This window comes from Ruegeria sp. CI8 (genome assembly GCF_056536865.1).
In genome coordinates, this window is sequence record NZ_JBQFQL010000001.1 from 447,196 (window position 1) to 559,148 (window position 111,953).

Sequence of the window (111,953 nt, forward strand, 5' to 3'; positions counted from 1 at the left end):
GCAGGCTTGTGTCTTTTTTGTTCAGTCCCAGCATGGGTTATTCCTCCATCACGCCTTTGCGGCCCATCAGACCCCGCGGACGGGTCAGAAGAACGATGATGGCGACAAGGTAGATGATGATCTGGTTGATGCCCGGGATCGTGGTGGTCGCCCAGGTGGTCGAGGCAAAGCTTTCAAGGATGCCCAGAAGGAACCCGGCCAGAACCGCGCCGGGCAGCGAGCCCATGCCGCCGACCACGACGACCACGAAGCTGAGCACAAGGAAATCCATTCCCATGTGATAGTTGGGCGGGTTCAGCGGCCCGTACATCACGCCAGCGAGGCCAGCCACGGCGGCTGCGATGCCGAACATGATGGTGAACCGTCGGTCGATGTTGATGCCCAGAAGGCCCACGGTTTCCCGGTCGGCCATTCCGGCGCGCACGACCATGCCGAAGGTGGTGAACTGCAGGAACGAGAACACGCCCCCGATGATCACGACCGCGAACAGGAAATAGACCAGACGCCAGATCGGATAGATGATCGCGTTGGGATCGAACCCCAGCGCAACGCCAAGATCGACGGACCCGCTCAGTGCCGCAGGCGGCGGGGTCTGGATCGGGTTGGCGCCGAAGAAATACTTGATGATCTCTTGCAGAACGATGGCCAGGCCGAAGGTCACAAGGATCTGATCTGCATGGGGACGCTTGTAGAAATGCTTGATCAGGCCGCGTTCCATAACGTAGCCGACCATCAGCATGATCGGGATGGCGAACAGGATGGCCAGCGGCACGGACCAGTCGATGATGGTCGCGCCCAGCTCGGGGCCGAACCAGCTTTCGACATAGGGGGTCTTCACCTTCAGCGGGTTGCCCAGAAAGTCGGTCTGGGTCTCGTCGACCACCTCGTAGCTGAGGTTGAAGATCTTCTGAAGCGTGACGGCACAGAAGGCGCCGATCATGAACAGGGCCCCGTGGGCGAAGTTCACCACGCCGAGCGTGCCGAAGATCAGCGTCAGCCCCAGCGCAATCAGCGCATAGGCCGAGCCCTTGTCCAGCCCGTTCAGAATTTGCAGTAGGATTGCGTCCATTGTCCTTACCTTTGACTGGTCCCGGCAGCTCTCCCCGGTCGTCTGACCGGAGAGAGCCGTTTTGAGGACTCAGGGGTTTTCTTGCGAAAAACCGAGTGTCGGGGTTACGCGCCCGGGTTGCACTTGCCCAGTTCGCCGCCGGCGAACATCGGGTGATCCGGATCGTACTCGACCTGCGCCCGCGGAGTGATCTCGACGATCTCCAGCGTGTCATAGGCGTTGGTCGGGTTTTCGTTGCCGCGCACGACCAGCACATCCTTGAAGCACTGGTGGTCGGCACCGCGATACCAGGTCGGGCCGTTGCCCAGACCGTCGAACTCGAAGTCCTCGAGAGCTTCGACCACGCCGCACGGGTTGAAGGTGCCTGCGCGCTCGCAGGCATCCGCGTACAGCAGTACCTGGGCATAGCAAGTCTGAGCCGAGTTCGACGGCGGCTTGCCGTACTTCTCGCCGAAGGACTTCACGAAGGCCTTGGTGCCCTCATCCTGCAGCTGCCAGTTCCAGTTCATCGAACCCAGAACGCCCTTGATGTTCTCGCCAGCGCCGGCGGCCATCAGTTCCGAGTACAGCGGAACGACGATCTTGAAGTCCTTGCCGTTTACGACCTTGTCCAGCAGGCCGAACTGGATCGCGTTTGTCAGCGAGTTGACCATGTTGCCGCCGTAGTGGTTCAGAACCAGCACGTCCGCGCCCGAGTTCAGAACCGGCGCGATGTAGGACGAGAAGTCGGTCGAGGCCAGCGGGGTCTTGACAGTGTTGACCGTCTCCCAGCCCATCGCTTCGGTCGAAGCCACGATCGACTCTTCCTGGGTCCAACCCCAGTTGTAGTCGGCGGTCAGGTGATAGGCGCGGCGTTCGGTGCCCATTTCCTTGGCCAGCACCGGCGCCAGAGCGGCACCCGACATGTAGGCGTTGAAGAAGTGACGGAAGCCGTTCGCCTTCTTGTCCTTGCCGGTGGTGTCGTTGGCGTGGGTCAGGCCGGCCATGAAGATCACGCCCGCCTCCTGGCAGAGGCCCTGAACCGCAACGGCCACGCCCGAGGACGAGCCGCCGTTGATCATGATCGCGCCGTCTTTTTCGATCATCGACTTGGCCGATGCACGGGCAGCGTCGGACTTGGTCTGCGTGTCGCCGGTGACGAACTCGACCTTCTTGCCAAGGATGCCGTTCCCTTTCAGCGCCTTCGACGTGAAGGTGTTCAGGCAGCCGCCGTCGCCTTCACCATTCAGATGCTCGACCGCCAGCTGCTGCGCCAGCAGTTCGTCATTGCCTTCTTCGGCATAGGGGCCGGTCTGCGGCACGTTGAAGCCCAGCGTGACTGATCCGCCAGTGGGTTCGTTGGTATAAGCCGCGGCCGACGAGGCCGTGAAGATCGTCGGCAATGCCAGACCGGCGCTTGTGACGGCACCAGACTTCAGCACGCCGCGACGCGTGACAGATTTGTTTGACATGAATTCCTCCCAATTAGCAGGCTACGCCCTCGGGCTCCTCTTCCGTCGGGTAAAACGCAACCTGCGCAGGGCAAGTATGAGGGGCAGAATGAAAATTCCCCAACAAGTCCCTAGAAATGAAATATTATTTTGTAAATTCTTGAACTCTTTGATTTATGAATTTGTAAATTTTTGGAATTGGAAGATGCTAAGCTGCTCATTGGAAAGGATGAGTCAGAAAATCCCGTTTCGATACAAGCATCGGGTGTCAGGACGCAACCGCCAGTCCCACGCCGTCCGATGTCCGGCCGTTGATGCTCGGGGCATCGCATGATCACCGGGCACTCAACCTTTGCCTGAATTTCCTCGCAGAATCGAGGGCAAACGCAAGGGACCACCTGGACAAATCCGGTGTGCAATATCCATCTGTGTTCTGATTTGCGGAAGAAAATGGTGGGCGACCCTGGAATCGAACCAGGCGTGCGTCTCCGCGAGGGAGTTACAGTCCCCTGCCACACCTTGCGGCCTGTCGCCCACTGTCAGGCGTTGCACCTGACGTGGAGGCGTGATTACTAGCGCTCAAAAGGAGCGTCAACAGGAAATTTCCGCTTTGGCGCAGGAAACATTGTTCCCGGCCCGGAGGCCAGTAAAATGAAGAAACCGAAGTGGGTGATCGAGAAAGAGCAGGCGCGCAATGCGGCGGCTTCCGAAACCGTTTGGTTGTTCGGATTGCACGCCGTGCGTGATGCGTTGATGAACCCCAAACGGCAGAAACTGCGCCTGATCGTGACCCGCAACGCGCAGGACAAGCTGGCGGATGCGATCGCGGAATCGGGCATGCAGGCTGAGCTCGTCGATCCGCGAAAATTCAACGCGCCAATCGACTCGGGCTCGGTGCACCAAGGCGCGGCGCTTGAAGTCAAGCCGCTGGAATGGGGCTGTCTGGCCGAGAATTGCATCGGGCGCGAAAACCCTCGGGTGCTGCTGTTGGACCGCGTGACCGATCCGCACAATGTGGGCGCGATTCTGCGCTCGGCCGAGGTTCTTGGCGCCAGCGCGGTCATCGGCACGCGCCACCACTCGGCGCCGGAAACCGGTGCGCTGGCCAAGACCGCCAGCGGTGCGTTGGAACGCCAGCCCTATCTGCGGGTGCGTAACCTGGCTGATGCGATCGTCGAGTTGCAGAATATGGGGTTCCTGGTTCTGGGCTTGGATGGTGAGGCCGAACAGACCATCGAGGCCGCTTTGGAGGGCAAGCGCGATCGGCCGGTTGCGCTGGTTCTGGGCGCCGAGGGGCCGGGGTTGCGGCAAAAGACCAAGGAAACGGTGGATATGCTTGTCAAAATTGACGCAGCGGGCGGTTTCGGATCGCTGAACGTCTCAAATGCCGGGGCGATTGCCCTATATGCTTCTCAGCCGCATTGAGAGGAGAGACCCATTCCCGCCCCATCCAAGATTGCTACGTGCTGCTACTGCGGAACCCGCGCGGCGCTGGTCCTCAAGGGGCGCCAGCGGCACGAACTCAGCTGTTCCAGTTGCGGTGCCCCACTGCATAACCTGAAGATGATCCCTGTAAAAAAGGCTTCGGATCCACAGCCGCGACACAGCATTCCAATGCAAAAGCCCAAAAAGAAGAGCTACAAGAAAAGGAAAAAAGGCCTTTTCTCGCGCGTTCTGGACGAAGCTTGGGATGTGATCGAGGACGTGTTCGACTGAGCCCTTTCCGACACGACCCTTCACAACTGCGTCAAATGGGTTTCGCGGCGCGTCAAAAGTTGCATCTTATAGCGTCTGTAAAACACAACCCGTGAAATCTGATGCTATCCCGACGATCCGTACTTGCCGGTCTTACCTTTTCAATCGCTTGTCCGCTGACATTGCGGGCGCAGACCGCCCCGGTATTCTATTCCGCAAAAGGTGCGGCCATTACCGGTTATGACGCGGTCAGCTATTTTCGAGATGGCGGCCCGGTTCAAGGGCGACCCGACATTGCGGTGATGTGGAAGGGCGCTACCTGGCGGTTTGCCTCGCAGGAGAACCGAGAGGCGTTCGAACTTAATCCGCGTGCCTACGCGCCGAGGTTCGGCGGATATTGCGCCTATGCCATGGCCTATGGCGAGCTGACCAGCACGGACCCGATGGCGTGGAAGATCGTAGGCGGCAGGCTGTATCTGACGCATTCCCTCGAGATCGAAAAGATGTGGCTGACGGACACGACCGGCTTCATCCAGAAGGCCGAGAAAAACTGGCCGGCGATCCTGTACGGTTGACAGGCAGATTCCCGCTTATCCACTCGTGTCATCACAAAAATGCGCGCGACCTCTTTTTTTTCCGAAACTCATGCCTAAATGTCACAGTGACCGCGGAACGGAACTGCCGCGGGTCATTTCACTGTCCCTCGTTCCAACAACTGGCGCCCAAGGTATCCTTGGGCGCTTTTTTCCTTTCAAAGTCACGGCTAGGCTGCAGCCATGACTGAGTATTCCGATGACTTCCTCAGATCCGTCCTGAAACGCACCAAGGTGGTTGCGGTCGTTGGCGTGTCGATGAACCCGGTGCGGCCCAGCTATTACGTTGCGCGCTACTTGTCGCTCAAGGGGTACAGGGTGATTCCGGTCAATCCTGGCCATGCCGGAGCCGATCTTTTTGGTGAAACTGTTCGGGCCTCGTTGTCCGAAATCAGTGAACCCGTTGACATGGTAGATATTTTTCGCAGGTCCGAAGCCGTTCCTCCGATCGTGGATGAAGCGCTGGCTGCATTTCCCGACCTGCGCACGATCTGGATGCAGATCGGTGTTGAAAACGCCGAGGCCGCCGCGGTGGCGCAGGCGCGCGGTGTCGATGTCGTCATGAATCGCTGCCCCAAGATCGAATATCAGCGCCTGTTCGGCGAGCTGCGCATGGGCGGGTTCGCCACCGGCATCATCTCATCAAAACTCTGACTGCTCAGTTCACCGCAACGGCGTTGATTTCCGCAAGCTGCTCTTGCCGCCGTTTCTCCAGCACGATGTCGCGCGGGACCCATTCATAGCGCGTGTCCTCGCGCAATGGACTCCAAAACAGGACCCCTCCATAGCGCCATGGGTCCAGAACGACACCGTCGTACATCGAATCACCGCGTCGGCTGATTATTGCCGTGCTGTGATCGATTCGGAACGGGTTGTCGGCGTTGGCGATCGCGCGGTGCAGGGTCAGCGTGCGAAAGTTCTCCTGCTTCAAGCGCCGTTCGATGTCTTCGGCCCAGTGCCAGCACAGCCCGCGCGGGCGCAGCCCTTTGTTGACCTTGGCGTTATGGATCAGAGGGGGGTCTGTGATCTGGTATTCCTGCGCCAGCTGCGCGGTATAGGCATAGGTGACGCGGGCCGCGCGCTGGGCCTCTTCCGGGTCGACCTCGGGCCCCAGCGCCTGGATCTGGGCTGCAAGCCGCGCGACGTCGTCGCTGCGAGCGGGCGGCGCGGATGAGCATGCGCCAAGCCCCAGAATGGCCAGCGTCGTCAGTGCCCAGATCATGGGTTTGAACATGCCTGTGTCCCTCGTCGCCCCTGCGCCCGGCAGGCGCTTCGATCAATCAGTATAGGGCGCGGACGCTATTGGTGAAAGCCGGGTCTCAGCCCCGGTCGCGTGCGGCCTTTTCGGCGATGCCGCTGGTGCCCTGCCGCCTGGCAAGCTCGGCCAGAACGTCTTCCAGCGCCACGTCGCGCGCGGCCAGCATGACCAGCAGGTGATACAGCACATCGGCGGCCTCGGATGTCAGCCGGTCGCGGTCACCCTTGACGGCTTCGATGATCGCCTCCACGGCCTCTTCGCCGAACTTCTCGGCGCATTTCTCGGGGCCTTTGGACAGCAGCTTGGCGGTCCAGCTTGATTCGGGGTCCGCGCCCTTGCGGGATGCGATCGTGGCGGCCAGCTCGTTCAGTATGCTCATGTCAGCCTCATGGGGATACCCGCGGATGCCATGTGCTCTTTGGCCTCGCGGATCGTGTATTCGCCGAAGTGAAAGATCGAGGCCGCAAGCACCGCGCTGGCTCCGCCTTCGGTCACGCCTTCGACCAAATGATCCAGATTGCCCACGCCGCCCGAGGCGATCACCGGCACGTCGACCGCATCCGAGATGGCGCGCGTCAGCGGAATGTTGAACCCCGCCTTGGTGCCGTCGCGGTCCATCGAAGTCAGCAGAATCTCACCCGCCCCCTTGGCGACGACGGTCTTGGCGAACTCTACCGCGTCGATGCCGGTGGGTTTGCGTCCGCCGTGGGTGAAGATCTCCCATTTGCCGGGGCTGACGGTTTTGGCGTCGATGGCGCAGACGATGCACTGGCTGCCGAACTGGTCGGCAGCCTCGGCGATCACGTCGGGGTCGGCCACGGCGGCCGAGTTGAAGCTGACCTTGTCGGCCCCCGCCAGCAACAGCGCGCGCACGTCTTCCTTGGTGCGCACGCCGCCACCCACCGTCAGCGGTACGAAGCACTGCTCGGCCGTGCGCTGAACCACGTCGAACATGGTGCCGCGGTTTTCGTGGGTGGCGTGGATGTCGAGAAAGCAGATCTCGTCAGCGCCGGCGGCGTCATAGGCCTTGGCCGATTCCACCGGATCGCCCGCGTCGCGCAGGCCCACGAAATTCACGCCCTTGACCACGCGGCCATCGGCGACATCCAGACAGGGAATGATGCGGGTTTTCAGCATGGTTTGTCCTTTGTTGCCGCACCTCTACCGGCAAAGCCCCGCCGATGCCAGAGTTGTGATTGTCCTGCGCCCGGAACCTCGTGAAACTGAAGCGGATTTCAGCAGGAGGTGAAAACCATGCGCAACTTGTTTCTTACAACCGCTTTCATTCTGTCCGGTGCGACGTGGGCGATGGCCGACGACATCATCAAGGTTCCCACCGACAAATCCGTGACCGAGGCCATCGACGCGCTGCAGGCCGCCGTCGAAAATGCAGGCGCGACCGTATTTGCCCGCGTTGACCACGCGGCCGGTGCGCACAAGGTCGACATGACGATACCGCCCAATCAGGTTTTGATCTTCGGAAACCCGGCTCTGGGAACGCCCGCCATGCAGATCGACCCGCGTGCGGGATTGTTCCTTCCGCTCAAGGTGCAAGCCTATGAGGATGCCGACGGCCAGGTCTGGTTGGCCTACGAGGATCCCAAGGAAACCATGGACGAGCTTGATGCGGTGGAAAATTCCCCGGTGATCGACAAGATGCGCGGTGCGTTGAGCAAGCTGACGAGTGCCGCAGCCAACTGATCGGCGTCATACCTGAGAGGCGCGCGCGATCCGTTTCATGCAATTGCGTACGATCAGAATGTGAAAGGGCATGATCACCGTCAGATAGATCCGTCCCAAACGATTGTGAGTCCGCACCCAGGTTGCCATGACTATGCGGTCTTTGTCGCGATGCACGGCGATGCGGAAATCCAGATGGCGGTCATCGATTCCCACGATGACCTCTGTCTTATCCCTGTAGGTCAACGGAAAAATCGCGCCGGTGCCTGCGTCGGGCGAGCCATTGTCGTTGTTCAAGTGCTTGCCGCCTTTCAAACCGAATGGGGCAACGATTGCGTTCCGGATCCCCATCAGGATCTTCACCCACCCCGGCATGGTCAGACCGATTTTCATTGCGTCAAACGGTGCAAGGTCGCTTTGGACCGAGTACCCATCAACGAAATCACCCGGAGTGTACAACGACCACAATTCAGACTGCTCGGGCAGAACCTGTTTGCGGACCCCTTGCAATAGACTAACACTTCAACGCCGCGAGGGCGTCGCGCAGATCCAGCGCGCCGTCGTAGAGTGCGCGGCCTGAAATCGCGCCGTTCAGGTTTGCGCCGCAGTCGCGCAGGGCTATCAGGTCGTCCAGCGAGCTGACCCCGCCGCTGGCGATCACCGGGATCGAGACTGCCCGGGCCAAATCGGCCGTAGCCTCAACATTGGGGCCTTGCATCGCGCCGTCGCGGTTGATGTCGGTGTAGATGATCGCCGCCACGCCCGCGTCTTCGAAGCTGCGCGCCAGGTCGGTCACCATCACGTCGGTTTCCTCGGCCCAGCCCTTGGTGGCGACGCGCCCATTGCGCGCGTCGATCCCGACGGCGACCTGGCCGGGAAAGGCCTTGGCCGCCTGACGGACCAGATCGGGGTTTTCCACCGCAACCGTACCCAGAATCACTCGGGCCAGCCCTTTGTCCAGCCAGGTCTCGATGGTGGCCATGTCGCGGATGCCGCCGCCCAGCTGGGCCGGCACGTTGCAGGATTTCAGGATCGCCTCGACCGGGGCGGCGTTCACGGGTTCCCCGGCGAAAGCGCCGTTCAGGTCCACCAGATGCAGCCATTCGCAGCCGGCCTCGACAAAGGCGCGGGCCTGGGCCGCGGGGTCTTCGTTGAAGACCGTGGCCTTGTCCATCTCGCCGCGCAGAAGGCGTACGGCCTGGCCGTCTTTCAGGTCGATTGCGGGATAGAGGATCATGTCGGGCGGCCTTTTCGTGACTGGTACTGGCGCGGGATATGGCACAGGCGGGGCAGGGGATGCAACGCGACGCAAAGTCAATCTTGCCCGAACGGGTGCCGGCGGTCAGACTGCCTGCAAAACAGGGAGGATACCATGAACAAACTTGCTCTGGCCGCTGCGGCTGCACTTGTCACCTTGGCCACCGGCGCGCGCGCGGATGACCCGGTCAACGGGCTTTGGAAAACCCAGCCGGGGGATACCGGCGGATATCTGCACGTCTCGATCGGGCCCTGCGGTAGCGCCGTTTGCGGCACCATCGACAGCGCCTTCGACAAGGACGGAAACCAGCAGCTGAACTACGAGAACCTGGGCAAGAACATCATCTGGGACATGGTATCGGATGGCGGCGGCAGCTATAGCGGCGGCAAGATCTGGGCGCCGGACCGGGACAAAACCTACAATTCCAAGATGTCGCTGGACGGTCAGAACAAGCTGACGGTCAAGGGTTGCGTCGCGGGCGGCCTGATCTGTCGCGGTCAGACCTGGACCCGCGTGCAGTAACCGGTCAGGGGGCCCAGGTCAGGAAGTTCCCGATCATCCGCAGGCCCACATCCTGGCTTTTTTCAGGGTGAAACTGCATCCCGATCATCGTGTCGCGGCCGATCACGGCCGTGACCGGCCCTCCATAGTCCACATGGGCCAGGCGTTGCGCCGGATTGGCGACGCGAAAATGGTAGGAGTGGACGAAATAGACGTGATCGCCTGAGGCGACGCCGTTGAACACCGGGTGCTCGCTCTCGATCACCAGATCGTTCCACCCCATATGCGGAACCTTCAGCGCCCGGTCTTCGGGCTCGATCCGCACCACGTCCCCGGTCACCCAATTCAGGCCCGGCGTGTCGGTATATTCGCGGCCCGTGGTCGCCATCAGCTGCATGCCGACGCAGATGCCCAGAAACGGACGGCCCTTCTGCTCGACCGCTTCGACCATCGCATCGTGGATGCCCCTGTGCCCGCGCAGCTCGGCCGCGCAGGCGGGAAAGGCGCCGTCGCCGGGCAGCACCAGCCGGTCGGCGCGCGCGACGACATCGGCATCCGAGGTCACGACGACCTCACCCGCGTCCAGCTCGCGCGCCATGCGTTGAAACGCCTTTTCCGCCGAGTGCAGGTTGCCGCTTTCGTAGTCGATGATCGCGGTCAGCATCTATAGCGCGCCCTTGGTGGACGGAATCGCATCCCCCTTGCGCGGGTCGGTCTCGACCGCATGACGCAGGGCGCGGGCGACGGCCTTGAACGCCGCTTCGGCGATGTGGTGGCTGTTGAAGCCGTGCAACTGGTCGATATGAAGGGTGATGCCGCCATGGGTGGCCAGCGCCTGAAAGAACTCGCGCACCAACTCGGTGTCGAAACTGCCGATCTTGGGCGTCGGCAGGTCCACGTTCCACACCAGAAACGGTCGGCCCGACAGGTCCAGCGCGCAGCGCACCTGCGCATCGTCCATCGGCAGATGGCACTCGCCATACCGCCGGATGCCTTTCTTGTCCCCCAGCGCCTGCGTCAGCGCCTGACCCAACGCGATGCCGGTGTCCTCGACCGTGTGGTGGTCGTCGATGTGATAATCGCCTTTGGCCCGGATCGTCATGTCGATCAGCGAATGCCGCGCCAGCTGGTCCAGCATGTGATCGAAGAACCCCACACCGGTCTGGTTGTCATAGGTGCCGGTGCCGTCGAGGTTGACCTCGACCGTAATCGCGGTCTCGGCGGTCTTGCGGCTGATCGAAGCTGTGCGCATTGGCGAAATCCTCTTGCTACAGGGGCGCTTATAGACGGGGACGGGCGGCCTTATCCAGCCCGATCATTGCAATCGCAGCAAACTGTTGCAGGGGATTGCGCCCGGGCGCGGGGCGTGCCAGCCTGCGCCAAACGGAAGCAACAAGGCCACGAAATGTCCACCTGCGTTTTCATCCAGATCCGCTGCAAGCCCGGCACCACCTACAAGGTGGCCGAAGAGATCGCTCTGCGCGAAATCCACTCGGAACTCTACTCCACCAGTGGTGAATATGACCTGCTGCTCAAGCTTTACATCCCCGAAACCGAGGATGTTGGCCATTTCATAAATGAACACCTTCTGGTCATTCCGAACATCGAACGGTCGTTGACAACAATGACCTTCAGGGCGTTCTAAGGCTCAGCCAAGTTCGAACGTCGTCACGCCGAACACGCGGTTCAGGTCGATATCCGGCTCGTGGTCGGAATACATGCGAGCGGTTTCAAAGACTTTTTCCAGGCCCAAAGCGTCAGCCAGTGCAAAGGCCGCCGCGTTGGGCTGTGGCATGTCGACATAGACCTCAGAACTGTGGTGATCAGCGGGAACTTCGGCCAGGACCGCAGCCAGAAGCGCCTGCGCGATGTCCGGATCGTCGGCGAACAGCGGCCCTACCTTGTAGCCATTCAGGCAGGAGCGCAGAGTTGCATACCCGGCGATGCGACCTTTCTGGATACAAACACGCGAGATGTGGCCCGGTGCGCTCAGCCACTCCGTCAGAAAGGCATCCCGATGCGCGGGGAACAGGGCACGGTCATAGATGCGAAGGTCTTCGGACAGGCCACCGAGGGGCGCAACCTCGATACTGGTCTTGGGTAGGCTGGAGAGGATGCCTGACACTGTGCCGGAGAACCGATAATTGTTGTAGGCGAAGACAAAGCCCGACTTGCGGTAGTTGTCCTGTTGTTCGACCACCCCGTCCAAACCCATGTTTCGCCCCGTACAATGCGCCAGGGCGTGCTGGGCGATTTCCAGACCATGACCGGATCCGCGAAACTCGGGCCGCACGATATAGAAACCCAGAAACGAAAACGCGTCGTCGTAGTTCACGGCTGAAACCGAGGCGATCATCTCGCCATCCAGAAACCCGCCCAGAAATCCGTTGGGGTCGGTCGAGCGGAAACAGATTGCGTCCTCATGACCCGGGTTCCAGCCCTCGCGCCCGGCCCAATCCACTGCGTGGCGCAGTTCTTCGGCGGTCAGCGTGCGAATTTGGTAGTCTGACATCGGGGCATCCATCTGACTGCTGCATGTCAGAACAGAATGGCGCAGGACCGACCGATCCGCCAGTGCTTGTTGTGGGAAGGTGGATATCTGGAGCGGGCGATGAGATTCGAACTCACGACCCTAACCTTGGCAAGGTTATGCTCTACCCCTGAGCTACGCCCGCAATCAGATATCTTGTGCGACCTTTCGGTCCTCGTTGGAGCGGGCGATGAGATTCGAACTCACGACCCTAACCTTGGCAAGGTTATGCTCTACCCCTGAGCTACGCCCGCGCCGTCGAGTGAGGCGTGAACTATAAATTCTGGCGGAAAGCTGCAAGAGGAAAAACGCACTTGGCCGGAAAAAAAATTGCGACGGAACAGGTGTGCTGAGCCGTTGAAACCTACAGCCACGGATATTGACAACGGTGGAGACGGAGGGATGAACAAGGTTGAGAACATAAAACTGACTGCGTTGGTCGGAGCCATGCTTCTGAGCCTCTTTGCAGGTCAGTTGAGAAACGAGCAAGCCTATGAAGTTAATGACATTTTCAAACTGCCGCCCGAGGTCAATTCTCTCGAACTGAGTGGATAACAGCGGTTTCGTTCGAAGGCCAAATTTTGCCGTATTCGATAACTAGTATATGCATAATGCGAAATTTCTGCTCAAACTTGTGCCGGTTGGCGCAAGTATTTGGATACCTAAGAGGGGATTGGCATGCACTGGTTTATTTCTATGTCACGGGTTGTGGCGACATCTTTGTTGCTGACCGGGGCAGTTAGCTTCGTTGCGGTGTTGGCTACGCCAGATATCGCCATAGCCAAGAACGGGAATGGCAATGGAGGCGGAAATGGTAACGGTGGTGGAAACGGAAATAGTAACGGTGGCGGCAACGGAAATGGCAAAAGCGCCGAAAAATCCAGTGCCAGCCTCGGAGGATCTGCGCGCAGCACGAAGGGTGGGTCCGGCCAGGGCAAGGGTTTTCTCGCCGGTCTCGGTCTCGCTAAACCAAAGGCACAACGAAAGAACACCAAAACTACATCACGGACCAAAGGGCAGAACGGTTTTGCAGCCAAACTCGACGAATTCTTCACTGGAAAAAAGAAAGTCGAGAAGCCGATCCGTAAAGCGCGGGTAGCGGCGGCAGTTGTCGAGGAGCCGTATGTCAAACCAATCAAGCACGGCAAAATCGCGTCCGAGCTCAAGGGCTTGAATGCCGCGCACGCCAGCCAGACTGCCCTGATGAATGCGGCCCCGAACAGCATGCCGGGCAAGCTCTACAGCTATCAGCAGAGTATACTTGGTTTCTCTGGCGCGACAGAGGAGCTTGAAATGCGCGAAAAGGAATTGTCCGAACTGGAAGGTCTGACCGAAGCGGAGATCGAGGACCAATTTGCGCCAACTGAAGAAGAAGCAGCCGAGGGCATCACCGCACAGGACAAATACGAGGATGCCGTGGCCGAAGCGGAGCAGGCTGTGACCGAAGCCGAAGAAGCCTTGGCAGGGGCGGATGATCCGCAGGAAGCACTTGATACCTTGACCGGTGGCCGTGACTTGTCCGATCCGGCTCTTCATGAACTGCACGATTTGTTGGGCTTGCCAGCGCCAATCGAGGAAGAGGTTTCGATTGACAGCACGCCGGAACAGTTGCCGCAACAGCCTGTCGCGGAGTCCAGCGACGGTTGAACTAGCCCGCTCGGATGAAAAAAGGCGCGCCTGATGGCGCGCCTTTCTGTGTTTTAACGGTTTTATTCCAACTCGACCAAAAGATCCTTGGCGTCGATCTGGCCGCCGGGCTGGACATGCACCGCCTTCACGGTTGCGTCGCGTTCGGCATGGATGCCGGTTTCCATTTTCATGGCTTCGATCGTCAGCAGAAGGTCGCCTTCTTTGACCTCCTGCCCGGCGGTGACGGCGACAGTCGAAACCACGCCCGGCATTGGCGCGCCGACATGGTTGGCGTTTCCGACCTCGGCCTTAGGGCGCTGGGCGGTCGAAGCTTGCACAAGGCGGTTGGGAACGCGGATGACGCGCGGTTGGCCATTGAGTTCAAAGAACACTTTGACCTCGCCATTCTCGTCCGTCTCCCCAATGGCCTGGCAGCGGATTTCCAGCGTTTTGCCCGGGTCGATCTCGGCCGAGATCTCCTCTCCCGGCTCCATTCCGTAAAAGAAGGTGCGGGTGGGCAGGGTGCGTACCGGGCCATAGATCCGGTGACGGCCCATGTAGTCCAGGAACACCTTTGGATACATCAGGTATCCGTTCAGGTCCTCGTCATCGACCTCCATGCCTTCCAGCTGTTTCGAGAGCTCCGCGCGGGTGGCCTCCAAATCAACCGGAGGCACGTCTTTGCCCGGCCGTTCGGTGTTCGGCTTTTCGCCTTTCAGCACCTTGGTCACGATCGTCTCGGGAAAACCGCCCGGAGGCTGGCCCAGATTGCCGCGCATCATGTCGATGACTGAATCGGGGAAGGCCACGTCGGTCGAGGGATCCTCGACCTGCTGGCGGGTCAGGCCCTGGCTGACCATCATCAGCGCCATATCGCCCACCACTTTCGAGGACGGCGTCACCTTGACGATGTCACCGAACATCTGGTTCACGTCCGCATACATCTGCGCCACCTCGTGCCAGCGTTCCTCCAACCCCATCGAGCGCGCCTGCGCCTTGAGGTTGGTGAACTGGCCGCCCGGCATCTCGTGCAGATAGACCTCGGAGGCGGGGGCCTGCAGACCGGATTCGAAGGCCGCGTACTGGCCGCGCACCGCCTCGAAATAGTCGCTGATTTCGCGGATCGCCTTCACGTCCAACCCGGTGTCCCGATCGGTGTGGCGCAGGGCCTCGACCACGGTGCCCAGCGTCGCCTGGCTGGTGTTGCCCGAGAAGCTGTCCATCGCGCAATCCACCACGTCCACGCCCGCCTCGCTGGCGGCCAGGATGGTGGCGCTGGCGATACCGGCGGTGTCGTGGGTGTGGAAATGGATCGGCAGGCCGACCTCCTCCTTCAATGCGCGGATCAGCACCCGCGCGGCGGCGGGTTTCAGCAGGCCGGCCATGTCCTTGAGGCCCAGAACATGGGCGCCGGCGTCGCGCAGTTTCTTGGCCATGCCGACATAGTATTTCAGGTCATACTTGGCCCGGTCCGGGTCCATGATGTCGCCGGTGTAGCAGACGGTGCCTTCGCAGATCTTGCCGTTCTCGATCACCGCATCCATCGCCACGCGCATGTTCTCGACCCAGTTGAGCGAGTCGAAGACGCGGAACACGTCGATGTTCTGCGCGGCCTGGCGCACGAATTCCTGCACCACGTTGTCGGGATAGTTGGTATAGCCTACCCCGTTGGCGCCGCGCAGCAGCATCTGGGTCATCAGGTTGGGCATGGCCTCGCGCAGGTCGCGCAGGCGCTGCCAGGGGCATTCCTGCAGGAAACGATAGGCCACGTCGAAGGTCGCCCCGCCCCAGCATTCAACGCTGAACAGCTGCGGCAGGTTCGCGGCATAGCTGGGTGCGACGCGGATCATGTCGATCGAGCGCATCCGGGTCGCCAGCAGCGACTGGTGCCCGTCGCGCATGGTGGTGTCAGTGATCAGCAACTGGCGCTGGGCCTTCATCCAATCGGCCACAGCCTGCGGGCCCTTCTGCTCCAGCAGGTTGCGCGTGCCCATCAGCGGTTCGGCCTTGGGCGCGGGGGGCTTGGGTTCTTTCAGATCGGCACGCGGGCGCGGGCGATCCTTGGTCTCGGGGTGCCCGTTGACCGTGATGTCGGCGATATAGGTCAGAACCTTGGTGCCCCGGTCGCGGCGCTTCTTGAACTGGAACAGCTCGGGCGTCTCGTCGATGAACTTGGTGGTGTATTCGTTCGACAGAAAGGTCGGATGCTTCAGCAGGTTCTCGACGAAGGCGATGTTGGTGGAAACACCGCGCACGCGGAACTCGCGCAGGGCGCGGTCCATCCGGGCAATCGCCTTTTCCGGCGTCGGCGCCCAGGCGGTGACCTTGGTCAGCAGCGAGTCGTAATACCGCGTGATCACCCCGCCGGCATAGGCCGTGCCGCCATCCAGCCGGATGCCCATGCCCGTGGCCGAGCGATAGGCCGTGATGCGCCCATAGTCGGGGATGAAGTTGTTGAGCGGGTCTTCGGTGGTGACGCGGGTCTGCAGCGCGTGGCCGTTCAGGCGGATTTCGTCCTGGCTGGCCTTGCCGGTGGCCTCGGCCAGGGTCTTACCCTCGGCGATCAGGATCTGCGCCTGCACGATGTCGATGCCGGTGACTTCTTCGGTCACGGTGTGTTCGACCTGGACGCGCGGATTCACCTCGATGAAATAGAACTTGCCGGTCTCCATATCCATCAGGAATTCGACCGTGCCGGCGCATTCATAGTTCACATGCGCACAGATGCGGCGGCCCAGATCGCAGATCTCGGCGCGTTGTTCTTCGGTCAGATAGGGGGCAGGGGCGCGTTCCACGACTTTCTGATTGCGGCGCTGAACCGAGCAGTCGCGTTCATACAGGTGATAGATCTGCCCATGCTTGTCGCCCAGGATCTGCACCTCGACATGGCGGGCGCGGGTGATCATCTTTTCCAGATAGCCCTCACCATTGCCGAATGCGGCCTCGGCCTCGCGGCGGCCTTCCAGAACCTTTTCTTCCAACTCGTCTTCGGAATAGATCGGGCGCATCCCCCGGCCGCCGCCGCCCCAGGACGCTTTGAGCATCAGCGGATAGCCGATCTCGGCCGCTTCCTTGCGGATCGCGTCCATGTCATCGCCCAGCACTTCGGTCGCCGGGATCACCGGCACACCGGCGGCAATCGCCACCTTGCGTGCGCTGGCCTTGTCGCCCAGGGCGCGCATGGTTTCGGCCTTGGGGCCGATGAAGGTGATACCGTTCTGCACGCAGGCATCCACGAAATCGGGGTTTTCCGACAGCAGGCCATAGCCCGGGTGGATGGCGTCAGCGCCGCTTTCCTTGGCGACGCGGATGATCTCGTCGATCGACAGATAGGCCGCGACCGGGCCCAGACCCTCGCCGATGCGATACGCCTCGTCCGCCTTGAACCGGTGCAGGCCCAGCTTGTCCTCCTCGGCATAGACGGCAACGGTGCGTTTGCCCATCTCGTTCGCGGCGCGCATCACGCGAATGGCAATCTCACCCCTGTTGGCGATCAGGATTTTCTTGAAGTCAGTCATGGCAAGTCCCGGTCTTTTGCATTTGGCCGTGTTAATAGACCGAGATTACGCGCAGATATATCTGTAGTTCTGGGTAGAACCGGCATGTTATCGCTCGCAAACGCCGCCTATTGCGGCGTTTTATGGCACATGCTGCATCGCGGCATCAATGTTTGCGTTAACATCCGGCAGATCTTTTAGCGTTGCGGCACCCAATTGTCCCATATTTGCAAGCATGTCCTGTCGCAGAATATCAATGACATGGGTCGGTCCGCGCGCGCCCAATGCTGCAACGCCATAGAGGAACGCCCGCCCCAGCATGACCAGATCGGCGCCCAAGGCGCGCGCCCGCAGAATGTCCAGCCCGCCCGAAACACCGCTGTCGAAGATCAGCGGCAGGTCGGTCGCGGCGCGGATGGCGGGCAGCATGTCGATGCTGGCCGGCGCGCCATCGAACTGGCGGCCGCCGTGATTCGAGACCCAAAGCGCGTCGATCCCAGCCTGTTTCAGCCGCTCGGCATCCTCGGGGCGCAGCACGCCCTTTATGATGAACGGCCCCTGCCAGTGGTCGCGCAGCCACTTGACGTAATCCATGCCCGGAGAGGTCCTGAGCAGGTACCCGATATGCGCCGTGGGCGGCAGATTGGCGGTGCCGTCGATATATTTGTCCAGCGTGCGCATCCGGGGCTTGCCGTGACGCGCCATGCCCCAGGCCCAGGCCGGACGGGCGGCGATCTGCGCCAGCAGGCGCGGCGTCAGGCGCGGCGGATGGGTCAGGCCCGAGCGGGTTTGCCGTTCCCGGCGCGAGGCCACGGGCACATCGACGGTCAGCACCAGCGTGCCGAACCCGGCGGACCGGGCGCGGGACAGCAGGTCGGCGCGAATCTCCGGGTCCTTGGGCGGGTACAGCTGGAACCAGGCGTCGGGTCCGATATGCGGGGCCATGTCCTCGGGGCTTTGGCTGGCGACGGTGGACAGAACATACGGAATGCCCGCCTGCGCGGCGGCGCGCGCCATCAGCACCTCGGCCCCAGGCCAGACTAGCCCGCACATCCCGATCGGAGCCATGCCGAAGGGCAGCGGATGGTCGCGCCCCAGAAAGCGGGTGCTGGTGTCGAATTCCAGCGGGCCTTTCAGGATGGCGGGCAGAAACCCGATGCGGTCCAGCGCCGCCCGGTTGCGTTTCAGCGCGGTCTCGGCCCCGGTGCCGCTGTCGACATAATCCCAGACAAAGCGCGGCAACCGACGGCGTGCGCGGCGCTTCAGATCCTCGATGCCCGGATAGGTGCTGTGCAGGTCCATGCAGATTGATCCGACCTGCCGCGCGATTCGGCAAGGGTTTCAGTCGGATGCAGCCCGCACCTGACGGCTCAACCATCGCTACGAAAGAAATTCGCAAAACCGTGCGAACAAGCCGTGAACAAACCCTTTCCCTTGGCGCGCTTCCGGCTTAGTTTGGGCGCATGAGCAGTTTCGATGAAAATGACGCCTTCGAAGGCGCCTCGCTGTCGGCCCGCGCCATGGCCGCGCGCCCGATGCCCTATCTGGATGACCTGAACCCGGCGCAGCGCGAGGCGGTCGAGCTGTTGGATGGCCCGATCCTGATGCTGGCCGGGGCGGGCACCGGCAAGACCAAGGCCCTGACCACCCGCATTGCGCATCTGCTGAACACCGGGCGGGCCCGCCCGAACGAGATCCTCGCCGTGACCTTCACCAACAAGGCCGCGCGCGAGATGAAGGAACGGGTCGGCCGCCTGCTGGGCCAGCCCGCCGAGGGGATGCCGTGGCTGGGCACCTTCCACTCGATCTGCGTCAAGCTGCTGCGCCGCCATGCCGAACTGGCGGGGCTGAAGTCGAACTTCACCATTCTGGATACCGACGACCAGCTGCGATTGCTCAAGCAGTTGGTGCAGGCCGCCAATATCGACGACAAGCGCTGGCCTGCGCGGATGCTGGCCGGCATCATCGACGACTGGAAGAACCGCGCCCTGACGCCCGACAAGGTGCCCGCCGCCGATGCCGGGGCCTACAACAACAAGGGCGTCGAGCTTTACGCTCAATACCAGACCCGCCTGCGCGAGTTGAACGCGGTGGATTTCGGCGACCTGCTGTTGCACATGGTCACCATCTTCCAGACCCACTCGGACGTGCTGGAGCAATACCAGCGCTGGTTCCGCTACATCTTGGTGGACGAATACCAGGACACCAACATCGCCCAATACCTGTGGCTGCGGCTGTTGGCGGGCGGGCACAAGAACATCTGCTGCGTGGGCGACGACGACCAGTCGATCTATGGCTGGCGCGGGGCCGAGGTAGGCAACATCCTGCGTTTTGAGAAAGACTTTCCCGGCGCCCATGTGGTGCGGCTGGAGCAGAACTATCGCTCGACCCCGCATATCCTGGCCGCCGCCTCGAACGTGATCCGCGGCAATGAAAGCCGTCTGGGAAAGGAGTTGTGGACCGACAAGCCCGAGGGCGAAAAGGTCCGCCTGATCGGCCACTGGGATGGTGAGGAGGAGGCCCGCTGGATCGGCGAGGAGATCGACGCCATGCAGGGCGGCACCCGCGGCGTGCGGCCGATGAACCTGGACGAAATGGCCATCCTCGTGCGCGCCAGTCACCAGATGCGCGCTTTCGAGGACCGGTTCCTGACCATCGGCCTGCCCTACAAGGTGATCGGCGGCCCGCGATTCTATGAACGGATGGAGATCCGCGATGCCATGGCCTATTTCCGGCTGGTGGTTTCCCCCGAGGATGATCTGGCCTTCGAGCGGATCGTGAACACTCCCAAGCGCGGCCTTGGAGACAAGGCGCAGCAGACGATCCAGCGCACCGCGCGCGAACATGGCGTTTCGCTGGTTCAGGGCGCGCGGATCGCTGTGGAGCAAGGGCTGATCAAGGGCAAGGGCGGCGCAGCTCTGCGCGAGCTGGTCGAAGGGCTGGCGCGCTGGAACGCGATGACCCGCGGCCCGCGGATCGAGATCGAGGATGATGCGGTCATCGACGACGGAACCGCGCCCGTGCGCTATGGCCCGCCCGAGGTGTCGCATATCGAACTGGCGCAGATCGTGCTCGACGAATCCGGCTATACCGCCCACTGGCAAAACGACAAGACGCCCGAGGCGCCGGGCCGTCTGGAAAACCTGAAGGAACTGGTCAACCAGCTGGACAATTTCGAGAACCTGCAAGGGTTCCTGGAGCATGTCAGCCTGGTGATGGACAACGAACAGGACAGCGGCGGGCCCAAGGTCTCGATCATGACCCTGCACGCGGCCAAGGGGCTGGAATTCCCGGCCGTGTTCCTGCCGGGATGGGAGGACGGTCTTTTCCCGTCGCAACGGTCGATGGACGAAACCGGCCTCAAGGGGCTCGAGGAAGAACGGCGGCTGGCCTATGTGGGCATCACCCGCGCCGAAGAGGTCTGCACCATTTCCTTCGCCGCCAACCGGCGGGTGTTCGGGCAGTGGCAGAACGCGATGCCCTCGCGCTTCATCGACGAATTGCCCGAGGATCATGTCGAGGTTCTGACACCTCCGGGCCTCTATGGCGGTGGCCAGATGTCGGCAGGCATCGAGACCCGCGCGGCGCAGGCCAATGTCTACAACTCGCCCGGCTGGAAACGGATGCAGGCGCGGCAGGGGCAATACGGCATGTCGCAGCCGCGTGAATCCCGCAACACCGTGATCGACGCGACCGCCGTGGCCAGCTTTACCCTGGGCGAGCGGGTGTTCCACCAGAAGTTCGGCTATGGCGGCGTGGTCGGGATCGAGGGGGACAAGGTCGAGGTCGAGTTCGACAAGGCCGGAACCAAGAAGGTCGTCGCACAGTATCTATCCGCAAAAGACGACGTGCCGTTCTGATCCAGCGGAATGTGCCTCCCGGCACATGCTCGACTTTTTTGTTTGGCGCCCGGTCCTGCCCGTGGCGCCTTTTTCATGCCGAATGAAAATAAACGGCGGTTCCCAGGGAGGAGGAGGGAACCGCCGTTCTTGTCAACATCAGAGCAGGGAGGAGGAGAGCCCCGATGTATCCGAACCCGGGTTTTCCCCGGTATCTGAAGCGCGCGGTGACACCAGGGAGGAGGAAGGGTGCCACCGCGCTCTTTTCACATCGGGAAGGGAGGAGGAGAACCCGATGTATGCGTTTCCGGGTCTGGCCCGGTATTTGAAGGGCGCGGTGGCATCAGGGAGGAGGAAGATGCCACCGCGCGCTTTCAACATCAGAGCAGGGAGGAGGAGAGCCCCGATGTATCAGCATCCGGCAGGTTGAGGCCGGTATAGGGTGCGGCAGCATCAGGGAGGAGGAGAGATGCTGCCGCTGAAATACAGGTCCTATGGGAGGAGGAGTGGACCTGATCTCGGTGTTTCGTGGCGCTCAGCGCGCGAATTGTTCTTCGGCGGCCTGCATGGCCAGGCGACGGATCATCGAACGGTGCAGGCCCAGATCGGCCAGCTCGCGGTCCGACAGTTCTGACAGTTCGTTCACCGTCTGGCGGTACACGCGATAGCGTGCGATACGGGTCTTCATGGTTTCGATCAGAGAGGCGAAACCAAATGTCGATGCGCTTTTGTGTGCGCTGTTGGTGCTTGCGACTGCCATGTTCGTTACCCAATCATCTGTCGTTGCCGCCGCTATGTTCCGGCGCTTGCTTGAGACTGAAGATAGGCAAATGCTGCGATTGCACAATACCGGACAGGATCAATGCTGCTATGCAGCAAGTGCATAGATTGACTGCCGGAATCCCGACACCCGTAAATATGCCTTTAAAATATGGAAATTTTCGTTAGCGCGAACCGCGGGGTATTGCTCGGGCCTGGCGGCCGCCCATCATTTTGATGAAAATTTGCGCGCGTAAACGTGGAATTTGTGCGGTTCAGGACTGCGCGATTTTTGTGCGTCTGGCCCAACTCCCGATTTGGGCGGGGTCATGGGACTTTGTGGGAATGGCGGGAATTGGTGGGAAATCCGGGGCGGTCTCTCTCGGGTTCGGCCTGGATCGCAGGGTGATTCGGCGCCATTTGGTCGAAAAGGTGAGGGGTGTTGGGTGGAATCAGGGTTATCATGCAAGAAATGTGGGAAATCGTGGGAAAATTTTGGCCGCGCGGAATCTGTCTATATGTTGTGTTTAAATATTGCTCGGTGTCTATCTGTGGTCATTTTTCATGTTTTCGTAAGAATTTCTCCTGCTGTAGCTTTCCGAATCTAACCTTCTTGGGAAAAAATCTCATTGATTTCCATGAATTCCCATGGCATCCCTTATTCATCCGATGAGGACGAGGCACATGGGGCGCCAAACGACCCCGAACCAAAAATAAACAGGTTTCATACAGGCATCTCGCTTTCATCACTCAAGAGATCCGGCGCGCGGGCGAGCAGACATCCCCCCAGGTGGCGCGCGCAGCTGGACATCCCGCAAAGCGGGTCAATGCGGCGGGTTGATCAGTGGCAGCAGATCAACCCGCCGTTTTTCATCCGGGGGAAGACGTAGGTGGGGCGCAAGCGAAAGGGACAGTCGTCTTGGCGCGCAGGTTTAGAGGTGAAAGCCACCACAAGGTGGACGCGAAGGGCAGGGTGTCGATCCCGGCCTCGTTTCGCCGTGTGCTCGAGGCCTCGGACCCCAACTGGCAGCCCGGTGACAATCCTGAACTGGTGATCGTTTACGGTGACCACCGCCGCAAATACCTTGAATGCTATACTATGGAGGCGATCGACGAGGTCGACGCCAAGATCGACGCGCTGCCGCGCGGCTCGATGCAGCGCAAGATGTTGCAGCGCCTGTTCCACGGGCAGTCTTTCCCGACCAATGTCGATGAAACGGGTCGCCTGGTGTTGCCGGCCAAGCTGCGCAACAAGATCGGGCTGGAGGGCGAGGCGTTCTTTATCGCCGCGGGCGACACGTTCCAGATCTGGAAGCCCGAGACATACGAGGCCGAGGAACTGGCCGCCACCGAAGACTGGTTGGACGAACTGCCCGAGGATTTCGATCCGATGCAGTTCCTTGACGGCATCGAAGGTGCGTGACGGCATGGCCGGCGCGGATCACACTTCATCTGACAAACCCCATATTCCCGTTCTGCTGCGCCCGTTGCTGGACGCGGTTCATCCGGTATCCGGCACCTGGCTGGATGGTACCTTTGGTGCGGGCGGCTATACCCGGGGTTTGCTTGAGGCTGGCGCCGACAAGGTAATCGGCGTCGATCGCGATCCATTGGCCTTTGAAATGGCGGCGGATTGGGCAGCCGAATATGGCGACCGGCTGGTGATGCAACCGGGTGTTTTCTCGCGCATGGATGAATATGCCAACGACCTTGATGGCGTGGTGCTGGACCTTGGTGTCTCGTCCATGCAGCTGGACCAGGCCGAGCGCGGCTTTTCCTTCATGAAGGACGGCCCGCTGGACATGCGCATGAGCCAGGAGGGCGAAAGCGCAGCTGATTTGGTCAACACCGCGACCGAGGAGCAAGTGGCCGAAATCCTGTTCCACTACGGTGAGGAACGGGCAAGCCGCCGCATCGCGCGCGCCATCGTCAAGGCCCGCACCGAGTCGCCCATCACCACCACCCTGCGTCTGGCCGAGATCGTCGAATCCTGCCTGCCCCGCGCCAAGCCCGGCCAGTCCCATCCGGCCACGCGGTCGTTCCAGGCGCTGCGCATTGCGGTGAACGCCGAATACGAGGAATTGTTCATGGGCCTGATGGCCGCCGAGCGCGCGTTGAAGCCGGGTGGACAGCTGGCGGTGGTCACTTTCCACTCGGTCGAGGACCGGATGGTCAAACGCTTTTTCCAGTCGCGCGCTGGCAAGACCGGCCGTGCCAACCGCTATGCGCCCGAAATCCAGCAGGATCAGCCGCAATTCACATTGAAGACCCGCAAGGCCATCGGCCCCGACCCGCAGGAGTTGCAGGACAACCCACGCGCGCGCTCGGCCAAGTTGCGGGTTGCTGTTCGTACCGATGCTCCGGCGGGGGAAATTGATGCCCGCGCCATCGGCATGCCCATGATCGGGGGAAAGGCAAGATGAAGAGTATTCTGTTTGTATTGACCGCCTTGGGTGTTTTCGGCCTGGCCTTGTGGGCCTATCAGGAAAACTACCGCACCCAGCAGGTACTGAAGGAAACCCAATCCCTGCAGCACCAGATCGGCGCGGCGCAGGCCCGGCTGGCTGTATTGCAGGCCGAATGGGCCTATCTGAACCGCCCGGACCGACTGCGTGAACTGGCCGACCTGAATTTCGAGCGTCTTGCCCTGCTGCCGCTGCGCGCCGAGCAGTTCGGACGTGCCGACCAGATCGCCTATGCCGAGGATCCCGACCTGCCCATCGCCGACCCGATCGAATTGCAGGCGATCACCGACACCCAGGCCCTGGGCGAGGTGCAGATCCCATGACGCGCACACCGCTCCGCCCGCTTGCCCGCATCCTCGAGGCCCGCGCCCGCGGGGAAAACCCCAAGGTGATCGAACGCGAGAACATCCGCCGCCGCCACGAAGAGATGAAGGACCGCGCCCGCGCCCGCGCCGAGGGGCGGTTGCTGGTGCTCAGCGCGTTTTTCTTTGCGGCATTTGCCATTGTCGGGTTCCGGATGGGCGCATTGGCTACTTCGGAGGCGCAAGAGCCGCTAGCGAGCGCCCCGGGCGCGTCGATTGCCATGCAGCGGGCGAATATCGTGGACCGCGAAGGCCGAATCCTTGCGACCAACCTTGATACCTACTCCGTTTATGCCCAGCCCCCGCTGATGATCGACCCGATCGCGGCCGCGGAAAAGCTGGTGGCGATCTTCCCGGATCTGGACAAAGAGCGGTTGGTCAAGGACTTCACCGGCAAGCGTAAATTCCTCTGGATCAAAAAACGTATTTCACCGGAACAAAAGCAGGCGGTGCATGACATCGGCGATCCGGGCATCCTGTTCGGCCCGCGCGAAATGCGGCTCTATCCCAACGGCCGGCTGGCCGCGCATATCCTTGGCGGTTCAGGCTTTGGGCGCGAAGGCGTCTCGGCTGCCGAGGTGATCGGTGTGGCCGGGGTGGAAAAACAGTTCGATGACTATCTGCGCGACCCGGCCAACGGAACCAAGCCGCTGCAGCTGTCGCTTGACCTGACTGTTCAGGCGGCGGTGGAACAGGTGCTGGACGGCGGCATGAAGATCATGAACGCCAAGGGCGCCTCGGCGGTGTTGATGAACGCCCATACCGGCGAAGTGATTGCTGCCGCCTCGTTGCCCTCGTTCGACCCGAACGACCGTCCGCGCCCGCCGACCTCGGGCTTTGACCCCTCGGACAGCCCTCTGTTCAACCGCTATGTGCAGGGCGTGTACGAATTGGGGTCGATCTTCAAGATCTTCACTGCCGCGCAAGCGGTCGATCTGGGGCTGGTGAATGCAGACACGATCATCGACACCTCGGGCCCGATGAAGATCGGGCGTTTCCCGATCGGCGAATTCAACGGCAAGAATTACGGCAAGATCAGCGTGGCCGATGTGATTGTGCACAGCTCGAACCGCGGCACGGGGCGGTTGGCGCTGCAGATCGGCGCCGAGCGCCAGCAACAGTTCCTGGACGCGCTGGGCATGTTCGACCCCACCCCGTTCGAGATCGTCGAGGCCAAGGGCGGGGTGCCGCTCAAGCCCAAGAAGTGGGGCGAATTGAGCACCGTCACCATTTCCTACGGCCACGGCCTGTCGACCAGCCCGATGCATCTGGCGGCGGGCTATGCGGCCATCGCCAATGGCGGGCATTATGTCAGCCCCACGATCTTGCGCCGCAACGGGCCGCAATACGGGCCGCGCGTGATGTCGGAAAACGCGGCCAAACAATCGCTGATGATGCTTCGCAAAGTGGTGACGGACGGAACCGCCAGCTTTGGTGACGTTCCGGGCTATGCCGTGGCCGGTAAAACCGGCACCGCCGACAAGCCCAAGCCGCGCGGCGGCTACTATGATGACAAGGTGATCGCCACCTTCGCTTCGGTCTTTCCGGCCTACGATCCGAAATATGTTCTGATCGTTGCGCTGGACGAACCGTCGATTCTGGCCTACGGCGAAAAGCGCCGCACGGCAGGCTGGACGGCAGTGCCCGTGGCGGCCGAGTTGATCGGCCGCATCGCGCCGCTGTTGGGCTTGCGTCCGCGGCTTGAGCCTGAGGATCGCGCTGCTATAACGCTGACCTCGAATTAGGCAGTCCGACAGAGGTGGGTCATGGGCGCAAGGTCAAAGAAACTCAGCCAGCTGGCCCTGACCGCGCGCGGCGGTGCCGACCCGGAGATTACCGGGCTGGCGGTGGACAGCCGTCAGGTCAAGGACGGCTTTTTGTTCGCGGCGCTGCCGGGGACGCGCGTGCATGGCGGCGAATTCATCGAATACGCCTTGCGCATGGGGGCCGCCGCCATCCTGACCGATGCCGAAGGCGAGCGGATCGCCGCCGATGAACTGGCCGCCTCGGACGCCGCCCTGGTGGTGGTGCAGGACCCGCGCCAGACGCTGGCCTATACCGCCGCATTGTGGTTCGGGGCGCAGCCGCGCACCATGGTGGCGGTCACCGGCACCAACGGCAAGACCTCGATTTCGACCTTCGTGCGCCAGATCTGGACCGAACTGGGCCACATGGCCGTCAATCTCGGCACGACAGGGGTCGAGGGCGCGTGGACGGCACCGCTGGCCCACACGACACCCGAACCCATCACCCTGCATCGCTGTCTGGCCGAGGCCGCCGAGGCCGGCGTGATCCACGCCGCGATGGAGGCCTCGTCACATGGTTTGGAACAGCGCCGGCTGGACGGCGTGCACCTGACGGCGGCTGGGTTTTCGAATTTCACCCAGGATCACCTGGACTATCACGCGACGTTCGAGGCGTATTTCGCCGCCAAGGCCGGCCTGTTCGACCGGGTTCTTCCGCAGGACGGAACCGCCGTGATCAACATGGATGATCCGAAAGGGGCCGCAATCCGTGATATCGCTCAGGCGCGCGGTCAGTCGATCCTGACCGTGGGCAGCGGGGATGTCGATCTTTGCCTGTTGAACCAACGGTTTGACGCCACCGGGCAGGATCTGCGCTTTGCCTGGCGCGGCAAGACCTTCCAGACCCGGCTGAACCTGATCGGCGGGTTTCAGGCGGAAAACGTTCTGCTGGCCTGCGGATTGGTCATCGCCAGCGGAGACGACCCCGACCATGTCTTCGACACCCTGCCGCATCTGACTACGGTGCGGGGGCGGATGCAGTTGGCGGCGACCCGCAGTAACGGGGCGGCGGTATTCGTCGACTACGCTCACACGCCCGACGCCGTGGCCACCGCCTTGCAGGCGCTGCGTCCGCATGTGATGGGCCGGTTGATCGCCATCGTCGGCGCGGGCGGGGACCGCGACGCGACCAAGCGCCCGCTGATGGGCCGCGCCGCGGCCGAGAACGCCGACATCGTCTTTGTCACCGACGACAATCCGCGCTCGGAAGACCCCGCCGCCATCCGCGCCGCGGTGATGGCCGGGGCCCCCGACGCGACCGAGGTTGCCGACCGGGCCGAGGCCATCCTGCGCGGCATAGATGCATTGCAGCCGGGCGATGCGCTGCTGATCGCGGGCAAGGGGCACGAGACCGGGCAGATCGTGGGTGACCAGGTTCTGCCCTTCGATGATGTGGAACAGGCCAGCATCGCCGTGGCCGCACTGGACGGGAGGGTCGCATGACACTCTGGACCGCATCCGAGGCCGCCGCCGCGACGGGCGGACGGGCCACGACCGACTGGCAGGCGGGCGGTGTGTCCATCGATACGCGTACGCTGCAACCGGGTGACCTGTTCGTGGCGTTGAAGGCGGCGCGCGACGGGCATGATTTCGTGGCGCAGGCGCTGGACAAAGGGGCTGCTGCCGCGCTGGTCACGCGGGTGCCCGAAGGTGTGGCCCCCGATGCGCCGCTGCTGATCGTCGATGACGTACAAACCGCGCTCGAGGCGTTGGGCCGCGCCGCCCGTGACCGGTGCAAGGCCCGCGTGGTTGGGGTGACGGGCAGTGTCGGCAAGACCTCGACCAAGGAGATGCTGGCGACCATCCTGTCGGATCAGGGCCGCACCCATGCCAGCGTTGCCAGCTACAACAACCATTGGGGCGTGCCGCTGACTCTGGCCCGGATGCCGCGCGACACCGAATATGCGGTGATCGAGATCGGCATGAACCATCCCGGCGAAATTGCACCCCTGGCGCGGCAGGCTCGCCCGCATGTGGCGCTGGTCACCACCGTCGCCGCGGTTCACCTCGAGGCGTTCGAGTCGGTTGCCGGCATCGCTCACGAAAAGGCCGCTATCTTTGAAGGTTTGGAGGCCGGCGGCACCGCCATCGTGAACGCCGACCTGGATCATACCGTCATCCTGCGCACCTGCGCTGCCCGGCATGGCGCGGTGATCGTGGATTTCGGCCGCACCGCATCGGATTATCGGCTGACCGGCGTGACCCAGTCGCCCACGGACATCCACGTGACCGCCGAGGCCATGGGCCAGCCATTCGCTTTCGACGTGCAATCTGCGGGGACGCATTTTGCCATGAACGGTCTAGGCGCGCTGGCTGCCTGCGTCGCGCTGGGTGTCGATCTGGACGCGGCCATCACCGGCCTCGCCAAATGGGCGCCGGTTACGGGGCGGGGCGTGCGCGAGATGCTGGCCCTGCCGGATGGCGGGCAGATCGAACTGCTGGATGATAGTTACAACGCCAATCCGACCTCGATGGCGGCGGCGCTGGATGTGCTGGCGGCAGCGAAGGGCGAAAGGCGCATCGCCTTTCTGGGCGACATGAAGGAGCTGGGTCCAAAAGAGCGCGCCATGCACGCAGGGCTGGCCGATGTGCCGGCCATGGCACGGATCGACAAGGTGCATTGCATCGGTCCGTTGATGCGGGCGCTGCACGAGGCCTTGCCCGAGGACAAGCGCGGGCTGTGGTTTGAGACCAGCGCCGAAATGGTTCTAGAGCTGCCGCAGCTGGTTCGGGCGGGCGATGCCGTGTTGGCCAAAGGCTCCCTCAGCATGGCGCTGGCACGGATTGTTGACGGTTTGCGGAAAATGGGGCAAGTGGGCGCGCTTGATGCATGACCACCCATGACCGCGGTGTGAGAAAGGTTTTGTAATGCTCTATTGGTTGACCAGCCTGTCGGACGGAGGGGATTTCTTCAACCTCTTCCGCTACATCACGTTCCGCGCAGGCGGCGCCTTTCTGACGGCCCTGATCTTTGGCTTCCTGTTCGGCAAGCCGTTGATCAACGTGCTGCGCCGGAAACAAGGCAAGGGTCAGCCAATTCGGGATGACGGCCCCGAGGGGCACTTTACAAAGGCCGGCACGCCCACGATGGGGGGCCTGCTGATTGTCGGTGCTCTGGTGACGTCCACGCTGATTTGGGCGCGGTGGGACAATCCCTATGTCTGGATGGTTCTGTTCGTCACGCTGGCCTACGCAGCCATCGGATTTGCGGACGACTATGCCAAGGTATCGAAGCAGAATACCAAGGGCGTTTCAGGCAAAATGCGCCTGGCTTTGGGCATCATTATTGCCGCGCTGGCCGCGCTGTGGGCGACGCTGCACCACCCCGAAATGCTCCAGAACCAGCTGGCCGTGCCGATCTTCAAGGACACGCTGATCAATCTGGGTATCTTCTACATTCCGTTCTCGATCGTGGTGATCGTGGGGGCGGCGAATGCCGTGAACTTGACCGACGGGCTGGACGGGCTGGCCATCATGCCCGCGATGATCGCAGCCTCGACCTTGGGCGTGATCGCCTACGCGGTGGGTCGCGTCGACTTTACCGAATATCTGGACGTGCACTATGTGCCCGGCACGGGTGAGATCCTTATCTTCACCGCCGCATTGTTTGGCGGCGGGCTTGGGTTTCTGTGGTACAACGCTCCGCCCGCGGCGGTGTTCATGGGGGATACCGGCTCGCTAGCCCTCGGCGGCGCACTGGGCGCCATCGCCGTTGCCACCAAGCATGAGCTGGTTCTGGCCATCGTCGGCGGCCTGTTCGTGGTCGAGGCGCTGAGCGTGATCATTCAGGTACTGTATTTCAAACGCACAGGGCGGCGGGTCTTCTTGATGGCGCCAATCCATCACCACTATGAGAAGAAGGGCTGGGCCGAGCCAACCATCGTGATCCGGTTCTGGATCATCTCGCTGATCCTGGCGATGATCGGTCTGGCCACGCTGAAGGTACGGTAGGGCTCCCGCCGGGCGCGGTGGGCCTGCGGCCCGCCTGTACCCGTTGGGCCCGGCTCGCGCCGAGGGCGCGAGCCTGACGCCGCCCTTGCCAAGGGTCAATTCTTCGGTACAGGGTAGCGGCGCATTGGCAGATGGAAGAAGGTGCGCGGCATGATCCCGGTCAAAGGGTTTTCAGGACATAAGGTTGCGGTTCTGGGGCTGGGGCGGTCGGGCCTGGCCACGGCGCGCGCATTGCGGGCGGGCGGAGCCGAGCCGGTGTGCTGGGATGACAACCCCGCCGCGCGCGAAAAGGCCGAGGCCGAGGGGTTCATGTGTCAGGACCTGCGGCGGGAAGGCGCCTTTGACGCGATTGCCACGTTGATCGTATCGCCCGGCATTCCCCATCTTTATCCCGAACCCAACCCGGTTGTTGCCGCCGCGCTGCAGGCCGGCGTTCCGGTCGACAATGACATTGGTCTGTTCTTCCGCTCGCTGGGCGGTGCCGAATGGGACAAGTTCGATGTGCCGCCGCGTGTGGTCGCCGTCACCGGCTCGAACGGGAAGTCGACCACGGCGGCGCTGATCCACCATATCCTGACCCAATCGGGGCGCGAGGCGCAGCTGGCGGGCAATATCGGGCGCGGCGTGCTGGATATCGAGCCCGGCGGCGACGGATCAGTGGTGGTGCTGGAGCTTTCCAGCTATCAGACCGAGCTGGCGCGTGCGCTGACGCCCGACGTGGCGGTGTTCACCAATCTCTCGCCCGACCATCTGGACCGGCATGGGGGCATGGGCGGCTATTTCGCCGCCAAACGCCGCCTGTTCTCAGAAGGCGGTCCCGACCGTGCCGTGATCGGCGTGGACGAGATCGAAGGCGCGTTTCTAGCCGGTCAACTGGCCGAAGGGCCGGGCGACGACCGGGTGATCCGCGTCTCGGTGGCGCGCAAATTGGCCGGGCCCGGCTGGCAGGTCTTTGCGCGCAAGGGGTTCCTGTCGGAGTACCGCAAGGGGCGGCAGGCCGCGTCGATCCACCTGCGCGGCATCAAGGGCTTGCCCGGAACCCACAACCACCAAAACGCGTGTTCGGCCTATGCCGCCTGCCGCGCGCTGGGGCTGGCGCCCAAAATGATCGAGGACGCGCTGCACAGCTATCCAGGTTTGCCGCACCGCAGCCAGATCATCGCTGAGGCAAACGGTGTGACATTCGTGAATGACTCCAAGGCCACCAATGTCGACAGCGCGGCCAAGGCGCTGGGCGCGTTCAAAAAAATCCGCTGGATCTGCGGCGGGCTTGAGAAAGAGGGGGGTATCGCCGCGCTGAACGACGCGACCGACGAGGTTCTGTGCGCCTATGTGATCGGGCGCGAGGCGGCCGGCTTCGCCATGCAGTTGTCGGTTGAGGCCCGCGTTTGCACCACAATGGCCGAGGCAGTCGAACAGGCCATGCGCGACGCCGCGCCGGGTGAAACCGTGCTGCTGGCGCCCGCGGCGGCCAGTTTCGACCAGTACGACAATTTCGAACAGCGCGGCGACGATTTCGTGGCGCAGGTTCAAAAGCGGCTTTGAACTGCGCATTTGCAATGAACCGCCGGTTGGGCCAAATTGAAGTGCTATCAGCTTGACGCACCAGAATTAATGATTTTGTTACCCTAGGAATTCAACACGAGGTTAAGACCATGCTGAACCGCAAGCTTTCAATGATCCTGCCGGCCATCCTGGTGGCAGGGGCCTGCACGAACACAGGCGCGAACTACCAGCCCATTGTGGATGGGCCCGTCAGCCCGAACTACAACGCAGACCTGGCGCAGTGTCAGGCCGTGGCGCGGCAGCAGGGCACGATCGACAGCAATACCGCTGGCGCGGCGGCCATTGGCGCGGCGGGTGCTGCGGGCACCAAAGCCATCATCGACGACAGCGCAAGCGATCTGGGCCGTGCGGCCGTAGCTGGCGCACTGGTGGGGGCAGGCGCCAGCGCTCTGCAAAACACCCAGAAGCAGGAAGTCATCGTCCGCAACTGCATGCGCGGCCGCGGCTACAACGTCGTAGGCTAAAGGCGACCGGCGATCGCAATTCCGGCGGCGTGACCCGAGGACCACGCCCACTGGAAATTGTATCCGCCCAGCCATCCGGTGACATCCACCGCTTCACCAATTGCATAGAGGCCGGGGACATCCCTGGCCTCCATCGTTTTCGACGACAGGCTGTCCGTGTCGATGCCGCCCAAGGTGACCTCGGCGGTGCGGTACCCTTCGGTGCCCGAGGGGGTCAGCGCCCAGTCGCTCAGCGCATCGGTCAGCGCTTGCAGCGCCGCATCCGACTGATCGGCCAGGTTGCCACGCATCGGGATCTGGGCGCTCAGATACTCGACCAGCCGGGCGGGAAGGTGGTGCGCGAGTTCGGTTGTCAGGGCCTTGCGGCCTGCGCTTCGCCGCCGTTCGCGCAGAAGGTCGAAAAGGGGCAGCTCGGGGATCAGGTTGACGCGGATCGCCTCGCCCTCGCGCCAGTATGAGGACAGTTGCAGCACAGCCGGACCGCTCAGGCCGCGATGGGTGAACAGCAGCGCTTCGTCGAAACTCGTGCGATCATTCGAAAGTCGCGCTGGGACGGAAACACCGGACAAGTCTTTGAACCGCCCATCGGGGAAGGTGAACGGCACCAAAGCGGCGCGGGTCTCGGTGACGTGCAATCCGAACTGCGCGGCGATGTCATAGGCTAGCCCGGTCGCACCCATCTTGGGGATGGATTTTCCGCCGGTGGCCAATACCACGTTGGCACAGCTCAGTTCATATCGAGCACCCTCGCGCTCGACCACCAGTTCAAAGCCGGCTTCGGTCTTGCGCAGATCGCGCAGCGACGTGTGCAACCACAGCTCTGCACCCGCGCGGTCCATCTCCGCCAGCAGCATGGCGATGATCTGCTTCGATGAGCCGTCGCAGAACAGCTGCCCCAGCGTCTTTTCATGCCATGCGATGCCGTGACGGCCCACAAGGTCGATGAAATCCCATTGCGTGTACCGCGCCAGCGCCGATTTGCAGAAATGCGGGTTCTGCGACAGGAAGTTCTGCGGCCCGGCGTAGAGGTTTGTGAAGTTGCACCGCCCCCCGCCCGAGATGCGGATCTTTTCCCCCGGCGCCTTGGCGTGATCGATCACCAGCACACGCCCGCCGCAATGGGCGGCGCACATCATGCCGGCGGCTCCGGCGCCCAGTATGATCGTGTCAAATCGCATCCCTCGCCCTTGGCGCGGATTGACGCCAATGACAAGAGGAAGAGGCTGGCCTGAGGGGCATTTTCCCTGTAGACTCTCAAACAGATCCCGAAAACGGGACGGTAACGAGGCAGATAGTGGCGGTATCTCATGACTGAGATGGTGTATGGCGCGGTCCAGGACCAGCGCGGTGAACCGATCCTTCCGAAATGGTGGCGGACGATTGACCGCTGGACGATGTCCTGCGTGCTGATCCTTTTTGCGATCGGGCTTCTGTTGGGGCTGGCCTCGTCGCCGCCGTTGGCGCAGCGCAATGGGTTCGATCCGTTCCACTATGTCGAGCGACAGGCCCTTTTCGGTGTGTTGGCGCTGATCGCGATGATGCTGACCTCGATGATGTCACCCACCTTGGTGCGTCGGTTGGCGGTGCTGGGCTTTCTGGCCTCATTTGTTGCGCTGGCCTTTCTGCCGGTCTTCGGGACCGATTTCGGCAAGGGTGCGGTGCGTTGGTATTCGCTGGGCTTCGCCTCGCTGCAACCGTCCGAATTTCTGAAGCCGGGCTTCATTGTCGTGGCCGCCTGGCTGCTGGCCGCAGCGCAGGAGATCAATGGCCCGCCAGGGCGGTTGTGGTCGTTTGCGCTGTGTATGTCGATCGTTGGCATGTTGGTGATGCAGCCTGATTTCGGTCAGGCCTGTCTGATCCTGTTCGGCTGGGGCGTGATGTATTTCGTGGCGGGTGCACCGATGTTCCTGCTGCTGGGAATGGCCGGAGCGGTCGTCTTGGGTGGCATGTTCGCCTACGCCAATTCTGAACACTTCGCCCGGCGCATCGATGGTTTCCTGAATCAAGAGGTCGATCCGACGACCCAATTGGGCTATGCCACCAACGCAATCCGCGAAGGCGGGCTGTTTGGCGTTGGGGTTGGCGAGGGGCAGGTGAAATGGTCGCTGCCCGATGCACATACCGATTTCATCATCGCCGTCGCGGCAGAAGAATACGGTCTGATCCTGGTGCTGATCATCATCGCGCTTTATTCAATCATCGTGGTACGGTCCCTGCTGCGCCTGATGCGCGAGCGTGACATGTTCACCCGGTTGGCAGGCACGGGACTGGCTTGCATGTTCGGTGTGCAGGCGATGATCAACATGGGCGTCGCTGTGCGCCTGCTGCCGGCCAAGGGCATGACGCTGCCTTTCGTCAGCTACGGCGGCTCGTCGTTGATTGCGGGTGGTATTGCGTTGGGGATGCTGCTGGCGTTCACGCGGTCGCGGCCCCAAGGCGAGCTGGGTGACATTCTGCGCGGACGAGGCTGATGACGAACCCCTATTTGCTGATTGCGGCTGGTGGAACCGGGGGCCACATGTTCCCCGCCCAGGCGCTGGCTGAGGCCATGCTAAACAAGGGCTGGCGCGTGCGCCTGTCCACCGACGCGCGCGGCGCGCGCTATACCGGCGGTTTCCCGCATTCCACCGAGATCGTCGAGGTCTCCTCGGCCACCTTCGCGCGCGGCGGGCTGGCGGCCAAGGCGCTGGCTGGTCCCCGGATCGCAGCCGGAGTTGCCGGGATGACGGCCCAGTTGCTGCGCGACAAGCCGGATGTGGTGGTGGGGTTCGGTGGCTATCCGTCGATCCCGGCGCTGAGCGCGGCGGTGATGTTGCGTCTGCCCCGCATGATTCACGAACAGAACGGCGTTCTGGGGCGCGTGAACCAGCTGTTCGCCACCCGGGTCGCGCATGTGGCCTGCGGCGTCTGGCCCACCGACCTGCCCGAGGGCGCCCACGGCATCCACACCGGTAACCCGGTCCGTGCTGCCGTGCTGGAACGCGCCGCCGCGCCCTATATCCCGCCCGGAGATTATCCGATGTCGGTGCTGGTGATGGGCGGCAGCCAAGGCGCCCGCATCCTCAGCGATGTGGTGCCCGGCGCCATCGCTGCTCTGCCCGAGAGCCTGCGCCAGTATATCCGTGTTTCGCATCAGGCGCGCGAAGAGGATGCCGAGCGGGTCACCGCCTTCTACGCCGACCACGGGATTCTGGCCGAGGTCCAGCCCTTTTTCCACGACGTCCCCCGCCGCATGTCCGAGGCGCAATTGGTGATCAGCCGCTCGGGCGCCTCCAGTGTGGCCGACATCTCGGTGATCGGGCGGCCCTCGATCCTGATCCCCTTCGCCGCCGCCGCGGGCGATCACCAGACTGCCAATGCGCGCGGGTTGGTGCAGGCGGGCGGGGCGATCATGATCCCCGAAAATGCGCTTGACGTTCCCGCCCTGACCGAGCAAATCGCATTGGTTCTGACCAACCCCGAAGCCGCACAGAAAATGGCCCATGCTGCCCTGTCGGTCGGGGCGCCCGACGCGACCGAGCGTCTGGTGGCCCTTGTCGAACAGCTGGCGCAGAAGGAGACCCCATGAATCCAGCAACCAAACTGCCGCAGGATGTCGGACCGATCCATTTCGTGGGCATCGGCGGCATCGGGATGTCGGGTATCGCCGAAGTGCTGCTGAACCTTGGGTACCAGGTGCAGGGATCCGATCTGAAAGCCTCGAAGATCACCGACCGTCTGGCGTCGCTGGGGGCCGAGATTTTCGTGGGTCAGCGGGCTGAAAACCTCGACAATGCGGCCGTCGTGGTCGTGTCGACCGCGATCAAGCCGGGCAACCCTGAACTGGACGGCGCCCGCGCATTGGGCCTGCCGGTGGTGCGCCGTGCCGACATGCTGGCCGAGCTGATGCGGCTGAAATCCAACATTGCCATCGCCGGTACCCACGGCAAGACCACCACCACCACCATGATGGCCGAGCTGATGGTGGCGGGCGATTTCGACCCGACCGTCATCAACGGCGGCGTGATTCATGCCTACGGCTCGAACGCGCGGATGGGGCAGGGCGAGTGGATGGTGGTCGAGGCCGACGAGTCCGACGGCTCGTTCAACCGGCTGCCGGCGACCATCGCCATCGTCACCAATATCGACCCCGAGCACATGGAGCATTGGGGTGATTTCGACCGGCTGCGCGCGGGCTTTCATGATTTCGTCTCGAACATCCCGTTCTACGGTCTGGCGGTGTGCTGCACCGACCATGCCGAGGTTCAGGCTCTGGTGGGCCGCATCACCGACCGCCGTGTGCGCACCTATGGGTTCAACGCCCAGGCCGACGTGCGTGCGGTCAACCTGACCTACAAGGGCGGCATTGCGCATTTCGACATCCACCTGCAATACGAGGACACCGTGATTGAGGGTTGCACCCTCCCGATGCCGGGCGATCACAACGTCTCGAACGCGCTGTCGGCCGTGGCCGTGGCACGTCATCTGGGCATGAAAACCGCTGAAATCCGCGACGCGCTGGCCAATTTCGGCGGCGTCAACCGCCGCTTTACCAAGGTGGACGAGGTGAACGGCGTCACCATCATCGACGACTACGGCCACCACCCGGTGGAGATCGCCGCCGTTCTGAAAGCCGCGCGTCAGGCGACCGAAGGCCGCGTGATAGCCGTGCACCAGCCGCACCGCTATTCGCGCCTGTCCAACCTGTTCGACGATTTCTGCGCCTGTTTCAATGACGCCGATGTCGTGGCCATTGCCGAGGTCTTCTCGGCCGGAGAGGACCCGATCGAAGGCGCCAGCCGCGATGATCTGGTGCAGGGCCTGATCCGTCACGGTCACCGCCACGCGCGCGCGCTGCTGGACGAAGGCGACCTGGAGCGTCTGGTCCGCGAACAGGCCCGGCCCGGCGACATGGTCGTCTGCCTGGGTGCCGGAACCATCAGTGCCTGGGCCAATGCGCTGCCGGACCGGCTGAAGGTCAAACAAGCCGTTTGACGTTCGCGGGCATTTGGGTGCACAACTTGCGGATGTGTCGCTGCCCTTGCATGTGACTCATTTGCGGAGAGAACCATGGACTATTCCGTCATCTTTGCCGCCCTTTGGGTGATCTGCGCCACTGTCGTTGCGCTGTTGCCGATGCGCCTGCAATTTCCGCCGGGCATCGTGCTGCTGATCTGCGCGCCGGTTCTGATCGTCTGGCTGGGCGTGGCGCATGGCTGGTTGGTCGGAGTGCTGGCTTTTGCCGGGTTCGTATCGATGTTCCGAAACCCCATCCGGTACTACTGGCGCAAATGGTCCGGCCGCGAGGTGGGGCAATGAGCTGGTCGCTTGCGCTTGCAGCCCTGTGGGGCATCGCCGCCAACGTGCTGGCCATGATCCCCAGCAAGGACAACCACTGGACCCGCGCCTATGCGCTGATCGCGGTGGGCATTCCGATCTTGGGTTATGTCACATACGAAAACGGCCCGTGGGTTGGCCTGTTCGTTCTGGCCGCCGGCATGTCAGTGCTGCGATGGCCGGTGATCTACCTTGGGCGGTGGCTGCGGCGGCGGATTTGACCCTGCGGCTTGGAACGGGCTTGCCACGCCCCGCCGAATCCGCGATCTAGCCTCAATGACCACTTTGCCAACGCCTCAAGGCCGCCTGACGCCGAACCGACCACTGAACGACCTCACCTGGCTGCGTGTCGGCGGCCCGGCTGATTATCTGTTTCAGCCGGCTGACCTTGAGGATTTGCAGGCTTTCCTGCGCGACCTTCCGGCCGAGGTGCCGGTGTTCCCGATGGGCGTCGGCTCGAACCTGATCGTCCGCGACGGGGGGCTGCGGGCCGTGGTGATCCGGCTGGGGCGCGGCTTCAACGGCATATCGGTCGAGGGCACCACCGTCAACGCGGGGGCAGCCGCGCTGGATGCGCATGTGGCGCGCAAGGCGGCGGATGCGGGGGTGGACCTCACCTTTCTGCGCACCATTCCCGGTTCCATCGGCGGGGCCGTGCGGATGAACGCCGGGTGCTATGGCAGCTACACGGCGGATGTGCTGCAATCGGCCACCATCGTCACCCGGCAGGGCGAGGTGGTGGAACTGACGCCCGCCGATCTGAACTTCCGCTATCGCCAATCCGACCTGCCCGAAGGTGCGGTGCTGGTGTCGGCCACGTTCCAAGGCCCGTCGGGTGACCCGGCCGACCTGCATGCCCGGATGGAGGCGCAGCTGAAAAAGCGAGACGAGACCCAGCCCACCAAGGACCGCAGCGCCGGGTCGACCTTCCGCAATCCGGCCGGGTTTTCCTCGACCGGGCGGGCAGACGATGTGCACGACCTGAAGGCCTGGAAGGTGATCGACGACGCCGGAATGCGCGGCGCCCGGCGCGGGGGCGCACAGATGAGCCACAAGCATTCGAATTTCCTGATCAACACTGGAAACGCCACCGCCGCCGACCTCGAAGGGCTGGGCGAAGAGGTGCGAAAAAAGGTTTACGAAACAAGCGGGATCACGCTAGAGTGGGAAATCATGCGGGTCGGTGATCCGCTGACAGATTGAAGCCCCGACCGTCAGACCAAAACAGGCAAATTCAGGCGACGGATCAAAGGCATAACGAAATACGGACCACCAGATAAGGTCCGGGGACATTGAGGCGCACGAACGTGGGTAGGTCGAGCAGGACAAACCCCAAAGTGGCGGTATTGATGGGTGGCCCCTCGGCGGAACGCGAGGTGTCTCTCAGCAGCGGGCGCGAATGCGCAGCCGCCCTTGTGGGAGAAGGGATCGAGGTCGTCGAACTGGACGCCGGTCCTGACCTTTGTGCGCGTTTGCAGGACATCAAGCCCGACGTGGTCTTCAACGCCCTGCATGGCCGCTGGGGCGAGGACGGTTGCGTGCAGGGTCTGCTGGAGTGGCTGCGGATGCCCTACACGCATTCCGGGGTGCTGGCCTCGGCGCTGGCCATGGACAAACAGCGCAGCAAAGAGGTTTTCGGCGCGGCCGGCCTGCCCGTGGCCGACAGCGTGATCGTCCCGAAATCGGACGTGATGGCGGGGCACGTCATGCCCGCGCCATATGTGGTCAAGCCCAACAACGAAGGTTCCAGTGTCGGGATCTACCTTGTGTTCGAAGGGTCGAACGGCCCGCCGCAGCTGTCGGATGACATGCCCGAACAGGTCATGGTCGAACAATACGTGGCCGGGCGCGAGTTGACGGTGACCGTGATGGGCGACCGCGCCCTGACCGTGACCGAGATCCTGACCGACGGCTGGTATGACTACGACGCCAAATACAAGCCCGGCGGATCGCGCCACGTGCTGCCCGCCGACATCCCGCAGCGGATCTTCGATCTATGCATGGATTATGCCCTGCGCGCCCACCAGGTTCTGGGGTGCCGGGGCGTCAGCCGCACCGACTACCGCTGGGACGACGCCAAGGGCGAAGAGGGCCTGTTCCTACTGGAGACCAACACCCAGCCGGGTATGACCCCCACCTCGCTGGTGCCTGAACAAGCCGCGCATCTGGGCATGACCTTCGGCCAGCTCTGCGCCTGGATGGTCGAGGACGCCTCATGCGACCGCTGACCGCCACTCGTGCGCCGGTGATCCACCGCGCCAAGCCTCTGTCCGGCCCTGATGCCGAGTTCCAGTCTGCGGACGCCGACGCCGAACGTGCTGAGCCCAAATTGCGGTTGCGCGGTGGTCGGTTGTTCCGCCGTGGCAGAGGCCGTGCGGACCCGGCACCGTCGCGGTTCAGTTATCGGTTCCAGCGATGGATGCTGACGCCTGGAATCCGGCTGGGGGTCAAGATCGGAGTGCCGCTCTGCGCGGTCGTGGCGACGGTTGGGCTCTACTTCGCAGCCGAAGATCGGCGAGAAGCGGTTCGGGCGCAGGTGGACAACTTGATTACGTCGTTCCAGGAGCGTCCTGAATTCATGGTCAAGCTCATGGCGATCGACGGGGCGGGGGCCGGCCTTGCTGATGACATCCGCGAAGTCGTGCCTTTGGACTTCCCGCTCAGTTCTTGGGACCTGGATGTCGAGCAGATCCGAGACACGATCACCGGCTTGGACCCGGTCAAATCGGCAACCGTGCGGATCCGTCCGGGCGGCATTCTGCAGGTCGATGTTGTCGAACGTCAGCCCGTGATCGTCTGGCGCACTCGTGAAGGCATCCAGCTGTTGGACGAAACGGGCACCCACGTGGCCGAGATCGCGGCTCGGACCGAGCGCTCCGATCTTCCGCTGATTGCCGGTCAAGGCGCAGATCAGCATGTGGCCGAGGCACTGGAACTTCTCGCCACCGCGCGCAGCCTAGGCAGCCGGGTGCGCGGTCTGGTCCGCGTCGGCGAGCGGCGCTGGGACCTGGTTCTGGACCGAGGCCAACGGGTCATGCTGCCGACGGAACGTCCGGTGCGTGCGCTCGAGCGTGTACTGGCGGTGAACGAGGTGCAGGACCTTTTGGAACGGGATGTTGCCGTGGTCGATATGCGCATAGGGGCGCGGCCGACCATTCGGATGACAGAAGCCGCCAGCGCAGACTGGTGGAATACAAAAGTGACTATGGGTAACGGGCAGTAATACGATGATGACGGATCTCTATCAGTCTCAACGCGCAATGCGCCAGATGCGCAGACAGGCCATGCAACGCGGTGTCGTTGCGATCCTGGATGTCGGAAGTTCCAAGATCGCCTGTCTTGTGCTGCGGTTTGATGGGTCGGCGCGGCTCAGCGAGGACAACTCGATCGGGTCCATGGCCGGGCAGACCGGGTTCCGGGTGATCGGTGCGGCGACGACCCGATCGCGCGGGGTGCGCTTTGGTGAGATCACGGCCATGCAGGAAACCGAGCGCGCCATCCGCACCGCGCTGCAGGCTGCTCAGAAGATGGCCGATATCAGGGTAGACCATGTGATCGCCTGTTTCTCGGGGGCAAACCCTCGGTCTTATGGGCTGGATGCGCAGGTGGATCTGGACGGTCAGCTGGTGACCGAGGCCGAGATCGGTCGTGTCCTGAACGCCTGCGATGTCCCGGACTATGGGGCAGGGCGCGAGGTGCTGCATGCACAACCTGTGAACTTCGCTCTGGACAACCGATCTGGCTTGATCGACCCGCGGGGGCAGATGGGTCAGACGCTTGCGGTCGACATGCACATGTTGACGGTCGATGCGGTGGCGATTCAGAACATCGTTCGTTGCGTCAAGCGGTGCGACCTGGAATTGGCCGGCATCGCGAACTCGGCCTATGTGTCGGGGATTTCTGCGCTGGTTGAAGACGAACAGGAACTTGGAGCGGCCTGTATCGACATGGGTGGTGGGTCCACCGGCGTTTCGATCTTTATCAAAAAGCACATGATCTACGCCGACAGTGTCCGCATGGGCGGGGACCATGTCACCAGTGACATTTCGATGGGGCTTGGTGTGTCCGCCTCGGTTGCCGAGCGGATCAAGACCTTCAATGGCGGGGTTCACGCCACCGGAGCCGATGACCGCGACATGATCGACATTGGCGGCGACACCGGGGATTGGGAACACGACCGGCGTACCGTCAGCCGTGCCGAGCTGATCGGCATCATGCGCCCGCGAGTCGAGGAAATCCTCGAGGAAGTCCGCGTTCGGCTGGACGCTGCAGGGTTCGAACATATGCCAAGCCAACAGATCGTTTTGACCGGTGGAGCCAGTCAGATCCCCGGTCTGGATGGGCTGGCCAGCCGGATACTAGGTCAGCGGGTGCGTCTGGGCCGACCGCTGCGTGTGCATGGGTTGCCGCAATCTGCGACAGGCCCGGGGTTCTCCTCGGCGGTTGGTCTTGCGCTGTTTGCGGCGCATCCGCAGGATGAATGGTGGGACTTTGAAATCCCGGTCGATACCTACGCAGCACGGCCATTCAAGCGTGCCGTGCGCTGGTTCCGTGACAACTGGTAGGTTCCTGCTCCGGGCTGCGGTGTTTTACGCAGCCTGGGTTCCGGCTGCGGCTGTCGCGCAGACCCGTATCTCGCCCGAAGCATTCCTTGACGCGGTGGTCGGGAAAACCGTCACGTTCCACGAATTGACCAGCGGTATGCTTGTCGGCACCGAGGAGTTCCTCAGCCCAACCCGCTCGGTCTGGCGGCGAGAGGGCGAGGGCTGCGTCTATGGCCAGATCACGACGCCGGACGGCAAGCTGTGCTTCCTCTATGACACCGAGCCCGGCCCGGTATGCTGGTGGCCATTCGAGCATGATGGGCGGTTGCTGGTCAGGATCGCGCGGCTGGGGGATGGCGAAATCCAGGAAGTCAGCGGGTTTTCGGACGACGGCCTGGATTGTCCTTCCGTTCCCATCAGCTGAAAATTCCGGTTGCGGTGCAGGGATTTATCCCTCAGAATATCGACAAGGCCCGTCAGAGGCTCGTCGGCAGGACCCGAGCAGTCAGCCGCAGTTTGAACAGGATGTCCAGCATCGCACCCGCCAAATCAGGCTGGGGGTTTTCGCGTGTGTGGTGGTCTGTCCGCCCTGAACCGCTAGATTTGCGCAGTCGGGCGAAATGCCGCGAAAAACCGCCTTATTTCTTCCATATTTTGTGGATTCACGCGATTTTTGGCGTGACGTTTGACGTTTGGAAAGGTAGAATCACAAGCGGATAGGCAAGAAAAACACCGCTTTGCGGGATCATAAATACAGGCGGACAGAGCATGACATTGAATCTTTCGATGCCCGGGCACGACGAACTCAAGCCTCGGATTACGGTATTTGGCGTAGGCGGTGCAGGTGGAAACGCCGTCAACAACATGATTGAAAAACAACTCGACGGCGTTGACTTCGTGGTGGCCAACACGGACGCGCAGGCACTGCAGCAAAGCCGCTCGTCGGCGCGGGTGCAGTTGGGCATCAAGGTGACCGAGGGTCTGGGCGCAGGCGCCCGCGCATCGGTCGGCGCCGCCGCCGCCGAAGAAAGCATCGAACAGATCGTCGATCACCTGGCCGGCGCGCATATGTGCTTCATCACCGCCGGCATGGGCGGGGGCACCGGCACCGGCGCCGCTCCGATCATCGCGCAGGCTGCGCGTGAACTGGGTGTGTTGACCGTGGGCGTAGTGACCAAACCGTTCCAGTTCGAAGGCGCCAAGCGCATGCGTCAGGCCGAAGACGGTGTCGAGGCGCTGCAGAAGGTCGTCGATACGCTGATCATCATCCCCAACCAGAACCTGTTCCGTCTGGCCAACGAAAAGACCACGTTCACCGAGGCCTTCTCGATGGCCGATGACGTGCTGTATCAGGGCGTCAAGGGCGTAACCGACCTGATGGTGCGTCCGGGCCTGATCAACCTCGACTTCGCCGACGTCCGCGCGGTGATGGACGAGATGGGCAAGGCCATGATGGGTACCGGCGAGGCCGAGGGCGAAGATCGCGCCATCCAGGCCGCGGAAAAGGCCATCGCAAACCCGCTGCTGGACGAAATCAGCCTCAAGGGCGCCAAGGGCGTATTGATCAACATCACCGGCAGCCATGACCTGACTCTGTTCGAACTGGACGAGGCCGCCAACCGCATCCGCGAGGAAGTGGACCCCGAGGCCAACATCATCGTCGGCTCGACGCTGGATCCCGAGATGGAAGGCAAGATGCGCGTCTCGGTCGTGGCAACCGGCATCGATGCCAGCGAAAGCGGCTCCGAGGCGCCGGCTCCGCGCCGGTCCATGTCCGCTCCTCTGACCCGTACCGTATCGGCGGAAGAAGAAGCAGCACAGCCGGCTCCGGTCGCGGCGGAAGTTGCTGAACCGGCTCCGCAGCCCGAAGCTCCGCGCGAACCGTCTCTGTTTGAAGCGGCCGAAGAGCCTTCGCACACGACTTTGCAATTCGGTCAAGGCGCGGATGAGGCTGTCGAGGACGATGACGACGGGCTGCCTCCTCCGGCCTATCAGCCACGCAGCGCCGAGTTCGATCCGCAGCCCGAGCCGGTCGAACGCCCGGCGGAAAGCTATCAGCCGCAACAGGTGCCGCATACCCCTGGAACGCCTTCGCCGGCCGCGCTGGAACGGCTGCAGGCGGCTGTTCAGAACGTACCGACTTCGGCCCAGCGACTGACCGCGTCGCGCCCGCAGGAACCGGCGCCGCAGCGCCAGCCCGCCGCCGAGGAACGGCCGCGGTTCGGGTTCAACCGTTTGATCGACCGGATGACTGGGCACGCCCCGGATACCCCCGCTCAACCGGCCCGGCAACAGCCTGCGATGCGCCAGACTGACGCTACGGCACCCTCGCATGAAGAGGTCGATCCCGAGCAGGAGCGTATCGAGATTCCGGCTTTCCTGCGCCGTCAGGCCAACTGATCGCGGTAACAATATCCACTCACGGGGTCGCCGAAAGGCGGCCCTTTTTCCTTTTGATGCAAACGTTTAAGTGCCAGTAAGCAGGGTTTTGCCGATCTGTTGCAGAACTGTTTCATTCAGTTACAAAGAGTGAGTTGAGCCTTGACCCGCGCTTCCTTAACTGAGGGTGCAACACAGCCGAAAAAGGCTGGACACCGCTCACCGAGGTTCAATTTGCAACAGACGCTCAAATCTTCGATCACGTTCAAAGGCGTGGGCCTGCACAGTGGCAAGCCCGCGACGATGGTTCTGAAACCGGCAGCTGCCGGTCACGGGATCTGGTTCAAGCGGACTGATATCGAACTGGGCAATGCGTTGATCCCGGCCATCTACGATGTGGTCGAACGAACCCAACTGTGTACGCGCCTCGTCAATGACGCAGGCGTTTCGGTGTCAACCGTCGAGCACATCATGGCCGCGCTGGCAGGGTGCGGGATCCACAACGCCCTGATCGAGATTGATGGACCCGAAGTTCCGATCATGGATGGTTCGTCGATCGACTTCGTGCGCGGTATCATCGCCAAGGGTGTCCGCCGTCAGGCCAGCCCGGTTCTGGCGTATGAGGTCCTCAAGCCGGTCGTGGCAGAGCGGGAAGGTGCCCGTGCCTCGATCCGGCCGGCTGACGGTTTGATCATCGAGTTCCACATCGATTTCGAAGACACTGCGATCGGCAGCCAGTCGAAGATCCTGGATATGCGCAACGGGTCGTTTGCTCGGGAACTGTCCGACTGCCGGACCTTCTGCCGCCGAACCGATGTCGAGGCGATGCGCGAAAACGGTCTGGCCTTGGGCGGCACTCTGGAGAATGCGGTTGTTGTTCAAGGGGCCGAGGTGCTGACACCGGGTGGCTTCCGTCACCAGGATGAAGCCGTGCGCCACAAAATGCTGGACGCGTTGGGAGACCTGTATCTGGCCGGCGGCCCGATCTTTGGTCACTTCGTCGGCGAGAAATCCGGCCATGCCATGACCAACACATTGCTGCGCAAGCTGTTCGAGACGCCTGGCGCCGTGCGTCCGGTGCTGTGCACGCCTGAGCAAGCCGCACAACTTCCCGGGCAAGGGTTGGTCTGGGACGAAATCCCCGAAGTTGCCTGATCCGGCACGGCCCGGCGACAAATCGGTCGCGGGGCCGATAAGGCGTTTTGCACCGGAATTTTATGTGCTAGACCAAAGCTCAATCCGGGGTTACCCAAAGAGACAAGACGACTAGGATGGGCGGTATGGTTGGCACCAAAGCGGCAGTCAGGCTTGCGGGCGCGATTCTTCTGGCAGCTACTTTGACGGCCTGCGGCAACGCGGGTGGCCTGTTTGGTAACAAGGGCGCTGACAAGTCCCAGAACCTTGAAGGCTTTACGCCCGAGCAGATCTACACCCGTGGCGAATACGAGCTTGCGCAGAATCGTCCCGCAGATGCGGCCTGGTACTTTTCCGAAGTCGAACGGCTTTATCCCTATTCCGACTGGGCCAAGCGGTCACTGATCATGCAGGCTTTCGCGTTCCACTCGGACAAGGAGTATGAAGAAAGCCGCGCCGCCGCGCAGCGGTATATCGACTTCTACCCAACCGACGAAGACGCAGCTTATGCGCAGTACCTTCTGGCGCTCAGCTACTATGACCAGATCGACGAGGTCGGCCGCGACCAGGGTCTGACCTTCCAGGCGTTGCAGGCGCTGCGCACCGTGATCGAGGTCTATCCCGACAGCGAATACGCCACCTCGGCGGTGCTGAAATTCGATCTGGCCTTCGACCATTTGGCGGGCAAGGAAATGGAGATTGGGCGCTATTACCTGCGTCAGGATCACTATACCGCGGCCATCAACCGTTTCCGTGTCGTGGTCGAGGATTTCCAGACCACCAGCCACACAGCCGAGGCGCTGTACCGCTTGGTCGAGGCCTATCTGGCCTTGGGTCTGGTCGATGAGGCTCAATCGGCCGGCGCGATTCTGGGCTACAACTACCAGTCGTCTGAATGGTACGACGCGGCTTACAAGCTGCTGACCTCGCGTGGGCTCGAACTAAAGAGCCGCGGCAACAACTGGCTCAGCACGATCTACCGCCAGACGATCAAGGGCCAGTGGTTGTAATCGCCATGGTCACAGGCTTGGGACGCTGACGACCCGATGCTGCGCGCCCTTGATATCCGCGATATGCTGATCATTGATCGGCTGGAGCTGACCTTTCAGCCGGGCTTGAACGCGCTGACCGGAGAGACGGGCGCGGGCAAGTCGATCCTGCTCGACTCGTTGGGCTTTGTGCTGGGCTGGCGCGGTCGGGCCGAACTGGTCCGGCAGGGGGCCGCGCAGGGCGAGGTCGTGGCCGAGTTCGAACTGCCCGAGGACCATCCCGTCCATGCGATCTTGGCCGAGGCTGGTTTGCCCGGCGGGTCGGAGCTGATCCTGCGCCGCGTCAACACTGCCGAGGGGCGCAAGACCGCTTGGGTCAACGACCGCCGCTGCTCTGGCGAGGTGCTGCGGGCGCTGTCAGAAACCTTGGTCGAACTGCACGGCCAGCATGATGACCGCGGCCTGCTGAACCCGCGCGGCCATCGCGCGATGCTGGACGTCTATGCCGGGGCCGAGCCGCAATTGGCCGCCGTGCGCGCCACTTGGACCGAGATGGCGCGGGCCCGCAAGGCCCTGGCCGAGACCGAGGCCGCCGTGGCCGCCGTGCGCAGCGAAGAAGAATTTCTGCGGCATTCCGTGGCCGAACTCGACAAACTTGATCCGCAGCCGGGCGAGGACGCCGAACTCGACGCGCGCCGCCGGATGATGCAGGGGGCCGAGCGCATCCGTGACGACGTGGCCCGCGCCTTTGCCATGCTGGGCGGTGACGGGGCCGAAGGGGCGATGACGGATGCCGTGCGCTGGCTAGAAGGTGTCGCCGACCGGGCCGAGGGCCAACTGGACGAGCCGATCGCGGCCCTTGGGCGCGCCCTTATCGAACTGGGCGAGGCGCAGGACGGCGTGACCGCCTGTCTCGAGGCGCTGGACTTCAACCCGGCCGAGTTGGAGCAGACCGAGGAACGTCTATTCGCCATCCGAGCGCTGGCCCGCAAACATGACGTGGCCCCCGATGACCTGAGCGGTTACGCCGACACGCTGCGCGCCCGGCTGGGCCAGCTTGAGGCCGGTGACGCCGACCTGGCCGACCGCCGTGCTGCGGTGCAGGCCGCGCAGGCCACCTATGACGCGGCCGCCGAGGCACTCAGCGCCCTGCGGCGCGAGGCTGCCGGCCGGTTGGACGCGGCGGTGATTGCCGAGCTTGCGCCGCTCAAGATGGAGCGTGCGGTGTTCCAGACCCAGATCACGCCCGCCGACCCCGGACCCGAGGGGCAGGACGCCGTGGCCTTTACCGTGGCCACCAACCCGGGCGCCCCGTCGGGCCCGCTGAACAAAATCGCCTCGGGCGGGGAGCTCAGCCGCTTTCTGCTGGCGCTCAAAGTGTGCCTGTCGGACGACGACAGCACCCGCACCATGATCTTTGACGAGATCGACCGCGGGGTGGGCGGCGCCACTGCGGACGCCGTGGGCCGCAGGCTTGCGGCGCTGGCGCAGGGCGGGCAGGTGCTGGTGGTAACCCATTCGCCGCAGGTCGCTGCCCGCGCGGCGCATCACTGGCGGGTTCAGAAACACGTGACCGACGGGCAGACCCTGTCGACCGTCCTGCCGCTGTCCGAACCGGACCGGATCGACGAGATCGCGCGCATGGTCTCGGGCGACGTCATCACGGATGAAGCCCGCGCGGCCGCCCGTTCGTTGTTGCAAGCCTGATGCAGCCGGGCGGCGACACTTGCCTTCAATATCTTGTCAGCCGACTTTTCTAAGCGCCCGGCGTGGCTTAGTAAGGGATACCTGTTTATCCGCAAAGCCCCATGACACAATCAACCCGAACCGTCCTGCGCACTCAGCTCAACCAGGCCCTGGCCGCGCTCAAGGACGCGTGGCGGGTACTGCGGCACCGCGGGCCAAGCCAGATCCAGTTCTGGTTCATCGCGCTGGTGATCGGGATCACGGCGGGCTTCATGGCTTTGGGATTTCGCAAGGGGATCGCGGCCCTGCAAGCGCTGGTCTATCAGACCGACGACATCCTGTTTCTGCACAGCTTTGCCGAGAAACTGCACTGGGCCTGGATTTTGGCGATCCCCACGGTTGGAGGGCTGGTCGTCGGGATCATCCTGCACCGCTTTACCGATGACGGGAGAGTTCGGTCTGTCGCCGATGTGATCGAAGGATCCGCGATAAGCGATGGCCGGGTCGAAACCAAAGCCGGGGTCGCGTCGTTTTTCGCCTCGCTGATCACACTCAGCACGGGCGGGTCGACGGGCCGCGAAGGGCCAGTGGTGCACATGGCGGGCGTGATTTCGACCTGGGTATGCCAGCGTATCAACGCGGATGGAATAACCGGCCGCGACCTGCTGGGCTGCGCCGTGGCCGCCGCTGTATCGGCCAGCTTCAACGCCCCGATCGCCGGAGCGCTGTTCGCGCTGGAAGTCGTGCTGCGCCATTTTGCAGTCCACGCATTCGCACCGATCGTGATCGCGTCGGTGGCTGGCACCGTCATCAATAGGCTGGCATATGGCGATGTGACCGAGTTTGTCCTGGACACGCCCGGATCCCTGCAATTCTACGTCGAACTTCCGGCCTTTTTGATCCTTGGGCTGATCTGTGGGCTGGTCTCGTTGTTGCTGATGCGGTCGATCTTTTTTGCAGAAGACTTTGGCAACCACGTGCAGGCGCGCCTGTCGCTGCCGCGTTGGCTGCGACCCGGCGTGTCCGGCGCGATGCTAGGCGTGCTGGCGGTTTGGTTTCCGCATATCATCGGCGTCGGATACGAGACGACCATCCGTGCCCTGACCGGAGATCTGGTGCTGACCACGGCCATCCTGTTTGCCGTGATGAAAACCGTGGCAGTGGCCATAACCATGGGTGGACGTATGGGCGGCGGGGTATTTTCTCCGTCGTTGATGATCGGCGCGCTGACCGGCCTCGCCTTTGGCCTGATCGCCACAGGCCTTCTGCCAAGCGTGTCGGGCACGCATACGCTATATGCTTTTGCCGGCATGGGTGCTGTTGCGGCGGCGGTTCTGGGCGCTCCGATCTCGACCACGTTGATTGTTTTCGAACTGACCGGAGACTGGCAGATCGGGCTTGCCGTGATGGTCTCGGTGTCCATGTCCACGGCGTTGGCCTCGCGCCTTGTGGACCGGTCCTTCTTTCTGACCCAGCTCGAGCGCCGCGGGGTGCATTTGGCCGCCGGGCCACAGGCTTATTTGCTGGCGATGCTGCGCGCCGGGGCCGTGATGCGACCGCTGGGAGATCCGAATACGGCAAGCAGGGAAGAGGTTCAGGAGATGATTGAGCAGGGTCTGTGCGTCCGGGCCAGCGCAACCCTCGAGGCGGCAATGCCGTATTTCGATCGAGAAGGAATCACCTGGCTCCCGGTGGTTGTTCGGGATGATGACGGGGTCGAGAACCCGGTCGGAGCCTTGTACCACGTGGACGCATTGAAGGCGTACAACCGTGCACTGGCCGCAACAGCGGCCGAGGAACACTCATGACGAAGCAGTGGCAGGCCAGTCACTGAGAGTTTCTCTTTGATTTTGACACCTTGTCAAAGAATGGGAGCATTGTAGCCTGATTGAAGAATTATCCCTGATAGTCACTTTTATTGAGGTCTGAACATGTCTTTCGAAAGGTCTTCTTTGCTGACTGTGGTGGTTGCGGTTTCGATGATTGGTGCTGTCCCCGCACGGGCGCAGGAGGCTCCGTACGTGACCGGCTTTCTCGGTATCACCGATATGGGCGACTATGATTTTGATTTTTTCCAGACAGTTCCTTCGGTCGTGGTTGGCCAAGGCACCATCACAACCGACAATGGCGTAACCTACGGTCTGGCCATGGGACTGCGTGTCGCACCGAATCTGCGGGCCGAGTTCGAACTTTCATATGCTTCGAATGATACCAAGGAAATCGGTCGCCCGTTTACTCAGTATGACGGAAGCTTTGATGCGACCTTCGGGATGGCAAACCTTTGGTATGACGTCCCGGTACAGGGCAGGTTCAAGCCCTATGTTGGTGGCGGGCTCGGGTTTGCACGCGTGTCCCACGACGGTCAGTCCGGTGCTGGCGTGACACTGGTCGATGACAGTGACACCGCCATTGCGGGGCAATTGGGGTTTGGCGGACGTTTTCAGGTAGGGGAACGCGGGAACATTGACATCGGGTACCGCTACAAGACGACCGGCGATCTTGATTTCGCCACGACCCAAGTGTTCATCCCGACAGATCTCGCGAATGGCCGCTACTCTTCGCACTCGCTCATTCTCGGATACAGCTACAGTTTCTGACAGACGTAGTTGAGGGCCAGGTTTGTCCAGCCCTCAAATCTGTTCGACCTTCACCGACTCCAGCGGGTAGAACGCAAGGTAGCCCTTGATTTGGGCAACGGCGGGTATCGGATCTTCATAGCTCCAGACCGCGTTCTGCGTCACGCTCGACTTGTTGACGATCGAGTAATGCGTGGCATCGCCTTTGTGCGGGCAATGGGTCAACTTTTCGGTCTTGTCCAGAAAGGCCATCGCGATGTCTGCGCGTGGAAAGTAGATGACGGGGGCCAGATCGCCTTCCAACAGTTCCAGGGCGTTGGTCGTTTCGCCCAGAATCGCGCCACCGGACCTGACGCACCACTTGCCAGGTGCTTTGCGGATCTTGATGTAGTCTGTCATGTCTGCTCCTACCCTCGTCGTCGCGGCCTCGTTGTGGTCAGGCCTTCGCCTATGCCCATAGTATGTGACAAACGGGTGTCACAAGGGCGCGGTTGCGGCATCCAACCACAGTTGCGCGGCATGTGACAGTCTTGGCCGGACTTTTTCCGCCACGTCCCGGTGATACGCGTTCAACCAATCACGCTCGGCAGTGGTCAGCATGTCGACGACGATCAGGCGTCGATCGATGGGGACATATGTCAGTGTCCGCCAGCACAGCATCGCGCGCTCGGGGTCTGCGCCGGGCAGGGCGGGGGCCTCCTCAACAACCAGCAGGTTCTCAATCCGAATGCCGAAGGCACCTTCGCGGTAGTAACCCGGTTCGTTCGACAGGATCATCCCGGGCTCGAGCGGAACGTGGCTGACCCGCGCCAGGCGCTGTGGCCCTTCGTGAACGCTCAGGTATGCGCCGACACCGTGGCCGACGCCGTGATTGAAATCCTGGCCCGCGGCCCACAAAGGTGCCCGGGCGATGCACTCGATGTCTCGACCGGCCAGACCAACGGGCCAGCGCAGTTGCGACATCGCGATCATTCCCTTCAGAACCCGGGTAAAGCAGGTTTTTTCCTCGTCTCCCACCGTGCCGATGGGGATCGTCCGGGTGATGTCCGTGGTACCATCCAGATACTGCCCGCCGCTGTCCAGAACCAGAATATGACCGTCCTCAAGCCGGCTGTCGGTTTCTTCGGTCACTCTGTAGTGCATGATGGCGCCGTTTGGCCCGGTGCCGGCAATGGTGTCGAACGAGATATCCTGCAACGCATTGTCGCGCCGCCGGTTCTCCTCCAACCGTGTGACCACCTGCGTTTCGGTCACGCTGCCGGGTGGTTGGGCATCCAGCCAGCACAGTGTTTCGATGACTGCGGCGGCGTCACGAAGATGCGCGGCGGCGCTGCCGGCAATTTCGGCTTCGTTCTTGCAGGCCTTGGGGCGGGCGCAGGGATCGCCACCGTCCACAGCCCGGTCGCCAAGCACATCGGCAACGGCCTGCGGCAGAGTTCCCATGTCCACTTGCACCGCGCCCGCAAGCGCCGCAACAGCGTTCAGGAACGCGTCGGGTTCGTGGACCGAAACCCGCGGCCCCAGATGGTCGTCCATCCCCTTCAGCTTTTTTGCGGCCATGAACAGGTCCACGTGCCCGTCGGCCTGCAAAATCGCAAACCCATGCGCAACCGGGTTGTAGGGAATGTCTGACCCGCGGATGTTCAGCAGCCACATGATCGAGTCCGGCAACGTGATGACGGCAGCCGACCTCCCGTTCTGAGCCAGAACCGAAGCCAGCTGCGAGACCTTGCTTTCGGCGCTTTCGCCTGCAAATTCCAGCGGGTGCACCTTGACCGGGTTCATTGGCGGTGGTGGCTGATCGGACCAGATGCGGTCCACAAGATTGTCTGACGGAACCAACTGGATCCCGCTATTCTGCAGTTCGGCCCGGGTTGCGGTGATCTGTCCGGCGGAATGCAGCCACGGATCGAACGCCACCTTCCCTCCATCGGGCAGCTGCTGCTTCAACCACGCCGAAAGGCTTAAGTCGGGCCACGGTACCGGCGTGAAATCGGACGCCACCTGCGCCTTGACCTGAGTGCGATACCGACCATCCACAAATACGCCGGCCACGTTTCGCAGCGCTGCGCAGAACCCGGCAGAACCAGTGAACCCGGTCAGCCATGCCAGCCGCCCGTCGCGGGCGGCCACATATTCGCCCTGATGCGCGTCGGCACGCGGGACGATGAAGCCATCCAGTCCTTCGCGCTCCAATTCTTTGCGCAACGCCGCCAAACGTGGCGGCCCCTGTTCGGGCCGCGCCGTGACTTCGAAAGACTGGAACATCTGCTTCTCCTTCGGCTCACTACAGGTCTTGCTCGCCTGCCTTCACCTATCTTTGAAATGCTCCCGCTGGAGGCAAGACCGGCCTCAGCCGGCCTTTTTCATGCCCATCACGCGGGCCCGCGCGCGCGGGTCGCTGTCGAACAGCGCGGCTAATTGCTCGGTCATCGCTCCTGCCAGCTGTTCGACATCGGTGATCGTGACCGCACGATCATAATAGCGGGTGACGTCGTGGCCGATGCCGATGGCCAGCAACTCGACCATCTTGCGCTTTTCGACCATGGCGATGACATCGCGCAGATGCTTCTCAAGGTAGTTGGCTGGGTTCACGCTGAGCGTTGAATCATCGACCGGAGCGCCATCCGAGATCACCATCAGGATCTTGCGCTGTTCACGACGCGCCAGCATCCGGCGGTGGGCCCATTCCAACGCCTCGCCGTCAATGTTTTCCTTCAGCAGGCCTTCTTTCATCATCAGGCCAAGGTTGGGCCGTGCGCGGCGCCAAGGCGCGTCGGCGCCCTTGTAGACGATGTGGCGTAGGTCGTTCAGGCGGCCGGGTTGCTGTGGGCGGCCATCGTTCAGCCACGCCTCACGCGCTTGTCCACCCTTCCATGCCCGCGTCGTGAAGCCCAAGATCTCGACCTTCACGTTGCACCGTTCCAGCGTGCGGGCCAAAACATCGGCGCAGATCGCTGCAATGGAAATCGGTCGTCCACGCATCGAGCCCGAATTGTCCAGCAACAGTGTCACCACGGTGTCGCGGAACTCGGTATCCTTCTCGACCTTGAAGCTGAGCGGTGTCGTGGGGTTGGCCACCACCCGCGCCAGCCGACCGGCATCCAGAATGCCCTCTTCGCGGTCAAACTCCCAGCTGCGGTTCTGCTGTGCCTGAAGGCGGCGCTGCAGCTTGTTGGCCAAGCGGCTGACGGCGCCCTTCAGCGGCTCGAGCTGCTGATCAAGATAGGCCCGCAGCCGTTCCAGTTCGGCGGGTTCGGCAAGGTCCTCGGCCGCAATCTCTTCGTCATGCGTGCTCAGGTAGACCATGTAGTCCGGATCGGCCTCGGATGCGGGCGGAGGGGCAGGCGGCTCCAAAGGCGCTTCGCCCTCGGGCATCTCGGCTTCTTCACCCATCTCGTCCTCGGCCATCTCGTCCATCGAGACCTGCGCCTGAGACTGATCCTGTTGCTCTTCCTGAGTTTGCTCGGGCGTCGCGTCGGCGTCCTGGTCGTCTTGGTCGTCCTGGCCGGTGCTGTCCGGATCGGGCTGTTCTTCGGCGTCTTCCTCGGCCTGATCTTCCTGATCTTCGTCCAGTTCGTCCGGGTCGTCACCCAACTGGTCGCCATAGCCCAGATCCTTGATCATCTGGCGGGCGAATTTGGCGAATTCGGCCTGATCCGAGAGCACCTCGTCGAGATTCTCCAACACCCCGCCGGCCTGTTCCTCGATGAATCCGCGCCACAGGTTCATGACGTTCTCGGCTGCAGCGGGCAGATCACGCCCGGTCGCCAGATGACGGATCAGATAACCCGCCGCCACCGCAAGCGGTGCCTCCGAGGGTTGCTTGCATTGGTCATAGCCGCGCCGCAACGCCTCGTGGCCGATCTTGACGTCAATGTTCGAAGCCGTGCCGGGCATGTCCCGGGCGCCCATCGCTTCGCACCGGGCGGTTTCCATCGCTTCATAGAGGTCGCGCGCCATATCTCCCGGAGGCGCATATCGTGCATGCGTCGCATCGTCATGGTAGCGCCGGTTCAGCGCCAGGGCATCTGCGGTGCCCCGCGCCAAAAGAACCTCTTCGCGTGTCATTCGGCGTGACACCTGCGGCAGGCGCATCGAGTCTCCGGACAGGCCCGACGGGTCGACGGAATAGCTTACCGACAACTCGGGATCATCGGCCATGACCTTGGTCGCCTCGGCCAGAGCCTTCTTGAACGGATCAGCAGGGTTGTCGTTCTTCTGCGCCATATCTATCAGCCCTCACTCACGCCCTTAGGCCCGACGCCCGGTTAAAGTGGCCGGACCCCGTCTTCATCTGGCCCCCGATGTCCCCGCCGGGGGCGTTGCGCCCGATCTGGGCGCAATCGATGCCATCAACCCAGGCTCACGCTGGCCGCGCTTTCCGGCAGTTCTTCGTCAAAACAACGCTGATAGAACTCGGCAACGGTCTGCCGTTCCAACTCGTCGCATTTGTTCAGGAAAGACAAGCGGAAGGCGTAGCCCACGTCGCGGAAGATCTCGGCGTTCTGCGCCCAGTTGATAACGGTACGCGGGCTCATCACGGTCGACAGATCGCCGTTCATGAACGCCGTCCGGGTCAGGTCGGCAACGGTGACCATCTGGCTGACGGTCTTGCGGCCTTTTTCGGTGTTGTAATGCGGCGCCTTGGACAGAACGATCATCACCTCGGCGTCGTGGCTGAGGTAGTTGAGCGTCGCCACCAGCGACCAGCGGTCCATCTGGGCCTGGTTGATCTGCTGAACGCCATGATACAGGCCGGTGGTGTCACCCAGACCCACGGTGTTGGCGGTCGCGAACAGGCGGAAATAGGGGTTCGGCGTGATGATCTCGTTCTGGTCCAGCAAGGTGAGCTTGCCGTCATGCTCCAGAACCCGCTGGATCACGAACATCACGTCGGCGCGGCCGGCATCGTATTCGTCAAACACGATGGCCACAGGGTTGCGCAGCGCCCAGGGCAGGATGCCTTCGTGGAATTCAGTAACCTGTTTGCCGTCGCGCAGCTTGATCGCATCCTTGCCGATCAGGTCGATCCGGCTGATGTGGCTGTCCAGATTGACGCGCACGGCAGGCCAGTTCAGTCGCGCAGCGACCTGCTCGATATGGGTCGATTTGCCGGTGCCGTGATAGCCTTGGATCATCACCCGGCGGTTGTGGGTGAACCCGGCCAGAATTGCCAGCGTGGTTTCGGGATCAAACTTGTAGGTAGGGTCGATTGCCGGCACGCGGTCGCTGCTTTCGGCGAACCCTTTGACGGACATATTGCTGTCGATCCCGAACACGTCACGGACCGAGATCTCTTCGGTGGGTTTTGCGTTGATATCGGTCGATCCGTCAGCCATGCGCCTTGTCCTTATCCTTTGGCCCGTTTTGCCGGGTTTGAACCAGTGTGTGGTGCAACATATTGCAGGCAAGGGCAAGGGAAAGCCGTTCGCGCCGTCGCGTAGTCCGGTGTTTCTTTGAAACTGGCTATATACACGGGCGGTCGGCCGCGGATGGGCGGGATATCCGGAGGTCCGCACCATGCGGTTCCCCGGATCATCCGAGTGTGCACCGGCGTAGTTGGGGCCGGATGTAAGAAACAAACACTCGCCGGCAATTCGGATTGGTCGGGATTTCGTTGTGGGGCAACACGCAAATCCGCCCAATCGGGCCGACACTAGGCAAAATAAATTCAAACAATATAATACCTTCAGTTCTTGGTTTGAGCGGGACGCGCGCTGTGATTCAATTCGCCGCCGGTGTGGCGGTGCACCAGGGCGCAACCCGTCGGGTGTTTGCATGGTTTCGACCCCAATTGATCCGCTTGACGCGGTCCTTCTGACCATATCAGGGGACACATCCGGCACGGTGACGGGCGAGCCCCCTTTGCCGGCGACTGGCGAGCTGGACGGAACAATTGGTGTCCCAGGCCCTGGATGGACGCCATTTGCCACTTTCTGGGAGATTTCGACGCCGCCGCAGTTCGGTACGGCATCAATCACGCTGGTCAGCGGGCAATGGACCTATGAGGTGGACCCCGCCTACTACGACAGCCTCGATCCCGGCACGTACACCGACACCTTCGTCGTGCGCGGTGTTGGCACCGCGTTCAACCCGGGTGGGGAACTGATCGGAGGCGAGGCGTTTCAGACCATCACCATCGAGATCGAGGTCGTCTGCTTTGCCTTGGGTACACTGATTGAAACCCCATCCGGGCCAGTGCCGGTGGATCAGCTGGAACCCGGAGATCTGGTTCTGACCATGGATCGCGGGGCGCAGCCGGTTCGATGGGCGGAATCCGCGCGTATATCAACGGATCAACTGGACCAGAGTCCGCATCTCTGTCCGATCGAAATCGCGCCGGGCGCGCTTGGGCCGAACCGACCATCCAGATCGCTGCGGGTATCTCCACAGCACCGCATGTTGCTGGACGGCCCGCTGGTGGAATTGCTGTTCGGCGAGCCCGAGGCCTTGGTTGCGGCTTGCCATCTGGTCGGCCTGCCCGGAATTCGCTGGGTCCGTCCGCGTGATGGCGTGACCTATGTGCATGTCCTGCTGGACCATCACGAAATTCTGTTCGCAGAAGGTGCGCCCGCCGAAAGCCTGTTTCTGGGAGAAGAGGCGCTGACAACGCTCAGCTCGGACGGGTTGCAGGAACTGGCCGACATTTTCGGAGACCGACTGAACGCGCTGGTCGATGGGTTCCCAAACTTGGCGCGCCGGGCGCTCAAACGGTTCGAGGCGCAGGTCTTCCTGTCCGAATACGTCCAAGCAACGGACCGGTCCGCCGCGGCGGCCGAACTTACTTGAAGTTCCTGCTGTCCTTGATTTGATCCCAGGCCCAGACGACTTCCTGCAGCTGTTCTTCCTGGCTGCGGTCGCCGCCGTTCATGTCCGGGTGCAGTACCTTGATCAGCTTTTTGTAGGCTTTGCGAACCTCGGCCTTGGTCCAGGTGTCCTTGGCTTCGAGGATTTCGATCGCACGACGCTCGGTTGGCGGCAGGCGACGGCCTGTTGCGGCCCGACCGGGGTTCTTGGTCGCGTTTTCGCCCAGAACCTGATGCGGATCTTCAATGCCAAGCCGGGCCCAGGCCCGCGCCTCGGGATCGCCCATCGGCTTGGTTTCGCGTTCCCACACTTTGTCTTTCGACCGTTGGGCGTTCAACTCGGCCTCGGTGGTGCCGTCGAAGAAATTCCACTTCTGGTTATATTCGCGCACGTGCTGCTGGCAGAACCAGAAAAAGTCGTCCAGCACATCCGGCGCTTTGGGCGCGCGGAACTTGCCGGCTTCCTGGCATCCTTCGTGGTCACAGACCCGGGTCGAGGTCTCGGACGCGCCCGACATGCCCCGACGCCCGCGCGGATTTTTCTTCTTGGCGCTGGACACCGACATGTCGAATCCGAAGGGATCTGATTTCACCATATGCTCATCCTCATGAACGTGTCTTTTCGACTCGGAGGCAGCAGTTTAATCTAAGTGATCGAAAGTAGAAGAGGGGCGCGGCAAAATAATTGCCGCTGAGCGTAAAAATGACCGTGACCGACGAAATCCGCCAGCGATTGCAGGCCGAGTTCAACCCGCGTGAGCTGGAAGTCGTGGATGACAGTGAACGCCATCGCGGCCACGCAGGGTTTCAGGAAGGCGGCGAAAGCCACTTTAACGTCCGCATTCGCGCTGCCGCGTTTCAGGGGCAGTCCCGCGTTGCGCGCCACCGGGCCGTTCACAAGGCCCTGGGCGACATCGTTCCGCGCATCCACGCCCTGGCTTTGGACATCGGTGATTGAAGCCTTCCGCCCGACTTTTCCGATTATTGTCGGTTTTTTCCAATAATCTGCTATGTTTCCCGTGATTTGCGCGGAGGAAACTATGGAACAGATGAGCCACGCCGTTCGTACGGTGCTGTCAAAATACGCAACTTTTCAGGGGCGCGCGCCGCGCTCCGAGTTCTGGTGGTGGGTGTTGGCGATCTTTCTGGTGCTGATTGTCACTCGTCTGATCGACGGGGCGTTGGTGGCCCCTTTGCTGGGGTTCAGCGCATTCGCGCCCGAAGCTGGTCAGCCGTTGTCATTTCTTGTGGCGCTGGGCGTGATCGTGCCGAACATCGCTGTGGGCGTGCGGCGTCTGCATGACACCGGGCGGTCCGGTTGGTGGATCCTGATCGGTCTGATTCCGCTGATCGGTACGCTGATCCTTCTGTATTTCTACATTCAACCCAGCGAGCCGGCGGAAAACGCCTATGGTGCCGCGCCGGCCTGACGGGGCCTTCGCCTAGCTGTCGGGCTTTTCTTTCTCTTCCTCGGCATCCGCTTTGGGGGCATCTTCTGACTTGGCCGGCTTCAGCGTCAGCGGCGGGTCGTCATGATCCTGCGCGATGCGGGCCGGAGCCTCGACTTGACCCGCCGCAGCCGCATCGTCCGGGCCAGGAACCGGCCGTGCCAGAGGAGTGTCATCCGCTTCTGGCGGGGTCAGGAGTGCGGCGACGTCGTCGTTGGCGACTTCGGTTTCGACCGCACGGCGAAACACCAGAACATTGCGCCAGTTTTCGGCGGACCCGGTCAGGCCGACCCGCTCCTCGCTGGGCAGCAGCTCTGCGCGCTGGTATTCCCAGCCTTTCGCACCCAACTCGTTCAGCAAATGCTCGATGGTGACGGCAAACCGGCCCTCGGGTGTTTTGACCCCCTTGGCTTTGGTGCCTTTCTTGGGGGCCGGGACGACCTTGTATTCGTAACGCTGCATCAATGGTTCCTGAACTGGTGTTGGCGGGCAATGTATCGTTCCGTCCGGGACGGGGAACAGAAAACTTCACGCCCCGGCGAATTTCAGCCTCGACTGTTGCTTTCCCCATGCGTCGCCTTTGAGGCGATCTTCAGGCACAGCTCGGTCGCCACCGCCATGTCCTGGACCGAGATCCACTCCAGCGGCCCGTGGATGCATTGCATCCCGGTAAAGATGTTGGGGCAGGGGGTGCCGAACTCGGTCAGGCGCGACCCGTCCGTGCCGCCGCGGATCGGAACCGAGACCGGCTCGATCCCCATGTCGCGGCAGGCCTCGCGCGCCAGATCCACCGGTGTCATGTCCTTTTCCAGCCAATAGCGCATGTTGCGGTACTGGTGGCTGATCTCGACGCTGATCCTAGCGCGCGGTTCGCTGGCCTGCACCGCGTCGCAGACCTTGCGCACCAGTTCGCCCTTGGCTTCCAGCCCGTCCATCTCGAAATCGCGCAGGATCAGTTTGATCTCCATCTCGGACGAGCCGCCGTTCAGATCGGTCACGTGGATGAACCCTTCGCGCCCGTCGGTGACTTCGGGGGTCATGGTGGCCTGCGGCAACGTCTGCACGATCTTGGCCGCCAGATGGGTCGCGTTCACCATCTTGTCCTTGGCCAGGCCCGGGTGAATCGAAACGCCCTCGATCCGGATCACCGCCCGGTCAGCCGAGAAGCTCTCGTATTCGATCTCGCCCAGTTGCTGACCATCCAGCGTATAGGCGAAGTCGGCGCCCAGATCCTTGGGAAGCGCCTCGGTCACGCCGCGGCCGATTTCCTCGTCGGGGGTAAAGGCGATGCGGATCGGTCCATGCGCGATCGTCCTATCGGCCAGCAGGTGCCCGGCCATGGTCATGATGATCGACACGCCCGCCTTGTCGTCGCCGCCCAGTAGCGTGGTGCCCGAGGCGGTGATCAGGTCGTCGCCGACCTTGCTGGCCAGATAGGGATGCTCGGCTGGGGACAGCACCAGCGACGGATCGTCGGGAAAGGTGATGTCGCCGCCATTGTAGCCCTTGATGACCCGCGGCTTGACCCCGGTCGCGTTGAACTGCGGCGCGGTGTCCACATGGGCCAGAAAGCCGATGGTCGGCCCCGGCGCGGTGCCCGGAATGGTGGCCAGAACGACGCCATAGTCCGTAATGGTCACATCCTGCGCGCCCATTTCGGTCAACTCCTGCCGCAGCAGGTTCAGCATACCGTATTGGATTTCCGTGCTGGGGGTGGAGGGCGAGTTTTCGTCGCTCTGGCTGTCGATGGCCGCATAGCGAACCAGCCGGTCCTCCAGCTCCTGGTCAAATCTGTTCTGCATGGCACCTTACCTCTCTGACCCAGACAAAGGCCGCAACCGGCCGCCCGAGTCAAGCGCGGCCTCGGGTCCGGAAAGCGTCAAGAACTGCGGGTAAAACTTTGTACAAACCGGACAAACCCTGCTGCCCGGCCTGTGCAAACCGAAAGACCTTATTGGCCCAGCTTCTGCGCAACCAACTGGTTGACCGCCTTGGGGTTGGCCTTGCCGCCGGTGGCCTTCATCACCTGTCCGACGAACCAACCGGCCAGTTTCGGGTTCACCTTGGCCTTCTCGACCTGCGCCGGGTTGGCAGCGATGATCTCGTCCAGCGCGGCCTCGATGGCACCGGTGTCGGTCACCTGCTTCATGCCGCGTTCTTCGACGATCTGCGCCGGGTCGCCGCCTTCGGTATAGACGATCTCGAACAGGTCCTTGGCGATCTTGCCCGAGATGGCGTCCGAGGCGATCAGGTCGATGATCCCGCCCAGCTGCGCCGGTGAAACTGGCGAGTCGGTGATGTCGCGGTCGTCTTTCTTCAGGCGGCCGAACAGCTCGTTGATGACCCAGTTCGCGGCCAGCTTGCCGTTGCGGCCCTTGGCGACCTCTTCAAAGTACACGGCCGATTCAACCTCGGCGGTCAGCACCGATGCGTCATAATCGGTCAGGCCGAAATCGTTGATGAAACGGGCCTTTTTTTCGTCCGGCAGTTCGGGCAGCTTGGCGGCGATGTCATCGACCCAGGCCTGCTCGATCTCAAGCGGCAGCAGGTCGGGGTCGGGGAAATAGCGATAGTCATGCGCCTCTTCCTTGGACCGCATCGAGCGCGTCTCGCCCTTGTCGGGGTCATACAGGCGGGTCTCCTGCTCGACCTTGCCGCCGGCCTCGATGATGGCGATCTGACGGCGCGCCTCGACCTCGATGGCCTGCTGGATGAAACGCATCGAGTTCATGTTCTTGATCTCGCAACGCGTGCCCAAGTGCGAAAAGTCCTGCGTTTCCATGTACTTTTCATAGTCGCCCGGGCGGCAGATCGACACGTTCACGTCGGCCCGCAGGTTGCCGTTCTGCATGTTGCCGTCGCAGGTGCCCAGATAACGCATGATCTGGCGCAGCTTGGCGATATAGGCCGCGGCCTCTTCCGGCCCGCGGATGTCGGGGCGCGACACGATCTCCATCAGGCAGACGCCGGTGCGGTTCAGGTCGACGAAGGACATGTTCGGATCCATGTCGTGGATCGATTTGCCTGCGTCCTGCTCCATATGAATGCGCTCGATCCGCACCATGCGCGCGGTGCCGTCGCCCAGTTCCACCAGAACTTCGCCTTCGCCGACGATCGGGTGATACAGCTGGGAAATCTGGTAGCCCTGAGGCAGGTCGGGATAGAAATAGTTCTTGCGGTCAAAGGCCGATTTCAGGTTGATCTGCGCCTTCAGGCCAAGGCCCGTGCGCACCGCCTGTTCCACGCAGAACTCGTTGATCACCGGCAGCATGCCCGGCATGGCCGCATCCACGAAAGACACGTTCGAGTTCGGCTCGGCCCCGAATTTGGTCGATGCCCCCGAGAACAGCTTGGCATTGGACGAGACCTGCGCGTGCACCTCCATCCCGATCACCAGTTCCCAGTCGTGCTTGGCACCGGCAATGGTCTTGGGTTTGGGCAGTTCATAGGTCAAGTCGAGCATGGCGCGCCTCATTTCCGCAGAAGTTCAGGCATGGGTATTATGCCCGGCAAGGCCAAGGGGCAAGGGGCAAAGGGCGCCGAGACGCAATTCTCAGTGGCTGGTCAGTTGCAGACCTGAAGGCGTGAAGGTCACGTCGGTCCCGTTGCGCAGTTCCTCGCGGAACAGATCACCGATGGCGCGCAAGGCGTCACGTTGTCCACGTGCCGCGAACCGCTCGGGTGAGTTGACGCGGACCGAATTGTTGAACCCGTTGGCCGCGTGGGCCCAGATGAGCGGATGCAGTTCGGTCAAATGATCGCGGATCAGCCATTGAGCGGCCTCCCGGATTTGGGACCGGACCAGATCGGCCTTGTCATCCAGACCGAACCCATTCTGCACCGTGATCGCGCAATACGAGGCCAGCAGATTGATCGTTTGCTGGTCCGGCATCCGTTGCACAATGTCGCGCAGACCTTCTAGAAAATACTCGACGTCCAGCCGCGCGCAGGCTTGTTCATCCAATGCAATTGCGTCGAACTGAACCCATGTGTATCCGCCGGCACCCCACGTGTCGCGCGTGTTCGCGGCATTGCGCAGGGCCTGCACCTCAAGCTCTTCATAGCTGCCGAACCATCGCGGCAGCAGGTGGCTGCCCATCGCGCGCATGTGTCGATGGTTTCGCGGATCCAGCGAAATAAGGCGTTCGTATTGATCCGCCACCCGGGCCCTCTTGGTGCGCTGACCAGCCAGCAGGGCACAGTCGGCGGCGGCGACCACAGGGCTGTCCGGCAGCGCCTTTCGGCACTCGGGAAGGATGGCTGCAGCCCGGTCGAAATGTGCAGCACAGCGTGAACGATGCAGCGGCGGCAGCGCCGCGTCCAGAGCCGTGCCACGCCACGCCCATGCCAGATCGATGTGGGCCAGAGCGACGATGAGAGCAATCATCGGATCATCGGGATGATCCTGTTTCACACCCTCAAGTTCGGAAATACCGCCAAGCAGGTCGTACTCGGCGATCGCACCGCCGTCGGACAGCGCGTGTTCGGCGGCCAGGACAACATCCGATCGCGCGCCAAACGCCAGAAGATCGGCGATGGGCAGCCCGTCCGGGGCAGTTGTCCGCGCTTGGTCCGCGGCCCGGATCTCGGCTGACAGTTCGGCCCAGCGATCCTGCCGAGCAAGATGGCGCCCGCGTTCGATCATGTCCCGCCCGATCAGGTCAGCCGCACCCAGTTCCGCAACGGGAATATTGAGACGCCCGACATCTTCCAGACAGCGGGAACCCGCGTCCGAAACCGGAGCCACGTGACTTGATAGGGGACTGATACGGGCAAGACCTGCCCAGAACGACCGGAACATCGAAAACACTCGAAACTGTACAAACTTGTTAACTAACGATGAATTCTGAACCGGAATTGTGACCAGTTCAAGGATTCTAACATTAAACTTTCTGCTTCAATGGATCAGACAGGATCAATCGACGCGGATTCCGTGAATCGTTTCAGAAAACCGTGTAATGGTGCCGGTCGACTCGAAACCCGGCCTGTTGCAGCGCCTGTTCCAGATGTTTGTGCGGCGGTAGGGCCTCGTCCGGCAGGCGCAACCGCTTGCCGCTGGTCAGAACGACGGACACGCGCACCGAGAAGTCCCAGCGCGTGTCGAAGCGGAAGAAGTCGATCTCGGTCAGGTCGATCTCGCCCTGCCGCGCGCCCGAATGCCAGCTCAGTTTGGCCGGGTCCAGGTTCAGCCCGGCATCGGTGTCGCGCAGCACGTCCCACAACGCGGGCAGGGTGCCCAGCGCCAGCAACCCGATCAGCCACCAGGCCGCGCCGAAAACCAGCACAAGTGCCAGCAGCCCCGCATAGACAGCGGCCAGGATGGCGATGCTGCGGGGCGATCGGTTGTGTCGGGTAAAGCGAAACCCGGAGCCCTCGGCCGCCGTCATGCCCCGAGGATGCGCGAGATCATCTCGGTCGTGTCGCGCGACAGGTTCGGGGTTTCGGCGATGCGGGTCAGTTGGGCGCGGATCAGGTCCTGACGGTCGGCGTCATAGCGTTTCCAGGTCTGGAAGGCGGTGCACATGCGCGCGGTGGTCTGCGGGTTGACCGGGTCCAGCCGGATCAGCCAGTCGGCCAGCAAGGCGTAGGACGCGCCGCCGGCATGGTGGAACCCGGCGTGGTTCATCGCCAGCCCACCCATCAGCGCACGGAACCGGTTGGGGTTCTTCCAGTTGAAATCGGGATGCTCGGACAAGGTGCGGGCGATCCGCGGCGCATCATCCGGTGCGGCAAGCGAGGCCTGAAGCCCAAACCATTTGTCCAGAACCAGCCGGTCGTCGTGCCACTGGTCGTAGAATGCCGCCAGTTCCGACTGACCTTTGCCGGCACGCAGCAGGCAGGAAAGAGCGCTGAGCTGCAGGGTCATGTTGTCGGCTTTGGCATAGACCTCGGCCGCCATGGCGCCGCCGTCCAGCCGGGTGGTCAGCGCCAGCGCGGCGCTGCCCAGGGTGCGCTTGCCCGCCTGTTCGGCATCGGGCGAATAAGGGCCGTCGACCAGCGCCTCGGAGTGCAGGCGGGGCAGCAGGTCCTGCATGTGCTGGGCGGTGGCCTGGCGCAGGGTCTCGACCGCACGCCAGATCGCCATCGGGTCGGGCGTTTCGCCCTGTTCGTGCAGCGCGGCGGCCAGTTCCGACTGGGTCGGCAGGCCCAGCATCAGCGCGCGATAGGCCGGGTCCAGATCGGCGTCGCGCAGAACAGCCAGCAGGCCATCCAGATATTCCGCATCGGGGGGCGCGTCCTGGGTGATCATGCGCAGCAAACTGTCTTGCGCCAGCGTCCGCCCGGCCTCCCACCGGTTGAACGGATCCGTGTCATGGGCCAGCAAAAATGCGCGTTCGGCGTTCGGGCGGTCGTGTTCAAGGATCACCGGCGCCGAGAACCCCCGCAGGATCGAGGCGACGGGCCGCGCGGCCAGCCCTTCGAAGGTGAAGCTCTGGCGCGCTTCGGTCAGTTCTAGCACCTCGGTGCCGCGCACCTCGTCGCCATTGGGGCCCAGCAGACCCACGGCCACGGGGATCACCTGCGGCAGCTTTTCGGGTTGGCCGGGCGTGGGTGGGGTGCTCTGGGACAGGGTCAGGGTATAGGTGCCGTCGGCCCAATCCTCCTCGACCTTCACCCGGGGCGTGCCGGCCTGGCTGTACCAGCGCTTGAACTGGGTCAGGTCGCGGCCGGTCGTGTCCCCGAACACTTTCAGCCAGTCTTCGATCGTGCAGGCCTGCCCGTCATGGCGTTCGAAATACAGGTCCAGCGCCTTGGAATAGGCCTCGTCCCCTACCAGCGTTTTCAGCATGCCGATCACCTCGGCGCCTTTTTCATAGACGGTCGCGGTGTAGAAGTTGTTGATCTCTTGAAAGCTTTCGGGGCGCACGGGGTGCGACAGCGGCCCGTTGTCCTCGGGGAACTGGCGCGCGCGCAGGTCGATCACGTCATGGATGCGCTTGACCGGGGCCGAGCGCATGTCCGAGGTGAACTGCGCGTCGCGGAACACGGTCAGCCCCTCTTTCAGACACAGCTGGAACCAGTCGCGGCAGGTGATGCGGTTGCCGGTCCAGTTGTGGAAATACTCATGCGCGATGATCGCCTCGATCCGTTCGAAATTTGCATCGGTCGAGGTTTCAGGGCTGGCCAGCACCGCCGACGAGTTGAAGATGTTCAGCCCCTTGTTCTCCATCGCGCCCATGTTGAAATCATCCACGGCGACGATGTTGAACACGTCCAGATCGTATTCGCGGCCATAGACGTCCTCGTCCCATTTCATCGACCGCTTCAGGGCCTCCATGCCGAAGGCGCATTTGCCCTCGTCCCCGGGGCGGACCCAGAGGTTCAGATCGACATGCCGTCCCGATTTGGTGGTGAAACTGTCGGAATGGGCAACCAACTCTCCGGCGACCAGAGCGAACAGATAGGCGGGCTTGGGCCAAGGGTCGGTCCATTCGGCCCAGCCTTCGCCCTTGCCCGTCGGGTTGCCGTTCGACAGCAGCACCGGCAGGTCGCCGTTGATGCGCACGGTGAAGGTGGTCATCACGTCAGGCCGGTCGGGATAGAAGGTGATTTTGCGGAACCCCTCGGCCTCACACTGGGTGCAGTACATGCCATTGGACATATAGAGCCCTTCGAGCGCGGTGTTGTTGCCGGGGTCGATCTCGACCTCGGCCTCCCAAATGAACGGCGCGTCGGGGACGCTTGCGGTCAGGCCCTTTTCGGTGACGTCAGGAGCGATCGGGGTGCCGTCGATGCTGGCGCGGATCAGCTTCAGCTCTTCACCGTGCAAAAAGAACGTGCGGTCGGTGGCCTGCGGATTGGGCCGGAACGCGATGCGCGATGTCACGCGCGTTGCGTGCGGGGCCAGATCGAATGTCAGGTGAACGCTGTCGACCAGAAAACCGAAGGGCGAATAGTCGGACAGGTAGATCGTGGTGGGAGCGGCGTCGCGCATCTGGGGCCTCGTGTCGGTGTGTTCCCGCGCGACGTTAGGAGGATCGCCGTGGCGCTGCAAGCAGGCGGGTCTGGGCGGCATTACCTTGCACGGTTTGAAGCTGTTTCAGGCGGAATTGAAAGGCGGATTGATGCAGCGGCAAGTTGCCTATCGGAAACAATGCCCCTAATTGAAGACTGCATACAACGGCACACGAAGGGCAGGAGATTCGAGTCATGAGCGGCAGAGCTATCCGGAGCGGATTGGACGTAGATCAGGTTCTGATCGATTTCATCGAGGAACGCGCGCTTCCCGGAACCGGCGTTGAGCCCGACGCATTCTGGGCTGGACTTTCGCGGATGGTGTCCGAGTTTGGCCCGAAAAACCGCGACTTGCTGCAAAAGCGCTCGGATATCCAGGGCAGTGTCGACGCATGGCACCTTGCGCGCAAAGGGCAACCCATCGACATGGCTGAGTATCAGGCGTTCCTGCGCGAAATCGGTTATCTGCTGGATGAAGGCCCCGATTTCCAAATCGACACGGCGAATGTCGACCCCGAGATTGCCGCGACGCCCGGCCCGCAGCTGGTGGTGCCGATCACCAATGCGCGTTTTGCCCTGAACGCGGCCAATGCCCGCTGGGGCAGCCTGTATGACGCGCTGTATGGCACCGACGCGATGGGCGACCTGCCGCAGAAGGGCGGCTATGACGCGGCCCGCGGTGCGCGGGTGATCGCGTGGGCTAAGGCGTTTCTGGACGAGGCCGTGCCGCTGGCCCAAGGCAGCTGGGCCGATGTGTCCGGTCTGAAGGTCGAAGGCGGCGCATTGGTCCCGGCGCTGGCCGAACTCGGGAAATTCGTGGGCTTCGGCGGTGCGGCCGAGGCCCCGGACTTCGTGCTGCTGAAGAACAACGGCCTGCACATCCAGATCATGATCGATCCGTCCAGCACCATCGGCGCCTCGGACCCGGTGGGCATTTCCGACGTGCGCCTGGAATCGGCCCTGTCCACCATCATGGACTGCGAAGATTCGGTGGCCTGTGTCGATGCCGAGGACAAGGTCGTGGCCTACGGCAACTGGCTGGGCCTGATGAAGGGTGACCTGACCGAAGAGGTCACGAAGGGCGGCCGGACATTTACCCGCAAACTGTCCGAGGACATCGCTTTTACCCGGCCCGACGGATCGGCCGGCACCCTCAAGGGCCGGTCGCTGATGCTGGTGCGCAATGTGGGGCACCTGATGACCAACCCCGCCGTGTTGGACGCCGAAGGCAACGAGATCGGCGAGGGGTTGATGGATGCGCTCTGCACCACGCTGATCGCCATGCACGACCTGCAGCGTGATGGCGGCAACTCGGTCCACGGTTCGGTCTATGTGGTCAAGCCCAAGATGCACGGACCCGAAGAGGTGGCGTTCTCGGTCGAAATCTTCGACATGGTCGAGGACATTCTGGGCCTGCCGCGCAACACCGTGAAACTGGGCATCATGGATGAGGAACGCCGGACTTCGGTGAACCTCAAGGAGTGCATCCGCGCCGCGAAATCGCGGGTGGCCTTCATCAATACCGGGTTCCTCGACCGGACGGGGGACGAGATCCATACCTCGATGGAGGCCGGGCCGATGCTGCCCAAGGGCGACATGAAGAATACGCCGTGGATCCAGTCCTACGAGGATCGCAATGTCGATATCGGGCTGGCCTGCGGGCTGAAAGGCCGGGCGCAGATCGGCAAGGGCATGTGGGCCATGCCCGACCGGATGGGCGAGATGCTCGAGGCCAAGATCGGCCACCCGATGGCCGGCGCGACCTGCGCCTGGGTGCCGTCGCCCACCGCGGCGACCCTGCACGCGACCCACTACCACAAGGTAGACGTTTTGGCCCGTCAGGACGAGATCGCCGCCGGAGGCCCGCGCGGCACGCTCGACGATCTGCTGACCATCCCGCTGCTGGGCGGCCGCAACCTCAGCGACGATGAAATCACCCGCGAGATCGAGAACAACGCGCAGGGCATCCTGGGCTATGTCGTGCGCTGGGTCGATCAGGGCGTCGGCTGCTCGAAGGTGCCCGACATCAACGACGTGGGTCTGATGGAGGATCGCGCCACCTGCCGGATTTCAAGCCAGGCGCTGGCCAACTGGCTGCATCACGACGTGATCGGCGCCGATCAGGTGATGGCGGCGATGAAGAAGATGGCCGCCGTGGTTGACCGCCAGAACGCAGGCGACCCGGCCTATCGGCCCATGGCGCCGGGGTTCGACGGCATCGCCTTCCAGGCCGCCTGTGATCTGGTGTTCAAGGGGCGGGTGCAGCCCTCGGGCTATACCGAGCCGGTCCTGCATGCGCGGCGGCTGGAACTGAAGGCCCGTCAGGGCTAGAACCGGGACAGACCACCGCAGACAGAGGACAAAATCATGTCGGTTTCACTCAGAAAGGCCCGCACCATCATTCGCAAAACCCTTGAGAAAGGGCGCGAGATGGACCTGAAACCCCTGTCGGTGGTGGTGCTGGACGCCGGTGGCCATGTCATCGCGTTCGAGCGCGAGGACGGTGCCGCCCCAGGCCGGTTTGCGATTGCTCATGGCAAGGCCTATGGATCGGTCATGCTGGGCATGGCAGGCACCGCCCAGATGAAGCGGGCCGAGGCGCAGGCCTATTTCATGGCTGCGGTGAACGGGGTTTATGGCGGGCAGGTCGTTCCGGTTCCGGGCGGCGTACTGCTGCGCGACCGCAAGGGCGCAGTGATCGGTGCCGTCGGGGTAACCGGAGACACCTCGGACAACGACGCCGCTGCCGCCATGGCCGGGATCGAGGCCGCCGGACTGACCGGCGAGATCTGATCTGCACAAGCGCCGTTCCGCCGCGGCCGCGTGTTTCGGGAAATTCGTCCGGCGCTCTGCGGAAATCGGGAACAATATGTGCGTATCTGAACACGTCCTTGCGCCATGGTGCAGGGCGTGTTTTCTTGCACGTTATTGAAGGGGCGGATAATTTCCGACCAGTTCAAGTAAAACAGCAAGGTAGCACAATGTCCCGACCCGTCGTTGGCATCATCGGCAATTCGTATCTGATGAACGACCAGTACCCCACCCATGCCGGGGGGACGATGAATTCGGACGCGGTCGCGAATGTCTCGAACTGTCTGCCGCTGCTGATCCCGGCCGATCCGCGCTATGTCGACGTGACCGAGCTGCTTGAGGTGTGCGACGGGTTCCTGCTGACCGGTGGCCGCCCCAACGTTCACCCCGAGGAATACGGCGAGTCGGCAACTGACGCACATGGCGAATTCGACCGGGCGCGCGATGCGATCACCCTGCCGCTGGTACGGGCCTGCGTGGAACGCGGCCAGCCCTTTCTGGGCATCTGCCGGGGCTTCCAGGAGGTCAACGTGGCCATGGGCGGCACTCTGTACCCGGAAATCCGCGATCTGCCCGGCCGGATGAACCACCGCATGCCGCCCGATGGCACGCTGGAAGAGAAATTCGCCCTGCGCCATGTGGTCAAGCTGACCGAGGGCGGGGTGTTCCACCGCCTGTTCGGTGCCATTGAGGTGATGACCAATACGCTGCACGGGCAGGGCATCAAGACGGTGGGCAAGGGCGTGGTGATCGACGGCCACGCGCCGGATGGTACGCCCGAGGCGATCTATATCCAGGATGCGCCCGGGTTCACCCTGTCGGTGCAATGGCACCCGGAATGGGATGCCGCGAATGACCCGGTGTCGCGGCCTCTGTTTCAGGCTTTCGGCGACGCGGTGCGGGCTTGGTCGGCAAGTGCAATGCCGACGCCGGTGCGGCAATCGGCCTGACAATCGGCTCTCGGATTTCTTCAAAAGACCGGCGCGGCAATCACCGCGCCGGTCTTTTTTCGTTTCACACCAGCAGGTTGAACTGCTTGTTGAGCGGCAGGGTCCGAGCGCGCTGGCCGGTCAGGTCAAACAGCGCGTTGCCAAGCGCCGGCATCGAGGGCGGCGTGCCGGGCTCGCCCGCGCCACCCATGAAGCGGTTGGTTTCCAACACCTGAACCTCAACCTGCGGCGCGGTGTGCATGCGCAGCGCGTCATAGTCGGGGAAGTTCATCTGTTCGACCTCGCCATCGGCGAAGGTGATCTCGCCGTAGCAAGCCGCCGACAGGCCATACATCATGCCGCCGAACATCTGCGCCTTGACGTTTTCAGGGTCCAGCGCCAGCCCCATGTCGCAGGCGATCCAGGCCTTGCTGATGCGGATGGTGCCGTCTTCGTCGACCACCTCGATCACCTGCGCGACCGGGGTGCCGAAGCTGTAGGTGAAGGCCACGCCGCGCCCCACGCCATCGGGGGTCTTGCCCGTCCAGTCGGACATGTCGCGCACCGCCTCGAGGCACCCGGCCGACGGCGCGTGTTCATCGCGCATCAGCTCCAGTCGGAACTCCAGCGGGTCGCGTCCGGCGGCATGGGCCATCTCATCCATGAAGGTTTCGTGGAAAAACCCGTTGTGGCTGTTGCCGACCGAGCGCCAGAAGCCCACCGGCATCTTCAGATCGGCGATATGGCCGCTCATGCGATAGTTGGGCACCGCGTAGGGCTGGTTGAAGAACCCTTCGACCAGAACCTTGTCCGGGCCAGCGCCGGGCATTCCGGTATAGCGCTCAACGGCTTGCTGCGTGCAGGACTGCGCGGTGACCGCACCATCGATGAGCACTGCTTTGCCATCCTGAACCGCACCGCGCATCCGCGCCATCGCACCGGGGCGGTAGTAGTCGTGACGCATATCTTCTTCGCGGCTCCAGGTGGTCTGGACCGGAGTGCCGGGCATCGCCATGGCCACTTTGGTGGCGATGTCGCCGAAATCCAGCTCTCCGCGGCGACCAAACCCGCCGCCCAGATAGGTGGTGTGGATTTGGACGGCTTCGGTGTCCAAACCGGCCGTGTTGGCAACGCGGAACTGGATCAGCGTGGGGGCCTGGTTGCCGCACCACAGTTCCAAGGCGTCGCCGGTGAACAGCGCGGTGGCGTTCATCGGTTCCATCGTGGCGTGGGCCAGGTAGGGGACAGTGTATTCAGCGTCGATCACGGTCGCGCCTTCGGGAACGGTGCTGACATCGCCATCATCGCGCATGGTCGAGTTCGGGGCGGTGTCGAAGGCCTTGGAGATCTCGGCAAAGATGGCGTCGGTTTCGGGCGGATAGGGGGCCTCGCCCCAATCGACGTCGATGGCCTCGACCGCCTGGTTGGCAAGCCAGGTGTTGGTGGCGATCACCGCAACACCGTTGCCCAGATCGACAACCTTTTCGACACCAGGCATTGCCTTGGCGGCGCTGTCGTCGAAGCCGTTCATCTGGCCGCCCAGCTTGGGGTTCATCCGGACGCTGGCGAATTTCATGCCGGGCAGGCGCACGTCGACGCCGAACTGGGCGGTGCCGGTAGCCTTTTCCACCATGTCCAGACGCGGCAGGGTCCGGCCCAGATAACGCCACTCGGACGGGTCGCGCAGCTCTGCCTCAATCGGTTCCATCTGCGCCACGTCTGCAGCCAGGTCGGTATAGGCGATCTTGCTGTCATCAGGCGCGATGACATGGCCCGAAGCGGTCTTCAACTGAGCCCGATCCACCCCCAGTCGGTCGGCGGCGGCCTGTTTCAGCGTCTCGCGGGCGGAGGCACCAGCCGCGCGCATTCGCTCGAACCCGTCCTTCATCGAGGTCGAGCCGCCGGTGACCTGCAGGCTGAGCGCTTTGCCGATCACGCCAAGGGCCTCGCCCAGATTGTGCTGGAAGTTCGAGACGTCATAGCCCTTGTTGGGCAGGCTCTCGCCGATCAGGGCCGAGTTGTAATAAGCCGCCGCCGCAGGTCCGTGCAGAACGGTGACCTGATCCAGATCCACGTCCAGTTCCTCGGCAATCAGGGCAGCCCATGTGGTTTTCACGCCCTGGCCCATCTCGGCGCGGGGCGCAAACAGGGTCACGCCGTTCTGGTCGATCAGGATGAAGGGGTTCAGGGCCGCTTCGCCGTCGCCCGGTTTCAGCGGGTTCTTGGCGGGGCGGTTGACGTAATAGACGCCGAAAGCCACGCCACCGACGATGGCGGCTGATCCGATCAGGAAGGTGCGGCGCAGGATTTTTCCGATGCTGGCCATGGATCAGGCCTCCTTCAGCTTGGCGGCGGCGTCGTGGATCGCGGCGCGGATGCGGGGGTAGGTGCCGCAGCGGCACAGGTTGCCCTGCATCGCCTCGTCGATTTCTTCGTCAGAGGGGGCAGGGTTTTCGGCCAGCAGCGCGGCGGCCTGCATGATCTGCCCCGACTGGCAATAGCCGCATTGCGCGACCTGATGGTCGACCCAGGCCTGCTGGATCGTGGCCAAGTTGTCGGGCGTCCCCAACCCTTCGATCGTGGTGACCTCGCCCCAGACATCGGACAGGGCAACCTGGCACGAACGGACGGCCTCGCCATCGATATGCACCGTGCAGGCTCCGCAGGCGGCCACCCCACAGCCGAACTTGGTTCCGGTCAGGCCCACCTCGTCGCGCAGCACCCACAGAAGGGGGACATCGTCGGGCAGATCGACCTGATGTGGCTTTCCGTTGATCGTCAGCGTGGTCGCCATGGCGCACCTCTTTTGGCTGTGGCTGGTTTCTGACATAATTGATGAAAAATGTCAGTGCGTCAATTGACAATTTCGCGCGAAACTGTCAGAGGTCAATTCATGGCGGAAAAACTGGATGATACACGGGCAAAGGCGATCCTGACTTCGGCGTTTCAGGCCTTTTCCGCCTATGGGTTCCGCAAGACCTCGATGGATGACATAGCGCGTGGCGCGGGCATGTCCCGTCCAGCGGTCTATCTGCATTACAAGAACAAAGATGCCATCGTTCGCAGCCTGACACAGGCGCATTACGCCGAAAAGATCGCGGCGGTGGCACATGCGCTGCAGGGCGACGGAGCGGTGTCCGAGATCCTGGCGCGGGCGATTGACGCGCAGATCGCCGGGATGGCGGCCATACTGGCCTCGCCGCATGGGCTTGAGATGCTGGATACCAGCAAGTCCACCGCTGCCGACATCGTGGCCGAGGGTGAGGCGGCGCTGGCGGATCTCTACGCTGAATGGCTAAAGCGCGAACTGGCGGCCGGTCGCGTGCGCCTGCCGGACGGACCGGCCGAGACCGCGAGGACCATCACCGCTGCGCTGAAGGGGATCAAGATGACCGCCTCTAACGCCGAGGAGTTCGAGCAGCGCATCGCCCAGCTGACCGCGCTGATCGGCGCGGGGCTTGAGGTCAGGTAACCCGCTGCCGGATCTTGAATTCCGGTTTGTCCCACAAACGGTTCTGCATGATGTCGGTCAGGATCTCGACGGCGCGCGTCACGTCGCCTTCGTCGATATACAGCGGCGTGAAGCCGAACCGCATGATGTCGGGCGCGCGGAAATCGCCGATCACGCCGCGGGCGATCAGGGCCTGCATCGCCGCGTACCCGTCGGCAAACCGAAACGAGACCTGGCTGCCACGCATCGCCGGGTCGCGGGGGCTGGCCAGTTCCAGATCGGGGCAGGTGGCCTCGACCTGCTGGATGAACTGTTCGGTCAGGGCGATGGACTTGGCGCGCACGTCATCCATGTCGGCCATGTCCCAGATATCCATCGCCGCGGCCAGCGCGGTCATCTGGATCACCGCGGGCGTGCCGACGCGCATGCGCTCGATGCCTGCGCCGGGGCGATAGTCCAGGTCGAAGGCAAACGGCGCCTCGTGCCCCAGCCAGCCTGACAGGGCCGGGCGCGCGGTGTCGGCCCATTTCGGCGCGACATAGATGAAGGCCGGGGCGCCCGGGCCGCCGTTGAGGTATTTGTAGGAGCACCCCACCGCGAAATCGGCATTGCACCCGGAAAGGTCCACCGGGATGGCTCCGGCAGAGTGGGCCAGATCCCACACCGTAATGACGCCGCGCGCATGGGCCAGATCGGTCAGCGCCTTCATGTCATGCCTGCGTCCGGTGCGATAGTCGACCTCGGTCAGCATCAGCACCGCGACCTCGTCGGTGATGTGCTCGGCCACGGCCTCGGGGTCCACGGCCCGAAGTTCGTACTCTTCGCCCAGCGAGCGCAGCAGCCCGTCAGCCATGTAGAGATCGGAGGGGAAGTTGCCATTGTCCGATAGGACCACCTTGCGCCCCGGGTTCAGCTCCAACGCCGAGGCAACCGCCTGATAGACCTTGATCGACAGCGTGTCGCCCACCACGACCGTGCCGGGGGCGGCGCCGATCAGGCGGCCGATCCGATCGCCCAGGTCGGTCGGCATGCCCATCCATCCGGCTTTGTTCCACCCGGTGATCAGCATCTGGCCCCATTCCTCGGTCAGCATCTTCTGTACCTTTGCGGCCGCCGCCTTGGGCAGAGGGCCCAGCGAGTTGCCGTCCAGATACAGCACTCCTTCCGGCAGGTGGAACATGGCTTTGGTGTCGGCGAAATCGGTCATGATAAATCCCGGTGTTTTCTTGTGTCCGAACCGGGGTATCGGATCGGTGCCGGGCTGTCCACGCCCGCCTGTTTGTGGCCCGGGTGCACAATATTAGGCCGCAGGGCCAAGATGCTTTGCCATCGGGGTCTGAAAGCGGTAGGACTTGGCCCGGAAGCGACATGTGTCGGTGCATGTCGTCATTAAAAAGGATGCTCATGCGCCGTATCGACGTACCGCCACTGTGGCTTTTGGGCTTCGCGGTGTTGGCCTGGTTGCAGGGCCGTTATCTGTCGCTCGGCCTGTCGCTGGAGGGTGGGTTGACCGACCTGCTAAGCGGGTTGCTGATTGGTGGGGGTATCCTGCTGGCGGTTCTGGCAATCGTCGAATTCCGCCGCCACCGTACGACGGTCATTCCGCATGAAACACCCACCGAAATGGTGCAATCGGGCATCTACAAGCGTAGCCGCAATCCGATCTATCTGGGCGATGTCCTGATCCTTGCCGGGTTGATCCTGCGCTTCGATGCTGTGCTGTCGCTGGTTTTGGTTCCGGTCTTCGTCTGGGTGCTTGAACGGCGGTTCATCCTGCCCGAAGAAGACCGCCTGCGCCGCACCTTCCGTGCGGACTTCGCGCGTTACGAACGCAAAACCCGTCGGTGGATCTGAAATGCGCCGACCCGTGACACAACGTAATGAATGCTGCGCTTGCGAAATAATGTTGCGCAGGATAGACCTTTGCTTAACAAACAATACCGACCACCCGCTCGGTCAGAGTGAAAATTAGGGGGACTTGCCGGTGAAAATAGGCACGCCAAAGGAAATACTGAAAGGCGAGAACCGGGTCGCGATGACTCCGGAGTCAGCCGTGCAGCTGCAGAAATTGGGCTACGAATGCGCCATCGAGAAGGGGGCTGGTGCTGCCGCCGGTTTCTCGGACGAGGCTTACGAGGCCGTCGGGGTCGAAATCGTCAAGACAGCCGCCTCTTTGTGGAAATCGTCGGACATCATCGCCAAGGTGCGTGTGCCCACCGAGACCGAAATGAAGCGTCTGACCAAGGACAAGACGCTGATCTCGTTCTTCAACCCGGCAGGGAACGAAGAAGGGATGGAATTGGCGAAAGCCAAGGGCGCCAATGTCATCGCGATGGAAATGGTGCCCCGCATCAGCCGCGCGCAGAAGATGGACGCTTTGTCTTCGATGGCCAACATCGCCGGGTACCGTGCGGTGATCGAGGCGGGCAACAACTTTGGCCGCTTCTTCACCGGCCAAGTGACGGCCGCGGGCAAGGTGCCGCCGGCCAAGGTTCTGATCGTTGGTGCCGGCGTGGCCGGTCTGGCCGCCATCGGGACGTCGACGTCGCTTGGCGCGATCACCTATGCGTTCGATGTGCGCCCTGAGGTCGCTGAACAGGTGGAGTCGATGGGCGCCGAATTCGTCTATCTGGACTTTGAAGAGGAACAGCAGGATGGCTCGGCCACCGGCGGGTATGCTTCGGTTCAGTCCGAGGAGTTCCGCAATGCGCAGCTGGCCAAGTTCCGCGAGCTGGCGCCCGAGATGGATATCGTCATCACTACGGCTCTGATCCCCAACCGCCCGGCCCCCAAGCTGTGGCTTGAGGATATGGTCAAGGCGATGAAGCCCGGATCGGTCATTGTGGACCTTGCGGCCGAGCGTGGAGGAAATGTCGAAGGCACCGTGCCGGATGAAAAGGTCGTGACCGACAATGGCGTGACCATCATCGGCTATACTGACTTCCCCAGCCGGATGGCGGCTCAGTCCTCGTCGCTGTATGCGACCAACATCCGTCACATGATGACTGACCTGACCCCGGACAAGGACGGTCAGATCAATCACAACATGGAAGACGACGTGATCCGTGGCGCGACCGTCACCTACGAAGGTGAGATCACCTTCCCGCCGCCACCGCCCAAGGTGCAGGCCATCGCGGCCAAACCCAAGGCCGAGGTCAAGGAACTGACGCCCGAAGAAAAGCGCGCGCAAGAGATTGCGGCCTTCAAGGCGCAGACCAAGCAGCAGGTTACCCTTCTGGGCGTGGGCGGAGCGCTGATGCTGCTGGTAGGGCTGGTGGCTCCTGCCAGCTTCATGCAGCATTTCATCGTCTTCGTGCTGGCTGTTTTCGTGGGCTTCCAGGTGATCTGGAACGTCAGTCACAGTCTGCACACACCGTTGATGGCGATCACCAACGCGATTTCATCGATCATCATCGTGGGCGCGTTGATGCAGATCGGGTCGGGGTCTTTCCTCGTCATTCTGCTGGCGGCGCTGTCGATCTTCATGGCCGGGATCAACATCTTCGGCGGTTTCCTCGTAACCCGGCGCATGCTCGCCATGTTCCAGAAATCTTAAGGAGGCCGGGCACATGGAATTTGGCTTCACCACTGCCGCCTATGTCGTTGCGGCTGTTCTGTTCATCCTTTCGCTCGGCGGCCTGTCGAACCAGGAAAGCGCCAAGCGCGCGGTCTGGTACGGCATCGTCGGCATGGCGCTGGCGGTTTTCGCCACGCTGGTCGGCCCCGGATCGGGCCTGTGGCTGCTGTCGCTGCTGCTGATCATCGGCGGTGGTCTGATCGGTCAATACGTGGCGCAGCGCGTCCAGATGACCGAGATGCCGCAGCTTGTCGCCGCCATGCACTCGCTGGTGGGTCTGGCGGCGGTTTTCGTCGGGTACAACGCCCATTTCGAGATCAAGAATGTCGCCGAAGTCTTTGCGATCGTTGACGCGGCCAAGGATGCCGACCTGTCGGATCTGGGCGCCTTCGCGAAACTGATCGCCAAGAAAACCCCGGCCGAGCTGGCCATTCTGCATGTCGAGCTGTTCCTGGGCATCTTCATCGGTGCGATCACTTTTACCGGTTCGGTCGTGGCTTATGGCAAGCTGGCCGGCAAGGTAACCTCGGCGGCCACCAAGCTGCCGGGCGGGCATGCGCTGAACGCGGCGGCGGCTGGCCTCTCGCTGATCTGTCTGATCTGGTACACCGCTTCGGGTGGCTTCTTCCCGCTGTTCCTGATGACGCTGGCGGCGTTGTTCATCGGGTATCACCTGATCATGGGCATCGGCGGCGCCGACATGCCGGTCGTTGTGTCTATGCTGAACAGCTACTCGGGCTGGGCCGCGGCTGCGATCGGTTTCTCGTTGGGCAACGACCTGCTGATCGTCGTCGGCGCGCTGGTCGGCTCGTCGGGTGCGATCCTGTCCTACATCATGTGCAAGGCGATGAACCGTCACTTTGTCAGCGTGATCCTGGGCGGCTTTGGCGGCACTTCGGGGCCCCAGATGGAGGTCGAAGGCGAACAGGTGGCGATCGACGCCGACGGTGTTGCAGCAGCGTTGAACGATGCCGACAGCGTCATCATCATCCCCGGCTACGGAATGGCGGTGGCGCAGGCGCAGCAATCGGTCAGCGAGTTGGTCCGCAAGCTGCGCGCGAAGGGCAAGAATGTGCGCTTTGCCATCCACCCCGTCGCGGGCCGTCTTCCGGGCCACATGAACGTGCTGCTGGCCGAGGCCAAAGTGCCCTATGACATCGTGCTGGAGATGGACGAGATAAACGACGATTTCCCGGAAACGGATGTGGCGATCGTCATTGGCTCGAACGACATCGTGAATCCTGCGGCGCAGGAAGACCCGAACAGCCCCATTGCCGGGATGCCGGTTCTGGAATGCTGGAAGGCCAAGCAGGTGATCGTCTCGAAACGCGGGCAGGGCACCGGGTATTCGGGCATCGAAAACCCGCTGTTCTACAAGGAAAACACCCGCATGTTCTATGGCGACGCCAAGCAGTCGCTGGACAAGCTGCTGCCTATGATCGACTGATCTGTGGCTCATATCCTTGGAAAAGGCGCCCCTCGTGGGCGCCTTTTTTCTTTTCAGGTTATGATGCCGCATCAACCCCAATCGGCAGGAGGTGTTCCATGCAGAAGGTAAACGGCATCGGCGGCGTGTTCTTCCGCGCCCGCGATCCCAAGGCTCTGTCGCAATGGTACGAGACCCATCTGGGCGTCAGTCACTATGACCCGGTTCCGTGGAAGCAGCGCGAAGGCTACACCGTGTTTGCCCCATTCGCCGAAGACACGGACTATTTCGGCGAAGCCGCGCAGCGATGGATGATCAACTTCCGCGTCGACGATTTGGCGGCCATGGTCGACCAACTGCGTGCGGCTGGAATCGAGGTGGAGACCCGTGACGAATGGAACAGCGAGATCGGAAAATTCGCCCGTTTGCACGACCCCGAGGGCAATCCGATCGAGCTCTGGCAGCCAAATCAATGAGATAGCCGGCTTGTATACCGCGGTATCCATGTAAGTATATGAAATAAAAAGATAATTGATGAAATTCTCGGGTGTCGTATAGTGCCCGGAACACAAGGAGCCGTTCATGACGCCAATCGAGGATCATCCGCTGCGCTATGCACTGGCCAATGAATTGCACGCGCGGCCGTTCCCCGTGGCGCAGGCACCGTGCACGGTTGTCTTCCTTGCGATCAAAAAGCCGGTCGCCGCGGTGGCCCGCGACCGAGCTGAAGATATGGCCCACTTGATCGACCTGTTGGACCGCCACGGGGCACAGCATCCGCAGCCCGATGCCACCCACTATGCCGGCCAGATCGGGCGGCATTGGTTGAAGTGGGAGCACCACACGGAATTCGTGACCTATACGGCCATTACTCAGAATGTTAGCGAGCGAGCCTTCAACCCCGCCGATTTCGAGGTGTTCCCCCCCGACTGGCTGTTGGCCAGTCCGGGCCAGCGCGTGACCTCGATCATGCTGCGGGTGGTGCCGCGTCCGGATGACGGGGCCACGCGAGCCGCGCTGGCGGATTGGTTCGAGCCGGAAAGCCTGGCGGTGTCGCGGGTGCTGGACGACTCGGCGATCTGCGCCAGCGATTTTCGCATCGACCCGGCGGGCCACATGCGGTTTGCCCTGTTCGTGTCCGAAGGCACCGGGCGCAGGCGCACCGGCCGGATCATCCAGCGCCTGTGCGAGATCGAGACCTATAAGGCGATGTCCATGTTGGGCTTTGCCCGGGTCAAGGCCCTGATGCCCCAGATCGGCGAGTTGGACCGGCAACTGACCCAGTTGATGGGCGAGATGACCAAGGACACGACCCATCCCGACGATCTGCTGCCGCAATTGCTGGCCACCTCGACCGAGCTCGAGACGCTGTCGGCGCGTTCGGCCTTTCGCTTTGCCGCGACGGTGGCCTATGAGGCCATCGTGCACCAGCGGATCGAGGCGCTGCGCGAGGATCGTTTCCAAGGGCGTCAGACATTCGCCGATTTCATGATGCGCCGCTATGACCCGGCCATGCGCACGGTCAAGGCAACCGAACGGCGGCTGCAGGCGCTTTCGGACCGGGCCATTCGGGCCGGTGACCTGCTGCGGACGCGCGTCGATGTCGAGCGCAGCGCGCAGAACCAGGCCTTGCTGGAGAGCATGGACCGCCGGGCGGATCTGGCGCTGCGATTGCAGCACACGGTCGAAGGTCTGTCGGTGGTCGCTATCAGCTATTACGCCGTGTCGCTGGTCAGTTACCTGCTGTACCCGTTGACCAATGCGGGGATCAGCAAGGGGATGCTGACCGCGGGCGTGACGCTGCCGGTAGTGGCGCTTGTCTGGCTGGCTGTGCGCCGCATCCGCCGCAAGCTGGAATAGCGCGGCTTGCCAACCGGCGCGCGGCCTGTATTTCTGCGAGGCAGATAGTTCGCAGGCGGGGCAGGTTTCATGATCGGATTGGTTTCAGCCTGGCGGGCCGTGGCCGCCATGTTCATCCTGAACGGCGCCCTGTTTGGGATCTGGGCCTCGCGCATTCCAGCCGTCCGTGACCGTCTGGGGCTGAGCCACGAGGAACTGGGCTTTGGCCTGCTGTTCATGGCGGCCGGGGCGGTGTGTTCCTTTCCGGTCACCGGACGCCTGACCGACAGGTTCGGCGCGGTGACCGTGACGCGGGTGATCGCGGTCCTGTACACGGCCTCACTGATCCTTCTTGCGGCCGCCGACAGCTTCGCCATGCTGGCTGCGTTCCTGTTCATCTTCGGGGCCTTCCACGGCTCGATGGATGTGGCCATGAACGCCTGGGCCGCCGAGGTCGAGCAGACCTATGCCAAACCGGTGATGTCCTCGTTTCACGCGATGTGGAGCCTCGGCGCCGGGTTGGGTGCGCTCAGCGGTTATGGCGCGGTTCAGCTGCAGCTTGACGTGTTGCCGCATTTCCTGCTGGCCGGCGGGGCAACCGTCGCGCTGGCGCTTGCCTTGTCTTGGGTCCGATGGACGTCGCGGCGGGTGCAGTCCGACGGCAACGCGATCTTTGCCTTGCCCAGCGGCGTTCTGGTTCTGGTCGGGCTGACCGCGATGTGCGGCGCGTTGGGCGAGGGGGCTGTGGCCGACTGGAGCGCCATCTTCCTGCGGGATGTCACGGGTGTGGCTGAAAGCGTTGCAGCACTGGGCTATGCCGTCTTTTCGGTGTCCATGGTTGCTGTGCGGCTGCTAGGTGGCCTCGTGATCGCCCGGTTTGGTCCGGTGCCCGTGGCCCGGGTCAGCGGAGCCTGCGCGGCCGTTGGCGTCTTCCTGGTGGTATCGGCCGGGGGCGCGGTCGGGGCGCTGGCTGGATTCGCGATGATGGGCGTGGGCTATGCGGTGATCATGCCGCTGGCCTTCAGCCGGGCGGCGAATGACCCGCATGTTCCGCCGGGACAGGCCATCGCCAGTGTCGCGACCTTGGGGTACGGAGGTTTGCTGATCGGTCCGCCGCTGATCGGGCTTCTGGCGGGCATCCTGTCACTGCGGCTGGCCTTTGCCGTCCTGCTGCCGCTGGCAGTGGTGATCGTGGTGTTGGCCGGCGCGCTCAGGCGCGCCGACTGACTTTGGATCAGCGTCCGCGGATCCGCGGATCGAGCGCATCGCGCAGGCCGTCGCCCAGATAGTTCACGCTGAGAACGGTCAGCGAGATCGCCAGGCCAGGCCAGAACACACGCTCGGGGTATTGCTGCAGGTAATCGACACCATCGAACAGCAGCCGGCCCCAGGTGGGGAAGTCAGGCGGGAAGCCCAGCCCCAAGAAGGACAGCGCGCTTTCGGTGATGATCGCCGTGGCGATGCCCAGCGTGGCCGACACCATGATCGGCGACAGCACGTTGGGCAGGATGTGCCGGGTGATGATCTGCGTGTTGCTTGTGCCGATCGAGCGGGCGGCCAGAACGAATTCGCGTTCCTTGATGGCCAGCACGTCGCCGCGCACAATCCGCGCCGTAGGCATCCACGAGGTGATGCCGATGGCGCAGACGATCAGGATGAAGATCCCCCGCTCGAGCCCGAACGCAGCGGACAGAGGCTCGCGGAACAGCAGCATCATCACCAGCAGCAGCGGCAGCAGCGGCAGGGCCAGGAACAGGTCGGTCAGGCGCATCAGCGGCCCGTCCAGCCGTTTGAAGAACCCGGCGACCACGCCGATGAACGACCCCAAAAACAGCGCCAGCAGCATCGCGGTGATGCCGACCGAGACCGAGGTCTGCCCCCCCGACATCATCCGGGCCATGATGTCCCGGCCCAGCTGATCGGTGCCGAACGGATGGGCCCAGCTGGGCCCCTGGTTGCGGGCACGGATGTCGATCTGGGTCGGGTCGATGGTCCACAGGAACGGGCCAAGGTAAACGGCCGCGACGATGAAGATGAACAGCATCGCGCCGATCATGGCGCCCTTGTGGGTCTTGAACTGGTCCCACACGTCGCGCCACTGGCTGCGGGGCGGGGTGGTCAGTTCTTCCATTACATCGGCAGTCGGCAAGGCCGTCGAGGCCGGCGCAAGGCCCTCATCAGGGACCAGCGTGTCTGATTGATTGTGATCAGTCATAGCGGATCCTCGGGTCCAGAATGCCGTAGAGAACGTCTGCGATCAGGTTGAACAGGACGATCAGCACGGCAAAGATGAAGGTCAGCGTCTGCACCATCGGCAAGTCATTGGCCTGAATGGCGCCGATCAGCAGCTGGCCGATGCCGTTCACCTTGAACACCTGCTCGGTGATGATCGCGCCACCAAAGATCGCCGGAATACCCAGAGCGATCACGGTAACCACCGGGATCATCGAGTTGCGCAGGACATGTACCATGACGACGGTGTATTCGCTCAGGCCCTTGGCGCGGGCGGTACGGACGTAATCCTGGTTGAGGTTGTCTAGCATCGAGGCGCGCATGAACCGGCTGAGCTGCGCGGTGATCTGCAGCGCCAGCACCATCACGGGCATGATCATCTGTTTCAGCTGAATGACGAAGCTGTCCCAGTCATTGACCACATGCGTCGTGTCATAGATCGACGGGAACCAGCCCAACTGGACCGAGAAGATTACGATCACCAGCACCCCCGAGAAGAACGGCGGAACCGAGAAGCCGACCATCGACACGAAGGTGCCCATCTGGTCGAACCAGGAATACTGGCGATAGGCCGAATAGATGCCAATGGGCAGGGCGATCAGGATGGCGACCACATAGGCGGTGCCTACAACCCACAGGGTCTGCGGGATACGCTGAACGACGATGTCCATGACGGGCGAGCGGGTCTGCCACGAAATCACACGCAGGTCACCTTCGGAAAAGGTGGTGCCAAAGATGTGGTCGACCAAAACCTGCGGTTCGATCCAGAAGAACTGCACGATCCATTTCCAGAACCGGACATGCATAGGCTGGCCGAGGCCAAGCGCCTCGCGCATCTTCTCTTTGACTTCAGGCGGAACGGTAAGCGGAACCTGTGCCATCGGGTCGCCGGGGGCGAGCTCGAGCAACAGGAAGATGACGAGACTGATGAACAACAGCGTCGGAACGGCCAGGATCAGTCGTCGAATGGTGAAGTTGAGCATTAAGAGGCGCCTTTATATGCGTCTTCTTGTTGGTGGAACTTGCGAAAGACCGCGCCCCGATACAGATCGGGACGCGGCTGTGCAAGGCTAGCGCTTAGGAACCGGTCTTGCGGTACCAGTCAGCGATGTTCCACAGTTCGCTGTCCCACACGTTCAGGACGACACCGCCCAGAGTGTTTGCGTGGGCCGACAGACGACCACGGTGGACCAGCGGGATCATGCCGCCGTTCTGAACCATGATGTCGTTCAGCTGCTTCGCGATTTCGGCGCGCTGCTCCAGACCTGCGGTCTGCGCCAGTTGGGCGTGCAGCTTGTCGAACTCTTCGTTGCAGAAGCGGCTGATGTTCTCACCCTGCCACTGGGTCTCGGGACGCGGTGCCTTGTCGCACAGGCCGTTGCCCAGATAGCTTTGCGGGTCGGTGCCGTTGAAGGTGTTGGCGTACATTTCAACGTCAGCATAGAACTTCTGGAACGTGTCGGGCGAGCCCGGGTCACCACCGAAGAAGACCGAAGCGTTGATGTTGCGCAGTTCGGTTTCAATGCCGATCTGGCTCCACCATTCCTTGATCAGCGCCTGGAAGTCCTGACGGACGGCGTTGGTCGAGGTCTGATAGACGATTTTCAGCGGAACGCCATCCTTCTCACGGACGCCGTCGCCGTCGGTGTCGACGATGCCGGCATCATCCAGCAGTTTCTTGGCGCCTTCGATATCCTGCGTGTCGCAGGTCATCGAGGTCGAGTTGAACGCAGCCGGAGCCGGCACCCAGTTGCAGGTCACTTTACCCGCCTGGCCATAGCCGATCTCAACAAGCAGCGGGCGGTCGATTGCCATCGACATAGCCTTGTACACCGCCGGATCCTTCAGGAACGGGTGCGGGTGCTTGGCCGTCGAACGCTCGCCTTCCGGCAGTTCGGGCGACGGGTTGGTCTGGTTCAGCATGATGCGCTCGACCAGCGGGCCAAAGCCGGCCACCGGAGTGCCTTTGCCGCCTTCCTGCATTTGCGCGATCACTTCGGGCGCCAACTGCAGGTTCCAGGCATAGTCGAACTCGCCGGTTTCCATCACGGCGCGACCGGCCGCGGTCGCATCGCCGCCGCCCTTGAAGGTCACGGTTGCGAAGGCCGGTTTCGCCGGGTCACGATAGTTGTCGTTGGCCTTGAAGGTGATCACGTCGTTCGGCTTGAACTCGGTGACGACAAACGGGCCGGTGCCGATCGGGTTGAAGTTCTGCTCGGTGCATTCCGGAGCTTTCGCGCCCATGCAGTCCGCGAACTGAGCTGCCTGGATGATCGGGCTTTCACCGCCGACGAACGGACCATAGGGGAACGGGGTCGGCTTGTCGAAAGTGACCTTGACGGTCAGATCATCCACAGCTTCGACGCTGGTGACGCCTTCGAACTTGGTCACCTGCGCACAGCCACCTTCGGGGTCCATGCAGTAATCGGCGGTGAATTTCACGTCGGCCGAGGTGAACGGCGTGCCATCCGACCAGGTGATCCCCGGAGCGATCTTCCACGTGATCGAGGTGAGGTCCTCGCTCACGCCGCCGTTTTCGACGGTCGGGATTTCGGCTGCCAGATACGGCACCATGTTGCCGTCCTGGTCGTAGCGGGCCAGAGGTTCGATCACCAGCGAGGCCGCTTCGACGTCTTTGGTGCCGCCCGACAGGAACGGGTTCAGGATCGAGGGTGCTTGCCAATAGATGATGCTGACGTTGCCGTCCGATCCGCGCTCGGCCATGGCCATCGGGGCCATCGCCGTGCTTGCAATCGCACCAAGCAAAAGGGTTTTGATTTTCATCATACACTCCTTGTTGGACACATTCGTGTCTCGATTTTCTCCGCAAGGCCTGCGGATTTGGCGTTGCCGTGCCGGGCTCAAGCCACTGAAACAAAAGACAATTGCGCAAATGTCTGCGCACTACGCCCAGTTTCTCGGCACGGTTACGCGGGGTATCGAAACAGAGTTTGCAGAAATTGCAAGCCTTGCCGCAGCGAAACTGGCAATGCGTTTGACTTTTCCTGTCAGCCCGCCTTAGCGTTCGGCAATCAAAACACTCATGCAGCCAAGGGGAGCGCTCGCGTGCTGGATCAGCCTATCGCCCAGATCAGGGAACTTCGGGTCGAATTCCAAACCAAGGATGGGCCCGTTGTCGGGGTCGAGGACGTCTCGTTCGAGGTCCGTCCGGGCGAAACCGTCTGCATCGTGGGCGAATCGGGATCGGGCAAGTCCGTGTCTTCGCTGTCGTTGATGCGCCTTGTCGAATTCGGCGGGGGTGAGATCGCCGGCGGACAGTTGATTTTCGACCGTAACGACGGGACTGAGCTGGATCTGGCCAAGGCCGATCAGGACCTCATGAAGCAGATTCGCGGCAACGAAATCGGGATGATCTTTCAAGAGCCGATGACGGCGCTGAACCCCGTTTTCACGGTCGGGCGACAGCTGACCGAAGGGCTGCGGATTCACAAGGATATGTCCAAGTCCCAGGCCGAAGCGCGCGCCTTGGAACTGCTGAAACAGGTCCGCATCCCCGAGCCCGAGCGGCGGCTCAAGCAGTATCCGCACGAATTGTCGGGCGGGATGCGCCAGCGGGTTGTGATCGCCATGGCCATGGCCTGCGAGCCGCGCCTGCTGATCGCCGATGAACCCACTACGGCGCTGGACGTGACGATCCAGGCCGAGATCCTCGCCTTGATGGACCGGCTGAAGCGCGAAACCGGCACGGCGGTCATGTTTATCACCCATGACATGGCCGTGGTCGCCCAGATGGCCGACAGGGTTGTTGTCATGTACCGCGGCAACAAGGTCGAAGAGGGCACCGTCACCGAGATTTTCGAGAATCCCCAGCATGACTACACCAAGGCTCTGCTGGCCGCTGTGCCCAAGCTGGGTGAGATGCGCGGAAAATCCGCCCCCGAGCCGATGAAGTTGCTGGGTGTCGAAGGACAGAAGATCGCCCCGATTCCCGGAACCGAGGATGTATTGCTGTCAGTCCGGAACCTGACCACGCGGTTCCCGGTAAAAGGCGGGATCCTGCGCCGCACCATTTCGAATGTGCACGCGGTCGAAGACGTCTCGTTCACCCTGAACAAAGGGCAGACGCTGAGCCTCGTCGGGGAGTCGGGTTGTGGAAAATCTTCGGCCGGACGCTCGATCCTGCGGTTGATCGAGCCCATGGCAGGTGAAATCAGTCTTGATGGTGTGGACATCATGAAGCTGGACCAGAAGGGCCTGCGCAAGGCCCGCCTGGACATGCAGATGATCTTTCAGGACCCATTCGCATCGCTGAACCCGCAGATGCAGTTGGTTGATCAGGTGGCCGAGCCGATGCGTAACTATGGCGTGGCATCGGGGTCGGAACTGCAGGACCGGGTCGCACAGCTGTTCGACAAGGTGCACCTGCCACGCAGCTTCATGCGCCGGTTCCCGCACGAAATGTCGGGTGGGCAGCGGCAGCGAATTGCGATTGCCCGGGCGCTGGCCCTGAACCCGAAACTGATCATCGCGGACGAAGCCGTTTCTGCGCTGGACGTTTCCGTTCAGGCGCAGGTTCTGAACCTGATGATGGAATTGCAGTCCGAACTTGGCCTGAGCTATCTGTTTATCAGCCACGACATGGCCGTGGTTGAGCGGGTCAGCCACCACGTGGGTGTGATGTATCTGGGCCGGATCGTCGAACTGGGCCCACGGGCGCGTGTTTTTGAGAACCCGCAGCACCCCTATACGCAGGCATTGATGAAGGCGGTTCCGATCGCCGATCCCAATCAGCGCAAGTCGGAAAAAGATCTGAATTTCAAACCGATCCCGTCTCCAATTCACCCAATCGGCTATGAGCCTGCGCCTTCGGAATACCGCGAGGTCGAGCCGGGTCACTTCATTCTGACGACCGACAGCGGTTACTGACCCATATGCCACAGCGCCTGACTCCGCTTGAGATCATGACCAAGCTGATCTCGTTTCCCACCGTCAGCCGCGACAGCAACCTGCCGCTGATCGACTGGGTCGAAGACTACCTGAACGGCCACGGTATCCGCGCCCACCGATGGCCGGATCCGGACCAGCCGCACAAGGCGGCCCTGTTTGCCCATGTCGGCCCCTGGGAGGAAGGCGCGGTCGTGCTTTCCGGTCACACGGATGTGGTGCCGGTGGACGGACAACCCTGGGACAGCGACCCGTTTGTCGTGACCGAACGGGACGGCAAGTATTTCGGACGTGGTACCTGTGACATGAAGGGCTTTGACGCCCTCGCCATCTGGGCGCTGGTCGAGGCGCAATACGCCGACGTCAAGCGCCCGCTGCAATTGGCGCTGAGTTTTGACGAGGAGGTCGGCTGCACCGGTGCGCCGCCCATGATCGTCGCCATGCAGGAGGTTCTGCCCAAGGGCTCGGCCGTGGTGGTGGGCGAGCCGTCGATGATGCAGGCCGTCACCGGCCACAAGGGCGGCTTCGGCTTTGATACCCACGTGGTTGGATACGAGGTGCACAGTTCGATCATGCATACCGGTGTCAATGCGATCATGTATGCCGCGCCGCTGATCGACTGGGCAAATGCCCAGAACGACATCAACATGGCGGCGGACCCCAGCGATATCGCGGCAGTCTTTGATCCTCCTTGGACAACCTGTCACGTGGGCATGATCAAGGGCGGCACTGCGCACAACATCACGGCCAAGGATTGCCGTTTCATGATGGATTTCCGGGTCGTCCCCGGCGAGCAGGCATCAGCTTGGAAAGAAGCCTATCTGGAACAGGTAAGAGTGGCGGAAAGGAAGATGCAGCAAGTGCATGCGGACGCCCATATCGAGGTGAAAGCCAGCTTTGCCGTTCCGGCGTTGGTCCCGGAAACCGATGGCGAAGCTGAGACGCTGGTGCGCGCCCTTACGGGCGACAACGCTACCCATGTCGTCAGCTATGGCACCGAAGCCGGTCAGTTTCAGGAAGCCGGTTACTCGGCCGTGATCTGTGGGCCCGGAGATATCGCCCAGGCGCACCAGCCGAACGAATACATCACGATCGCTCAGTTCAACGCCGGCCATGACTTCATGCAGCGTCTGGTCTACAAACTGGCGGCGTGACCCAAAAAGAGGCACTGGAAACTCAGGATTTCAGTCCGAAGCTCGGAGAGTAGAACATGCCGGTCAAAAACAGACTTGCCGAAATGCACGCCGAGATCACCAAGTGGCGGCGGCACCTGCATGCGCATCCCGAGTTGATGTACGACGTGCATGAAACCGCCGGCTTCGTTGTCGACCGGCTCAAGGCGTTCGGTGTCGATGAAATCACGCCGGGTATAGGTAAAACCGGTGTCGTGGCCGTGATCCGAGGGCGGACGGACACGCAGGGGCGGGTGATCGGGTTGCGTGCCGACATGGATGCCTTGCCGATCAACGAGGCGACCGGACTGGACTATGCCTCGACCGTGCCGGGCAAGATGCATGCCTGCGGGCATGACGGGCACACCTCGATCTTGCTCGGCGCTGCGCAATACCTTGCCGAGACGCGCAATTTCGATGGAACGGTGGTTCTGATCTTTCAACCGGCCGAAGAAGGCGGAGCCGGCGGTCTGGCCATGTGCCGCGATGGGCTTATGGATCGATGGGGCATTCAGGAAGTCTACGGCTTGCACAACATGCCCGGCCTGCCTGTCGGAGAGTTCGCAATCCGGCCCGGCGCGCTGCTGGCGTCGTCGGACGAGTTCGAGATTGTCGTGACCGGCAAAGGTGGCCATGCCGCCGCGCCGCATGAAGCCATCGACACAACCTTGGTGGCATCGCATATCGTGGTTGCGCTGCAATCGGTTGTATCCCGCACCGTTGATCCAATCCGACGGGTGGTGCTGACGGTGGGGACGTTTGAAACTGACAGCGTCGCCTCGAACGTGATTGCGCACACGGTCCGGCTGCAGGGCACGGTTCGCACACTGGACCCGGAATACCGTGGCATCGCCGAGGAGCGCGTGCGCCGGATCGCCGAAGACACAGCCTCGGCTTTTGGCGCCAAAGCTCGCGTGACCTGGACACCCGGCTACCCGGTGACGGTGAATTCCGAGGCGGAAACGGCCTTCGCCGCCGAAGCCGCCGAGGCGGTGGCAGGCAAGGTCAATGACGCAACGGATCCGATCATGCCGTCGGAAGACTTCGCCTACATGCTTGAAGAACGGCCCGGAGCCTACATCTTCTTGGGGAACGGCGACACGGCCATGTGCCACCATCCCGAATACAATTTCGACGACCAGGCCATTCCGGCCGGATGCAGCTGGTTCGCCGAGCTCGTCGAACGACGAATGCCCATCGCCTGAAACAGGAAAGACAGTCATGCCGATCAAGAACCGTTTTGCCGAAATGCACCCCGAAATCACCGGTTGGCGGCGCGACATACATCAACACCCCGAAATTCTCTACGATACCCATCGGACCAGCGCATTGGTTGCGGAAAAACTGAAAGAGTTCGGTTGCGACGATGTCGTGACCGGAATTGGCCGGACCGGGGTAGTCGGCGTGATCAAGGGCAGGACCGACACCCAAGGCCGGGTGATCGGTCTGCGGGCCGATATGGATGCGCTGCCAATGCAGGAGCAGACGGGTGCGGAATATGCCTCCAAGACTGCGGGCGCCATGCATGCCTGTGGCCATGATGGTCACACTGCGATGGTTCTGGGCGCCGCCAAATATCTGGCCGAGACCCGAAACTTCGATGGGACCGCGATCGTGATCTTTCAACCGGCCGAAGAAGGCGGCAACGGTGCGGAAGCCATGTGCCAGGACGGTTTGATGGGCCGCTTCGGCATCCAGGAAGTCTATGCGATGCACAACGTGCCGGGTCTGCCGACCGGGCAGTTTGCCATTCGCTCCGGGCCTCTGCTGGCGGCGGCGGACGAGTTCGACATCCATCTTGAAGGCCGCGGCGGTCATGCCGCCAAGCCGCAGGAAACCGTGGATACTACGGTCATGCTGTCGCAACTGATCGTGGCCCTGCAGACCATCGTTTCGCGCAACGCCGACCCGATCTTGCAGGCCGTTCTGTCGGTCACTGCGGTCGAGACCTCGTCGAATGCGTTCAACGTGATCCCGCAATCGGCCCGGCTGCGTGGCACCGTCCGCACCCATTCGAACGAGATGCGCGACCTGATCGAACAACGACTGAATGAAGTTGTGCAAGGTGTCGCGACGACCATGGGTGGCACCGCCACGGTGACCTACTCGCGCGGCGTTCCGGTCACGATCAACGCGGAAGAGCAGACCGGATATGCAGAATCCGCGGCAATTGCCGTCGGTGGCAGCTGTGCCGAAGCACCGATGGTGATGGGGGGCGAAGACTTCTCGTTCATGTTGCAGGAACGTCCCGGCGCCTTCATAGTCCTGGGAAATGGCGACAGCGCCGGGCTTCACCACCCCGAATACGATTTCAATGACGAGATCATTCCGATCGGATGCTCGTGGTTTGCTGAGATGGTCGAACGCCGGATGCCGGTGGCCTGAGATTTTTTTAAGGAGAGAAGACGAAGATGCCAGTGAAGAACCGCTTTGCCGAATTGCAGGATGAAATCACCGCCTGGCGGCGTGATATTCACGAGAATCCTGAAATTCTGTTCGATACGCATCGCACCAGCGCGCTGGTTGCGGAAAAGCTGAAAGAATTCGGCTGCGACGAGGTGGTCACGGGGATTGGCCGCACCGGAGTTGTCGGGGTGATCAAAGGCAAGTCCGACACCAAGGGGAAGGTGATCGGATTGCGGGCGGATATGGACGCTTTGCCGATCCACGAGGCGACGGGTTTGGACTATGCTTCGAAAACGCCGGGTGCGATGCATGCCTGCGGCCATGACGGCCACACCGCCATGCTGCTGGGGGCGGCCAAATACCTGTCCGAAACGCGCAATTTCGACGGAACCGTCGTTGTGATCTTCCAACCCGCCGAGGAGGGCGGCGGCGGCGGCCGCGAGATGTGCGAAGACAACCTGATGGAGCGTTGGGGCATTCAGGAAGTCTACGGAATGCACAATTGGCCCGGTAAGCCTGTGGGCAGCTTCTCGATCCGGCCGGGCGCGTTCTTCGCGGCGACTGACCAGTTCGATATCACGTTCGAAGGTCGCGGAGGTCATGCCGCCAAACCGCATGAAACCGTGGACACCACTGTCATGACAGCGCAGGCGGTTCTGGCGTTGCAGACCATCGCGTCGCGCAATGCCGATCCGATCGATCAGGTCGTTGTTTCGGTCACCTCGTTCGAGACCTCGTCGAAGGCGTTCAACGTGATCCCGCAGAAAGTGCAGATCAAGGGCACCGTGCGCACGATGAGCAAAGAGATGCGCGACCTTGCTGAGCAGCGCATCAACGAAATCTGCTCGGGCGTCGCCGCGACATTCGGCGGTACTGCCGATGTCACCTATATCCGGGGCTATCCGGTTATGATCAACAGCGACGAGCAGACCGAGTTCGCCGCCGAGGTCGCCCGCTCGATCTCGGGGGCCTGCGAGGAGGCACCTTTGGTTATGGGCGGCGAAGACTTCGCCTACATGCTGGAAGAGCGTCCCGGTGCCTATATCCTGGTCGGCAATGGTGACACGGCGATGGTTCACCACCCGGAATACAACTTCAACGACGAGGCGATCCCTGCCGGGTGCAGCTGGTGGGCCGAGATCGTCGAACAGCGGATGCCCGCGGCCTGATACCGTGGCGGGGGCGCAGGCCCCCGCTGCCGTTGGCGGTCAGGGGCCTGCGTCCTCCAAACCCAGCTTGTCGCATAGCGTATCCACAACCGAATCCAGCGCCGATTTCTGGGTGTTCACGCAGGATTGCGCCGCCGCTTGCGCCGCTGACAGCGCCGGTCTGTCCGACAGCCAGAGCTCGACCGCCTTGGCCAACTCGGGTGCCGAAGCGACTTCTACCGCGCCGCCGCTGTCCACCAGCGGGGCAAATGTCTCGGCGAAATTGTAGTAACCCGGCCCGGTGATCACCGCGGCCCCGGCCTGGGCCGGTTCGAACGGGTTGTGGCCGCCGATCTCTTTCAGAGACCCGCCCAGAAACACGATCGGACACAACGCGTACCACGTTCCGGTTTCGCCCAGCGTATCGGCCACATAGACCTGCGTATCGTCGATGATCGGCTGCCCGGCGCTGCGCAGGGCATGGCTTTGACCCGCGGCATCGATCAAGGCGCAGACCTCGTCCCGCCGTTCTGGGTGGCGGGGGATCAGCAGCAGCAGCAGGTCGGGCCTGCGGTTCAGCAATTCGGCATGGGCGGCCAGAACGGTCTCCTCCTCGCCCGCATGGGTCGAGCTGGCGATCCAGACCGGCCGCGCGCCGATTTGCGCGCGGATCTGCGTCAACGTGTCTTGATCCACCGGCAGCGGATCGGACATGGCCTTGAGGTTGGTGCCGGGCTGCACCAGATCGGCGGGCGCGCCCATGGCGATCAGGTTTGCGGCGGTGCGGTCGTTTTGCGTCAGGAACAGGCGGAACTGGCTCAGGACAAAGCGGGCGGTGTCGGGGCGCTTCTTCCACCCGCCCACCGATTTCTCGGACAGGCGCGCGTTCAGCAGGGCCAAGGGGGTTCCACGCCGGGCGGTCTCGACGATCAGTCGTGGCCAGATCTCGCTTTCGACGAAGACGCCGGCATCGGGCTGCCAGTGATCCAGAAAGCGGGCCACCGGGCCGGCGCTGTCCAGAGGAGGGTATTGGTGGCGGGTGCGCGGCGGCAGACGTTTTTCCACCAGCGCCGCCGAGGTCGGGGTGCCAGAGGTGATCAGGAACTGCGCATCCTCGATCCGTTCGCTCAAGCGCTTGATCAGGCTCAGAACCGACAGGCTCTCGCCCACGCTGGCCGCGTGGAACCAGATCAACCGACCGTCGGGGCGGGGCTGGCTCGGATGGCCCAGCCGCTCGCGCTGACGGATTTCGGATACACCTGCCGACTGCAGCTTGGCGCGAACGGTGCGCCAGGCCAACGGCATGGCGACGGATGTCAACGCGCAGTACAATCGGTACAGCGTCGTGGGTTGCCCCGACAAGTCTGACATGTCAGCCGCCCGTGTGGCTCATGTGGCGGCTCATCTGGCCGTCGATCTTCTGGCGGGAATAGTCGAAATCATGGCCCTTGGGCTTGAGGGTGATCGCCGCGCGGATCGCCTGTTCCAACGGCTCTTCGCTATTGGGGTGGTCGCGCAGGGGCGCGCGCAGGTCGGCCATGTCCTCTTGGCCCAGGCACATGTACAACTCGCCCGTGCAGGTCAGGCGTACCCGGTTGCAGCTTTCGCAGAAATTATGGCTGAGCGGCGTGATGAAACCGATCTTCTGCCCGGTTTCCTCGAGCCGGACATAGCGCGCCGGGCCACCTGTGCGCTCGGCCAGATCAGTGACGGTATAGTGGTTTTCGTACTCGGCCCGCACGTCTTTCAGCGACCAGTACTGGTCCAGCCGGTCTTCGTTGCCGATGTCACCCATGGGCATGACCTCGATCCAGGTCAGGTCCATGTCGCGTTCGGCGCACCAGCGGGTGATCTTGGGCAGCTCTTCCTCGTTGAACCCTTTCAGGGCCACAGCGTTGATCTTGACGCGCAACCCGGCCTTCTGTGCGGCATCGATCCCGCCCAGGACCTGTTTCAAACGACCCCAACGGGTGATCTGCGCGAACTTGTCCTCGTCCAACGTGTCGAGCGAGACATTCACCCGCCGCACCCCGGCGGCATACAGGTCGTCGGCGAACCGGGCCAGTTGCGAGCCATTGGTGGTCAGCGTCAGCTCTTTCAGTGCGCCGCTGTCCAGATGCCGGGTCATCGAGTCGAAGAACCCCATGATCCCACGGCGCACCAGTGGCTCACCCCCGGTGATCCGTAGCTTTTCCACGCCGAGCCGAATGAAGGTGGAGCACATCCGGTCCAGTTCTTCCAGCGTCAGCAGCTCTTTCTTGGGCAGAAAGGTCATGTTTTCAGACATGCAGTAGACACAGCGGAAATCGCAGCGGTCCGTGACGGAGACGCGGAGATAGGTGATTGCGCGGGCAAACGGGTCGATCAGCGGAGCAGTCATGCCCAATAGGTAAAGCGCACGGTGCCTTGCGACAAGTCAGAACTGCGCTTGAGGGGTGGAACGCGGGCGCGGGCAGGGGTAGGCTGGTCGCATGCGATACCTGTTTGTTCTTTTTCCTGCGTTTCTGACCGGCTGCGATGCGGTGCGGCAAAGCCTTGATCGCGCCCCGGATGCGGAACCTGCGCAGACGACAGAAACCGCCGCTGCGACCGAAGAGGTGGAAGCAACGCCTGTTGCGGCCGTGAACACCGGATGGGCCGGCGCCAAGACAACGATTGCCGGACTGGGCGATCCGAACAAGCCCGGACGCTGGCTTGAAACGCCGTTGGTCGAAACTGAGATCAATGGCCGGGTGGTCGTGCCCAAGACGGGCGCGCAGGCCTATATCACACTTGTACCGGCGCCCTCAGGCGGCAGCCGCCTGTCGGTTGAGGCGATGCGTGCGCTATTGGTGCCGTTTGACGAACTGGTTGAACTGGACGTTTATTCCAACTGATCTTTCAGGTACTTGCCGGCCTCTTTGCGGGCAAAAGGCTTCATCGCGTGACAGTGCGCGTCCAGAAACGCCCGCACCCGGTCGGGGTCATGTTTGGACAGGTCGCGCAGCCACCAGGCTACCGCCTTCTGGATGAACCAGTCGCGATCGGGGACATAGCCGGCGGCCCAACCTAGGATGCGGTTGCGGCGCTGAAGGTCTTCGGGCTTGGGGTGGTTCTGCTTGGTCCAGGGCAGGGTGGCCACCAGCGCCGCGCGTCGGGTCCACATGTGATCCGAGGTCGTCCAGCTTTCGACTTGGTCCAGCCGCGACGGATCGGCCCACAGGCGCTTTTGCATGGCCATGCTGGCATGATCGGCCACCGCCCAGGCGTCGAAATCGGGCAGCCAGCTTTGCAGCAGGTCCCAAACCGCCTGATCGGGACGGATGCGGGCCTGCGTCAGCAGCTTGGCGGCGGCCAGCCGCGCCTCGTGGATGTTGGTCTGCCACAGCTGATCGGCCAGCGCGACGCGGGCGTCCACGTGCATCTGCTGCCGCCAGATTCTGGTCAGATCATTCAGCACCGGGTTCGGTACCCCAAGATAGGGGCGGTCGATCTTGTGATAGGCCGCCATCTGGGCGGCCCGGTCGGGGTCGGCATGGGCGTTGATCTGGTCCAGAGGGCTGTCCGGCATGGGGGCTTACTCGACCGTGACGGATTTCGCCAGGTTGCGCGGCTGGTCCACATCGGTGCCCTTGGCGACCGCCGTGTGATAGGCCAGCAGCTGCGCGGGCACCGAATACAGGATCGGCGCCACCGAAGGGTGGGCATGCGGCATACGGATCGTGCTCCAGACCCCGTCCTTGGCATCGGTGATCCCGTCGTCGTCCGAGACCAAAATGACCTTGCCCTTGCGCGCCATGACCTCTTGCATGTTCGACACGGTCTTGTCGAACACCGCATCGCGCGGGGCCATCACCACCACCGGCATATGCTTGTCGATCAGGGCGATGGGGCCGTGCTTCAACTCGCCCGAGGCATAGCCCTCGGCGTGGATATAGCTGATTTCCTTGAGTTTCAGCGCGCCTTCGAGGGCCAGCGGGTACATCAGGCCGCGCCCCAGGAACAGAACGTCGCGCGCCTCGGACAGGCGCTGCGCGGATTTCCGGATCGCCTCCTCCTGGTCCAGCGCGGCGTTCAGCAGCGTCGGCAAGCCGCGTAGCGCGGCGGCGTGATCGGCCAGCGCGTCATCGTCCAGCGTGCCCCGGTCGGCCGCGGCCTTGAGCGCCAGCATCAGCAGAACGCTCAGCTGGCAGGTGAAGGCCTTGGTCGAGGCCACGCCGATCTCGACCCCGGCATGGATGGGCAGTGCCACGTCGCTTTCCCGCGCGATCGAGCTTTCGGGGACATTGACCACCGACACGATCTTGTCGGCCTTGCCTTCGCAATAGCGCAGCGCGGCCAGGGTGTCGGCGGTTTCGCCCGACTGGCTGACGAACAGGGCCAGCGTGCGGTCGGTGATCGGCGGTTCGCGATAGCGGAACTCGCTGGCGATATCGACCTCGACGGGCATCCGGGCCAGTTGCTCGAACCAGTACTTGGCGGTCAGGCAGGCATAGAAGGCCGTGCCGCAGGCCACCATGGTCAGGCGGTCCAGCTTGGAGAAATCAAGATCCGCGTCCGGCAGAACCACCCGGTCGCCGCCGGTGGGCAGGTACGAGCGGATCGCCTCGGCCACCACCACCGGCTGTTCGGCGATTTCCTTGGCCATGAAATGCTTGTGCCCGCCCTTGTCGGTCCGGGTCTGATCCAGCTGGATCTTGCGGATCTCGCGATTTGCGATCTCGCCCGCCTCGTTGCGGATCTCGACCGAATTGCGGGTGACCACGGCGCGGTCGCCTTCTTCCAGATAGGTGATCCGGTCTGTCAGAGGCGCCAGCGCAATGGCGTCCGAGCCGACGAACATCTCGCCATCCCCGTGCCCGATGGCCAGCGGCGAGCCCTTGCGGGCGGCGACGATCAGGTCATCCTCGCCGTCGAACAGGAAGGCCAGCGCAAAGGCGCCTTGCAGCCGGTCGATGGTCTTGAAGGCGGCCTCGACCGGGCTCAGCCCCGATTTCATGTAGAATTCGGTCATCAACGCGACGGTTTCGGTGTCGGTCTCGGTCTGGAAATCGATTCCGTTCTCGGCCAGTTCGGCCCGCAGCTCGCGATAGTTTTCGACGATGCCGTTGTGGACCACGGCAACCGGTCCGGCCTGATGCGGGTGCGCGTTGCTGACCGAGGGTGCGCCATGGGTCGCCCACCGCGTATGCCCGATGCCCGACTTTCCGGGCAAGGGGTCATGCACCAGCAGGTCGCTGAGATTGACCAGCTTGCCGACCGCGCGCCGACGACCCAGCTTGCCGCCGTTTACGGTTGCGATGCCCGCGCTGTCATAGCCGCGGTATTCCAGCCGTTTCAGTGCTTCGACCAGAATGGGCGCCGCTTCGTGCTTGCCCAATACGCCAACAATTCCACACATTTACTCAGGCTCCCTTGTCCCGGCGTGCCTTTTTCGCCTTCAGCATCTCGAACAGCTTGCGGGCATAGCCCGGTTTGTTTTCCTGTTTGGCGCGACCCACCGCCAGGGCGTCGGGTTCGATGTCGCGGGTCACGATGGTGCCCGTGGCCGTCATCGCGCCGCTGCCCACGGTGACCGGGGCCACCAGCATGGTGTTCGAGCCGACAAAGACGTTCTCGCCGATCACCGTGCGGTGCTTCATCACGCCATCATAGTTGCAGGTGATGGTGCCCGCGCCGATATTCGTACCCGCGCCGACCGACGCATCGCCGATATAGCTGAGGTGATTGACCTTGGCGCCCTCGGCGATTTCGGCATTCTTGATCTCGACGAAATTGCCGATACGGGTGTTCTCGGCCAGTTCCGCCCCCGGACGCAGCCGGGCATAGGGGCCGACCACGGCGCCGCGGCTGACATGGCAGCCTTCCAGGTGCGAAAACGCCCGGATCGCCGCGCCGCTTTCGACCGTGACGCCGGGGCCGAAGACCACGTTGGGTTCGATCACCGTGTCGCGGCCGATCACCGTGTCGGCAGCCAGATAGACCGTCTCGGGGGCCATCAGGGTGACGCCCAGATCCAGTAGCTCGGCCCGGGCGCGGGCCTGGAACACGGCGTCGGCCGCGGCCAGATCAGCGCGCGAGTTCACGCCCAGCGTCTGCGCCTCGTCGCACGAAACGGCGGTGACCTTCAGGCCGCGGTCGCGCGCGATCTCGACCACGTCGGTCAGGTAGTATTCGCCCGATGCGTTGTCGTTTCCGACCGCGTCGATCAGGTCGAACAGGGTGCCCGCGTCACAGGCCAGAAGACCGGAGTTGCAGAAGGTTATGGCGCGTTCTTCATCTGACGCATCCTTGAACTCGACGATCCGTTCCAGAGCATCTCCGTTCATCACCAAACGGCCATACCGGGCCGGGTCGGCGGCCTCGAAGCCCAGGATCACCAGATCGCTGTCAGCCCGCGCGGCGATCATGCGCTCCAGCGTGTCAGGCTGCAGAAACGGGGTATCGCCGTACAGAACGACCACGTCACCGGTGAACCCGTCCAGGGCCTCGCGCGCCTGGGCAACGGCATGGGCGGTGCCCAGCTGTTGGTCCTGCACGACGATGCGGGCGTCTTCATCCTCGGCCTGCGCGACTTTGGCCACCGCCTCGGCGCCGTGGCCGGTGACGATGGCCGTGCGTTCGGGTGCCAGAACCGACCCGGCGCGCATGGCGTGCACCAGCATCGGAACCTGGGCGATCGGGTGCAGAACCTTTGGGATATCCGAATTCATCCGGGTGCCTTTTCCGGCGGCAAGGATGACAAGGGCAGTGCTCATGAATGCGTTTTCTCTTTTGTTTTGTCGCGGTCCGTTTTATCCGCTGAGGGCAAAGGCGCAAGCCGTTCGGCCATCAAACAAGATTGCCGTTTGCAACACGACATGGCGGAAAACTGCCGAGCAAGGAGACAGAATGCGCACGGTCATCTTCGATCTGGACGGGACTTTGGCCGATACGTCGGGCGATCTGCTGGCGGCGGCCAACCATTGTTTCCGGCAGATGGGGCATGGCGACGTGCTGGTGCACGGGCAGGATGCGGCGGTGGCTTTGCGCGGCGGGCGGATGATGCTGACCCACGGGCTGAAACGCGTGGGCGCCTATGACGAAGAGACCGTGAACGCCTATTACCCGGTCCTGCTCGAGGCCTATGGGCAGGCGATCGACACCCACACCACCTTCTATCCCGGCGCGCTGCAGGCGGTCGAGGCGCTGAAGGCCGCCGGATACGGTGTCGGCATCTGCACCAACAAGCCCGAGGCGCTGGCCGAGCTGCTGATGACGCGGCTGGGAGCGCGGGCGTTGTTTGGCTCGTTGGTGGGGGCGGACACGCTGCCGGTGCGCAAGCCCGACCCCGCGCCGCTGCGTGAAGCGGCGCGCCGGGCCGGCGGGCTTCCCGACCACTGCATACTGGTGGGCGACTCGGATACCGACCGTAACACGGCCCTCGCCGCAGGGGTGCCTTCGATCCTTGTGACCTTCGGCCCGTCCGGTGATGACATGGCCGCACTGCAGCCCGATGCGCTGCTGCACCATTTCGACGATCTGCCCGCAATCGTCGCCGAGCTTGTGGGCGCGGCGGCCTGATCTCTTGACCCGCGCTGCGACTGGCCCCACAAACGACGCCATGACCGAGCGATTTTCTGGCAGTTTCACCCAGCAGGAGCCGATCCCCGACGCGGCGATCGAGGCGGCGCTGGCTGTTCTGCGTCACGGGCGGTTGCACCGCTACAACGTGGCCCCCGGAGAGCTGAGCGAAACCGCCCTGTTGGAACAGGAATTTGCCGCGCAGATGGGTGCGAAATACTGTCTGGCCGTGTCGTCGGGCGGCTATGCGCTGGCCACGGCCCTGCGTGCCGTGGGTGTCCAGCCGGGAGATGCGGTTCTGACCAACGCCTTCACGCTGGCCCCGGTGCCGGGGGCGATCGCCTCGGTCAATGCGCGCCCGGTTTTCGTGGGCGTGACCGAGGGGCTGACCATCGATCTGGACGATCTGGCGGCCAAGATGGACCGCGCCAAGGTTCTGATGCTCAGCCACATGCGCGGGCATCTGTGTGACATGGACCGGTTGATGCAGATGTGCGACGCCGCCGGGGTGACGGTGATCGAGGATTGCGCCCACACGATGGGCGCCGCCTGGCGCGGACAGTTGTCCGGCCGTCAGGGGGCGATCGGCTGCTATTCCTGCCAGACCTACAAACATGTGAACTCGGGCGAGGGTGGTCTGTTGATCACCGATGACGAGATGCTGGCGGCCAAGGCCACGATGCTGTCGGGCTCGTACATGCTGTACGAACGCCACCTTGCGGCGCCGGGTCCCGAGGTGTTCGAGCGGATCAAGTACACCACGCCAAACGTGTCGGGGCGGATGGACAATCTGCGCGCGGCGATCCTGCGCCCCCAGTTGCGCGATCTGGATCGGCAGGTGCGGCGCTGGAACGAACGCTATGCCGAGATCGAGGCGGGTCTGCGCGGCACACCCGGCCTGACCATCGTCGAGCGGCCTGCCGAGGAGAGCTATGTCGGCTCGTCGATCCAGTTTCTTCTACTGGATTGGGCGTCTGAGCAGATCGCCGAGGTTTTGCGGCGCTGCGCAGATCGCGGGGTCGAGCTGAAATGGTTCGGCGGGGCTGAGCCAACCGGGTTCACCTCGCGCTATGACAGCTGGCGCTATGCCGAGTCGGAGCGGATGCCCGAGACCGACCGGATTCTGCGCGGGATCATCGACATGCGCGTTCCGCTGACCTTCTCGCTGGACGATTGCCGTCTGATTGCCGGCATCATCCGCGCCGAGGTCGGCGCTGTTTTCCAACGGTAACTCAATCGAGTGCGCCATGCGGCGCACGCTCGAACCCTGCACAAGCCGCCTTGGGGCGGCTTTTTCATTTGGGTCACGCGATGATTGACCGCGCGGGGAAAGGTCTGTATCAGTTTATTGAACACCTGTTCATTAACGCGAAAGAGGAGAGCGCGGATGTTCACGGCGACAATGCAATTCGATCTGGGTGAAGATGTGAACGCGCTGCGCGAGATGGTGCACCGCTGGGCGCAGGAGCGGGTCAAGCCGGTGGCGGCCGAGATCGACAAGACCAACGCCTTTCCCAACGAGCTGTGGAAGGAAATGGGTGAACTCGGTCTGCTGGGCGTAACCGTTCCCGAACAGTATGGAGGCGCCGAAATGACCTATCTGGCGCATACGATCGCGGTTGAAGAAATCGCACGCGCCTCGGCATCGGTGGCGCTGTCCTACGGGGCGCATTCCAACCTATGCGTCAACCAGATCAAGCTGAACGGCACTGAAGAGCAGAAGCAAAAATACCTGCCGCGCCTGATTTCGGGCGAACACGTAGGTGCCCTTGCCATGTCGGAACCCGGCGCGGGGTCGGATGTTGTGTCGATGAAACTGCGGGCGGAAAAGCGCAACGACCATTACCGCCTGAACGGCAACAAATACTGGATCACCAACGGTCCGGATGCCGATACGCTGGTCGTCTATGCCAAGACCGACCCGGAGGCCGGGTCCAAGGGCATCACCGCCTTCCTGATCGAGAAAGAGATGAAAGGGTTCTCGACCTCGCCCCATTTCGACAAGCTGGGCATGCGCGGGTCGAACACGGCCGAGCTGATCTTTGAAGATGTCGAGGTGCCCTTCGAGAACGTGCTGGGCGAAGAAGGCAAGGGCGTTGCGGTTCTGATGTCGGGCCTCGACTATGAGCGCGTGGTGCTGGCCGGCATCGGCACTGGCATCATGGCTGCCTGCCTGGACGAGATCATGCCCTATCTGGCCGAGCGCAAGCAGTTCGGCAAACCGATCGGAACCTTCCAGCTGATGCAGGGCAAGATCGCCGACATGTACACCGCGATGAACTCGGCCCGGGCCTATGTCTACGAGGTGGCCAAAGCCTGTGACCGGGGCGACGTGACCCGGCAGGATGCGGCGGCGTGCTGCCTCTATGCATCCGAGCAGGCGATGGTGCAGGCGCATCAGGCCGTTCAGGCCATGGGCGGGGCCGGGTTCCTGGCGGATGCGCCGGTTAGCCGGATCTTCCGCGATGCCAAGCTGATGGAGATCGGCGCGGGCACCAGCGAGATCCGCCGGATGCTGATCGGCCGCGAATTGATGAACGAAATGCTCTGAAGAAAAACGCCTCGCCGACGAGGTCACGGCGAGGCGTTTTCGATCAAGGGATCAGAAGCGATGGACGTAGGAAACGCCAACCAGCCACGGATCGATTTCGGCCTTGCCGATGTCGGCTCCGTTGAGGGTGACGTCCGAGTCGATGTCGAACCAGCGGACGTTCAGGCGAACCGCGCCCTTGTCCGTGACCATGTAGTCCAAGCCGGCCTGCAGCGACACGCCGAAGGAGTTGTCGACCTTGAGATCGCCCAGCGGCGATTCCTCGTCAAAGAACACGGTGTAGTTCAAACCGGCGCCGACATAGGGTTTCCAGGCGCTGTCGGTTGCAAAGTGGTAGTTCAGCGACAGTGTGGGCGGCAGGTGCTTGACGCTGCCCGCGTCGACGCTTCCGCCCAGCGTGATGTCATGGCTGAACGGCGTTGCGGCCAAAAGCTCGATGCCCAGATTGTCACGAATGAAATACTCGGCGGTGAAGATCGGGCGGGTGTCCGAGTCGACGTCGGCGCTGAAGCCGGCGAGGGATCCGTTGTCGGATTTCGGGTCGAGGTAGCCGATACCGACACCAACGGTCCAGTCTCCCTGAGACTGGGCGAATGCGGGGGCCGAAACAGCGGCCAACGCGGTGGAAAGGGTGAGGATGGCGAGTTTGCTGGTCATGTTCTTGCCTTTGGTTTTGTGTGCAAGCCGACCATGCCTGAAGGACGGGGCGGCCACTCTGATCTGCATCAAGTTTCGTTGATGTTCGATATTCAGTTTGGCGCGACAAGTCGCTTAAATTTAAGGGAAAAACGCCATGCGTCCCGCTGAGGTCATACCGGGTTTGCGGTCTGGTGGCAGCTGGGACATTCCGCCCAGGCTGAACATGGCACGTCAGTGCCTGTCGCGGCCTAGTGAGCAGGTGGCGATCCTCGATCTGTCTTCCGCGGCTACGACCGAGATCACCTATGGTGAACTTGAACGTATGACCGACCGGCTGGTGCGCGGGTTGCTGGGTAGGGTGCAACCCGGCGATCGGGTCGGCGTGCTGCTCAGCCAGTCGCCGTGGTGCGCGGCCGCGCATCTGGCCATCTGGAAGATCGGGGCAATCTCGGTGCCGTTGTTCAAGCTGTTCAAACGCGATGCCCTTGCCTCGCGCATCGGCGATGCGGGCGCCAGGTATGTGCTGACCGACGGCGAGGGCGCCGGTATGCTGGGTGATCTGGCGCAGCCGCTGATCGTGTCCGAGCTTGGGGCGGACGGGCCTGCCGTGGATTTTGCTGACACCGGTCCCGAGGATCCGGCGGTGCTGATCTATACCTCGGGCACGACGGGCAAGCCCAAGGGCGCGCTGCACGGGCACCGGGTGCTGACCGGGCATCTGCCGGGTGTTTCGATCAGTCACAACCACCTGCGCGCAGGCGACTGCCTGTGGACGCCGGCCGACTGGGCCTGGATCGGCGGGTTGTTCGACGTGTTGATGCCGGGGCTGGCGCTGGGCATTCCGGTTGTTGCCGCGCGGCTCGACAAGTTTACCCCCGAGGCCTGCGCGGATGTGATCGCGCGCGGCGGCGTGCGCAACGTGTTCTTTCCGCCCACGGCCCTGCGGATGCTCAAGGCCGCGGATGTGACGATCCCCGGCCTGCGGTCCGTGGCTTCGGGCGGAGAGCCGCTGGGTGCGGAAATGCTGGCGTGGGGAGAGCGGGCCTTTGGCCTGACGATCAACGAATTCTACGGCCAGACCGAATGCAACATGGTGGTTTCCTCCTGCGCCGAGGATTTCCCCGCGCGCCCGGGCTGCATCGGCAAACCGGTGCCGGGGCATGAGGTCGCAGTGATAGACGCTGACGGCAACCCGACCGACGCCGAGGGTGATGTGGCCATCCGGCGCGGCTCAGCCTCGATGCTGCTGGAATACTGGAACAACCCGCAGGCCACGGCCGAGAAGTTTCGCGGCGATTGGCTGATCACCGGTGACCGCGGCGTGTGGGAGGACGACTATCTGCGCTTTGTCGGCCGCGAGGATGACGTGATCACCTCGGCCGGCTACCGCATCGGCCCGGCCGAGATCGAGGATTGCCTGCTGACCCATCCGGCGGTGGCCACCGTGGGTGTGGTCGGCAAACCTGATCCGCTGCGGACCGAGATCGTGAAGGCCTATGTGGTGCTGAAACCTGGAGCCAAGGCTTCGGAGCAAGAACTGCAGGATTGGGTCAAGGACCGTCTGGCGCATTATTCCTACCCGCGAGAGGTGGCTTTTGTGCAAGACTTGCCATTGACCGTGACGGGAAAAGTCATTCGCAAGGAATTGAAGCGTCGCGCGTCCGAGGAGATATGCCATGGCAGATAAATCCAGCGTCCGGACCGGAGTTGAATTCAGCGCGACCGTCATCGCGGTCATCGGGGCCGTTTGGGCCGGAAAGACCTATTTCGAAACGTGGATGCACGACACGATCGACAAGGCGGTCGAAGAAAAGATCGCCGTCATCGAAAAACTGCAATTGGCCGACCTTCTGGTTTTATACGGCTACCCGGATGAGGCCATCTCGGAATTGCGCAAGATCGCCGATCGGGTCGCGAGGCTGGACGCTGAAGACAAACGCAGGATCGCGTTCTACGACAACTATCTGGATGCGGTGGCCGATTCCGACGGCACCCTGAAATTCGAACCGGAAATCCGGATGCTGCACAGCGTCTTCAGCAACGAGATGCAGACCGACGGCTGGCACGACGAGAAGCTGGCCTATGTCGCAATGTTCCTGCCCGAGGCACAGGCGGATGACGGGTATTTCGACCGTCAGGTCGTGGGGCGGCTCAAGCTTGCGGTCAGCCAATACGAGGCAGACGACGACTATGAGAGCCTCGGGAGCGCCTATCGTAACCTGTCGCTGGCCTATCTGTGCCGGGGTGAACAGGACCAGGCCGTCGAGGCGATGGAAATGGCGGCCGAGATGCAGCCGTTCGAGTATTATTTCATGGTTCCGATGTGGGACCTTGAGGATTTCCTCGAAGAGCCGGAAATCAAGAAGCTGGACACCGTCTGCTCCAGCAACGTGTCGCAGGGCTACGCGCGCATCATGCAGAGCTTTGGCGTCAGCGAAAACCCCGTTCGCGAATTCCTGAGAGAGTATACCAGATGAAGCTGCGATCTTCCGCTTTGCCCTCGTCCGATGGCTTCAAGCAAAACCGTGCCGCGCACCTCGACGCGCTGGCGCAGATATCTGAGGCCGCCGAGGCCGCGCGCATGGGTGGGGGCGAGAAATCGCGCGAACGCCATGTGTCGCGGGGCAAGATGCTGCCGCGCCGGCGGGTGGCGAACCTGCTGGACCCGGGGTCTCCGTTCCTCGAAATCGGCGCGACGGCGGCGCATGGCATGTATGGTGGCGCGGCCCCCTGTGCCGGCGTGATCGCGGGGATCGGCCGGGTGCAGGGGCAAGAGGTCATGGTGGTCTGCAACGACGCGACCGTGAAGGGCGGTACCTATTATCCGATGACGGTCAAAAAGCACCTGCGCGCGCAGGAGATCGCCGAGGAAAACCATCTGCCCTGCATCTATCTGGTGGACAGCGGCGGCGCGAACCTGCCCAACCAGGATGAGGTCTTTCCCGACCGCGACCATTTCGGCCGCATCTTCTACAACCAGGCACGGATGAGCGCCAAGGGCATCCCGCAGATTGCCGTGGTGATGGGCTCGTGCACCGCGGGCGGCGCCTATGTGCCGGCCATGTCCGATGTGACGATCATCGTCAAGGAAAAGGGCACGATCTTTCTGGCCGGCCCGCCGCTGGTCAAGGCGGCGACGGGCGAGGTCGTCAGCGCCGAGGACCTGGGCGGCGGCGACGTGCACACGCGCCTGTCCGGCGTGGCCGACTATCTGGCCGAGGACGACGCCCACGCGCTGGCTCTGGCCCGCCGGGCGGTTGGGTCGCTGAACCGGAACAAGCCGCAGACGGTGGATTGGGCCAGCCCCGAAGACCCGGCCTATGACCCCGAGGAAATCCTGGGCGTCGTCCCGGCCGATCTGCGCACCCCGTATGACATCCGCGAGGTGATCGCGCGCTTGGTCGATGGCTCGCGCTTTGACGAGTTCAAGCCGCGGTTCGGTGAAACGTTGGTGACCGGCTTTGCCCATGTCAAAGGCTGCCCCGTCGGCATCGTCGCCAACAATGGCGTGCTGTTTTCCGAGGCCGCGCAGAAGGGCGCGCATTTCGTCGAATTGTGCAGCCAGCGCAAGATCCCGCTGGTCTTCCTGCAAAACATCACCGGGTTCATGGTCGGCCGCAAATATGAGAACGAAGGCATCGCGCGCCACGGCGCCAAGATGGTGACGGCGGTGGCTTCGACCAATGTGCCCAAGATCACCCTGCTGGTGGGCGGCTCTTTCGGGGCCGGGAACTATGGCATGGCAGGCCGCGCCTATCAGCCGCGGTTCCTGTGGACCTGGCCGAACAGCCGCATCTCGGTCATGGGCGGCGAGCAGGCCGCCGGTGTTCTGGCAACGGTCAAGCGCGACGGGATCGAACGGCAGGGCGGCACATGGTCGGCCCAGGAAGAGGCCGAGTTCAAGCGCCCCACGCTCGAGATGTTCGAGGAACAGTCGCACCCGCTCTATGCCTCTGCCCGGCTGTGGGATGACGGCATCATCGACCCGCGCAAAAGCCGCGACGTGCTGGCCCTGTCGCTGAGTGCCGCGTTGAACGCACCCATCGAGGACACGCGCTTTGGCGTGTTCCGGATGTAGAAGGGGCGGTTTGATGCTGGAAAGCTTGAAAGAAAGATATCCGGGGGCCGAGACCTTTCAGTTCGGCGACAACCGCGCATTGTGCGACGAGTTGCTGGCTCTGGTCCGCTCGGGGCGCAAGACAGCGACATGTGGCGCGTTGCGTGACTTTGCGACGGGTGGCGAGGCGATGCCGCAGGCAGGCCGCCGCGACATCGCGTTGGACTGGGACGGACGGCCCGCGCTGGTCATCGAAACGGTCGATGTGACGGTTCGGCGCTATTGCGATGTGGACGAGGCATTTGCCCTGGCCGAGGGCGAAAACGACAGCCTGGAAGGCTGGCGCGAGGATCATCGCAGATATTTCGAAAGAAACGGCGGCTTCGACCCGAAGATGGAGTTGGTCTGCGAACGGTTTCGCCTTGTGGAAGATCTGGCAGGGAAAGGGTAACGGCCATGTTTGACAAGATCCTGATCGCCAACCGGGGCGAGATTGCCTGCCGGGTCATCGAAACCGCGCACAAGATGGGCGTGGCCTGCGTTGCCGTGTACTCGGATTCCGACGCGGCCGCCAAGCATGTGCAGATGGCGGATGAGGCCGTACATATCGGCGGGGCGGCTCCGGCCGACAGTTATCTGAAGGGCGACGTGATCATTCAGGCCGCGCTGGATACCGGCGCGCAGGCGATCCACCCAGGGTACGGGTTTCTGTCCGAGAACCCCGATTTAGTTGATGCGGTTCGGGCGGCGGGCCTGACCTTCATCGGCCCCTCGGCGGATGCGATCCGCAAGATGGGCCTGAAGGATGCCGCCAAGGCGCTGATGGAGCAGGCCGGCGTCCCGGTCGTGCCCGGCTATCACGGCGACAACCAGGACCCTGAGCATCTGGCCGGTGCGGCCGACACCATCGGCTATCCAGTTCTGATCAAGGCGGTAGCCGGCGGTGGTGGCAAGGGGATGCGGCTGGTCGAGAGGCCGGCGGATTTCGCCGCTGCTCTGGACAGCGCCCGGGGTGAGGCCAAGACTGCTTTTGGCAATGATGCCGTTCTGGTCGAGAAATTCGTGGCCAAGCCCCGTCATATCGAGGTTCAGGTATTTGGTGACGGCACCCATGCCGTGCATCTGTTCGAGCGTGACTGCTCGCTGCAGCGCCGCCACCAGAAGGTGATCGAGGAAGCCCCGGCGCCCGGAATGACGCCCGAGATGCGCGAAGCGATGGGGCAGGCGGGCGTGCGCGCGGCCGAGGCCATCGGCTACAAGGGCGCGGGCACCGTGGAGTTCATCGTCGATGCCTCGGACGGGCTGCGCCCCGACCGGTTCTGGTTCATGGAGATGAACACCCGCCTGCAGGTCGAACACCCGGTGACCGAGGCCATCACCGGCATCGACCTGGTCGAATGGCAGTTGCGGGTTGCGGCGGGGGAAAGCCTGCCCAAGCGGCAGAGCGAGCTGTCGATCAACGGCCATGCCTTCGAGGCCCGGCTCTATGCCGAGGACGTGCCCAAAGGGTTCCTGCCCGCGACGGGCACTCTGACCCATCTGGAGTTTCCGCACGGCTGCCGCGCCGACAGCGGCGTGCGGGCGGGTGACACGATCAGCCCATGGTATGACCCGATGATCGCCAAGGTGATCGTGCACGGCCGGACCCGCGCGGTGGCGCTGGAACAACTGCACCGCGCGCTGCGCCGGACGCAGGTGGCGGGAACCGTCACCAACCTGTCTTTCCTGGGCGCACTGACCCGGCACGCCGGGTTTGCGGCGGGCGATGTCGATACCGGGTTGATCGGCCGCGATCTGGACGATCTGGTGCGCGAACCCGCCGTCACCCCGGCAATGACCGTTGCGGCGGCGATGGCCGCGACCGGGCTGGACAAACCCGCCCAGGACACCGGATTTACCCTCTGGGCCCCGCTGCACCGGGCGCTTCAGCTGAAGCGCGACGGCGAGGTTCTGGATCTGGACGTCCAGGTCGCAGGGCCGGACCGGCAGGACTGGCAGGTTGGCGGGGCCAGCGTGATCGCCGAACGGGTCAACGGCCGCTGGATCATCGACGGCCAGCCGATGCCTCCGGTTGCGATTGCGGGCCACGATGTCACCGTGTTCGACGCCTATGGCGTGAACTTCGAGATGCTGGACCCGCTGGACCGCGATGTCAGCGCCGCCGGTGACACCAACGTGGTCGAAGCGCCGATGCCCGGGCTGGTCAAGGCGGTATTTGCCGCGCCGGGGCAGGCGGTGAAGGAAGGCGACCGGCTGGCCATCCTCGAGGCCATGAAAATGGAGCATTCGCTGCTGGCCGCCCGCGACGGTGTCGTGGCCGAGGTTCTGGCCGAGGCCGGATCGCAGGTCGAGGCCGGTGCGGCGCTGGTCCGGCTGGAAGACGATTGAAACCCTGAACGCCCGCCCTGAACGGGGCGGGCCGGGACTGAACAGGAGGGCACCGCGATGGCGGAACGTGTCGAGATTTTCGAAGTGGGGCCGCGCGACGGGCTGCAGAACGAAAAGCGTGAAATCCCGGTTTCCGAGAAGATCGCGCTGGTCGACTGCCTCAGCCGGGCGGGGTTGAGCCGGATCGAGGTGGCCAGTTTCGTGTCGCCAAAATGGGTGCCGCAGATGGCCGGCAGCGCCGAGGTGCTGGCCGGGATCACCCGCGCCCCCGGCGTGCGCTATGCCGCGCTGACCCCGAACATGCGCGGCTATGAGGACGCGCTGGCTGCCGGGGCGGATGAAATCGCGGTGTTTGCCTCGGCATCCGAGGGGTTTTCCAAGGCCAACATCAACGCAACCATCGCCGAATCCATCGAGCGGTTCGTCCCGATCCTCGAGGCGGCGCGCCATATCGACCTGCCGGTACGCGGCTATGTTTCCTGCGTGACCGACTGCCCCTATGACGGGCCGACGCCACCCGCCAAAGTGGCCGAGGTGGCCGACCTGCTGTTTTCGCACGGCTGTTACGAGATCTCGCTGGGCGACACGATCGGCCAGGGGACACCCGACAGCATCGCACGGATGCTGCTGGCGGTGCGTGAATATGTGCCCGCCACCCGCCTGGCCGGGCATTTCCACGACACCAACGGGCGCGCGATCGACAATATCGACGCGTCGCTTGCGCTGGGCGTTCGAGTATTCGACGCAGCCGTAGGCGGATTAGGCGGCTGCCCCTACGCGCCGGGTGCGGCCGGGAATGTGGCAACCGAAGCCGTGGCAGCGCATCTCGAGCGGCTGGGCTATGACACCGGACTGGACGCCGCCGTGCTGAACGAAGCGGCGGAAATGGCCCGCGCGATGCGGGCGGGGTAAGAGGCTGACATGTTTGAAACCATCTCGATCTCCACCGACCTGCGCGGCGTTGCTACGCTGACGCTGAGCCGGCCGGAAAAACACAACGCGATGTCGGCGCAGATGATCGCCGAGCTGACGCAGGCCGCCGCGCAGCTGGGGGAAACCAACGACGTGCGTGTGGTAGTTCTGACCGGCGCAGGCAAAAGCTTCTGCGCCGGGGGCGACCTGGGCTGGATGCAGGCCCAGATGGCCGCCGACCCCGAGACCCGCTTTGTCGAGGCGCGCAAGCTGGCTGAGATGCTGAACGCCCTGAACTCCCTGCCCAAGCCGTTGATCGGCGCGCTGCAGGGCAACACCTTTGGCGGGGGTGTCGGGATGGCGTCGGTCTGCGACGTGGCCATCGGCGTGGACAGCCTGAAAATGGGTCTGACCGAAACCCGGCTGGGGCTGATCCCGGCCACTATCGGGCCCTATGTCATCGCCCGCATGGGCGAGGCCCGCGCGCGGCGCGTGTTCATGTCGGCCCGTCTTTTTGATGCGGACGAGGCGGTAGAACTTGGCCTGTTGGCGCGGGCCGTTCCGGCAGATGAGTTGGATGCCGCGATCGAAGCCGAAGTGCAGCCTTATCTGTCCTGTGCGCCGGGCGCCGTGGCCTCGGCAAAGGCGTTGGTTCGGGACCTCGGGCCGCGCATCGACGCCGCGGTGATCGACCACACGATCCGGGCGCTGGTTGACCGCTGGGAAACGGACGAGGCGCATGAGGGAATCAGCGCTTTTTTCGACAAGCGAAAACCTTCA

101 protein-coding genes and 3 tRNA genes (2 of these 104 only partly in view) are annotated in these 111,953 nt (G+C 62.8%); 63 read left to right on the forward strand and 41 right to left on the reverse strand.

Annotated elements, in window-relative coordinates; translation table 11 throughout:
* The 4 genes from ACR0DA_RS02195 to ACR0DA_RS02210 all read right to left on the reverse strand — a co-directional run.
* Positions 1 to 34, reverse strand: partial view of a branched-chain amino acid ABC transporter permease gene (locus ACR0DA_RS02195; protein ID WP_093964813.1) — the 5' end (the start) only. Its footprint begins 1,172 nt before the window's first position; 34 of the gene's 1,206 nt are visible here — the first part of the coding sequence; its start codon is at positions 32 to 34; the stop codon falls past the left edge of the window.
* A 3-nt stretch (positions 35 to 37) separates the two neighbouring features.
* Positions 38 to 1,069, reverse strand: coding sequence for a branched-chain amino acid ABC transporter permease (locus ACR0DA_RS02200; protein ID WP_170340251.1), 1,032 nt, complete (start codon positions 1,067 to 1,069; stop codon positions 38 to 40).
* Positions 1,070 to 1,173: 104 nt separating this feature from the next.
* Positions 1,174 to 2,520, reverse strand: a complete 1,347-nt coding sequence (locus tag ACR0DA_RS02205) for a substrate-binding protein (RefSeq protein ID WP_093964815.1) — start codon at positions 2,518 to 2,520, stop codon at positions 1,174 to 1,176.
* Between the two features lie 430 nt (positions 2,521 to 2,950).
* Positions 2,951 to 3,034 (reverse strand) — tRNA-Tyr (locus ACR0DA_RS02210).
* 116 nt (positions 3,035 to 3,150) lie between these two features.
* Here ACR0DA_RS02210 and rlmB point away from each other — a divergent pair.
* The 3 genes from rlmB (at position 3,151) to ACR0DA_RS02225 (ending at position 5,441) form a co-directional block, all read left to right on the forward strand.
* Positions 3,151 to 3,924 carry a 23S rRNA (guanosine(2251)-2'-O)-methyltransferase RlmB gene (gene rlmB, locus ACR0DA_RS02215; RefSeq protein WP_480752804.1) on the forward strand — a complete coding sequence of 258 codons (774 nt, stop codon included), beginning with the start codon at positions 3,151 to 3,153 and terminating at the stop codon, positions 3,922 to 3,924.
* A 392-nt stretch (positions 3,925 to 4,316) separates the two neighbouring features.
* The gene (locus ACR0DA_RS02220; RefSeq protein WP_170365708.1) at positions 4,317 to 4,769 is read left to right on the forward strand and encodes a YHS domain-containing (seleno)protein; all 453 of its coding nucleotides are present in this window, start codon (positions 4,317 to 4,319) and stop codon (positions 4,767 to 4,769) included.
* 201 nt (positions 4,770 to 4,970) lie between these two features.
* The gene (locus tag ACR0DA_RS02225; protein ID WP_170390994.1) at positions 4,971 to 5,441 is read left to right on the forward strand and encodes a CoA-binding protein; all 471 of its coding nucleotides are present in this window, start codon (positions 4,971 to 4,973) and stop codon (positions 5,439 to 5,441) included.
* Between the two features lie 4 nt (positions 5,442 to 5,445).
* Here the strand turns inward: ACR0DA_RS02225 and ACR0DA_RS02230 are convergent, their stop codons facing one another.
* The 3 genes from ACR0DA_RS02230 to hisF all read right to left on the reverse strand — a co-directional run bounded on the left by ACR0DA_RS02230 (position 5,446) and on the right by hisF (position 7,182).
* On the reverse strand, positions 5,446 to 6,021 hold the full coding sequence (locus tag ACR0DA_RS02230) for a hypothetical protein (RefSeq protein ID WP_480752805.1): 576 nt from the start codon (positions 6,019 to 6,021) through the stop codon (positions 5,446 to 5,448).
* 85 nt (positions 6,022 to 6,106) lie between these two features.
* Positions 6,107 to 6,424: a phosphoribosyl-ATP diphosphatase gene (locus ACR0DA_RS02235; protein ID WP_170357264.1), complete on the reverse strand. Its 318-nt coding sequence runs from the start codon at positions 6,422 to 6,424 to the stop codon at positions 6,107 to 6,109.
* Positions 6,421 to 7,182, reverse strand: a complete 762-nt coding sequence (gene hisF, locus ACR0DA_RS02240; protein ID WP_480752806.1) for an imidazole glycerol phosphate synthase subunit HisF — start codon at positions 7,180 to 7,182, stop codon at positions 6,421 to 6,423. Before hisF ends, ACR0DA_RS02235 begins: the two co-directional genes overlap by 4 nt.
* A gap of 117 nt (positions 7,183 to 7,299) precedes the next feature.
* On the opposite strand from hisF, the gene ACR0DA_RS02245 reads away from it, so the two are divergent.
* Positions 7,300 to 7,746, forward strand: coding sequence for a DUF302 domain-containing protein (locus ACR0DA_RS02245; protein WP_480752807.1), 447 nt, complete (start codon positions 7,300 to 7,302; stop codon positions 7,744 to 7,746).
* A gap of 6 nt (positions 7,747 to 7,752) precedes the next feature.
* Here the strand turns inward: ACR0DA_RS02245 and ACR0DA_RS02250 are convergent, their stop codons facing one another.
* Positions 7,753 to 8,235, reverse strand: a complete 483-nt coding sequence (locus ACR0DA_RS02250) for a DUF2867 domain-containing protein (protein WP_480752808.1) — start codon at positions 8,233 to 8,235, stop codon at positions 7,753 to 7,755.
* 4 nt (positions 8,236 to 8,239) lie between these two features.
* On the reverse strand, positions 8,240 to 8,962 hold the full coding sequence (gene hisA, locus ACR0DA_RS02255; RefSeq protein WP_170369425.1) for a 1-(5-phosphoribosyl)-5-[(5-phosphoribosylamino)methylideneamino]imidazole-4-carboxamide isomerase: 723 nt from the start codon (positions 8,960 to 8,962) through the stop codon (positions 8,240 to 8,242).
* A gap of 135 nt (positions 8,963 to 9,097) precedes the next feature.
* Here hisA and ACR0DA_RS02260 point away from each other — a divergent pair, with 135 nt between their 5' ends.
* Positions 9,098 to 9,505, forward strand: coding sequence for a DUF2147 domain-containing protein (locus ACR0DA_RS02260; RefSeq protein WP_480752809.1), 408 nt, complete (start codon positions 9,098 to 9,100; stop codon positions 9,503 to 9,505).
* Between the two features lie 4 nt (positions 9,506 to 9,509).
* Here the strand turns inward: ACR0DA_RS02260 and hisH are convergent, their stop codons facing one another.
* Together hisH and hisB are read right to left on the reverse strand one after the other, a co-directional pair.
* Complete coding sequence (gene hisH, locus ACR0DA_RS02265) at positions 9,510 to 10,148, reverse strand: imidazole glycerol phosphate synthase subunit HisH (protein ID WP_170369421.1); 639 nt, start codon at positions 10,146 to 10,148, stop codon at positions 9,510 to 9,512.
* Positions 10,149 to 10,736: an imidazoleglycerol-phosphate dehydratase HisB gene (gene hisB / locus ACR0DA_RS02270; protein ID WP_170357270.1), complete on the reverse strand. Its 588-nt coding sequence runs from the start codon at positions 10,734 to 10,736 to the stop codon at positions 10,149 to 10,151.
* Between the two features lie 153 nt (positions 10,737 to 10,889).
* Here hisB and ACR0DA_RS02275 point away from each other — a divergent pair, with 153 nt between their 5' ends.
* Positions 10,890 to 11,129 (forward strand): Lrp/AsnC family transcriptional regulator, encoded by a 240-nt coding sequence (locus tag ACR0DA_RS02275; protein WP_170357271.1) that lies wholly within the window; start codon positions 10,890 to 10,892, stop codon positions 11,127 to 11,129.
* Positions 11,130 to 11,132: 3 nt separating this feature from the next.
* Here the strand turns inward: ACR0DA_RS02275 and ACR0DA_RS02280 are convergent, their stop codons facing one another.
* The 3 genes from ACR0DA_RS02280 to ACR0DA_RS02290 form a co-directional block, all read right to left on the reverse strand.
* The gene (locus tag ACR0DA_RS02280) at positions 11,133 to 11,996 is read right to left on the reverse strand and encodes a GNAT family N-acetyltransferase (RefSeq protein WP_170598509.1); all 864 of its coding nucleotides are present in this window, start codon (positions 11,994 to 11,996) and stop codon (positions 11,133 to 11,135) included.
* A gap of 88 nt (positions 11,997 to 12,084) precedes the next feature.
* Positions 12,085 to 12,159, reverse strand: a tRNA-Gly gene (locus ACR0DA_RS02285).
* A gap of 34 nt (positions 12,160 to 12,193) precedes the next feature.
* Positions 12,194 to 12,268, reverse strand: a tRNA-Gly gene (locus ACR0DA_RS02290).
* Between the two features lie 148 nt (positions 12,269 to 12,416).
* Between ACR0DA_RS02290 and ACR0DA_RS02295 the strand changes: the two genes are divergently transcribed.
* Both ACR0DA_RS02295 and ACR0DA_RS02300 read left to right on the forward strand, forming a co-directional pair.
* Complete coding sequence (locus tag ACR0DA_RS02295) at positions 12,417 to 12,569, forward strand: hypothetical protein (protein WP_170340270.1); 153 nt, start codon at positions 12,417 to 12,419, stop codon at positions 12,567 to 12,569.
* Positions 12,570 to 12,692: 123 nt separating this feature from the next.
* On the forward strand, positions 12,693 to 13,661 hold the full coding sequence (locus tag ACR0DA_RS02300) for a hypothetical protein (RefSeq protein WP_480752811.1): 969 nt from the start codon (positions 12,693 to 12,695) through the stop codon (positions 13,659 to 13,661).
* Between the two features lie 62 nt (positions 13,662 to 13,723).
* Here ACR0DA_RS02300 and ACR0DA_RS02305 read toward each other — a convergent pair whose 3' ends face one another.
* Together ACR0DA_RS02305 and ACR0DA_RS02310 are read right to left on the reverse strand one after the other, a co-directional pair.
* Complete coding sequence (locus tag ACR0DA_RS02305; RefSeq protein ID WP_170598506.1) at positions 13,724 to 17,161, reverse strand: pyruvate carboxylase; 3,438 nt, start codon at positions 17,159 to 17,161, stop codon at positions 13,724 to 13,726.
* Between the two features lie 120 nt (positions 17,162 to 17,281).
* Entirely contained in the window at positions 17,282 to 18,442 is a 1,161-nt protein-coding gene (locus tag ACR0DA_RS02310; RefSeq protein ID WP_480752812.1) for an alpha-hydroxy acid oxidase, read from the reverse strand.
* 161 nt (positions 18,443 to 18,603) lie between these two features.
* On the opposite strand from ACR0DA_RS02310, the gene ACR0DA_RS02315 reads away from it, so the two are divergent.
* A complete protein-coding gene (locus ACR0DA_RS02315; RefSeq protein WP_480752813.1) occupies positions 18,604 to 21,000 on the forward strand; it encodes an ATP-dependent helicase in 2,397 nt (798 codons plus the stop codon).
* 514 nt (positions 21,001 to 21,514) lie between these two features.
* On the opposite strand, the gene ACR0DA_RS02320 is transcribed toward ACR0DA_RS02315, so the two are convergent.
* Positions 21,515 to 21,739, reverse strand: a complete 225-nt coding sequence (locus ACR0DA_RS02320) for a DUF1127 domain-containing protein (RefSeq protein ID WP_093964832.1) — start codon at positions 21,737 to 21,739, stop codon at positions 21,515 to 21,517.
* A 918-nt stretch (positions 21,740 to 22,657) separates the two neighbouring features.
* On the opposite strand from ACR0DA_RS02320, the gene mraZ reads away from it, so the two are divergent.
* The 9 genes from mraZ to ACR0DA_RS02365 all read left to right on the forward strand — a co-directional run bounded on the left by mraZ (position 22,658) and on the right by ACR0DA_RS02365 (position 32,351).
* A complete protein-coding gene (gene mraZ / locus ACR0DA_RS02325) occupies positions 22,658 to 23,161 on the forward strand; it encodes a division/cell wall cluster transcriptional repressor MraZ (RefSeq protein ID WP_093965061.1) in 504 nt (167 codons plus the stop codon).
* A 4-nt stretch (positions 23,162 to 23,165) separates the two neighbouring features.
* The gene (gene rsmH, locus ACR0DA_RS02330; protein WP_480753899.1) at positions 23,166 to 24,161 is read left to right on the forward strand and encodes a 16S rRNA (cytosine(1402)-N(4))-methyltransferase RsmH; all 996 of its coding nucleotides are present in this window, start codon (positions 23,166 to 23,168) and stop codon (positions 24,159 to 24,161) included.
* Positions 24,158 to 24,526: a cell division protein FtsL gene (gene ftsL / locus ACR0DA_RS02335; RefSeq protein WP_170391006.1), complete on the forward strand. Its 369-nt coding sequence runs from the start codon at positions 24,158 to 24,160 to the stop codon at positions 24,524 to 24,526. The genes rsmH and ftsL overlap by 4 nt, the downstream gene beginning before the upstream one ends.
* Positions 24,523 to 26,310, forward strand: coding sequence for a peptidoglycan D,D-transpeptidase FtsI family protein (locus ACR0DA_RS02340; protein WP_170357278.1), 1,788 nt, complete (start codon positions 24,523 to 24,525; stop codon positions 26,308 to 26,310). Before ftsL ends, ACR0DA_RS02340 begins: the two co-directional genes overlap by 4 nt.
* 21 nt (positions 26,311 to 26,331) lie before the next feature.
* The gene (locus ACR0DA_RS02345) at positions 26,332 to 27,813 is read left to right on the forward strand and encodes a UDP-N-acetylmuramoyl-L-alanyl-D-glutamate--2,6-diaminopimelate ligase (RefSeq protein ID WP_480752815.1); all 1,482 of its coding nucleotides are present in this window, start codon (positions 26,332 to 26,334) and stop codon (positions 27,811 to 27,813) included.
* Entirely contained in the window at positions 27,810 to 29,204 is a 1,395-nt protein-coding gene (locus ACR0DA_RS02350; protein ID WP_480752816.1) for a UDP-N-acetylmuramoyl-tripeptide--D-alanyl-D-alanine ligase, read from the forward strand. Before ACR0DA_RS02345 ends, ACR0DA_RS02350 begins: the two co-directional genes overlap by 4 nt.
* A gap of 34 nt (positions 29,205 to 29,238) precedes the next feature.
* The gene (mraY, locus tag ACR0DA_RS02355; protein ID WP_093964837.1) at positions 29,239 to 30,321 is read left to right on the forward strand and encodes a phospho-N-acetylmuramoyl-pentapeptide-transferase; all 1,083 of its coding nucleotides are present in this window, start codon (positions 29,239 to 29,241) and stop codon (positions 30,319 to 30,321) included.
* 150 nt (positions 30,322 to 30,471) lie between these two features.
* A complete protein-coding gene (murD, locus tag ACR0DA_RS02360) occupies positions 30,472 to 31,866 on the forward strand; it encodes a UDP-N-acetylmuramoyl-L-alanine--D-glutamate ligase (RefSeq protein WP_480752818.1) in 1,395 nt (464 codons plus the stop codon).
* A gap of 110 nt (positions 31,867 to 31,976) precedes the next feature.
* Complete coding sequence (locus ACR0DA_RS02365) at positions 31,977 to 32,351, forward strand: glycine zipper family protein (RefSeq protein ID WP_093964839.1); 375 nt, start codon at positions 31,977 to 31,979, stop codon at positions 32,349 to 32,351.
* On the opposite strand, the gene ACR0DA_RS02370 is transcribed toward ACR0DA_RS02365, so the two are convergent.
* Positions 32,348 to 33,529: a BaiN/RdsA family NAD(P)/FAD-dependent oxidoreductase gene (locus ACR0DA_RS02370; RefSeq protein WP_480752819.1), complete on the reverse strand. Its 1,182-nt coding sequence runs from the start codon at positions 33,527 to 33,529 to the stop codon at positions 32,348 to 32,350. The two genes, ACR0DA_RS02365 and ACR0DA_RS02370, sit on opposite strands and share 4 nt — an antisense overlap.
* Before the next feature lie 129 nt (positions 33,530 to 33,658).
* On the opposite strand from ACR0DA_RS02370, the gene ftsW reads away from it, so the two are divergent.
* The 16 genes from ftsW (at position 33,659) to ACR0DA_RS02450 (ending at position 50,996) form a co-directional block, all read left to right on the forward strand.
* Complete coding sequence (ftsW, locus tag ACR0DA_RS02375) at positions 33,659 to 34,822, forward strand: putative lipid II flippase FtsW (protein WP_170357284.1); 1,164 nt, start codon at positions 33,659 to 33,661, stop codon at positions 34,820 to 34,822.
* Positions 34,822 to 35,919 carry a UDP-N-acetylglucosamine--N-acetylmuramyl-(pentapeptide) pyrophosphoryl-undecaprenol N-acetylglucosamine transferase gene (locus ACR0DA_RS02380; RefSeq protein ID WP_170434644.1) on the forward strand — a complete coding sequence of 366 codons (1,098 nt, stop codon included), beginning with the start codon at positions 34,822 to 34,824 and terminating at the stop codon, positions 35,917 to 35,919. The genes ftsW and ACR0DA_RS02380 overlap by 1 nt, the downstream gene beginning before the upstream one ends.
* A complete protein-coding gene (gene murC / locus ACR0DA_RS02385) occupies positions 35,916 to 37,325 on the forward strand; it encodes a UDP-N-acetylmuramate--L-alanine ligase (RefSeq protein WP_170598485.1) in 1,410 nt (469 codons plus the stop codon). Before ACR0DA_RS02380 ends, murC begins: the two co-directional genes overlap by 4 nt.
* A 75-nt stretch (positions 37,326 to 37,400) precedes the next feature.
* Positions 37,401 to 37,649 carry a DUF2484 family protein gene (locus tag ACR0DA_RS02390; protein WP_480752821.1) on the forward strand — a complete coding sequence of 83 codons (249 nt, stop codon included), beginning with the start codon at positions 37,401 to 37,403 and terminating at the stop codon, positions 37,647 to 37,649.
* Entirely contained in the window at positions 37,646 to 37,888 is a 243-nt protein-coding gene (locus ACR0DA_RS02395) for a DUF2484 family protein (RefSeq protein ID WP_170441924.1), read from the forward strand. The genes ACR0DA_RS02390 and ACR0DA_RS02395 overlap by 4 nt, the downstream gene beginning before the upstream one ends.
* A gap of 55 nt (positions 37,889 to 37,943) precedes the next feature.
* The gene (murB, locus tag ACR0DA_RS02400; RefSeq protein ID WP_170598482.1) at positions 37,944 to 38,870 is read left to right on the forward strand and encodes a UDP-N-acetylmuramate dehydrogenase; all 927 of its coding nucleotides are present in this window, start codon (positions 37,944 to 37,946) and stop codon (positions 38,868 to 38,870) included.
* 104 nt (positions 38,871 to 38,974) lie between these two features.
* Positions 38,975 to 39,895 (forward strand): D-alanine--D-alanine ligase, encoded by a 921-nt coding sequence (locus tag ACR0DA_RS02405; protein WP_480752823.1) that lies wholly within the window; start codon positions 38,975 to 38,977, stop codon positions 39,893 to 39,895.
* Entirely contained in the window at positions 39,883 to 40,890 is a 1,008-nt protein-coding gene (locus ACR0DA_RS02410) for a cell division protein FtsQ/DivIB (protein WP_170364558.1), read from the forward strand. The genes ACR0DA_RS02405 and ACR0DA_RS02410 overlap by 13 nt, the downstream gene beginning before the upstream one ends.
* Before the next feature lie 7 nt (positions 40,891 to 40,897).
* Complete coding sequence (gene ftsA, locus ACR0DA_RS02415; protein WP_093964849.1) at positions 40,898 to 42,232, forward strand: cell division protein FtsA; 1,335 nt, start codon at positions 40,898 to 40,900, stop codon at positions 42,230 to 42,232.
* A 19-nt stretch (positions 42,233 to 42,251) separates the two neighbouring features.
* Entirely contained in the window at positions 42,252 to 42,635 is a 384-nt protein-coding gene (locus tag ACR0DA_RS02420) for a hypothetical protein (protein ID WP_480752825.1), read from the forward strand.
* 344 nt (positions 42,636 to 42,979) lie between these two features.
* Positions 42,980 to 44,611: a cell division protein FtsZ gene (ftsZ, locus tag ACR0DA_RS02425; protein ID WP_170368145.1), complete on the forward strand. Its 1,632-nt coding sequence runs from the start codon at positions 42,980 to 42,982 to the stop codon at positions 44,609 to 44,611.
* 213 nt (positions 44,612 to 44,824) lie between these two features.
* The gene (lpxC, locus tag ACR0DA_RS02430) at positions 44,825 to 45,745 is read left to right on the forward strand and encodes a UDP-3-O-acyl-N-acetylglucosamine deacetylase (RefSeq protein WP_093964852.1); all 921 of its coding nucleotides are present in this window, start codon (positions 44,825 to 44,827) and stop codon (positions 45,743 to 45,745) included.
* Between the two features lie 125 nt (positions 45,746 to 45,870).
* The gene (locus ACR0DA_RS02435) at positions 45,871 to 46,734 is read left to right on the forward strand and encodes an outer membrane protein assembly factor BamD (RefSeq protein WP_170340921.1); all 864 of its coding nucleotides are present in this window, start codon (positions 45,871 to 45,873) and stop codon (positions 46,732 to 46,734) included.
* 36 nt (positions 46,735 to 46,770) lie between these two features.
* Positions 46,771 to 48,420: a DNA repair protein RecN gene (gene recN, locus ACR0DA_RS02440; RefSeq protein ID WP_480752826.1), complete on the forward strand. Its 1,650-nt coding sequence runs from the start codon at positions 46,771 to 46,773 to the stop codon at positions 48,418 to 48,420.
* A gap of 101 nt (positions 48,421 to 48,521) precedes the next feature.
* Complete coding sequence (locus tag ACR0DA_RS02445; protein ID WP_480752828.1) at positions 48,522 to 50,207, forward strand: chloride channel protein; 1,686 nt, start codon at positions 48,522 to 48,524, stop codon at positions 50,205 to 50,207.
* Between the two features lie 123 nt (positions 50,208 to 50,330).
* Positions 50,331 to 50,996 carry an outer membrane protein gene (locus tag ACR0DA_RS02450; RefSeq protein ID WP_480752830.1) on the forward strand — a complete coding sequence of 222 codons (666 nt, stop codon included), beginning with the start codon at positions 50,331 to 50,333 and terminating at the stop codon, positions 50,994 to 50,996.
* A 33-nt stretch (positions 50,997 to 51,029) separates the two neighbouring features.
* On the opposite strand, the gene ACR0DA_RS02455 is transcribed toward ACR0DA_RS02450, so the two are convergent.
* From ACR0DA_RS02455 to cobS, 4 genes are all read right to left on the reverse strand, one after another.
* Positions 51,030 to 51,374 carry a DUF427 domain-containing protein gene (locus ACR0DA_RS02455; protein ID WP_170357298.1) on the reverse strand — a complete coding sequence of 115 codons (345 nt, stop codon included), beginning with the start codon at positions 51,372 to 51,374 and terminating at the stop codon, positions 51,030 to 51,032.
* A 78-nt stretch (positions 51,375 to 51,452) separates the two neighbouring features.
* Positions 51,453 to 53,243: an aminopeptidase P family protein gene (locus ACR0DA_RS02460; protein ID WP_480752831.1), complete on the reverse strand. Its 1,791-nt coding sequence runs from the start codon at positions 53,241 to 53,243 to the stop codon at positions 51,453 to 51,455.
* Positions 53,244 to 53,327: 84 nt separating this feature from the next.
* Entirely contained in the window at positions 53,328 to 55,205 is a 1,878-nt protein-coding gene (gene cobT, locus ACR0DA_RS02465; protein ID WP_170340929.1) for a cobaltochelatase subunit CobT, read from the reverse strand.
* Between the two features lie 125 nt (positions 55,206 to 55,330).
* Positions 55,331 to 56,317 carry a cobaltochelatase subunit CobS gene (gene cobS / locus ACR0DA_RS02470; RefSeq protein ID WP_093964859.1) on the reverse strand — a complete coding sequence of 329 codons (987 nt, stop codon included), beginning with the start codon at positions 56,315 to 56,317 and terminating at the stop codon, positions 55,331 to 55,333.
* A 439-nt stretch (positions 56,318 to 56,756) separates the two neighbouring features.
* Between cobS and ACR0DA_RS02475 the strand changes: the two genes are divergently transcribed.
* Positions 56,757 to 57,767, forward strand: a complete 1,011-nt coding sequence (locus ACR0DA_RS02475; protein WP_480752832.1) for a Hint domain-containing protein — start codon at positions 56,757 to 56,759, stop codon at positions 57,765 to 57,767.
* Here the strand turns inward: ACR0DA_RS02475 and ACR0DA_RS02480 are convergent.
* Entirely contained in the window at positions 57,760 to 58,380 is a 621-nt protein-coding gene (locus ACR0DA_RS02480; protein ID WP_093964862.1) for a J domain-containing protein, read from the reverse strand. The two genes, ACR0DA_RS02475 and ACR0DA_RS02480, sit on opposite strands and share 8 nt — an antisense overlap.
* A 107-nt stretch (positions 58,381 to 58,487) precedes the next feature.
* On the opposite strand from ACR0DA_RS02480, the gene ACR0DA_RS02485 reads away from it, so the two are divergent.
* Positions 58,488 to 58,742 (forward strand): BolA family protein, encoded by a 255-nt coding sequence (locus ACR0DA_RS02485; RefSeq protein WP_093964863.1) that lies wholly within the window; start codon positions 58,488 to 58,490, stop codon positions 58,740 to 58,742.
* 82 nt (positions 58,743 to 58,824) lie between these two features.
* Positions 58,825 to 59,214 carry a DUF805 domain-containing protein gene (locus ACR0DA_RS02490; RefSeq protein ID WP_170357302.1) on the forward strand — a complete coding sequence of 130 codons (390 nt, stop codon included), beginning with the start codon at positions 58,825 to 58,827 and terminating at the stop codon, positions 59,212 to 59,214.
* 12 nt (positions 59,215 to 59,226) lie between these two features.
* Here the strand turns inward: ACR0DA_RS02490 and ACR0DA_RS02495 are convergent, their stop codons facing one another.
* The 6 genes from ACR0DA_RS02495 to pepN form a co-directional block, all read right to left on the reverse strand.
* Positions 59,227 to 59,694: a DUF4177 domain-containing protein gene (locus tag ACR0DA_RS02495; RefSeq protein WP_170434671.1), complete on the reverse strand. Its 468-nt coding sequence runs from the start codon at positions 59,692 to 59,694 to the stop codon at positions 59,227 to 59,229.
* A gap of 83 nt (positions 59,695 to 59,777) precedes the next feature.
* Positions 59,778 to 61,034, reverse strand: coding sequence for a peptidase T (gene pepT / locus ACR0DA_RS02500; RefSeq protein ID WP_480752834.1), 1,257 nt, complete (start codon positions 61,032 to 61,034; stop codon positions 59,778 to 59,780).
* Between the two features lie 149 nt (positions 61,035 to 61,183).
* Positions 61,184 to 62,695, reverse strand: coding sequence for an Asp-tRNA(Asn)/Glu-tRNA(Gln) amidotransferase subunit GatB (gene gatB / locus ACR0DA_RS02505; RefSeq protein ID WP_480752836.1), 1,512 nt, complete (start codon positions 62,693 to 62,695; stop codon positions 61,184 to 61,186).
* A 90-nt stretch (positions 62,696 to 62,785) separates the two neighbouring features.
* Positions 62,786 to 64,033 carry a hypothetical protein gene (locus ACR0DA_RS02510; RefSeq protein ID WP_480752837.1) on the reverse strand — a complete coding sequence of 416 codons (1,248 nt, stop codon included), beginning with the start codon at positions 64,031 to 64,033 and terminating at the stop codon, positions 62,786 to 62,788.
* A 142-nt stretch (positions 64,034 to 64,175) separates the two neighbouring features.
* Positions 64,176 to 64,619, reverse strand: a complete 444-nt coding sequence (locus ACR0DA_RS02515) for a hypothetical protein (RefSeq protein ID WP_480752839.1) — start codon at positions 64,617 to 64,619, stop codon at positions 64,176 to 64,178.
* Positions 64,616 to 67,168 carry an aminopeptidase N gene (gene pepN / locus ACR0DA_RS02520; protein ID WP_480752841.1) on the reverse strand — a complete coding sequence of 851 codons (2,553 nt, stop codon included), beginning with the start codon at positions 67,166 to 67,168 and terminating at the stop codon, positions 64,616 to 64,618. Before pepN ends, ACR0DA_RS02515 begins: the two co-directional genes overlap by 4 nt.
* 215 nt (positions 67,169 to 67,383) lie before the next feature.
* Here pepN and ACR0DA_RS02525 point away from each other — a divergent pair, with 215 nt between their 5' ends.
* The 3 genes from ACR0DA_RS02525 to ACR0DA_RS02535 all read left to right on the forward strand — a co-directional run bounded on the left by ACR0DA_RS02525 (position 67,384) and on the right by ACR0DA_RS02535 (position 70,949).
* Entirely contained in the window at positions 67,384 to 69,519 is a 2,136-nt protein-coding gene (locus ACR0DA_RS02525; protein ID WP_480752842.1) for a malate synthase G, read from the forward strand.
* Between the two features lie 36 nt (positions 69,520 to 69,555).
* A complete protein-coding gene (locus ACR0DA_RS02530; RefSeq protein WP_260065251.1) occupies positions 69,556 to 69,981 on the forward strand; it encodes a GlcG/HbpS family heme-binding protein in 426 nt (141 codons plus the stop codon).
* Between the two features lie 188 nt (positions 69,982 to 70,169).
* On the forward strand, positions 70,170 to 70,949 hold the full coding sequence (locus tag ACR0DA_RS02535) for a gamma-glutamyl-gamma-aminobutyrate hydrolase family protein (RefSeq protein ID WP_480752843.1): 780 nt from the start codon (positions 70,170 to 70,172) through the stop codon (positions 70,947 to 70,949).
* 64 nt (positions 70,950 to 71,013) lie between these two features.
* Here the strand turns inward: ACR0DA_RS02535 and ACR0DA_RS02540 are convergent, their stop codons facing one another.
* Positions 71,014 to 73,254 (reverse strand): xanthine dehydrogenase family protein molybdopterin-binding subunit, encoded by a 2,241-nt coding sequence (locus tag ACR0DA_RS02540; RefSeq protein WP_480752844.1) that lies wholly within the window; start codon positions 73,252 to 73,254, stop codon positions 71,014 to 71,016.
* Between the two features lie 3 nt (positions 73,255 to 73,257).
* Positions 73,258 to 73,722, reverse strand: coding sequence for a (2Fe-2S)-binding protein (locus ACR0DA_RS02545; protein WP_170368158.1), 465 nt, complete (start codon positions 73,720 to 73,722; stop codon positions 73,258 to 73,260).
* Positions 73,723 to 73,821: 99 nt separating this feature from the next.
* Here ACR0DA_RS02545 and ACR0DA_RS02550 point away from each other — a divergent pair, with 99 nt between their 5' ends.
* Positions 73,822 to 74,400 carry a TetR/AcrR family transcriptional regulator gene (locus ACR0DA_RS02550; protein WP_170368159.1) on the forward strand — a complete coding sequence of 193 codons (579 nt, stop codon included), beginning with the start codon at positions 73,822 to 73,824 and terminating at the stop codon, positions 74,398 to 74,400.
* Here the strand turns inward: ACR0DA_RS02550 and kynU are convergent.
* On the reverse strand, positions 74,393 to 75,586 hold the full coding sequence (gene kynU, locus ACR0DA_RS02555; RefSeq protein WP_480752847.1) for a kynureninase: 1,194 nt from the start codon (positions 75,584 to 75,586) through the stop codon (positions 74,393 to 74,395). The genes ACR0DA_RS02550 and kynU overlap by 8 nt on opposite strands.
* Before the next feature lie 197 nt (positions 75,587 to 75,783).
* Between kynU and ACR0DA_RS02560 the strand changes: the two genes are divergently transcribed.
* The 6 genes from ACR0DA_RS02560 to ACR0DA_RS02585 all read left to right on the forward strand — a co-directional run bounded on the left by ACR0DA_RS02560 (position 75,784) and on the right by ACR0DA_RS02585 (position 82,448).
* Positions 75,784 to 76,233 carry a methyltransferase family protein gene (locus ACR0DA_RS02560; RefSeq protein WP_480752848.1) on the forward strand — a complete coding sequence of 150 codons (450 nt, stop codon included), beginning with the start codon at positions 75,784 to 75,786 and terminating at the stop codon, positions 76,231 to 76,233.
* Between the two features lie 130 nt (positions 76,234 to 76,363).
* The gene (locus ACR0DA_RS02565; protein ID WP_222457478.1) at positions 76,364 to 77,935 is read left to right on the forward strand and encodes a Re/Si-specific NAD(P)(+) transhydrogenase subunit alpha; all 1,572 of its coding nucleotides are present in this window, start codon (positions 76,364 to 76,366) and stop codon (positions 77,933 to 77,935) included.
* Between the two features lie 13 nt (positions 77,936 to 77,948).
* On the forward strand, positions 77,949 to 79,403 hold the full coding sequence (locus ACR0DA_RS02570; protein WP_093964877.1) for an NAD(P)(+) transhydrogenase (Re/Si-specific) subunit beta: 1,455 nt from the start codon (positions 77,949 to 77,951) through the stop codon (positions 79,401 to 79,403).
* Between the two features lie 98 nt (positions 79,404 to 79,501).
* Positions 79,502 to 79,858 (forward strand): VOC family protein, encoded by a 357-nt coding sequence (locus tag ACR0DA_RS02575; protein ID WP_170598438.1) that lies wholly within the window; start codon positions 79,502 to 79,504, stop codon positions 79,856 to 79,858.
* A gap of 106 nt (positions 79,859 to 79,964) precedes the next feature.
* Entirely contained in the window at positions 79,965 to 81,242 is a 1,278-nt protein-coding gene (locus ACR0DA_RS02580; protein ID WP_170598435.1) for a DUF3422 family protein, read from the forward strand.
* Between the two features lie 69 nt (positions 81,243 to 81,311).
* Positions 81,312 to 82,448 carry an MFS transporter gene (locus ACR0DA_RS02585; protein ID WP_480752850.1) on the forward strand — a complete coding sequence of 379 codons (1,137 nt, stop codon included), beginning with the start codon at positions 81,312 to 81,314 and terminating at the stop codon, positions 82,446 to 82,448.
* 7 nt (positions 82,449 to 82,455) lie between these two features.
* Here the strand turns inward: ACR0DA_RS02585 and ACR0DA_RS02590 are convergent, their stop codons facing one another.
* The 3 genes from ACR0DA_RS02590 to ACR0DA_RS02600 all read right to left on the reverse strand — a co-directional run bounded on the left by ACR0DA_RS02590 (position 82,456) and on the right by ACR0DA_RS02600 (position 86,237).
* On the reverse strand, positions 82,456 to 83,436 hold the full coding sequence (locus ACR0DA_RS02590; RefSeq protein ID WP_093964881.1) for an ABC transporter permease: 981 nt from the start codon (positions 83,434 to 83,436) through the stop codon (positions 82,456 to 82,458).
* Positions 83,429 to 84,436: an ABC transporter permease gene (locus ACR0DA_RS02595; protein ID WP_170340961.1), complete on the reverse strand. Its 1,008-nt coding sequence runs from the start codon at positions 84,434 to 84,436 to the stop codon at positions 83,429 to 83,431. Before ACR0DA_RS02595 ends, ACR0DA_RS02590 begins: the two co-directional genes overlap by 8 nt.
* A gap of 94 nt (positions 84,437 to 84,530) precedes the next feature.
* Entirely contained in the window at positions 84,531 to 86,237 is a 1,707-nt protein-coding gene (locus tag ACR0DA_RS02600) for a peptide ABC transporter substrate-binding protein (RefSeq protein ID WP_170391038.1), read from the reverse strand.
* A gap of 282 nt (positions 86,238 to 86,519) precedes the next feature.
* Between ACR0DA_RS02600 and ACR0DA_RS02605 the strand changes: the two genes are divergently transcribed.
* Genes ACR0DA_RS02605 through ACR0DA_RS02625 form a run of 5 tightly spaced genes read left to right on the forward strand, consistent with a single transcriptional unit; the run spans position 86,520 to position 93,105 of the window.
* On the forward strand, positions 86,520 to 88,340 hold the full coding sequence (locus ACR0DA_RS02605) for a dipeptide ABC transporter ATP-binding protein (RefSeq protein WP_170365839.1): 1,821 nt from the start codon (positions 86,520 to 86,522) through the stop codon (positions 88,338 to 88,340).
* A 5-nt stretch (positions 88,341 to 88,345) separates the two neighbouring features.
* Positions 88,346 to 89,512, forward strand: coding sequence for an acetylornithine deacetylase (gene argE, locus ACR0DA_RS02610; RefSeq protein WP_480752851.1), 1,167 nt, complete (start codon positions 88,346 to 88,348; stop codon positions 89,510 to 89,512).
* Between the two features lie 56 nt (positions 89,513 to 89,568).
* The gene (locus ACR0DA_RS02615; protein ID WP_170357322.1) at positions 89,569 to 90,735 is read left to right on the forward strand and encodes a M20 aminoacylase family protein; all 1,167 of its coding nucleotides are present in this window, start codon (positions 89,569 to 89,571) and stop codon (positions 90,733 to 90,735) included.
* A gap of 16 nt (positions 90,736 to 90,751) precedes the next feature.
* Positions 90,752 to 91,915: a M20 aminoacylase family protein gene (locus tag ACR0DA_RS02620; protein ID WP_480752853.1), complete on the forward strand. Its 1,164-nt coding sequence runs from the start codon at positions 90,752 to 90,754 to the stop codon at positions 91,913 to 91,915.
* Positions 91,916 to 91,941: 26 nt separating this feature from the next.
* Positions 91,942 to 93,105, forward strand: a complete 1,164-nt coding sequence (locus ACR0DA_RS02625; protein ID WP_170460620.1) for a M20 aminoacylase family protein — start codon at positions 91,942 to 91,944, stop codon at positions 93,103 to 93,105.
* Positions 93,106 to 93,144: 39 nt separating this feature from the next.
* Here ACR0DA_RS02625 and ACR0DA_RS02630 read toward each other — a convergent pair whose 3' ends face one another.
* The gene (locus ACR0DA_RS02630) at positions 93,145 to 94,455 is read right to left on the reverse strand and encodes a 3-deoxy-D-manno-octulosonic acid transferase (RefSeq protein ID WP_480752854.1); all 1,311 of its coding nucleotides are present in this window, start codon (positions 94,453 to 94,455) and stop codon (positions 93,145 to 93,147) included.
* Position 94,456: 1 nt separating this feature from the next.
* Positions 94,457 to 95,464 carry a GTP 3',8-cyclase MoaA gene (gene moaA / locus ACR0DA_RS02635; RefSeq protein WP_480752856.1) on the reverse strand — a complete coding sequence of 336 codons (1,008 nt, stop codon included), beginning with the start codon at positions 95,462 to 95,464 and terminating at the stop codon, positions 94,457 to 94,459.
* Between the two features lie 91 nt (positions 95,465 to 95,555).
* Between moaA and ACR0DA_RS02640 the strand changes: the two genes are divergently transcribed.
* Complete coding sequence (locus ACR0DA_RS02640; protein WP_480726945.1) at positions 95,556 to 95,960, forward strand: hypothetical protein; 405 nt, start codon at positions 95,556 to 95,558, stop codon at positions 95,958 to 95,960.
* Here ACR0DA_RS02640 and ACR0DA_RS02645 read toward each other — a convergent pair.
* Genes ACR0DA_RS02645 through glmU form a run of 3 tightly spaced genes read right to left on the reverse strand, consistent with a single transcriptional unit; the run spans position 95,948 to position 99,821 of the window.
* A complete protein-coding gene (locus tag ACR0DA_RS02645; protein ID WP_480752857.1) occupies positions 95,948 to 96,634 on the reverse strand; it encodes a DNA alkylation repair protein in 687 nt (228 codons plus the stop codon). The two genes, ACR0DA_RS02640 and ACR0DA_RS02645, sit on opposite strands and share 13 nt — an antisense overlap.
* Before the next feature lie 6 nt (positions 96,635 to 96,640).
* The gene (gene glmS / locus ACR0DA_RS02650; RefSeq protein WP_480752858.1) at positions 96,641 to 98,464 is read right to left on the reverse strand and encodes a glutamine--fructose-6-phosphate transaminase (isomerizing); all 1,824 of its coding nucleotides are present in this window, start codon (positions 98,462 to 98,464) and stop codon (positions 96,641 to 96,643) included.
* 4 nt (positions 98,465 to 98,468) lie between these two features.
* Positions 98,469 to 99,821 (reverse strand): bifunctional UDP-N-acetylglucosamine diphosphorylase/glucosamine-1-phosphate N-acetyltransferase GlmU, encoded by a 1,353-nt coding sequence (glmU, locus tag ACR0DA_RS02655; RefSeq protein ID WP_480752860.1) that lies wholly within the window; start codon positions 99,819 to 99,821, stop codon positions 98,469 to 98,471.
* Between the two features lie 133 nt (positions 99,822 to 99,954).
* Here glmU and ACR0DA_RS02660 point away from each other — a divergent pair, with 133 nt between their 5' ends.
* The 3 genes from ACR0DA_RS02660 to ACR0DA_RS02670 all read left to right on the forward strand — a co-directional run bounded on the left by ACR0DA_RS02660 (position 99,955) and on the right by ACR0DA_RS02670 (position 103,177).
* Positions 99,955 to 100,626 (forward strand): HAD-IA family hydrolase, encoded by a 672-nt coding sequence (locus ACR0DA_RS02660; protein ID WP_170340984.1) that lies wholly within the window; start codon positions 99,955 to 99,957, stop codon positions 100,624 to 100,626.
* Positions 100,627 to 100,666: 40 nt separating this feature from the next.
* Positions 100,667 to 101,857, forward strand: a complete 1,191-nt coding sequence (locus tag ACR0DA_RS02665) for a DegT/DnrJ/EryC1/StrS family aminotransferase (RefSeq protein ID WP_170340986.1) — start codon at positions 100,667 to 100,669, stop codon at positions 101,855 to 101,857.
* A gap of 156 nt (positions 101,858 to 102,013) precedes the next feature.
* Positions 102,014 to 103,177, forward strand: coding sequence for an isovaleryl-CoA dehydrogenase (locus tag ACR0DA_RS02670; protein WP_170445018.1), 1,164 nt, complete (start codon positions 102,014 to 102,016; stop codon positions 103,175 to 103,177).
* A gap of 51 nt (positions 103,178 to 103,228) precedes the next feature.
* Here the strand turns inward: ACR0DA_RS02670 and ACR0DA_RS02675 are convergent, their stop codons facing one another.
* The gene (locus ACR0DA_RS02675; RefSeq protein WP_480752861.1) at positions 103,229 to 103,834 is read right to left on the reverse strand and encodes an OmpW/AlkL family protein; all 606 of its coding nucleotides are present in this window, start codon (positions 103,832 to 103,834) and stop codon (positions 103,229 to 103,231) included.
* A 136-nt stretch (positions 103,835 to 103,970) separates the two neighbouring features.
* Between ACR0DA_RS02675 and ACR0DA_RS02680 the strand changes: the two genes are divergently transcribed.
* The 7 genes in view from ACR0DA_RS02680 to ACR0DA_RS02710 are tightly spaced (at most 57 nt apart) and all read left to right on the forward strand, a layout consistent with a single transcriptional unit that may run on beyond the window.
* Positions 103,971 to 105,503, forward strand: coding sequence for an AMP-binding protein (locus ACR0DA_RS02680; protein WP_480752863.1), 1,533 nt, complete (start codon positions 103,971 to 103,973; stop codon positions 105,501 to 105,503).
* A complete protein-coding gene (locus ACR0DA_RS02685; RefSeq protein WP_480752865.1) occupies positions 105,493 to 106,293 on the forward strand; it encodes a hypothetical protein in 801 nt (266 codons plus the stop codon). The genes ACR0DA_RS02680 and ACR0DA_RS02685 overlap by 11 nt, the downstream gene beginning before the upstream one ends.
* Positions 106,290 to 107,894 carry a carboxyl transferase domain-containing protein gene (locus ACR0DA_RS02690; protein WP_480752866.1) on the forward strand — a complete coding sequence of 535 codons (1,605 nt, stop codon included), beginning with the start codon at positions 106,290 to 106,292 and terminating at the stop codon, positions 107,892 to 107,894. The genes ACR0DA_RS02685 and ACR0DA_RS02690 overlap by 4 nt, the downstream gene beginning before the upstream one ends.
* Positions 107,895 to 107,907: 13 nt before the next feature.
* Positions 107,908 to 108,324, forward strand: a complete 417-nt coding sequence (locus tag ACR0DA_RS02695) for an ASCH domain-containing protein (protein WP_170357337.1) — start codon at positions 107,908 to 107,910, stop codon at positions 108,322 to 108,324.
* A 5-nt stretch (positions 108,325 to 108,329) separates the two neighbouring features.
* Positions 108,330 to 110,261 (forward strand): acetyl/propionyl/methylcrotonyl-CoA carboxylase subunit alpha, encoded by a 1,932-nt coding sequence (locus tag ACR0DA_RS02700; protein ID WP_480752867.1) that lies wholly within the window; start codon positions 108,330 to 108,332, stop codon positions 110,259 to 110,261.
* A 57-nt stretch (positions 110,262 to 110,318) separates the two neighbouring features.
* Entirely contained in the window at positions 110,319 to 111,173 is an 855-nt protein-coding gene (locus tag ACR0DA_RS02705) for a hydroxymethylglutaryl-CoA lyase (RefSeq protein ID WP_480752869.1), read from the forward strand.
* A 9-nt stretch (positions 111,174 to 111,182) separates the two neighbouring features.
* Positions 111,183 to 111,953: the 5' portion of a crotonase/enoyl-CoA hydratase family protein gene (locus ACR0DA_RS02710; RefSeq protein WP_480752870.1), read on the forward strand. 18 nt of this gene lie beyond the right edge of the window; only the first 771 of its 789 coding nucleotides appear in the window; it begins with the start codon at positions 111,183 to 111,185; its stop codon lies beyond the right edge, outside the window.

What these genes read in the sequence shown, in the direction of transcription:
- ACR0DA_RS02200 (WP_170340251.1), bottom strand. Translation starts at nt 1,069, where the DNA reads ATGGACGCAATCCTACTGCAAATTCTGAACGGGCTGGACAAGGGCTCG.
- ACR0DA_RS02205 (WP_093964815.1), bottom strand. Translation starts at nt 2,520, where the DNA reads ATGTCAAACAAATCTGTCACGCGTCGCGGCGTGCTGAAGTCTGGTGCC.
- rlmB (WP_480752804.1), top strand. Translation starts at nt 3,151, where the DNA reads ATGAAGAAACCGAAGTGGGTGATCGAGAAAGAGCAGGCGCGCAATGCG.
- ACR0DA_RS02220 (WP_170365708.1), top strand. Translation starts at nt 4,317, where the DNA reads ATGCTATCCCGACGATCCGTACTTGCCGGTCTTACCTTTTCAATCGCT.
- ACR0DA_RS02225 (WP_170390994.1), top strand. Translation starts at nt 4,971, where the DNA reads ATGACTGAGTATTCCGATGACTTCCTCAGATCCGTCCTGAAACGCACC.
- ACR0DA_RS02230 (WP_480752805.1), bottom strand. Translation starts at nt 6,021, where the DNA reads ATGTTCAAACCCATGATCTGGGCACTGACGACGCTGGCCATTCTGGGG.
- ACR0DA_RS02235 (WP_170357264.1), bottom strand. Translation starts at nt 6,424, where the DNA reads ATGAGCATACTGAACGAGCTGGCCGCCACGATCGCATCCCGCAAGGGC.
- hisF (WP_480752806.1), bottom strand. Translation starts at nt 7,182, where the DNA reads ATGCTGAAAACCCGCATCATTCCCTGTCTGGATGTCGCCGATGGCCGC.
- ACR0DA_RS02245 (WP_480752807.1), top strand. Translation starts at nt 7,300, where the DNA reads ATGCGCAACTTGTTTCTTACAACCGCTTTCATTCTGTCCGGTGCGACG.
- hisA (WP_170369425.1), bottom strand. Translation starts at nt 8,962, where the DNA reads ATGATCCTCTATCCCGCAATCGACCTGAAAGACGGCCAGGCCGTACGC.
- ACR0DA_RS02260 (WP_480752809.1), top strand. Translation starts at nt 9,098, where the DNA reads ATGAACAAACTTGCTCTGGCCGCTGCGGCTGCACTTGTCACCTTGGCC.
- hisH (WP_170369421.1), bottom strand. Translation starts at nt 10,148, where the DNA reads ATGCTGACCGCGATCATCGACTACGAAAGCGGCAACCTGCACTCGGCG.
- hisB (WP_170357270.1), bottom strand. Translation starts at nt 10,736, where the DNA reads ATGCGCACAGCTTCGATCAGCCGCAAGACCGCCGAGACCGCGATTACG.
- ACR0DA_RS02275 (WP_170357271.1), top strand. Translation starts at nt 10,890, where the DNA reads ATGTCCACCTGCGTTTTCATCCAGATCCGCTGCAAGCCCGGCACCACC.
- ACR0DA_RS02280 (WP_170598509.1), bottom strand. Translation starts at nt 11,996, where the DNA reads ATGTCAGACTACCAAATTCGCACGCTGACCGCCGAAGAACTGCGCCAC.
- ACR0DA_RS02295 (WP_170340270.1), top strand. Translation starts at nt 12,417, where the DNA reads ATGAACAAGGTTGAGAACATAAAACTGACTGCGTTGGTCGGAGCCATG.
- ACR0DA_RS02300 (WP_480752811.1), top strand. Translation starts at nt 12,693, where the DNA reads ATGCACTGGTTTATTTCTATGTCACGGGTTGTGGCGACATCTTTGTTG.
- ACR0DA_RS02305 (WP_170598506.1), bottom strand. Translation starts at nt 17,161, where the DNA reads ATGACTGACTTCAAGAAAATCCTGATCGCCAACAGGGGTGAGATTGCC.
- ACR0DA_RS02310 (WP_480752812.1), bottom strand. Translation starts at nt 18,442, where the DNA reads ATGGACCTGCACAGCACCTATCCGGGCATCGAGGATCTGAAGCGCCGC.
- ACR0DA_RS02315 (WP_480752813.1), top strand. Translation starts at nt 18,604, where the DNA reads ATGAGCAGTTTCGATGAAAATGACGCCTTCGAAGGCGCCTCGCTGTCG.
- ACR0DA_RS02320 (WP_093964832.1), bottom strand. Translation starts at nt 21,739, where the DNA reads ATGGCAGTCGCAAGCACCAACAGCGCACACAAAAGCGCATCGACATTT.
- rsmH (WP_480753899.1), top strand. Translation starts at nt 23,166, where the DNA reads ATGGCCGGCGCGGATCACACTTCATCTGACAAACCCCATATTCCCGTT.
- ftsL (WP_170391006.1), top strand. Translation starts at nt 24,158, where the DNA reads ATGAAGAGTATTCTGTTTGTATTGACCGCCTTGGGTGTTTTCGGCCTG.
- ACR0DA_RS02340 (WP_170357278.1), top strand. Translation starts at nt 24,523, where the DNA reads ATGACGCGCACACCGCTCCGCCCGCTTGCCCGCATCCTCGAGGCCCGC.
- ACR0DA_RS02345 (WP_480752815.1), top strand. Translation starts at nt 26,332, where the DNA reads ATGGGCGCAAGGTCAAAGAAACTCAGCCAGCTGGCCCTGACCGCGCGC.
- ACR0DA_RS02350 (WP_480752816.1), top strand. Translation starts at nt 27,810, where the DNA reads ATGACACTCTGGACCGCATCCGAGGCCGCCGCCGCGACGGGCGGACGG.
- mraY (WP_093964837.1), top strand. Translation starts at nt 29,239, where the DNA reads ATGCTCTATTGGTTGACCAGCCTGTCGGACGGAGGGGATTTCTTCAAC.
- murD (WP_480752818.1), top strand. Translation starts at nt 30,472, where the DNA reads ATGATCCCGGTCAAAGGGTTTTCAGGACATAAGGTTGCGGTTCTGGGG.
- ACR0DA_RS02365 (WP_093964839.1), top strand. Translation starts at nt 31,977, where the DNA reads ATGCTGAACCGCAAGCTTTCAATGATCCTGCCGGCCATCCTGGTGGCA.
- ACR0DA_RS02370 (WP_480752819.1), bottom strand. Translation starts at nt 33,529, where the DNA reads ATGCGATTTGACACGATCATACTGGGCGCCGGAGCCGCCGGCATGATG.
- ftsW (WP_170357284.1), top strand. Translation starts at nt 33,659, where the DNA reads ATGACTGAGATGGTGTATGGCGCGGTCCAGGACCAGCGCGGTGAACCG.
- ACR0DA_RS02380 (WP_170434644.1), top strand. Translation starts at nt 34,822, where the DNA reads ATGACGAACCCCTATTTGCTGATTGCGGCTGGTGGAACCGGGGGCCAC.
- murC (WP_170598485.1), top strand. Translation starts at nt 35,916, where the DNA reads ATGAATCCAGCAACCAAACTGCCGCAGGATGTCGGACCGATCCATTTC.
- ACR0DA_RS02390 (WP_480752821.1), top strand. Translation starts at nt 37,401, where the DNA reads ATGGACTATTCCGTCATCTTTGCCGCCCTTTGGGTGATCTGCGCCACT.
- ACR0DA_RS02395 (WP_170441924.1), top strand. Translation starts at nt 37,646, where the DNA reads ATGAGCTGGTCGCTTGCGCTTGCAGCCCTGTGGGGCATCGCCGCCAAC.
- murB (WP_170598482.1), top strand. Translation starts at nt 37,944, where the DNA reads ATGACCACTTTGCCAACGCCTCAAGGCCGCCTGACGCCGAACCGACCA.
- ACR0DA_RS02410 (WP_170364558.1), top strand. Translation starts at nt 39,883, where the DNA reads ATGCGACCGCTGACCGCCACTCGTGCGCCGGTGATCCACCGCGCCAAG.
- ftsA (WP_093964849.1), top strand. Translation starts at nt 40,898, where the DNA reads ATGACGGATCTCTATCAGTCTCAACGCGCAATGCGCCAGATGCGCAGA.
- ftsZ (WP_170368145.1), top strand. Translation starts at nt 42,980, where the DNA reads ATGACATTGAATCTTTCGATGCCCGGGCACGACGAACTCAAGCCTCGG.
- ACR0DA_RS02435 (WP_170340921.1), top strand. Translation starts at nt 45,871, where the DNA reads ATGGTTGGCACCAAAGCGGCAGTCAGGCTTGCGGGCGCGATTCTTCTG.
- recN (WP_480752826.1), top strand. Translation starts at nt 46,771, where the DNA reads ATGCTGCGCGCCCTTGATATCCGCGATATGCTGATCATTGATCGGCTG.
- ACR0DA_RS02445 (WP_480752828.1), top strand. Translation starts at nt 48,522, where the DNA reads ATGACACAATCAACCCGAACCGTCCTGCGCACTCAGCTCAACCAGGCC.
- ACR0DA_RS02450 (WP_480752830.1), top strand. Translation starts at nt 50,331, where the DNA reads ATGTCTTTCGAAAGGTCTTCTTTGCTGACTGTGGTGGTTGCGGTTTCG.
- ACR0DA_RS02455 (WP_170357298.1), bottom strand. Translation starts at nt 51,374, where the DNA reads ATGACAGACTACATCAAGATCCGCAAAGCACCTGGCAAGTGGTGCGTC.
- ACR0DA_RS02460 (WP_480752831.1), bottom strand. Translation starts at nt 53,243, where the DNA reads ATGTTCCAGTCTTTCGAAGTCACGGCGCGGCCCGAACAGGGGCCGCCA.
- cobT (WP_170340929.1), bottom strand. Translation starts at nt 55,205, where the DNA reads ATGGCGCAGAAGAACGACAACCCTGCTGATCCGTTCAAGAAGGCTCTG.
- cobS (WP_093964859.1), bottom strand. Translation starts at nt 56,317, where the DNA reads ATGGCTGACGGATCGACCGATATCAACGCAAAACCCACCGAAGAGATC.
- ACR0DA_RS02475 (WP_480752832.1), top strand. Translation starts at nt 56,757, where the DNA reads ATGGTTTCGACCCCAATTGATCCGCTTGACGCGGTCCTTCTGACCATA.
- ACR0DA_RS02480 (WP_093964862.1), bottom strand. Translation starts at nt 58,380, where the DNA reads ATGGTGAAATCAGATCCCTTCGGATTCGACATGTCGGTGTCCAGCGCC.
- ACR0DA_RS02485 (WP_093964863.1), top strand. Translation starts at nt 58,488, where the DNA reads ATGACCGTGACCGACGAAATCCGCCAGCGATTGCAGGCCGAGTTCAAC.
- ACR0DA_RS02490 (WP_170357302.1), top strand. Translation starts at nt 58,825, where the DNA reads ATGGAACAGATGAGCCACGCCGTTCGTACGGTGCTGTCAAAATACGCA.
- ACR0DA_RS02495 (WP_170434671.1), bottom strand. Translation starts at nt 59,694, where the DNA reads ATGCAGCGTTACGAATACAAGGTCGTCCCGGCCCCCAAGAAAGGCACC.
- pepT (WP_480752834.1), bottom strand. Translation starts at nt 61,034, where the DNA reads ATGCAGAACAGATTTGACCAGGAGCTGGAGGACCGGCTGGTTCGCTAT.
- gatB (WP_480752836.1), bottom strand. Translation starts at nt 62,695, where the DNA reads ATGCTCGACTTGACCTATGAACTGCCCAAACCCAAGACCATTGCCGGT.
- ACR0DA_RS02510 (WP_480752837.1), bottom strand. Translation starts at nt 64,033, where the DNA reads ATGTTCCGGTCGTTCTGGGCAGGTCTTGCCCGTATCAGTCCCCTATCA.
- ACR0DA_RS02515 (WP_480752839.1), bottom strand. Translation starts at nt 64,619, where the DNA reads ATGACGGCGGCCGAGGGCTCCGGGTTTCGCTTTACCCGACACAACCGA.
- pepN (WP_480752841.1), bottom strand. Translation starts at nt 67,168, where the DNA reads ATGCGCGACGCCGCTCCCACCACGATCTACCTGTCCGACTATTCGCCC.
- ACR0DA_RS02525 (WP_480752842.1), top strand. Translation starts at nt 67,384, where the DNA reads ATGAGCGGCAGAGCTATCCGGAGCGGATTGGACGTAGATCAGGTTCTG.
- ACR0DA_RS02530 (WP_260065251.1), top strand. Translation starts at nt 69,556, where the DNA reads ATGTCGGTTTCACTCAGAAAGGCCCGCACCATCATTCGCAAAACCCTT.
- ACR0DA_RS02535 (WP_480752843.1), top strand. Translation starts at nt 70,170, where the DNA reads ATGTCCCGACCCGTCGTTGGCATCATCGGCAATTCGTATCTGATGAAC.
- ACR0DA_RS02540 (WP_480752844.1), bottom strand. Translation starts at nt 73,254, where the DNA reads ATGGCCAGCATCGGAAAAATCCTGCGCCGCACCTTCCTGATCGGATCA.
- ACR0DA_RS02545 (WP_170368158.1), bottom strand. Translation starts at nt 73,722, where the DNA reads ATGGCGACCACGCTGACGATCAACGGAAAGCCACATCAGGTCGATCTG.
- ACR0DA_RS02550 (WP_170368159.1), top strand. Translation starts at nt 73,822, where the DNA reads ATGGCGGAAAAACTGGATGATACACGGGCAAAGGCGATCCTGACTTCG.
- kynU (WP_480752847.1), bottom strand. Translation starts at nt 75,586, where the DNA reads ATGACCGATTTCGCCGACACCAAAGCCATGTTCCACCTGCCGGAAGGA.
- ACR0DA_RS02560 (WP_480752848.1), top strand. Translation starts at nt 75,784, where the DNA reads ATGCGCCGTATCGACGTACCGCCACTGTGGCTTTTGGGCTTCGCGGTG.
- ACR0DA_RS02570 (WP_093964877.1), top strand. Translation starts at nt 77,949, where the DNA reads ATGGAATTTGGCTTCACCACTGCCGCCTATGTCGTTGCGGCTGTTCTG.
- ACR0DA_RS02575 (WP_170598438.1), top strand. Translation starts at nt 79,502, where the DNA reads ATGCAGAAGGTAAACGGCATCGGCGGCGTGTTCTTCCGCGCCCGCGAT.
- ACR0DA_RS02580 (WP_170598435.1), top strand. Translation starts at nt 79,965, where the DNA reads ATGACGCCAATCGAGGATCATCCGCTGCGCTATGCACTGGCCAATGAA.
- ACR0DA_RS02585 (WP_480752850.1), top strand. Translation starts at nt 81,312, where the DNA reads ATGATCGGATTGGTTTCAGCCTGGCGGGCCGTGGCCGCCATGTTCATC.
- ACR0DA_RS02590 (WP_093964881.1), bottom strand. Translation starts at nt 83,436, where the DNA reads ATGACTGATCACAATCAATCAGACACGCTGGTCCCTGATGAGGGCCTT.
- ACR0DA_RS02595 (WP_170340961.1), bottom strand. Translation starts at nt 84,436, where the DNA reads ATGCTCAACTTCACCATTCGACGACTGATCCTGGCCGTTCCGACGCTG.
- ACR0DA_RS02600 (WP_170391038.1), bottom strand. Translation starts at nt 86,237, where the DNA reads ATGAAAATCAAAACCCTTTTGCTTGGTGCGATTGCAAGCACGGCGATG.
- argE (WP_480752851.1), top strand. Translation starts at nt 88,346, where the DNA reads ATGCCACAGCGCCTGACTCCGCTTGAGATCATGACCAAGCTGATCTCG.
- ACR0DA_RS02615 (WP_170357322.1), top strand. Translation starts at nt 89,569, where the DNA reads ATGCCGGTCAAAAACAGACTTGCCGAAATGCACGCCGAGATCACCAAG.
- ACR0DA_RS02620 (WP_480752853.1), top strand. Translation starts at nt 90,752, where the DNA reads ATGCCGATCAAGAACCGTTTTGCCGAAATGCACCCCGAAATCACCGGT.
- ACR0DA_RS02625 (WP_170460620.1), top strand. Translation starts at nt 91,942, where the DNA reads ATGCCAGTGAAGAACCGCTTTGCCGAATTGCAGGATGAAATCACCGCC.
- ACR0DA_RS02630 (WP_480752854.1), bottom strand. Translation starts at nt 94,455, where the DNA reads ATGTCAGACTTGTCGGGGCAACCCACGACGCTGTACCGATTGTACTGC.
- moaA (WP_480752856.1), bottom strand. Translation starts at nt 95,464, where the DNA reads ATGACTGCTCCGCTGATCGACCCGTTTGCCCGCGCAATCACCTATCTC.
- ACR0DA_RS02640 (WP_480726945.1), top strand. Translation starts at nt 95,556, where the DNA reads ATGCGATACCTGTTTGTTCTTTTTCCTGCGTTTCTGACCGGCTGCGAT.
- ACR0DA_RS02645 (WP_480752857.1), bottom strand. Translation starts at nt 96,634, where the DNA reads ATGCCGGACAGCCCTCTGGACCAGATCAACGCCCATGCCGACCCCGAC.
- glmS (WP_480752858.1), bottom strand. Translation starts at nt 98,464, where the DNA reads ATGTGTGGAATTGTTGGCGTATTGGGCAAGCACGAAGCGGCGCCCATT.
- glmU (WP_480752860.1), bottom strand. Translation starts at nt 99,821, where the DNA reads ATGAGCACTGCCCTTGTCATCCTTGCCGCCGGAAAAGGCACCCGGATG.
- ACR0DA_RS02660 (WP_170340984.1), top strand. Translation starts at nt 99,955, where the DNA reads ATGCGCACGGTCATCTTCGATCTGGACGGGACTTTGGCCGATACGTCG.
- ACR0DA_RS02665 (WP_170340986.1), top strand. Translation starts at nt 100,667, where the DNA reads ATGACCGAGCGATTTTCTGGCAGTTTCACCCAGCAGGAGCCGATCCCC.
- ACR0DA_RS02670 (WP_170445018.1), top strand. Translation starts at nt 102,014, where the DNA reads ATGTTCACGGCGACAATGCAATTCGATCTGGGTGAAGATGTGAACGCG.
- ACR0DA_RS02675 (WP_480752861.1), bottom strand. Translation starts at nt 103,834, where the DNA reads ATGACCAGCAAACTCGCCATCCTCACCCTTTCCACCGCGTTGGCCGCT.
- ACR0DA_RS02680 (WP_480752863.1), top strand. Translation starts at nt 103,971, where the DNA reads ATGCGTCCCGCTGAGGTCATACCGGGTTTGCGGTCTGGTGGCAGCTGG.
- ACR0DA_RS02685 (WP_480752865.1), top strand. Translation starts at nt 105,493, where the DNA reads ATGGCAGATAAATCCAGCGTCCGGACCGGAGTTGAATTCAGCGCGACC.
- ACR0DA_RS02690 (WP_480752866.1), top strand. Translation starts at nt 106,290, where the DNA reads ATGAAGCTGCGATCTTCCGCTTTGCCCTCGTCCGATGGCTTCAAGCAA.
- ACR0DA_RS02695 (WP_170357337.1), top strand. Translation starts at nt 107,908, where the DNA reads ATGCTGGAAAGCTTGAAAGAAAGATATCCGGGGGCCGAGACCTTTCAG.
- ACR0DA_RS02700 (WP_480752867.1), top strand. Translation starts at nt 108,330, where the DNA reads ATGTTTGACAAGATCCTGATCGCCAACCGGGGCGAGATTGCCTGCCGG.
- ACR0DA_RS02705 (WP_480752869.1), top strand. Translation starts at nt 110,319, where the DNA reads ATGGCGGAACGTGTCGAGATTTTCGAAGTGGGGCCGCGCGACGGGCTG.